Here is a 115,343-nt window from a genome sequence, read left to right on the forward strand (position 1 = left end):
GTTAAACTCTATTTGTCGTTCCATTGTCAATCCTTAATATTATGTTATCAGATTGACACGAAATTTCTAATGCTCCCTTATAAAACTCTCCTTTTAATTGTATATATCTATCCAATAACCTTTTTTTGAGGAATTTTGGATAAAAGTCTTGTAAGTTTTTTCTCTAATATGTTTAACTGTATTTCTTAATGTAAATAGTGAAAACTTCTTTCCTTTCCAAACTTCCTTTGAAATATCTTCATAGTTTATTACATTATTTGCATTTTTAATAAGTAAGATTATTAATTCTCTTTCTATATTTGTAAGGCTAATGATTTTTTTCTTTTCAAATAATATCTTTTTATACATATCAAAATAAAATTTCTTTTCAAATAATATTTTTTGATTTTTTTGTAAAAAATTAAAACAAATTTCAATATTAGCAATTAAACTATTTTCATCAATATTTTCCTGAAGAATAGCATAAATATTCATATCTTTATAGATTGCTAAGTCATTTAAGATTTTATTCTGTAATATGATTACTGGTATATTAAAATCATAATTTTTAAATTGTTCGAAGATTTCTTTAATTTTTATTAATGAGTAATTACTATTATCAAATATAATTAAATTAAAAGTATTAATAGCTTTATTTAGTGAATAAAACTTGTCATAATTTAAAAAATGAAAAGCATAATTTTTATTTAAATGTTCTTCTAATTTTTCAATATAGTTTAAATTTTCAGTTAAAAATAAAATAGAATTATTCATGATAAAATCCCTTTAAAAAATTATTATATATATAATTCTACAATTAAATAATATTATAATAGTATCATTTTAATTATTTTTTATAATTTATTTAAATAAATTATAAATTAAACATACCTTTCTTACTTTTAGCTTTACTTTCTTCTAACTCAGTAATAATATATTCTAAAGCTTCAATTTTATTATTAAATTGCATTTCATTTTTTCTGAACATATCTATTAGATTATCTTTATGTTCAATTGTGTCTTTAAATTCATTCATTTTTTCAAGTAATAATTCTTTTTCAATTTTCAATTTTTGTAGGCTTTTTCTGAGTACTTCGCACTCTTCATTCTTTTTTCTTAATAAGTCTATTTTTCCACTAGATTGGTTTAAGCTACTTATCTCATATGCTTCTAATTGTTTCAATAAACCTGATTTTGATTTATTTACTTCTATAAGTTGTTTATCTAAATTGAATATATGATTTTTTAGTGATTCAACTTCCCCTTCTAATTTTTTATTCTCAATTAAACTATTGTAAGATTCTTTTTTTAGATGAGCAATATTTTGAAACATCTTTTTATTTAAATCTTTCTTTTCATTCTCCTGATCTGTTATGGTGTAAGCAATAAAAATATACTCTTGCACATTTTTATTTAAGTCATCATAGATTTTTATAATTTTAGTTTTTAAATATATAGATTCATTTTCATTTTTTTTTATTTTAATAGTATCTTCCCAGTTTTTACCATTTGATAAATTCTCTTTTAAATTATTAAAGGCAGAAGAAGCAGATATTTTTGATTTTAATGTGTCAAATTTTTGACCAATAATATCAGATCTTTCACAATCTATACTATTGCAAAAAAGGTCATTTATATAAGTAATATTAAAATCTAAATCCATTTTTATAATGAAGGCTATTTGCTCAATTGTCTTAAGATAGAGTTCAAGTTCGGTATTTTTTCTAAGTAATGTATTTTTTAAAAATAATTTCTCTGATGCTTTATTTATTACTTTTGTAATATCATCAAAATTTATTGGTTTAATAATAAAATCAGAAATTTGTAATTCAATTGCTTTTAATAAAACATCAGCTTCATGTCTTGCTGTAATAAAAACTACAGGCACTTGTGAATCTATTTCTCTAATCTTCTCTAGCATTTCCATTCCATCTACTTTAGGCATGTTAATATCACTTATTATTAGATCATATTTTTCATTATTAAGATATTTTTCTCTGAAAGCTAAATAACCTTCTAAGCCATTTTCTTTTGCATCAACTGTATTAAAAAACCTTTTTAATACTTTTGTAAAGATTTCTCTAGCACTTACTTCATCTTCAACATAAAGTATATTTAAAGTTTTTATAAAATTTTTCAACTCATTCATTTATCTTCCTGATTTTTTACTTTTATTGTATATCCTAAGCCATAAATATTTTCTATGTTTATTTCAGTTATTTTGTTTCGAAGACGAGAAATTATATTTTTTAAATTTGAAATATAATCCTTCTGCTCATAATCTTCATCCCATATCTGATATATCATTTCTGATAAAGAATATACTTTTTCTTCAGAACTTAATAATAAATCTAGTAATAGTAATTCTTTTTTTGTTAATTTGACTGGAATGCCATTTTTTAAAAGCATTTTTGTTTTTTTATTCCAAATAATATTTTCATCTATTTTTATTAGATATTTTTTTTCTATTCTAATGTATCTCTTATACTCTTTCTCAACAGTTTTATTTATTATAAAAAGAAATTTTTTTAAATCAATAGGTTTTAAAATATAATTATTAATATCAAATTGTATAGCATCAATAATAGTGTTTATTTCTTGTCTTGCAGTTACGAAAATAAAAGGAATATCATTATTTATTTCTCTTATTTTTTTTAAAAAAGTTAATCCATCCATTTTTGGCATATTTATATCACTAATTATTAAATCAATTTTATTAATCTTAAAGAATTCTAATGCTTCTTGACCATTTGTAGCTATAAGAACTGATTTAAAACTTTTTTCAAGAATATATTTTATCTTAGGTGTAAATAGTATGTCATCTTCAACATATAAAATATTTAATTGTTTTTTATAAGATTCTAATGTTATCATGCGTAATTATATTATTAAATAGTATTATAAATGTATCATTATTATTTAATATAGTTATTCTAAATATAAATGTATAGAAATTCTAAATTCAGCACCCTTATATATTTGATTTTTATACTTATATTCACTATTTTTAACTCTAATTTCACCATTCATTCCATTTATTATTTGTTTACACATATAAAGACCAATCCCTGTTCCTTCATGGTCCTCTTTAGTTGTAAAATAAGGATCAAATATCTTTTCAATAACATCAAGAGATATTCCCCCTGCATTATCTTTTATTTTAATTATATAATTTGTATCTTCTTTATATGAATCTATAAAAATAAATCTTTTTTGATTATTATCTAATTGAATAAATTCGTCTTTTGCATTTTTAAAGATATTTATTAAAACTTGTAAAAGTTCATTTCTATAACCATTAATTTCAGTATTATCTATATTTTTAATAAATTCAATATTATTAGTTGTAAATTGAGGTAATATTAGCTTAATAGTATCTTCAAATATATCTAGAAATTTAAAGTTAATTTTTGTTTTGTCAGATTTAAAGAAGTTTCTAAAATCATCAATTGTATGAGATAAATATTGTACTGAATTATTAATATTATCCATTCCTTTAACTATATCATTATCATTTAAACAGTTAAGGTCTTTTTGAATTTTTATTCCTGTAGATACTGTTGAGATTAGAGATAAAGGTTGTTTCCACTGGTGCGCTATATTTGCTATCATTTCTCCCATTGTTGCCATTTTTGATTGTTGAATTAAAAGTCTTTCTTTTTTAATAGTATTATTTATTTCTTTTTTTATCTCTTTTTTATAATTATTAAACTTTTTCTTGATTATTCCTGAAATGTAAAAAGAAATTATAAGTAAAATTAAGGTTAGTAAAACACTTAAAAATAAAATATTATTAATAATAATTTCATGCTCACGTTTTAATTCTATTTCTTTTTTATTAATTTTATTATTCAACTCATCTAAATAAAAACCAGTACCAATAATCCAATCCCATTCCTCAAGATACCTTACATATGAAATTTTTTCTACATTTTTTAGTATACTATCAGGTTTTGATGATGCTAAGTATTGTACATAACCTTCTTTGTTTTTTTCTATGAATTCAAACATATCTTTGACAAAATATTTTCCATTGGCATCTTTTACATTAAATCCATTGGTACCTATTTTATTCTTATTAAAATGAGATAAATAATTTCCTTCTTGATTAAAAACAAAGATATAAGCATTATCCTCAAGTCTTATTCCTTTGATTTTTTCTAGTAAATTATTTTGTATCTTTTTTTCAAAATCAACATAATATTCACCTGTTCCAATGGCAAAATCAAGGGGTTCAAAATATTTATAAAAACTGATTTTCTTATATGTTGTTTTATCGTTTTTTGATTTATACCAATAATATTCATCATAAGTTTCACTTTTGTTTTTGATTGTTTCCACTACCTTTTTCATATATTGATAACCATTTATATCTTTATATTCTAAAAGATTATGTCCTTCTAAATCTTTATTTAATGGCTGCAAAACTTTTAAACCATTTATATCATCAATAAATATATATCCCTTCCCTTCGTTATATAACATTCCTTCAAGGGCATATTTAATTGTTTTATATGTATGATCTTTTCTATCAATATTTTTATTGATTAAAAATGTTGACTCTACATTATAAATATTAGTTGCAATTTTATGTGCTTCGTACACTTTCTCTTTTAAAAAAGTTTTTAAGTCTTCATCTGATTTCTTAATTTCATATTTTATAGAATCAACAACTCTATCAATTTCATTTTTTATGTGTAATTTTTCTTTATTTATAAATTCACTTTTAAATGTTTCTATTTCTTTATTTAAAGTTTCATCTTTTTGTTTTATTATTGTATAGGTAATTAGAAATGAAAATATTAGTGTAGGTATAACTGCACCAAATTTAATGATTGCAAGTATTATTTTTTCGCTATTAAAAGTTTTCATATTTTCTCCACAATAAATTGGGGGATTATATTATAAAAGGGTATCAGAAAAGTATTATTATTTAAATAAATAATTTAATAATAATTGAAGCTCCATTTTTTTTGTTTTTAACGCTAATCTCTCCATTTAAATATTTCTCAACTATCATTTTACAAATATATAAACCCAAACCTGTACCATTTTTTTTCTCTTTAGTTGAAAAATATGGATTAAATATCTTATCAATAATATCCAAGTCTATTCCTCCTGCATTGTCTTCTATTTCAATAATTTGAAAAGATTCCATTTCAAAAAAGTTTATGGTGACTTGTGGATTTAAAATATTATTTAAAACTAATGCATCTTTTGCATTATTTAAAATATTTAAAATAACTTGTATAAGGTCATTTTTGTGTAAGTATATATTTTTTAGGTTTTTTGAAGTGTTTATATTTACTTTTATTCCTAGAATATCAAAACTATTTTTGATTAAAGTGTAACAATTGTTTACAACTTCATCAATTTTTACTAAATCTTTTTTTGAATCTTTTATTAAAAAATCTCTAAAATGATCAATTGTATTTGACATATACTGAACATAATCATTTATTTGAGTTAATTTTTCATCATAAGTATCTAAATCAATCTTTTTTAAATTGTATTTAAGTTTTAATCTAGTTATTATTGTACCAACTGCGCATAATGGTTGTCTCCATTGATGTGCTATTATTGAGACCATTTCACCCATAGCTGCTAGTTTTGATTGCTCTAAAACTATTTTTTCATTTTTTTTAATTTCTGTTAAATCTAGTACTGAAACCATTTTATAAGAAACATTATTTATATTTATATCTTTGATTTTTATAATTGCAGGTATGATATCTGCATTTTTATTTAATAGTGATATTTCTTGAAAAATTTTGCTGTTATATTCTATGAATTTTTCTTTTGATGTGGGTATTAGTATTCCAACTGCTAAATTACCAATAAGCTCTTTTTCGTTTTCATAACATAAAATATCTACTAATGACCTATTTACATGTTTAATAAAACCATCTTCTATAATCAAAATACCTTCAATTGTATTATCGGTTATTTCATGAATATCTGCAAAAAATTTTTTATTATCACTCATATTAAAATATTTCCAATTAAATTTATGTTTTATACATTATAATAGATTATATTAATTTTTTGGTTTAAAAAAAGGCTGTCAAATGTTGAATTATGCACTTTTAGAAAAATACTCAAAAGATATTTCTATTCTTTTTGTTGAAGACGATCTTAGTATAAGAACTGAAATAAAAGAGTTACTTGAAGAAATTTTTTCTATTGTTTATGTGTGCGTTGATGGGAAAGATGGACTTAAAAAATATCTAGATTTTTATAAAAAAAACGGTATCTATTTTGATTTAGTTTTAAGTGATATAAAAATGCCAAATATGGATGGTATTGAACTAATAAAAGCTATTTATAAAGAAAATTCTAATCAAATAGTTTTAGTTTTATCGGCACATAATGAGAGTACATATTTAATGCAGTTAATTAATCTTGGCATTAGACAATTTATTTTAAAGCCTTTGGATTATAATAATTTTTTAGATGTAATTTTTAAAATAAATAAAGATATCTATTTTGAGAAAAAAAAAGAGAAAGCAAGTGATTTAATAAAATTATCAGATAGTTTATTTTGGAACAAAAAAACTCAAGAGTTAACAGATAATAATAAAGTTATAAAATTAACAAAAAAAGAATTAATACTGCTTTCTTTACTACTAAAATATCCAGAAAAAACCAATAATAATGAAGAAATAATATCAACAGTATGGGCTGATGATTTTGATAAAAATCCTGATATTACAAATCTTAAAAATATAATCTCACGACTTAGAAAAAAGGTACCATCTTTAAATATGGAAAATATCTATAGTTTTGGATATAAAATACATATTGCTTTGGATTAATATTGATTAAAAATGATACTTTTGTAGTACTGTCTCTTGCTATAGTTTCTTAACATAAGAAAAAGGAGTATGTTATGAAAACTATAATTTTATCATCGCTTTTTATTTTACTTTTTACAGGATGTATTCAAGACTCAAAACAATTGAGTAAAGAAGAGTGTGAAAAGGGTGGATATCAACATGCAACAGAAAAAAAATTAAACTATAGAACAGGAAAATACGAATTAAGATTTATTTGTTTAAATAAAATACAATAGTTCTTTATCCAACTCTTCCTAATATTTTATATATATCAATATTTACAAGTTAAATATACAAAAATTTAGGATGTAATGATTTATTTTAAAAGTTAAAAATGTAAGTATTTAAAATAAAGAATAAATTTTTTATTTACTAATATTTAATTTATATTCATTGATTCTAATACGTCTTTCAATTTCTCTTTTAACTGCATTAAAAGCATAATTCTTATTTCCACCATGAATAGAGGTGATTAATCGTGATTTACATGATTCACAAATAAAATCTGTTTTTTTAACATCGGTGTGTTTGCTATGAGAAGAAGTATCATCATAAACTAATATTGAATTGCAATTGGGACAGTAGCATTGTAAATTTGTTATTTTATTTTTATGCCATTTCCATTTCCAATTTGCTCCATAAATAGAATCTTCTGTATATGTTGTATAGTCTAATTTAGAATTCTTTTTGATTAATATAAATAATGTAAATAAACTTATAATAGCAAAAATAGATGATAAAAGTAATATCCATGCAGGATAATTATAAGGAGTTATTTGAGTGTTTTCTAACCAAAAAATAGCCTGTGAAAACCATGAAGATGATATGATAAAATATTCTTGGGTTTTTTCAATAAATTGCAAAAGCTGACCTTAGTTTGTTTGAGTTTTCTATTTGAGAATCTTTTTTAATATTTTTCGGAATTATATCTTATTCATACTAAGATTTAAATTTTTATGTCAAAAAAAATGATAAATCTGAAGTATTGAAAAATTTAATCTTGAAATAAAGCTAATTAATCTTAAAATTGCGTAAAATAAATAAAAGGATTTTTACATATGCTATTTTCTAAACTAATTTTTTTGGATGAAATAAACAAATCACTAAGGGAAAATGCTTATGTATTACCAACAAAGATTCAAGAAAAAGTAATTCCTTTAATCTTAGAGAAAAAAGATATTATGGCAAAAGCTCAAACAGGTAGTGGAAAAACTGCTAGTTTTGTTTTACCTATTTTACAACTTTGGGATGAAAAAAAATATGAAGGAAAATCAAAAATTAGAGTTTTGATTTTAACACCAACTCGAGAACTAGCTTTACAAGTATCTCAATCTTTTGAATTATTTTCTCAAAATCTAGAAAAAAAACCAAAATTAGTAACTATTATTGGTGGAAAAAGTATAGGTGATCAGCTTTTAGATATACAAAAAGGTTGTGATATTGTTGTTGCTACTACTGGAAGATTGCTTGATATTTTAGAAAAAAAACAGATGAATTTGTCATCACTTGAATTTTTTGTTTTAGATGAGGCTGATAAAATGCTTGATTTTGGTTTTGAAGAAGAGTTAGATTTACTTTTAAATCAAATTCCAAAAGAAAGACAAAATCTACTTTTTTCAGCAACTTATCCTGTAAAAGTTCAAAATATAATTGCAAAAATCACAAGTAAAGCTGTAGAAGTTTTCTTAGAAGATGAAACAGCTACTGTACAAAGTATAAATCAAAGGGCAATAGAAGTAAATAAAGAGAATAGAAGCCCACTTTTGAGAAATTTAATACAAAAGGAAGCTTGGGAGCAAATACTTGTTTTTATGGCAAATAAACGCTCTTGTGATAATATAGCTGCAAAGTTTAGAAAATATGGCTTAAGTGCAGAGTCTTTTCATGGCGATTTACTTCAAGATGAAAGAAACGAAACTCTACAAGATTTCAAAGATAAGAGAATAAAAATTTTATTTGCTACAGATATTGCTGCTCGTGGACTTCATATTGATGATATTTCTTGTGTTGTAAATTTTGATTTACCAAGAGCTGCTGCTGATTATATTCATAGAATTGGTAGAACAGGAAGAGCAGGGAAGAGTGGAACGGCAATCTCTTTTATAGGATTAGAAGATTTTGAACACTTTGCATTGATTGAAAAAAAATGTGATTTAAAACTGCAAATAGAACAAATAGAAGGTTTTGAATTAATAGGAACAGTAGTTTTAAAAGAAAAAGGTAATGAGCCTGTAAAAGGTAAAAGAAAAAGTAAAAAAGATAAGTTACGAGAGCAAAAACTTTAAAAGACTAGATAGTCTTATAAAGCATTGCAGCTAATATAATTAAATTTAATATTAAAATATATTGTTTATAAGATGTTGCTTTTACCAAATGTTTTGCTTTTATTCCAAAATATACCCCAATAAGTGATCCAATACCAACTGTAGCACCTTCAAAATATAGCATTTGTCCATGAAGAGAAATAGATGCAAATCCTGCAACTGATGAGAATATTACGAAAAATAATCCAAGTGCAGTAGCTGATTTTAAATCATACTTCATAAATCCAACTAAAATAGGCGTTAATAAAATTGAACCACCAACTCCAATACTCATTGCAACAATTCCTATAAAAGCACCAATAATAAATAAAGTAAGTTTACTATGTGATTTTCTTTCACAATCATGAACAGCAGGAGAATAAAAAATTCGGATAATTGAAAAAATTAAGATAATGATAAATAAATATTGTAAAGATTCATTTGATACATTTGTTACAATATAACCACTTTGCAAACCACCAACAAACCCACCTAATCCAATAATTAGGCCATCTTTTACAACATTTTGAGCATGCTTAGCATTTAAAATAGATCCATAAATTGATGAGAAAACCATTTGCATAATAGATATTGCAACGGCTTCTTTCATTACGTATCCAAGAAGTAGAAGTAAAGGAACAAGAATCATTCCTCCCCCAACTCCAAAAAATCCAGATATAAAACCTGTGATTATTCCAAAGAAAGCAAGTTCTAATGTCAAGATTCACTCTTTTTAATTGAATTCATAGCTTCAATAAAATTATTATAATCCTCTTCAAGCTTTTTGTCTTTTATACTTACATCAATTCCATCTTCTTCTTTTAATGCAACTTCAACAACGTGAATTCGTTCAAGAAGATATTTAAACATTTCTTTATTGATATCAGGTAAATCACCATGTGCCATTTTACAGTTTTTATTATCACGTCTAATAATTTTTGCAGGAACTCCAACAGCAGTTGAATTATCTGGTACATCACAAACAACAACTGAATTAGCACCAATTTTAGAATTTTTACCAATAGTTATATTTCCTAAAACTTTTGCTCCACTTCCAATAACTGTATTTGATTTTACTGTGGGATGTCTTTTCCCTTTATTTAAACTAACTCCACCAAGAGTTACTCCTTGATAGATTAAAACATCATCTTCAACAATTGCAGTTGCACCAATAACAACTCCAATTGCATGGTCAATAAAAACTCTTCTTCCTATTGTACAAGCAGGGTGAATATCTGTTTTTGTAAGAAAAGAAGAAATACCATTTATAACTCTAGATAATTTTTTCCAACCTTTGTAATAAAGTTTATTAGCAATTCTATGATTTATAATTGCCCAAACACCTGGGTAATTAAAAAATAATTCTAAGTTATTGTCTAAAGCAGGGTCATTATTTCTTGGAACACAAAAGTCTTCTTTTATTTGTGCCCAAAATGAAATCTTTTCCTGCTCTTTGTCTTGTTCTTGCTCTTCTATTGTTTCATTATTCATGATAACTCCAGATAGTTTTTAAGTAACTATTTTCATTTAAATATTTTTCAATATCATTATAATTGTGGTCACTTAAATTTTTTCTTAATATTGCTCTTATTTCATTTGTATCGTAATCAATATCCTCTAAAATATCAATAATTTTTTGAGATTCTAAGATTTTTTCTAATACTACTTTTCCATCTTTAAATACAATATTTACTTCTGTTGGGTGAGAAAATAAATTATGTTTCATCCCTAAAGTATCTTGGTAAGCACCAACATTAAAGAAACCAATAAAGTAGTCTTCTTTATTTAAATTTACATCATGTAAATATAAAGGTTTTTTTATATCAAATGGTAACTCTCCATCACTATCACAAGTAATGTCCCATAATGAAGCACTTCTTGTAGGTTTTTCATCAAGATGAGTAATAGGCATTATTGGGAATTCTTGATCAATTCCCCAATAATCAGGAAGAGATTGGAATAATGAAAAGTTTAATAAATATTTTTCTTGAATATTTTCATCTAGTTTTTTTAATTCTTCATAATTATCAATTTGAAGTAAAGATATAGCTTTTTTTATTACTTGGTGAGTTAAAATTTCAGCATTTGATCTATCTTGTAAATCAATATAACCTAAATCAAATAATGTTAATAAAGATTCCATGTGGTCTATACTATCATGCATATATTCATAGGCAGTTCTTTCAGACATATCTCTTAATAAATCATGTAATTCTTGAATTAATGGAGGATTTTTTTCTTTTAATTTCAAATGATCAAGATCATATTCCGATGAAAATAATTCAAGTACAGGTGTTATTAAAACTGTAGATGCAGCAGATATAAATCTTCCTGATTCAGTGAAAATATTTGGTTGATCAACACCTTTTTGACGTGCAATATCTTTTAAAGTAAATATTACATCATTTGCAAACTCAGAAAGAGAGTAAAATCTTGTTCTTTCATAAGCATTATATTCAACTGCTAATCCACCACCAATATTAATTGCATTAAGATTTGCTGCACCTAAATTTTTAAGTTCTGCATAAATATGACCAGCTTCTCTTAATGCTTTTTTTAATGGTTTAATTGAATTCATAGCAGAACCTATATGAAAATGAATCATTGTTAGATATTGAACAATATTATTCTCTTCCATTAATTCATAAGCTTCTAAAATTTCTGTAGATGTTAATCCAAACTTAGAGTTAATTCCTCCACTTTTAGCCCATAATCCACTTCCTCCACTGTGAAGTCTAACTCGTAGACCAATACTTGGAGCTTTCATTTTTGTTTCTTTTAATACTTCAATAATCATTTCAAGCTCATTTAAACCTTCAATAATTAAAGTAATATCATGTCCCATACTTTTTGCAATAAAGCCTAAATGAATCATTTCTTTATCTTTAAATCCATTTACAGTAATTGGAGCGTTGATATTATTATAAGTCATAGCAATTACAAGTTCAGCTTTACTTCCAGCTTCTAATCCATAATTAAATTTTTTACCTTCATTAATCAAAGGATGAATAAAGTTAGGTAATTGATTTACTTTTAAAGGGAAAACTGCATTAAACGTTCCTTGATAATCATACTCCCTAATACTTGAATTGAATGTATTGTATAAAGTATTTATTTGCTTTTCTGTAATGTGAGGAAACCTTAAAAGTAAAGGACCTTTGAAATCTTGTTTTCTTATATCTTTAACAATAGAAATTAGTGAAGGCTTACAATCATAATTAACCTTTGCTAATCCATTTTCTATTATAAAATTATCATCACTCCATATGTCTATACCGTAGTTATTCACTTTTAAAAATCCTCTAATTTTAAATTTGTTTCTTCTTTTGTTTTTATATTTTTAATATAAATTGTTCCATTTTTTAATTCATTTTCTCCAATTAAGGCTACAATATTAGCACCTAATTTTTCTGCAATTCCAAAATGTTTCCCAAAACTTCTAGGTGCGTATTCTACTAAAGTTTTTGTTGTTTTTCTCTTTTGATTTGCAACTTTGATCATTATATTTAATGAGCTTTCATCTAAAGCACCTATATATATCACATCTTGATTACATTGTGGCATCTTTACAAGCTCTAACAATCTTTCAATTCCAATTGCAAAACCAATTCCACTAGTTGATTTTCCACCTAAAAATTCAACTAGTCTATCGTATCTTCCACCACCTGCAATTGCACTTTGTGCACCAATTTCATTACTAACGAATTCAAATGCAGTTTTATTATAATAATCTAAACCTCTAACAAGATTTGAATCTATTTCATAATTTATATTGTTAAAAGTTAAAATTTCTTTTAATTTTTCAAAATCAGTATCACAAGAATTACACAAGCTTGTTGTAATTTTTGGAGCATCTGTTAATAATAATTGACATTTATCATTTTTACAATCTAATACTCTAATAGGATTTACTAGAATCCTTCTATTACAATCTTCGCAAAGGTTTTCTTTGAAATTTGTTAAATGTTTAACCAGATTTTCTTTATACGGAGGCATACATTCATTACATCCTAAAGAATTTAATTTTAATGTAAATCCAATTCCAAAGAAATCAAGAATTTCTTTAAGCATTATAATTATATTTGCATCTTCAAAAACAGAATTTATTCCAAATACTTCACAACCAAATTGGTGAAATTCTCTTAGTCTTCCTTTTTGTGGTCTTTCATATCTAAACATAGGTCCATAGTAATACCACTTATAGTTTCCACCAGCACGATCAAGCTTTTTTTCGACAAAATATCTAACAACTCCTGCTGTTCCTTCAGGTCTTAAGCATACGTCGTTTTCACCTTTATCAATAAACTGATACATCTCTTTATTGACAATATCACTACTTTCTCCAACAGATCTTTTAAATAGTGCTGTTTCTTCTAAAAGAGGTGTTTCAATATATGAAAAACCGTAGTTTTTTGCAATTCTAGAAGCATTTTCTACAAAATAAGTAAATAAAGTACTCTCTTCATTTACAATATCTTTCATTCCTCTTAGACTTTGTATTGTTTTATTTGACATTTATAAATTCCTCTATCTTCTTTTCTATTTCTTCTATTTTTAAACTTGCATCTATAAAAATATAGTTTATATTTAATTTTTTTATAGTCTCTTTCATTCTATTTTGAATATTTAATAGGTAATCAATTCCTCTTAATTCTATAGAATCATTCTCTTTTTGAGACAATCTATATTTTAGCTCTTCTGGGCTTAGTTCAAGTAAAATTACATGAGTAGGAAGTGTATTATCTGTAGCGATTAAATTCAATTCTATTAATTTATCTATCTTTAATTGTGTTGAATAAGCAATACCCGATATTATCGATCTATCAGATATTATTGTATTATTTTTATTGGGCTTTATTACTTCTTCAATATGTTCAGCTCTATCAGCCATAAAAAGAAACATTTCAGCAACTTTTGATTTTGCTTCACCATTTAAAGCCATTACTCTTAGCTTACTTCCAAGCGTAGTTCCACCGGGTTCTTTTGTAAAAATAGCTTTTGGAAATTTATTTTTTAATAAATCTAATTGAGTAGATTTTCCAGCTGTATCAATACCTTCTATAACTGCATACATTTAACAACTTTCTCTGGAACTAAATGTTCAAATTTACCATTAAATCTAATAATTTCTCTTACAATTGTAGAAGAAACAAATGCATTTTGTAATGTTGGCATTAGATATAAAGTTTCAATTTTTTTATTTATTGAGGAGTTAGCATATCCCATTTGAAGTTCAAACTCAAAATCAGAAACTGCTCTTAATCCCCTGATAATAGTATTTACTTTAAGTTCAGTAGCTAAATCTACAAGTAAAGTATCAAATCCCAATACACTAACTCCCTCAATTTCTTCAACTGCTGCTTGTGCAAAAGCAACTCTTTGATCATGATTAAACATAGGTTTTTTAAGTTCACTTTTTGCAACAGCTATAATTACTTCGTCAAATATATTAGCAGCACGTTTAATAATATCCAAATGTCCATTTGTAATTGGATCAAAAGTACCACTATAAATGGCTTTCCTATATGAATTTATATCACAATTTTTTGACATATTTATTCCCATCTTTTATATAAGTTATTATCTATTTTTAGTAAATCAAACCATTTACCAATTAGAAATTTTTCCATATCTTCTAAACTTTGTTGAGCGCTATAATAGCCTAAAATTGGAGGTGCTATTATTACTCCTAAGTTTGATAATTTAAGCATGTTTTCTAATATAATACTATTTAAAGGCATTTCTCTAGGAGCTATTACTATATCTCTCTTTTCTTTTAACATAACTGTAAAAGCTCTTGTAATAAGTGAATCAGATATTCCAACAGCACATTTTGCTAAAGTGTTCATTGAACATGGCAATATTATCATTTTATCAACTTTAAAAGAACCGGATGCAATACTGGCTCCTATCTGAGAATCTTTAAAAACAGTGATATTTTCATAATCTTCAAATAATTTGTTTACAGACATACCTTTTTCAAGTTTTAAAGCAGTTTTAGCACTTTTTGAAAAGACAACAAAGACTTCAATCTCTTTTGGTATTTGCTTTACAAAATTTACTCCAAGATTAGAGCCACTAGCCCCTGAAATTGCAACAGTTATTTTCAAAAAAAACCTTTTAATTTAATATATTAAAAATGATAATAGCAAAAAAAAACTTTTAATTCAATCCACCTTATCATATATAAGAAACACCCCTAAATATAAGCTTGATTTAATGCAATATTTGATAACATATTGTATAAATAATATATATTATATTTAAACAATATGTATAATAAAATATTATTTAATATACCTTATGTAAAAGGATTTGATATGTCGAGATTTTTTACTTATATTAGAAAAAATGAGAATAATTCAAAATATACTCAAGAGCAAAAAGATTCTGTTGAAAAATATATAAATAAGAAAAATATTGATGTGTATAAAAATATAGAAATTAGTATTAATACTCCTCGTGAAGAAAAAAATATATTAGAACTATTAAAAAATTGTGAAATGAATTCAACTATTATTGTTTCAAATTTAAATGTTTTTGGAAGAACCATTGAAACTATTTTAGAAATAGTTAAATTCTTACTATCAAATAAAATCAGAATAATAATTGTTGAACAAAATTTAGATTTAATAGATGATAAAGATATGCTAACTCAGATGATCTTAAGTGTAATTTCAATGACAATTGGATTAGAAAAAGAGTTGATGAGTCTAAGAACTAAAGAAGCATTAACTGCAAAAAAATTAAATGGAATAGCTTTGGGAAAACCAAAAGGTACAATTCAAAAATCAAAATTTGATTTACAAAGGGATAAAATAGAAGAACTTCTAGCTGTTGGTCTATCTGTTAGAAAAATTTCAAAACTTCTAGGATATAACAATCATATAGGGTTGAATAATTATGTTAAAAAGAGAAAAATTAAGACAAATTTAAAAAATGAACAAAAAACATTATAATATTTATATTTATGATGGTTTAAATAAAATATAGTAAAATAAAATAATTAAAATTAATGGAGTTATTGTGAAAGTATTATTAACAAAAGATGTAAAAAGTTTAGGAAAAGCTGGTGAGATTAAAGAGGTGGCAGATGGTTATGGTAAAAACTTCTTAATTGGTAAAGGCTTAGCATTACACGCAACAACTGAAGTATTAAACAGATGGAAATCTGAACAAAAAAGAGCAGCTGAAAATGAAGCTAAAGAAATTGCAGCTGCAAAAGAATTATCAGAGAAATTAAATGCAACAAAATTAACAATTAAACATAAAATAGGGGCAAATGGTCATTTAATAGGTTCAGTAACAAATAAAGAAATTGCAGAATCACTAGAAGATCAATTTTCTATTATATTAGATAAAAAAAATATTTCATTAGATAAAAAAATCAAATCTGTTGGAATTTATGAAGTTGATTGTAAATTAGGTCATGCAATTCATGCAAGTTTAAAAGTTGATATTATTGGAGAATAAATAGATGTTTGATGCTACAACTATACTTGCCTATAAGGGTGTTAATAAAGCAGTTATTGGAGGTGATGGACAAGTTACTTTTGGAAATACTGTTTTAAAAGGGAATGCAACAAAAATCAGAACTCTTTATAAGGATCAAATTTTAGCTGGATTTGCTGGAAGTACAGCAGATGCATTTAATCTTTTTGATATGTTTGAAGGTCACTTAGAAGCTTGTAAAGGTGATTTATTAAAATCTGTTATCGCTTTTTCAAAAGAGTGGAGAAAAGATAAAGTTTTAAGAAGATTAGAAGCTATGATGATAGTTTTAAATAAAGAAAAAATTTTTATTTTAAGTGGAAATGGTGATGTTGTTGAACCTGAAGATGGGAGTATAGCTTCTATTGGAAGTGGTGGTAATTTTGCTATTTCAGCTGCACGTGCTCTTGCAAAACATTCTACTTTAGATGAAGAAGCAGTTGTTAGAGAATCTTTAATGATAGCAGGTGAACTTTGTATATACACAAATCAAAATATTAAAATATTAAAAATAGAGGATTAAAAAGTATGGATATGACACCAAAGCAAATCGTTGCATACTTAGATGATTATATTATTGGTCAAGCTGGTGCAAAAAAAACTATTGCATTAGCGCTTAGAAATAGATACAGAAGAATGAAAGTTGAACCAAAACTTCAAGAAGAGATAATGCCTAAAAATATTTTAATGATAGGTAGTACAGGAGTTGGTAAAACTGAAATTGCAAGAAGATTAGCAAAAATGATGGGATTACCATTTGTAAAAGTTGAAGCTAGTAAATATACAGAAGTTGGATTTGTAGGTCGAGATGTTGAGTCTATGGTTAGAGATTTAGTATATGAAAGTATTAATTTAGTAACAAAAGAATTTGAAGATAAAATAAAAGATAAAATTGAAGATGAAGTAAATAAAAAAATTATTGAAATTTTAGTTCCACCACTTCCTGCAACTGCTAGTGAAAGTGCAAAAGAATCTTTTATTAAAACTTATAATGTAATGGAAAAAAAACTTTTAGATGGAAGTTTAGATGACAAAAAAATTGAAATTGAAGTTCCTAAAAAAGCACATGTGGAAATCTTAGATTCTTCAATGCCATTTGATATGAGTTCTATGCAAGAAAGCTTAAATAAAATGTTAGGCGGAATGAATAAAGAAAAAATCAAAAAAGATGTAACTATAAAAGATGCAAAAATTCTTTTAAAAGGAGTTGCAAGTGATTCTCTTCTTGATCAAGAAGCTATAAAAATTGAAGCTATAAAAAGAGCTGAGAATGGTGGAATTATATTTTTAGATGAAATTGATAAAATTGCATCTGGTAAAAAGAATAATGGACAAGACCCATCAAAAGAGGGTGTTCAAAGAGATTTACTTCCAATAGTTGAAGGAAGTAATGTTCAAACAAAATTTGGACAAATTAAAACTGATCATATTTTATTTATAGCAGCGGGTGCATTTCATGTATCAAAACCAAGTGATTTAATTCCTGAACTTCAAGGAAGATTTCCTTTAAGAGTAGAATTAGAATCATTAGATGAAGAAGCATTATACAAAATTTTAACTAGCACTAAAAACTCTTTATTAAGACAATACAAAGCTCTGTTAGAGGTTGAAGATGTAGATTTAGAATTTGATGATGAAGCTATTAGAGCATTTGCAAAGTATTCAGTTACTGCAAATGAAATAACAGAAGATATAGGCGCAAGAAGACTTCATACTGTTATTGAAAAAGTTATTGAAGATATCTCTTTTAATGCAGATGAGAAAAAAGGTCAAAAAGTTATTGTAACGAAAGAATTAGTATCTGAAAAACTTGATGAAATTGTTGATAATGTTGATACAGCTAGATATATCTTGTAAGTTGTAGATTAATAATTTTTAGATAGAATAATTTAATAAAAAAATTAGGAGATAATATTATGAATATTATAACATTTTGCGAAGTAGATGAATCTTTATTTAATCCAGAATTTAATGTTGAACATTTTCATTCAGGAACAAGCTTAGAAGCAGATATTGTTATTATTAATATTGATTCAATATTTGAATTTGAAGAAAATAAGAGTAGTATAACTAAAGATAAATTTGTTTCAATAGCAATTATTGAAGATGAAAGTGATTATGACGCTTTTAAAAATTTTGGTATTGATGCATGGATTAGAATGTCGGAAATTTCGCAAATTAATAATATTATCAATTTAGTAAATAAAAGGCTTTTATCATAATTATAGATACTCACTGTCATTTAGACAATAAAAAATACTATGAAGATATAGATACAGTTATTAAAAATGCAGTAAATCATGGGGTTAAAGGTTTTTTAATCCCAGGAGCTGATTTTAATGACTTACCTCAAGCAATAAAACTTGCTGAAAAATACAAAGAAGTATATTTTGCTGTTGGAATTCATCCTTATGATATTGATATGTTTGATATTGAAATAATGGAAAAATATGTAAACCATCCTAAGTGCATAGCAATTGGAGAATGTGGTTTAGATTATTTTAGACTTCCTGAAAATGAAGATGAAAAAGTTGCAAATATAAAAAAACAAAAAGAAGTCTTTATTTCTCAAATTGAGTTTGCGAAAAAAGTTAAAAAACCTTTAATTATTCATATTAGAGATGCTTCTAATGACTCAAGACAAATACTTGTAGATTATAATGCAAAAGAAGTTGGTGGAGTCTTACATTGTTATAATGCAAGTGAACATTTACTTCCATTATCTGAGCATAATTTTTATTTTGGAATAGGTGGAGTTTTAACTTTCAAAAATGCAAAAAAATTAGTTAATGTTTTACCAAAAATACCAAAAGATAAATTAATAATAGAAACAGATGCTCCTTATCTTACTCCTCATCCTCATAGAGGTGAACGAAATGAACCTTATTATACAGTTTTTGTAGCTGCTAAAATGGCTGAACTACTTGACTTATCACAAGATGATGTTGAGAATTTAACAACAAATAATGCAAAAAAATTATTTAAAGAGTTTTCTAGCCTTTCTTAGATATAATCTTACTTATATCAATTAAGTGAGGATTTTTTGAATAAAATCATAGTGTTAATATTTTTTTTAATAAATACTCTTTGGGCAAATCTTGGAACAAACGAAGATTTAAGAGTTTTAAAAAACCTAGGACTTGAATCTTCATTTATTTCAGATAGTGAGCTAGTTGATATATTTAATGAGTATTCTTCTTCAAAAAAGATAAGTTATTATCGAAGTATTTTGAGAAAATCTTCATTAAATGCACAAGTTGTAAGAACAGAAATTGATAATGAGAATCTTCCAGAAGCTATATTTTTTATTCCTATGATTGAAACTAGTTTTGTAAATCATGTAAGAGGGAAAAATTCTCCTGCTGGACTTTGGCAGATTATGCCAGCAACTGCAAAACATTTAAAACTAAGAAATGATGAGTTTATTGATGAAAGATTGGATTTAATAAAATCAACTGATGCAGCTAGTTCTTATTTAAAAAGATATTATAAAAAATTTGATAAATGGTATTTATCAATTTTAGCTTATAACTGTGGCGAAGGAAGAGTTATTGAAGGATTAACTAGAGCTTCACTAGATATGTATATTGAAAATAATCCAAATAAAAGTACACAAATTTTAAAAAGTTATCAAAGAGTTCTTGATGATTATAAAAGAACAAAAAATGGAGTATCAAAAGTCTATGGTGTTTATGGAGAATTACAAAGTTTAGAAGTTCCTTTTAGTCTTGAGTATTTAATAGAAAATAATAAGCAAAGGGAATATTTACCTGAATCAAGCTTATCTTATTTAAAAAAAGTTGCTGTGTTTTCAATGCTTTCAAGTAGAGATTTGTTCGAAGATATAAAAAAAGCTCCATATAGATTAGAAAAAGTAAAAGCACAAAAAAATATACAATTAAAATCAATTGCGAGTGCTATAAATATGAATTCAAGTGAATTTGCAAATATAAATAAACATATAAGAAAACAAGTTTTACCAAAAGATTCTAAAAATTTTAATATTTATATTCCAAAGAATAAATTAGAACTTTATAATAAAAATATTGCTAACATAAAACCAGTTATTGATAAAAAAGTTGAAGAAGTTAAAAAAAATAAAGTGCTTGATAGCAAAAAAAATAAAGATGAAAAAAAGATTGTAAAAGATGATAAAAAGAAAGCCTTAATTTATACAGTAAAAAAAGGAGATTCATTTGAATCAATTGCAAAAGCATATAAAATAAGTGTAAAAAAACTTAAATCTGATAATAAAAAGAAATCAAATTTAATAGATATAGGAGATAAAATTGAGATTTATAAATAGAAATTTAAAAAATAGTATATTATTAAGTTTATTATTAAGTCTGTTATTTTTTACAGGATGTTCTCAAAAAAATGGTGATATAGATTATAGTTTTTATAAAGATACTAAAAACTCAAAAATTAATAATTCAAAAGAGATGCATAAATATACAATGAGACCTTATAGTGTATTTGGTATTACATATTATCCTTTTGTTGCAAAAATTGGTGATGATTTTGATGGTATTGCTTCTTGGTATGGTCCAGATTTCCATTCTAAGAAAACTTCAAATGGAGAAATTTATGATATGTATGATATGACTGCAGCTCATAAAACACTACCAATGAATACAGTTGTAAAAGTAGATAATTTAGAAAATGGTAAATCAATTATAGTGAGAATCAATGATAGAGGACCTTTTGTTAAAGGAAGAATTATAGATTTATCAAATAAAGCAGCTAATCAAATAGATATGGTTGGACGGGGTACTGCAAAAGTAAAAGTTACAGTTTTAGGATATAATGGAGAAATTGATAATAGAAATGCACCTGCTTTAGAAGTTCCAATTACGCAAGTAGCAAGTAATAATATTGAAAAAGAGATAGAATCAGGTATCGATGCTTTAGAGCCTTTGGAAATAAAAGAAGATAGCATTAAAACAAGTACTGTACCTCTTAGTAATTCAAGAAGTACTTCAAGTACAACTTCTAGTGCTAAAATTACAAGACCAAGTACAACATCATCTTCTAGCATATCTTCTTCAGTTGGAAACTATAATCTTCAAGTTGGAGCATTTAGTGTTGAATCAGGAGCTATAAAAGTTAAAAATGATTATCAAAAGAAATTTAGAAGCAATAAAGTAGAAGTACAAAAAGTAATGGTAAATGGAAAAACTTTGAATAAAGTATTTGTAAGAGGTTTTAATTCTTATGAAAATGCACAAGATTTCAAAAATGCAAATGGTTTAGATAATGCAGTTATAAGTAATGATTAGGATAAAAATATGATTGAAGTTAATAGAAAAACAAAAGAAACAGATATAAAATGTAAAATTGATATAAACGGTTGTGGAAAATCAAATATTCACACAGGTGTGGGTTTTTTTGATCATATGCTTGAAGCTTTATCAAAACACAGTGGAATTGATATTGAATTGTCATGTGATGGTGATTTACACATTGATGCACATCATACAGTTGAAGATTGTGGGATTGTTTTAGGACAAGCTTTAAAAAAAGCAATATTCCCAATTCAAGCTGTTGAAAGATATGGAAATGCTACAGTAGTAATGGATGAAGCAGCAACTACTTGTGCTTTAGATTTATCAAATAGACCTTATTTAGTTTATGAAGTAAATATAAGTGGAAAAGTAGGGGATTTTGATGTTGAATTAGCTGAAGAATTTTTTCATGCACTATCAGGAAATGCTGGATTAACTGTGCATATTATCCAAGATAGAGGAAGAAATAAACATCATATTTTAGAAGCATCTTTTAAAGCATTTGCTGTTGCATTAAGACGTGCTTTAATAAAAAACGAAAAACTAGGAATCCCTAGTACAAAAGGTATTTTATGATTGAATTAATTGTTTTAGATGTTGATGGTACATTAACTGATGGTAAAATTACTTATTCAAATAGTGGTGAAGAAACAAAATCTTTTGATGTTGCAGACGGTTTAGCAATTGCAGTTTGGACTAAAAACTTTGGTAAAAAAGCGGCAATTATCACAGGAAGAAATTCTTCAATTGTAGAAAAACGTGCAAAAGAGTTAAATATTACACATCTTCATCAAGGAGTAAAGAATAAACAAGAAGTTTTAGAAGAAATTCTAAAAAAAGAGGGTTTATCATGGAGTCAAGTTGCTGCTATTGGCGATGATTTAAATGACTATAATATGCTAAAAAAAGTTGGTCTTTCGTTTACTCCTGCAAATGGAACTCATTATTTAAAAGATTTTGTAAATGTTATTTGTCAAAATAAAGGTGGGGAAGGTGCAGTTAGAGAAATGCTTGAATACATTTTTAAAGAAGAAAATTTAGAAGAGGATTTTTTAAACGCATGGATATGAGAATTTTTACTTCAGTTCTTTTATTATTAGCATTAGGAGCTTATTTTTTTCCTGTTGAGAATTTAAAAAAGAATGTATTAGAAAAAGATTTACCATTAGTTATATTTGAAAAACCAATAATGTACACATTAAATGAAGAAAATGTAAATAGAATGGTTGTTTCTTCACATGCTGTAAAATATCAAGACAGAGATGAAATGTTCAATGCAGATATTATTTTAAAAAATAATGATAAAAGTAAAGATTTTAATCTTGAAAAACTTAAAGCAGATACAATAGTAAAAAAGGGTGATATTTATACTTTAACCAATAATGTAAATTATAAAAGAGATAATTTTATACAATTAGATACAGATGAATTGATTTATGATGATATTAAAAAAACAGCGCAAAATTCAAAACCTTTTAAAGGTGTTTATAATAAACATACTTTAAATGGTAATTCAGTATTTTTAGATATTAACAGTGATTTTATAACAGCTAAAAACACACATTTTGAAATAGATGTGACTAAAACCCAAAAAGGAAAAAAATGAAATATTTAATTGGAACATTACTTTGTTCTACATTGTTGTTTGCACAAACTGAAACTTTGGTAATTGATGCACAAGATTTTCAAGCAGATGATAAAAAAGGAATCTCTATTTTTACAGGTAATGTAAAAATTAAAATGGGTCAAGATAAGTTAAATGCTGATCGAGTTGATGTATTTTTTACCACAGACAAAAATAATGCTAAAATTCCTTTAAAATATGAAGCTACTGGAAAAGCAGATTTTGAAATAGTTACAAAAGATAAGCATTACATTGGTAATGGAGATAAAATTATATATTCTCCACAAAAAGAAGAATACACAATCATTGGAAATGGTTTTTTACAAGAAAAAAATGATGATAGAAAAGTTTATGGTGATACAATTTTTGTGAATCAATTAAATGGTGAAGCTAAGGTTAAAGGTAGTGAAAATAAACCTGTTAGATTTATACTAAATGTTGAGCGTGGAGAAGATAAAGGAACTAAAAAATGAAAATAACTGAAGCTAATTTTTTACAATCAGCGCAAGGAATTTCAGATTCACCAAGCCCTGATAGAGCTGAAGTTGCTTTTTTAGGAAGATCAAATGTTGGAAAGTCTTCACTTTTAAATACCTTGACAAATAGAAAAGGTTTAGCTAAGTCATCTTCAACTCCTGGAAAAACTCAACTTATAAATTATTTTGAAATTAAATTTAAAACGGATAACGAAGAATTACCATATTTATTTGCAAGATTTGTAGATTTACCTGGTTTTGGATATGCAAAAGTAGCAAAAAGTTTAAAAGCAGAATGGAATAGAAATTTAACAGCCTATTTAGAGCAAAGACCAAATTTACAAATATTTGTACATTTAATTGATTCAAGACATCCTTTACTTGATATTGATAAAAATGTTAATGAGTTTCTAAAAACTATTAAAAGAGGCGATCAAATTATTGTTCAAGCTTTTACTAAAATTGATAAATTAAAAATGAATGATTTAGCAAAATTAAAAAGAGAATACCCAGAAGGAATTTTTATATCAAATTTGAAAAAAAAGGGTATGATAGATTTACAAAATAAAATTACAGGATACTTATTTGGACATTAGATTTTATAAACCAACTGTAGCTGATATTACAAAAATGCAAGATATTGTAAGAGAAGAAGTTGATAAAGGGAAAATTCTTTTAAGAACTGCTGATGAAATGGCTACAACAATTCGATCTTATACTGTTGTTGAAGTTGATGGTAAAATGGCAGGATTTACAGCAACTCACATCCATTCTCCAAGACTTGCTGAAGTGAGAAGTTTAGTTGTAGGCAAAGATTTCAGAGGGTTAAAACTTGGAAAAAAACTAGTTGAATCTTGTATTAAAGAAGCAAAAGAGTACGGAATAGAGCAACTATTATCTTTAACTTATGAACAGGGTTTTTTTGAATCTTGTGGATTTAGAGTTATTTCAAAAGAAGAAATTCCAGAACACAAAATTTGGGCTGATTGTATAAGATGTAAACATTTTCCTATTTGTGATGAAATTGCAATGGTAATAGATTTGTAATTCATCATTTTTTATATAGTCTTGAAATTCAAAACTATCTTTTTTAGTGTACAATGTACTTAAATATTATCTAAAAGGATTGATTTATGTGGTTATCCACTAGTTGTACTTTCAAATTTTATATTTCTGAAACGACTCCTTTTTTATTTATGTTAAGACCTCGTGGAGATTTAAATCAACATATTACTTTTGAAGAGTTTATAATAAAACCAAATTTAGAAATAACACAATTTCAAGATATTTATGGTAACTTTTATCAAAGATTTGTTGCTCCTCCTGGAAAATTAAAAATTCAAAGTAAAGCTAAAATTAAAATAAATAAAAATCATAATAATGCTTTTGGAAAAGAGTTTATAGAAGTTCATTCTTTACCTGAAAATGTACTTTTATATTTACTTCCAAGTAGATATTGTGAATCAGATTATTTTAATTTAATGGCATCTGAAATTACTCAAGGCTTAGCTTTGGGATATGAACAAGTTAATGCAATAACCAATTGGATACGAAATAATATTAATTATGAACATAGTAGTAGTGATATTCAAGTAAGTGCTATTGAAGTAAATAATAGAAAATATGGAGTATGTAGAGATTTTGCTCATCTTGCAATTGCTTTATGTAGAAGTATAAGTATTCCTTCTCGTATAGTAGTTGGATATTTATATAAATTAGAACCGATGGATTTACATGCTTGGTTTGAAGTTTATTTAGGAGATGCTTGGTATAGATTTGATGCAACACAAGAAGCAAATAAAGAAGGATATGTTGTAATCGCATATGGAAGAGATGCAGCTGATGTTGCTGTTTATAACCAATATGGAGCGACACTTTTCCCTAGTTCTCAAAAGGTTAAAGTAAAAAAGATAAAAGAGTAAATAAACTAAAATTTAGGATAAATTATGCAACGCTTTAAAATTATTCATAGAACTTATTACAACTATTCAAATAGCGTTAATTTAGGTCCTCATTCTTTGCTTTTAAGACCAAGAGAAAATCATGAACTAAGAATTGAAAATTTTGTTTTAAATATTACTCCTAAGGCTAAAATTTTATGGCACAGAGATGTTGAAGATAATTCTGTTGCAATTGCAAATTTTACACAATCAACGCAACAATTATTAATTGATAGTGAATTGATAATCCAACAATATAACGAATCACCTTTAGACTTTTTAGTTTCATCTTATGCTATCAATTATCCATTTAAATATGAAGATGATGATAATTTAATTTTAGGGGCATATAGAATACTTCCAGATGAGCAAACAAGAAAACTATTAAATAATTGGATTTTTAATATATATAAAATCAATGAAGAGATACAAACTTATACTTTACTTCAAAGATTAACCACTCATATTTATAAAAGCTTTACCTATAAAATAAGAGAAGAATCAGGTGTTCAAAGTGCTAATGAAACATTATCTTTAGGAACAGGTTCTTGTCGTGATTTTGCCTATTTATTTATGGAAGTTGTAAAATGCTTAGGTCTTGCTACAAGATTTGTAAGTGGTTATTTATATGCTCCTTTAATGAGTGAACAAGTGGGCTCAACACATGCATGGGCTGAAGTTTACGTTCCAGGTGCTGGATGGATTGGTTTTGACCCTACAATTGGTAATATTGTAGGTAAAGATCATATTGCAGTTGCGGTATCAAGATTACCTAATAATATCTCTCCCATTTCAGGTTCTTTTTCAGGAGTTGCTATTTCAACTTTAGATGTCGGAGTTTGGGTAACTTTATGTTAGTTTTAAGAAGTACTATTTAGTTAAAAAAGATTATAAAATCTTTTTTAACTGATTTTTGATAATAACGGGTACAAAAAACATAGAAACAACATAAGAGATTAAAGTTCCTCCTATAAGTGCAACTCCTAGACCTCCAAACACTGCATCATTTGCTATTAAAGCACTTGCAAACACCATTGTTAGAACCGTAAGAATTATTGGCTTAGAACGTGTTGCTGTAGCTTTTGCTATGGCTTCGTTTATGCTGAGATTTTTTTCATCTATTAATTGTTTTGAAAAATCTATAATTAAAGTTGAATTTCTTGAATTTATTCCAATGAGTCCAATAAATCCTATAAGTGAAGTTGCTGTTAAATAAAAAATATCAACTGTTAATAAATCCATAATTATATGTGCAAATATAACTCCAATTATTGATATAAAACTTGATAATACGATTCCACCTGAAATTGCAAAACTTTTATAATACATAACCATTAGAAAAAAGATTAATACAAGGGCAATAATAAAAGCACCGCCTAAATCTATAAATGTATCGATGGTTACTTTTAATTCCCCATCAAAAACTAAATCAAATTTTTCATTTGTTTTTTTATCTATAAATGATAGGTTTAACAAATTTGTTTTTATAACTTCATAATCAGAACTTAAACTATTTAGCATTTCATTTCTTGCATCTAATAAAGGATAAATTTGACTATCTTTAGAAGTTTCAGCTATTACATTTATCATCAAATTTAGATTTTTTGAAGTTATTGTTGGCTCTTTTATTACTTCTTTTATTTTTACAAATTCTGAAACACTAACTGTATTTCCTTGTGCATTTATGATTTTTAGAGTTTGAAGTTTAGCTTTTAAATCATTTACACTAGAGTTATTTAATAATCTTGAATCATCAAGTCTTAAAAAAATTGGTATTTGATTTTGCACATTTGATTTATTTATTACAGATACTTTCATTCCTTCAAAAGCTAAATAAAGTATATTTTTTATTTGTTCTAAATCAACATTACTAATAATTGCTTTTGAATTATCAAGCTCAAGTTCATACATTACAAAATCTTTATCTGCTAAAATATCAACATCAACTAATGTTGCTTGATTTTTTAGAATTTGAGCAATTTTTATAGCAAAATCTCTTCTACTTTGAAAACTATCTCCACCATATATTTCTGTAACAATAGAAGCCAAAACAGGAGGACCAGCAGGTAGTTCTATAAATTTGATATTAGCTTCGTATAAAGAGCAGTTTTTTTGTACTTCATCTCTTATTTGGCTTACAAGATTATAACTAGTGATATCTCTATTTTCTAATTTTTTTATATTTACCATTATTTCAGCTTGTGATTCTTTGTCTTTTAGTGCACTTTGTTTTACAAGTGCTGCAAAATCTAGAGGTTGCCCTTCTCCTAAAAAAGCTGAAATATTTGTGATATTTTCATTATCTTGAAGTTTTCTTGTAATACATTGTACAACTTCTTTTGTTTGATTTATACTTGAACCATCTTTTAAATCCACATAAATAGAAAAAGTATCAGCATCCTTACTCGGAAGCATTTTTGCTTTTGTTATTTGTGTTGGAAATGTTGCAATACTTAAAATAAATAAAATCAAAGTAATGAAATAAACCATAAAAGATTTAAAAGGACTTTGCAAAATATTGTAAATAAATTTTTCTAATCTCATATTAAATCCTATAAAACTTTTTTAACTAAATATGGTGTAAAAGCATATGCCACAAAAAGTGACATAGCTAGAGAAATAGGTACAAATACAGGAAGAGGGTGCATAAATTGTCCCATCATTCCACCTACAAAAAACATAGGAATAAAAGTCATAATAATTGCAATTGTTGCTATATTTGTAGCATTTCCTATTTCATTTGTGGCATTTATTGAAATATTTGTTATATCAATATTTGGTGATTCTTTTTTATGTCTGTGAATATTTTCAATTACAATAATAGCTGCATCAACTAACATCCCTAAAGATACAATTAGTGCAAACAAAGTAATTCTATTTATTGTTTCTCCAAATATAAAACCTATAAAAAGAGTAAGTGATAAAATCATAGGAACCATTACAGATACAATCATCGCTTCTTTAAATCCAAGTGTAAAAATAAGTAAAATAGCAATAATAACTATAGAAATCAAAAGATTAGCAACAAGGTCATTTACTGCATTATTTGCTGTGTATCCATCATCTCTTGTAATTATATATTTGATGTTTTTTGCTAATAATTCATCTTTTATAGAATCCATATATGCAAAAATATTTTCATTTATAGTTACAGAGTTAGCCCCTTTTAGTTTTGAGGCTGTTAGGGTGATTTGACTTGATTCTTCAAAATCTCCTTTTTCATTTTTTATATAAATTAAAGCCTCTTTTTTATTTTGAATATCAAAAGATTTTTCAACTTTTGCTACATCTTTTAGATAAATTGGAGTTTGAAAATTATAAGAGATTATTAGGTTTTCTAGATCATTTACATTTTCAATTGCTTGCTTTATTCCAAAAACTACCATTGAAGAGTTTTGGGTATTTGTTGTTATATTTGGTGTTTTATATGAAAGAGCTTCTATTTGCTTCATAACTTGAGCTAATGAAAGCTTATAAGATGAAAGTTTATTTGCATCAACTTGCACATTAAACTGCTCTTTTTTTTCACCTTTTAAATCAACTAAAGCAACATCTTTTATTTTGTTTATATCTTTTGATATTTTGCTTACTTCATTATATAAATCAGTTTGTAAAATAGCATCTTTACCATCTATTTTATTTGCATAAAAAGCAATAGTAGCTATTGGAATATCAGTATCTATATCCATGGTTTTAATTATTGGTTGCATTGCACCTTGTGGCATTAAATCCATATTTCTCATAACTTGATCATAAAGTTTTAGATTTGATTCTTCTTTGTTTTCACCAATGAAATATTGAACTTGTACTATTCCTACTGAATCTTTTGCAAATGAATAGATATTTTCAACACCTTTTATTTCTCTTATTTTTTTCTCTAAAGGCTCAATTATGACTTTTTGTATCTCACTTGGATTTGCTCCAGGAAGTGCTACGATTACAACACCACCACTTACTTTTATTTGAGGATTTTCTTCTCTTGGCATTACAATTAGTGAAATGTAACCCAAGGCTAAAATAAAAAATCCAAAAATAAATGTTAAAGGATGATTTATAAAAGCTAAGGATAGTTTTCCTGCTATATTTAAATCTTTATCTATTTTACTATTCATTTAAAATTCCTAATTAGCATTTGCTAAATCAACTAAAATCTTTGAATACATTCCAGGATAAATATTAAAATTCTCTTTATTAAAAGATATTTTTAATACAAATGAATGGGTCATTGTATTTATATTTGGAATAATAGCTTCAATTACTCCTTTTGTTTTGAATTCTTGGGAAACTATTTGTATATCTACTTTTTGACCTATTTTAATATTTTTTAAATCAGTTTCTGAAATATCTGTTTTTATTAAAAGATTTGATAAATCAGTTAATATAAATGCAGGCATAGAAGGCATAGCCATTTCACCTGCTTTTATAGATTTTTTGATAATTAATCCATCATTTGGTGCTTTTATTTTTAGATAATCATACTGTGTGTCAATTTCTTTTAGTTTTGCGTTTGTTATTGAAATCATATTTTTAGTATTCATTAAATTTAATTCAAGTTGTTCCACATCATATTTTGATACTAAATCTTGCTCTTGCAATCTTTTGTATCTGTTGTAATTTATTTCAATATTTCTTGCTTGATTTTTCAAAATCTCAAGATTTAAAAGAACTTCTTTTTTATTTGAATCTATATTTGAAGAATCGATTTCATATAAAATATCACCTTTTTTTACCGTTGAGCCTTCTTGAACATAAACATCTTTGATATATCCCATATTTCTGCTTGTAATAATCTTTTCATTATCAGATATTACCGTTCCTGAAAGTTCTAGTTGATTTGCAAATAGATTTACGCAAAAAATAGTTGTTAGTAATATTTTTATCATTAGTTTTTTTCCTCATTAATATTTTTTCCCAAAACAAGATTTAGTGAAGCTAAAGCAAGAGATTTTTCATATCTAGCTTCTATTAATAAAGCTTCATTTTTTCTATAGTTTGCTTCTTGTTGAAGTAAGGTTGTCATGGAAATTAATTGATTTTTATATTGAAGTTTTGCTTGTTCTAAAATATCAAAGGCTAAGTTTTTAGCTTCTATTTTCTCTTCTAATATTTTTTCTTTTGTTCCTAAATTAAGCATGGCTTTTTTTAGTTCTAATTTAATAGCGTCTTTTAATTTTTCTTCATTTAAATTAGCTTTTTTATACTCTATTTGGCTTTTTTGTTTTTCTATACTTCTAGTATTATCAAATAAAGTGAGTGTTATACCAATCATTGCCATATAATAGTCTTTATCTTGGGATAGAGTTAAAGTATCATCATTATATCCGTACTCTAGTCTTGAAAAAACACTAGGATAATAAGTTGCTTTTGCAATATCTATATTTTTTTTACTAGCATTTACTTGAATATTTTGCATTTTTAACTCATCTCTATTTTCTAAAGCTTGCTTATAAAGCTCTTTTTCATTTGGAAATTTAAAATAGATGTTTTCAAGATTTTCAACATCAGTGATTGAATCATCAGAACTTAAAAAACCTAGATATGCAAGAGCTAATTGGAAGTTGTTTTTAGCTTCAAGTAGTTGTGAGTTTATATTTGATTCATAAACTTTTGCTTCATTTACATCTATTTTTGTTACAAGTCCCTCTTTATGAAAAGCAATTGCACCATTTTTCATAAATAAAACAGACTCTTTTGCTTTTTCTAAGGCTTTGACAAAATCCTTTGCAACAACAGCACTATTGTAAGCTTTTAAAACCTCAAACTCTAACTCTTTTACATCTAAGTTATATTTGATTGTGTTTGCTTTTTCTTGAAGTTTTAAAATATCTTTTTGGTTTGATAATTTAAAGCCTGTAAAAAGTGGAATATCATAAGTTAGTTTTGTATTAAAGTTATTTCTATCTTCTGGATAGTTTAAATCTGTTGGCTGTACATAAAGTCCCTCACTTTGTTGTGAAAATCCAAAGTCTTTAAAAGTAGCCTCTCTAGAAGAAAGTTTATAATTAAAAACATATCCAGCATGATTTGTTCTGCTTATTTCTTCACTAAGAGATAGTTTTCCATAAGAAACAGAATCAATATTTTCGATATCTAGTTTTGAAGAATCTATATTTAATTTTTGCGCTTGTAAATCTTTACTATTTTTTATTGTTGTTTCTAATATTTTATCAAAACTAACACTTTGTGCATATGCAAAAGAGACTAGCAATAATGATAAATAAATTTTATGCATTTTTTATCCTATGTTCACTATATAGGCATTATTATACATTAAAAAATAGGAAATGTATATAAAAAAGTGTTTAGACAATTATAAATATAAGTTATATATTAAACTATTATATATATTATAATAAGAGCTTATTTAAAGCTTTGGGATAGATTTCCAATTATAAGTTGCCACCCATCAATTACTATAAAAAAGATGATTTTTATGGGTAGGGATATCATAACAGGTGGAAGCATCATCATCCCTAGACTCATTAAAATAGAAGCCACAATAATATCTATAACTAAGAACGGCAAGAAGATAAGAAAACCTATCTCAAAGGCTGTTCTTAATTCACTTACAATGAATGCTGGCATTAAAAGAGTTAATGGAACTGCATCAATATTTTTAGGATTTGGCTCTTTTTTTATTCTATAAAAAAGTGCTAGATCATCTTCTCTCGTATTTTTTATCATAAATTCTTTAAAAGGTATAATTCCTCTTTCAAAGGCAACTTCATAGCTTATTTTTTCATCCATATATGGTTTAATTCCATCTTCCCATGATTTTTTCCCATAAGGTTCCATAATAAATATTGTTAAGATTAATGATAAAGAAATAATAATTTGAGTTGGAGGAGTTTGTTGTAAACCCATAGCTTGTCTTAAAAGGGAAAATACGATTATAATTCTTGTAAATGAAGTTACCATTAGTATTAGCGTTGGTGCTAATGCCATTAATGTTAAAATTATAGCTATGTTGATTGTTTTTACAAATTGTGCAGGTTCGTTAATTCCAGCAACAGATAAGTTTACTATTGGTGCTGTATCCTCTGCAAATGCAAAAATAGAGAAAAGTAATAAGGTAACTATAATTTTCAAAAAAAATCCTATCTAAAAAATGAGTTCAATGGTATCTAAAAAATGTTTAAAATGATATATCAAGAAAAGGCTACTCCTTACTTGTAATGTAGCCTAATTCATATAATTTATCATAAATTTTACTAGCAATATCTCCTGCTGCTTCTCCTCCATGCCCCCCATGTTCTTCAATAACAGTTACTACATATTGAGGATTTTTAAATGGTGCATAAGTTGTAATCCAAGCATGAGATCTTTCATAATATTGTAATTCACTCTCTTTCATTCTAACTTTTTCAGATTGAGGAATTGATACAACTTGAGCTGTTCCAGTTTTTGAAGCAATTGTAACTTGCGAATTTATATGCTTAGTAGCTGTACCTTTTTCTGCATAAGAAACATCATACATTCCTTTTCTTAAAACATCCAAATATTCTTTTGGAATATCTAATTCTTTAGGCTCTTCGTATGTTGCTTTATAAAAATGTGGTTTAGGAAGTTTTCCTGTTGCAATATAACTTGTATATCTAGCAATTTGTAAAGGAGTAACTAATACATTTCCTTGCCCAATTGATGAAATTACAGTTTCACCTACATACCAAGGTTGATTGTATTTTTTTTCTTTCCATTCTTTATTTGGATTTACACCAAAGAATTCATTAATTTGGTCAACACCTGTTTGTTGCCCAAAACCTAATTTATCGAGGGTAGTAGATATTTTATTAATACCAATTTTCAAACTACCTTTATAAAAGAAATCATCACAACTTTCACTTATTGCTTTTCTAAATCCTACATTACCATGTCCACTTGATTTCCAACATCTAAAGTTTCTATTTCCAATTGTTATAGAACCAGAACAATTTACATTGAAATTGTCTTTTATATTGTTTTCTAAAAAAGATAATGCGACACCCATTTTAATTACAGATCCAGGAGGATAAAGACCATTTATAATTTTATTTGTAAAAGGATGATTAAAATCATTTCTCATTTCGTTCCATTCTTTTACTGAAATTCCCCTTGCGAAAATATTATTATCAAACTCCGGAAATGATGCAGCTGATAATAGCTCACCGTTTCTTGCATCCATTACAATTACAGCTCCACTTTTACCTGTAAAAATTTCTTGAATATATTTTTGAAGATTTATGTCTAAAGTAATTTTAATATTGTTATCAATTGATGGCTCTTTTTCATCTAATATTTCAATTTCTTTGTTCAATGCATTTACTTTTACATCCTTATAACCCATTTCACCTTGTAGTTTAGTGTTATAATATTTTTCTAACCCATTTTTACCAATTATTCCATTATATGAAGATAATTCATTATTTAAAATATCGATTTTGGAAGCTTTCCCCACATATCCAATAATATGTGAAGCTACCTCTTTTTGAGGATAATATCTTTTTGTTGAAGATTCTATTTTTATATCTTCTTTGGATGCTAATATTGTATATTTTGAGAAAAATTCATCATAAGGTATATAATCAATTATTTCTATAAAATCATGATTATAAGAAGAATCGGCTTTTTTATACTCTTTTAATAATTTTTCTTTTTCATATTTTGGAAAATGTTTTACAATCAAATCAATAATTTTTTCCAATTGATCTTTATATTTGTATGAACTTAAATGAGGTTTTATCAAAATAGTAAAACCCATTTCATTAATGGCTAATTTTTCACCATTTCTATCTTCTATAATTCCACGAATTGGTATTTTATTAACTCTATTTATATAATTATTTTTTGACAATTCTTCATAATATGTATTTGATTTAATACTTAAAAAATATACTCTTGAAAGTAACGTAATAACAATTGCGAAAATTAATAGAAAAATTATGATTAATCTTATTTTCAAAGAAAGGCTCCTAGAAATAGCAGATCTATAATTGTATTTATAACTAAAGATATAAATATATCTTGTGTTAATCCAAATGATATAGCCCACATAATAATTAGTCCTATATAAAAGAATATTATATAAATATAACTATTCCCTGTGCTATAAGACATTGAATTTTCTTCCCTTGGAAGAATAAAAATATAGATAAATAAAGATAAAAGACTCAAGGAAAAGGGCTTTAATCCTGTATTTATTTCGATGAATAAAAATGATATGATTACAAATGCTAGTGAATATAAATATCTTTTTCTAAGACATCTATAAAATGCAGTGAATAAAATTCCAGCAAGCATTACTAGTAGAAAATGTATTGATGCAATAGTGTTTATTGTAATTGCAATTAATAGTACTATAAATAAAAAAAATGGATTATCTAGGTTGTTTCTTGTCATATGTATCTAATATTTTATTTTGAATAAGTTTGGATTATAGTATAAAAAATCTTATATGAATATCAAAACTTATTAATAAGAGAATTTGTAGTTTTTTCTTTGAGTTTATTATCTATATCTTTTTTATTATTTGATAAGTCATAAATAAAAGAGAATATTTCAGCAACAGCTTTATACATAGAGCCAGGAATCTCTTTATCTATATCAATTTGAGATAGAAGCTCAATTAAATCTGCATCTTCTTTTATAGGAATATCATGCTCTTTTGCAATTTTAATAATATTTGAAGCTGTTTCACCTTTTCCTTTTGCAGTAATTTTAGGTGCATTATCTTTTTCAATATCATATTTTAAGGCAATTGCTTTTTGTGTAATATTTTTTTCCATTTTATGCCCTTATATCAATACTTGAAGTTATTGATTGATTGTAAGAATTTTCTATATAAACTTGTGTTGGTTCTTTTTTTTCTTCTTGTTCCTCTTTTAAATCTAAAAGTTTGATATTTACAGGAATTAAATCTACACTATTTAAAGCAACTTTTAGTGATTGCATATTATCTCTTATTGCTGTTTTAAAATGTTCTCTTTGTGCGTAAATAGTTAAATCTAATTTATTTTTATCATACATTGCAAGCATTAAATCAACTTTACCAAAATCTTTTAATGTTAGATTTATTTGACAATAGAACTTATCTTCATCAGTTTTTTTCATAGTAATATTCCCATCATCAAGCATTTCCCAAAAAAATGGTAAATACACATTATTTGAATTAGAAGTTATTGATGCTAATTGATGATAATCTATTTGAGTTAATAATTTATCTACTTGCTTTGCTATTTCTTGAGATTTTGGATCTATTTTTGAACTAACTTCATCTTGAATTTGTAATAAAATAGACTTCATATCATCAGAAATATTACTTGAGTGAGCTTTTGGATTTACTAAATCTTTTACTAAATTTTCTACTTGTTCAACTAATTTTAAAACATGATTTTGTATTGCATTATTATTTGGGTTTAATATTTCAAGATTCTCTTTTAAGTTTGTTAATAAAGGGCTTAGATTTGATGAAAAGTTATTTGCAAAAGTACTAATATTATTCTGATTTAATAAATTTTGTATATTTTCACCTTTTACAAATAAATTATCCATTTTTAATAAATTATCAATTAATGGCATGGTTGTATTATTGTTTGCAATACTTGGATTTTGAATTAACTCGTTTTTTATTTGAACTAATAACTCTTTAGTTTGAGTATTTATTGCTTCTTTTATTTGTGTTTGTGAATTATTTAAAGAATTACTTAGATTCTCCAAAGATGTAGTAAGTGTTTTTAAATTACTAGCAGTATCAGCACTATTTGGGTTTTGAATGATTTTATTAAGTACTTCATTTATTTGTTTTGCTTCTGGAATATCCATACTTTTTACTAAATTTTGAATTTGATTTAAAGTATCTTTACTTATTGAACTTGGACTTTGAAGTAAATCATTTTTTATTTGAACTAATAAATCTTTAGTTTGAGTATTTATTGCTTCTTTAATTTGTGGGTTTAACTTTGACGTAGTATTATTTTCTATCTTTGATTCGATTAAAGCTCCTGAACCTAAAAACTCTTTTAATTGGTTTGTAAGAGTTGATAAATTTTGGGTTTGAGGAGTACTTAAAGAACTATTTAAATTCTGTAAAGATGAAGTAAGGGGTTTTAAATTACTTGTTAATTCATTAGTGCTTGAACTTTGGAATGTTTTTGTAAGCAAATCATTTACTTGTTTTGCTTGTGGTGTATCAATATTTTTTACTAGACTTTGTATTTGATTTAAAACATTTTCTATTTTTGCATTTGGCGTTTGAGTCATTTTTGATTCTAAAAACACACCTGATTTACTTATTTGTTCTTTTAGAGTACTTGCATCCATATCTTTAATATTTTTTAGAAAGCTTTCTATTTGAGGTTTAAATTTTTGCAAATTTTCATCTTGTGAAATATCATCCATCAAAGTACTAAGATTACTTGATACATTTCCTAATTCTTTAAAAACAGTAGAGTTTTTTAGAACATTTTCTATTGCTGTATTTGATTTTGTTCCAGATTTTAAGCCATCAAATAATTCTTTTATAACATCTTTTACAGATGTAGAATTGTTTTTTAGCATCTGATCTAAACTTTTTGAATCGGCTTCTTTTAAAACCTCTTTTAAAGCTTTGTTGTCATTTGGCAATAGTATATTTAATGATGTATTATTTGAAACTAACATACAAAAGTATAGCATATCTAAATGCTTTATAAACACTTTTTTAGTTATAATTTTTTTATGAAAAGAAGAAACTTTATAAAATTTACAACTATTACTGCTTTTTTATTCTCTTCAAACATAATAATTGCAAGAGATTTTTCAAAAGATTCATTGTTAATTTTAGATGAAGTATTAAATATTATATTTCCAAAAACAAATACAATGCCAAGTTCTAAAGAGTTTGAAGCTTTAAATTATTTAGTTAAAAATATTTCCCATAAAAGTTTTGATAATGATGATAAGATATTGATAATAGATGGAACAAAAGACTTTTATAATAGTTTCCCTGAGTTTTTAACACTAAAAGAAGAAGAAAAAAAAGAACTAATCTTTTCAATAATAAAAAAAAGTCAATATGCTAAATCTTGGATTACAAGATTATCTTATTATGGAATAGAAGCTATGTTTAGTGATCCTTTATATGGTGGAAACTTCAATAAAATAGGCTGGACGAGTATAAATCATAATATTGGATATCCACAGCCTTTGAAAACTTATGGACAAAAAATATGATTTATGATGTTTGTGTTATTGGAAGTGGTGCAGGAGCTGGTCCTATTATTTATGAACTCAGTCAAAAAGGCTTAAAAGTTTGTGTTTTAGAAAAAGGGGATATTTACAACGAAAAAGATTTTTCAAAAGATGAAATAGCTCTTGTTAGACGTCCAATTTACACACCAAATTTAAAAGATGAATATCACACTATTGAAGAGTTTGTAGAGGGCTTTTGGCAAAAATTTCCAACATATGAAACAGGTTGGAGCTTTTGGAATGGAAATCTTCTTGGAGGATCTTCAAATTTTATGAGTGGATATTTTCATAGACTTAAACCAAATGATTTTAAATTAGCCTCTATTTATGGAATTTCTAAAAACTCAAATATAGTTGATTGGCCTATCTCTTATGAGGATATGGAAAAGTATTATGAAAAAGTAGAAAGAGTTGTTGGAATTTCAGGGGAAGTTCAAGAGTATGAGTTTATGGAGCCACGAAGTACAAAAGATTTTCCATATCCCCCATTAGAAGAAAACAAAATTGTAAACTTAATAGATAAAGCCTGCGAAGATTTAAATTATAAAAGCATAAAAACACCAAGGGCAATACTAACAAAACAAAAAGGACATAGAAATCCTTGTTATTATTCAAATTATTGCGGTTCTTATGCTTGTTCTAGTGCTGCAAAAGGAAGTTCACGAGCTTCTTTAATAAAAGATGCACTAGTAACAAATAACGTAAAAATAATTCCAAATGCTTTTGTAATAAAACTAAATACTTCAAAAGATAAAAAAATAAAATCAGCTACATATTTAACAAAAGAGGGTAGTAAAAAAGAGATAAATGCCAAACTTTTTGTTCTAGCTGCGCAAGCAGTTGAAAGTTCAAGACTTTTACTAAATTCAAAAGATGAAAACTTTCCTAATGGCTTAGCAAATAATAGTGGAAATGTAGGCAAAAATTTTTTATCAAGTAGTGGTGGAATAGTAAGTGCTACCTTTGATGAATCAAATTTGCCTTTAGAAGATTTACTAGCTTCAGGTCTTTTTGTCAATAGATCAATTATGGATTGGTATTATACAAAAGAGTTTAAGGGTGGAACTATTGATATGCTTTTTGAACATGCAAATCCTATACGAAGAGCATCATTTTTAAGATATGATGAAAATAATAACTTAGTCATTGGTGAAAAGTTGCAAAATAGTATATTTGAAAGATTTACTAAAACTAGAACTTTAAATATGGAATTATTTTTAGATTGGACTCCAAATGATAATTCTTTTATAAGTGTAGATGAAAAGTATAAAGATAAATACGGAATTCCTGTAGCAAATATAAGAATAGGAAGTCATGAACAAGATTTAAAAGCTGCAAATTTTATAAAAGAAAAAGCTGTGAAAGTTTTTGAAAAAATGGGTGGGAAAAATATAATTTCAGATATTTCATCACTTCCTTCTTCTAACCTACAAGCAGGTGGTTGTAGATTTGGGGAGAATCCTAAAACTTCTGTTTTAAATAAATATTGTCAAGCCCATGAAGTTTCAAATCTTTTTGTAACAGATGGAAGTTTTATGCCAACAGGAGGAAGTGTACCTTTTACATGGACTATATATGCAAACTCTTTTAGAGTAGCTGATTATATAAAAGAAAATTTTGAAAATATAACTATTTAAATAATTTTTTATTAAAGCTTGGGTACTATCTTTTTATTAATATATTTGGAGATTATTTATGAAAAAAACAGTTGTTCTTCCTTTTTTAGCCTTAAGCTTATTTGCAAGTGATGAATATATCCCTGTAAGTGAGTTATCTCATAGTAAAAAGCAAGAGTATAATTTCATAAGTAAAACTAATATAAATGAAGAAATTGAAACAAAAACTTATACGGCAGTATCACAAGAGAGTGATGATGTAATAGAACCTCTTGAAAAAGATGAAATAAAAGAAACAAAAGTAAATATTTCTGAAAATATAAAAGAAAAAAAAGAAGTAATACCAAATACAAAAGTAGAAAATAAAACATTTGTAAAAGAGTATAAAAAAGAGAATATTTTAAAAGATGAAGTGAAATATAGTGATAATAGTTTTTCTAAAGATTTTTCTGTGACGCCAAAACTTACATATGCATATTTAATTACGGATATTACTGCTACAGAAAGAATTAATGCTGAAGATAAAGAATCAGTTTTAATTCCTGAAATAACAGTTTCATATAAAAATCATAATTTAAAAGCAGAAGGTTTTGAAACAAAATCTTATTTTGACAAAGTATTAATTACAGGTTCAGATTTAGAAACAACAGTAAATTGGTATAAGTTTTATTATATGTACAGTATTAATAAAATAAATTTTGGGATTGCTTACAATAAATTTAACTTGGATTGGAAAAATGTTGATTTTAACTCTACTTCTAAAGATAAAGAAGAATTTATTTCATTAGAACTAAATATGAAAAATAGTAATGATATTTTACAAGTAGAATATGGAGTTTCTTATGGAAAAAATAACAATATTTCATATTCATATGAATATTATTTGAATCTTGGATATAAACTACTTAAAAATGATAGTTTAATTTTAAGTGCTGGATATAGAAATAGAACTATTGAAAATGATTTTATTGAAGATGATAAAGAATATAAAGCAGAGTTTGAAGGTCCAACAATAAGTTTAACTGGAACTTTCTAAGATAAAATATTACAAAATGTGATATTTATCTTCTGTAAAAAAAGTTTTGGATATAATGTACACTAATATAATATTAGGTATAAAATATGCAAAACATTCAAATCTGGCACAATCCAAAATGCTCAAAATCAAGAAATGCAATGACTCTTTTAGAAGAAAAAGGTATCAATGCTGATGTTATAAAATATCTTGAAACAAATCCTTCAAAAGATCAATTAAAAGAAGTATTAAAAAAACTAAATATGAAAGCATCTGAACTTTTAAGAACAGGTGAAGATATTTATAAAGAATTAAATCTAAAAGACATTATTGATGAAGAAAAACTAATAGATATTATGATAGAACATCCAATATTAATTGAACGACCAATTATAATAAAAGGTGATACTGCTGTGATTGCTAGACCTATTGAAAATTTAGAAGAGCTAATTAAATGATATATGAAATAAACGAAAAACAACAAAGAATAAAATATATAAGAGTATTAGAAAAATTTTTTACAAGAACTGTTTCTTTATTAAAATTAGATAACTTTGATAAAGATTTATTTATACAAAGAACCATAAAAAACTATGATGAGTTCACTAAAACAAAAGAAATAGATTTATACTCAGATTATTATACAGATTTAAAAGACTATATAAATCGAACAATGTTTTATGTAAATGAACATAGTAAAACTTTTGAAGAAGAAAGAGCAAACTTATTAAAAGATGCAAATCTTCTACAAAAAGAGAAAAATAGAAGCTCATATAAAAAAGATAAGCACAAAAATCAAAGCTTCAACGATGGATATTAATGGCTCAAGAAGAGTATAAAAGTTTCAAATTATCGGGAGTTATAAAAAAAATTTTATATAAAAATGAAGAAACAAAATACATAATAGCAGTTTTGGAAAACAATCAAAAAATTTGTGGAGCATATTTTGATACAGATATCGAAAAAATTGTTGGTGAAGAAGTTATTTTAAAAGGAAACTGGACAACCCATAAAAAATATGGTGTTCAATTTGAATTTGATACTTTGGAACTAAAAGAAGCAGAAATTTTCTTTTTTCTTACAAAAATTGTAAAAGGTGTTGGTAAAAAATTTGCCCATGAACTCCTTGAAAAATATACAGAAGAAGAACTTGTTGAAATATTAAATGATAAACCTCAGGAGCTTTTAGATTTCAAAGGTATAAAAGAAAAAAAACTTCAAACTATAGTTTCTTCTTGGCAAAAATTTAAACACTTAAGAGAGTTAGGTTCCTTTCTAGCAAAGTTTGGTGTTACATCTAATCTAATTACTAAAATATATGCCTCTTTAGGTGAAATTGATAATTTAATTGAAAAAATAAAAACTAATCCTTATATTTTGATAAACATAAAAGGAATTGGATTTAAAAGAGCTGATGAAATAGCTAAATCACTGGGAATTGACCCTCGAAGTGAATTTAGAATAATGGCATGTTTAAATTATACGCTAAGAGAATTTTGTGATAATAATGGAAACTCTTCTATTGATAAGTTTCATTTATACAAACTTTTAGATGATTCCTTAAGATTTCATAATGAAGAGCTTTTATATGAACAAGCTATTTCTAAAATGTTAGTTGATGAAGATATTTTTGTAACAAGTGAAAATAGATATGCCTTGTCAATGCTTTATTATGCAGAAAAAAGAATACTTGATTTTTTTCAAAGAAGAAAAGATGAAAAAAATAGAAAAATCATTGCTACTTTTGATGAGTATCTAGTAAAAAAACAAGAAACTTTAGGGTTTGAGTTAAGTCCTGAACAAAAAAAAGCAGTTGAACTTATAAATAATGGAGATAAAACACTATTTTTAATAGGTTACGCAGGAACTGGAAAATCAACTTCAAGTAGGGCGATTTTAGAACTTCTTGAAGAAACAATGTCTTATGATGATATTATGACTATAGCACTTTCAGGAATTGCTTCTCAAAGAATTGCAGATACTACAGGTTATAACTCTTCAACTATTCAATCACTTTTGATGAAGCACAAAGAAAAAGATTTTTTTCCATATAAAGCTATTTTATTAGATGAAGCATCAATGGTAAATTCTGTTACTTTTTATCAAATTGTATCAAAAATTGATGATGATACTATATTTATAATCGTAGGTGATGATGGACAATTACCTGCTATTGGTGCTGGAAATGTACTTGCTGATGCTATAAAATTTGAACTTGCTCCCATTTGTAAATTAACAAAAATTTATAGACAAAGTGAAAATCAAGCTATAGCAGTTATTGCAAATGATATTAGAAAAGGTGAAGTTCCAGCTTATAAAGAAGAATACGAAGATTTTAAATTTATAGATGTTTCAATATTAAATTATTATTCACAAAAAAATTCTATTTCTTCAAATGATTTTGCAGATTTAAGAGGTGAAAATTCTGAATATATTTTAAATAATATTTTAAATATTTCATCATCATATATTGAAAAGTATTATGAATATATAAAGAAAAAGAAAATATCAAAAGCTTTAACACTTTTCCAAGTAATTACACCTATGAAAGCTGGAACTTTAGGTGTTGATAATTTAAATATTCAACTTCAAAAGCTTTTTAATCATACAAAGGGAAAAGCTTTTGTTTCAAAAGTTTATGAATATAAATTAACAGATAAAGTAATACATATAAAAAATGAAAATATGAAAGCTCAAACAATGAGTATGTATAAAAGTGCATCAACAGATTTCCTAGAAAGAAGAGTTTACAATGGTCAATTGGGACTTATAATTAAATTAGATTTTGATGAAGAAAAATGTATTGTTTTATATCCAAATGATGATATGGTAGTATTTTATGATTTTGATAATGTTCATTCATTATTATCTTTAGCATACTGTTTAACAATACATAAAACTCAAGGAATGGAGTATGAGAATGCTTTGATTCCTATGAGTTTCTCCCACTATATTATGCATAATACAAAACTTTTATACACAGCAATCACAAGAGCAAAAAAAATGTGTTTTATTGTAGGTGAAGAAGAAGCTTTTAAAAGTGCATGTAAAAAACTAGAAATAACAATTAGAGAATCTGTTATAAATGACCTGCTATCGAAGAAAGAACAAAAAAATATTTCAGAAAACATAGAAAAAATTATTGTTTAACAAACATAAAAGCAACTCTTTTGTATTATATCTAAAATTTTTAAGAGGATAATATTTTATGATAACGTGGATGCAAAGACATAAAAGATGGCTAGTTATTACTATTTGGATTAGCACAATTGCGTTTGTCGGAGCTGGCTTTGTTGGTTGGGGTTCTTATGAATATGGAAAACAAGGTGGAGTTGTAGCAGTTGTAGGTGATAGAGAAATATCAGTTGAAGAATATCAAGAAGAGTATTCAAACATTTATGAACAATATTCAAAAATGTTTGGTTCTATGTTCAATAAAGAGTTAGCTGAGCAATTAAAATTAAAAGATGTAGCTTATAAACAAGTTTTACAAAAAAATTTAATTTTATCATATGCTGATTCTTTAGGGCTTGATATTACAAATGAAGACATCGCAAAAGAGTTAGTAAAGTATGATGCTTTTATTAAAGATGGAAAATTTGACAAAGATACTTATATTAAGGTCTTAGCTCAAAATAGAATGACTCCAAAAGATTTTGAAGAGTCTTTAAAAAGAGGTTTATTATTACAAAAAGTTCAAACATTATTTGATTTAAATCCAAATGGTGCAGAACTAGAAAATTTAAGTAAGTTAATCTTTTTAGAAGATGATATTTCAATTAAAATTTTAAGTCTAAATGATATTTCTGTAGAATTAAAAGATGATGAATTAAAAAAATATTGGGAAGAGAATAAAAACTCATATATGTCTGAAGTTTCTTATGACTTACAATATAAAGAGATCCCCTTAATCTCATCTAATTCAACGCAAGATGATATTAATGCTCATTATGAGAAGTTTAAAATTGATTATAAACATGCAGATGGTAAAATCAAATCTTTAGAAGAAGCTAAAGAACAAATAATAAAAGATTTAGATGAAAAGTTTACAAAAACAGAAGCATTAAAAATTTACTTAAAAGTTAAAAAAGATGAAGAAAAGCTTGAATCTACTATTTCTTTTAAAGAATCACAATTACCATATTCACCTGATGATAATGCAAAAATATTAGAATCTAAAGAGGGTGAAATTATTAAACCTTTTGTACAAGATAATAAATATGTAATTGTTAAATTAAACAAAAAAAATCTTGCAGCTCCATTATCTTATGAAGATGCACTTTCAAGTGTAAAAGCTGATTATGAAAAAATATTAAAAAATAAAAAATTAGATGAATTATCTACGGCTCAATTAAAAGATTTTAAAGGTGATGATATCTTAGGCGTTACTAGAGAATCTATTACAAAAATTACAGGTTTAGATCAACAAGAAGCTGCAAAATTCTTAAATCAATTATTCTCTTCAACTACTAAAGAAGGAATAGCTAAATTAGATAATAAAGTAGTTTTATATAGAATTAATAATTCAAAAATTTCAGACTATGATAAAACAAAAGACGATGTTGTAAGAAGTACACTAAAACAACTTCAAGAGGAAGAACTAATGACAAATTTATTAAAAAGATTAGAAAATACTTTTCCAATTCAATCTTCAATTCAAGAAAAGGAGTAATAGTTGAATAATACTTTCTTAGCAATTGATATAGGTTCATCTACCATAACAGCAGTTATTGCAAAGCATGACCTCGAAAATAATATAAATATTTTGGGTACAGGTATTCAAAAAAGTAATGGAATTAACAAAGGTTTAATAATTAATATTGAAGAAGCATCTAAATCTATAAAAGATGCTGTTTCTGTAGCAAAAAGAACTACAACAGAACTTGTTGATACAACTGTTGTCTCTATTTCAGGTTCTTATTCAAAAAGTATTAGAAGTTCTGGCTCTGTTAATGTTCCAAATGGATTAATTACTGAAACTGAAATAAATCAAGTAATGCAAATGGCTTTATATAATGCAACAATAGTTCCAGAATATGAAGTTGTTCATGTTGTTCCAATTTTCTTTAAAGTTGATGATTCAATTGAAGTTGATAATCCTTTAAATATGAATGGATCAAGACTCGAAGTTTCAGTTTATATAGTAACAGCAAAAAGAACTGCTTTAACAAATATTAAATCAGCTCTTAAAATATCAGGTATTGAAGTTGTTAAATTTGTTTTAGATTCATATGCAGCTGCACTTGCAGTTCTTGATGATCAACAAAAGAAATTTGGAGCAATTGTAATAAACTTAGGTTCAACTACAACAGAATTTGTTTATTATAAAGGTAATTCTATTATATTTAATGGATTTATTCCTGTAGGTTCAAATCATATTACAAATGACTTATCAGTTATGCTACACACTCCACCAACAGCAGCTGAAAAAATAAAATTAGAATATGGCTCACTTGTAAGAAATTATTCTCCTAATAATGATTTAGGTGTTACAAAAGTAAAAATTCCAAGAATTGGCGATGAAGATAGTATTTCAGAAGTTGCTCTTGATTATATTCAAACTATTATTCATGCACGTGTTGAAGAAGTATTAGTTTTAGTTAAAAATAAATTAAAAAAGAGCGGTTTAATAGATAATACAGGTTCGGGAATTGTAATTACAGGTGGAATGAGTTATCTTGATGGAATAAAAAAGTTAACTGAAAAGATTTTTGAAGGTATTCCAATTAGCGTAGCTAATCCAAAAAATATCAAAAATGGTTTTATGAGTTTTGATGAAGCAAATATGGCAACTATTGTTGGATTACTTTTTTATTCATTAGGAACAAATAGAAGCTACCAATTGGATTCAAGTAAAAAATTAATTAAACCTGTTAAAAATGAAAGAGTTGTAGAGCAACAAAAAATTTCTCTTTCTAATAATAATCATACATCTGAAAAACCTCAGGTTGAACAGATGAAAGAACATATACAAATAAAAGACAACGCAACTGTTTTAACACCTTTAACGAGAGATAAGAAAAAAGGTGTTTCAAAATTCTGGGGTAAAGTATCGGAGTGGTTTTAATGGAGAATTTATTTAAAGTGGATGATATAAAAGTTGATATGCCAAGTAAAGTTTTATCTGATAATGTAGCTAAAATAGCTGTTATTGGAGTTGGTGGTGGTGGTTGTAATATGATCAACCATATGATAAATGAAGGTTCTCATAAAATTGATTTAATTGCTGCAAATACAGATTTACAAGTATTGCATATTTCTAAAGCTCCAAAGAAAATTCAATTAGGACTTAAACTAACAAAAGGTTTAGGGGCTGGTATGAAGCCAGAAGTTGGACGAGATTCTGCTGTTGAAAGTTATGAAGAGATAAAATCTACACTAAAAGGTGCTGATATTATTTTTATTGCTGCTGGACTTGGTGGTGGAACTGGAACTGGAGCTGCTGCTATTATTGCAAAAGCTGCAAAAGAAATTGGAGCATTAACTGTTTCTGTGGTTACAAAACCATTTACTTGGGAAGGTAAAAAAAGAGCAGGATTAGCAAATCTTGGACTTGAAGAGCTAAAAAAAGTTTCTGATTCAATCATTATAGTTCCAAATGATAGATTATTAGAAATAATTGATGAAAATGTTGGAATGAAAGATGCCTTTAAAATAATTGATAATATTTTATACCAAGCAGTAAATGGTATGAGTGAAGTTATTTTAAATCCAGGTAATTCTGATATTAATACAGACTTTGCTGATGTTAAAACTATTATGCAACATAAAGGTATGGCATTAATGGGTATTGGAAGAGCTAAAGGAGAAAATGCAGCTCAAAGAGCATTAGAAGATGCAATTGATTCTCCTTTACTTGATAAAGTTTCTTTAAATGGTGCTAAAGGTATTTTGATTCACTTTAATATCCATCCTCAAGTATCATTATTTGCAATTAATGATGTTATGGGATCTATAAATGATAGAATGGATTCAAATGCTGAGATTATATTTGGTACAACATCTGATTCTACTTTAGAAAAAGATGAAGTTAAAATTACTATTGTTGCAACTGGATTTGAATCTAGAAATGATGAACCTGAGGAAGCAGCAGAGGGAGCAGAAGAGAATACTCAAAATGCACTTCCTTTAGATATCGAAACTTATTTAGATACTCCTCCTTTGATGAGAGATTATATAGTTCAATATCAATTAAACTAATAATTTATTAAACTTATTAATAATTTAAACTTGAAATCTCAAGTTTAGATTATATTTTTTCTTTATATATAATTGTTTTGTTTCTTCCTTCATTTTTTGCACAATAAAGAGCATCATCAGCTTTTTTAAATAGTGAGTTAATATTATCATTTTTCTCATAACTTGAAATACCTAAAGATATTGTTTTTGTACCAATTTTGTAGAAATCATGATTTTCAATAATTTTTCTTAACTTTTCAGCTAATACAAAAGCACTATTTTTATCTGTATGAGTACATATTATTAAAAATTCTTCTCCACCATATCTTCCAAATATATCAGAACTTCTTAAGTTTTCGGTGATTATAGAGCTCATTGTTTTTAGTGTTTCATCACCTATTAAATGGCCAAAATTATCATTTACATATTTAAAATAATCTATATCTAAAATAATCAAAGATAATTCACTTTGGTGTCTTTTTACAACATCTAATTCTATTTGTAAAATTTCATCTAACATTCTTCTATTATAAATACCGGTTAGTTTATCAATCGATGCTATTTTTTCAAGCTCTTTTTTTGTAGTTATATCAATACCGATTGAAACGTAATTTTCTATTTCATTTGTTTCAATATTCATTTTAGGAATGATGTGCTGTTCTAGCCAATATTCTTCACCATTTTTATTTCTATTTTTAATTTCTCCCATCCAAGTTTTTCCATTTGATATTGTTTTCCATAATTCTTGAATAATTTTTTTATCTCGTTCTTTATCTTTTATTATTCCTATTGGTTTGCCTATTAACTCTTCTTTTGAATAACCACTTGATTTTTCAAAAGCGCTACTTACTCGAACTATTGTGCTATCAGGTTTAGTTGTTGCAGTGATTACATATTTATCAATAATTGATGTAAATTCATTTAGTTTTTCATGGGCACGTAAAAGTTTTTCTTGTAGGGTTGAAGGTGTTTTAGATGCTAAAAAAGCCATGATTAAACTTAGAATAACTGTTAATGCAAAAACAAAAATTGCAGTATTTATTTTTTCTTGAATTAATTCTTTTTTATAATCTTTTTTTGTCTTTAAAATCATAAGTGCATCATCATCATTCTTTAAAATATTTTTTAAAGGAAAAATATAAACACCTATTGTATTTAATCCATCTGGAAAGTCTTCTTTGATATCTATTTTAATATTTTTGTATTTGTTAAAAGAATATTGATTATTTTTATGTAGAATATAGTTTTGATCTTTATCAATAATATAGTGATCAAATGATGGTGATTTACCAATTGCATCAAATAAATTATTCATAAGAATATTAACAATAACCGTACCTGTAAATTGATTATCTTGAATTAATGGCATTGCTACTCTAAGAGTTGGTTTATATGGAATTTCAATTTTTCCATATTCCATATTTAAATCTAACTTTGAATAATAAATATCTTCTTTTTTACTATTTGATAGTAGTTTAAAATAATCACTATCTCTTTTGTTTTGAAAATCTTTTTCATGAATTAATAAAATATTTTTTGTTTTATTATCTCTTTCAACATAAATTAATTCTTGACCATCTCTATCAATTAATTTTGCTTTCATTATTGCGTTATTACTATTAGCAATTGCAAAAAAGATTTCTTCTAATTCTTGTTTTTTATCTGAATTCTTTGTTCTTATATATTCTTTAATAATTTCATTATTAGCTAAAGATTTAACAATATTATTCATATTTTCAATAGTTGGTTTTAATATTGTTTCAATTTTTATTTCTGAGATTTCTTTTGCTTTTCTATCTAATTCTTTTTGAATATCTTTAACTTGAAAATTATAACTGATAATTGCACCAAATAAAGAAATAACAATTCCAAAAATGATGAAGTAAAGAGTAAAGAATTTGTGAAAATTTTTTTGCGTCAAAATAAGCCCTTAGCGTTGATTAAGCTTATTTTAACATAAAGACACTTTATTTTTCTTGTTTATATTTGGAAGTCTATTGGCTTATTTGTTTTATCATCATTCCATTCAAATATAAAGCACATAGGTAGTTTGTCTTTTTTACCTAATATTACAGCTGTTATATATCCTGAGATAAAAATAGATGAAATTGCAAGTAAAGAAGCAAAGGCTAGAGTTGAAAATCCTGTTAAGCCTTGCCCAACAGTACAACCTATTGCTAAAACTCCTCCTACACCCATTAAAGATCCACCAATCATGTTATATTTTACCTTATTCATATTTTGATTAGCAGTACATCCAAAGCTATATTTTCTATTTATAAATGACATAGCAAAAGTTCCTATTAAAACACCACAAACAAGAGTTATTGCAAAAGCTATTTCATTTACTTGATAGTAGGTAAATAACTCTAAAGTTTTAGCTATTGGATAAACAAATGTAATACTTGATAATTCAATTGTTCTCTCCAAACTTTCTTCACCCATAACTCCTGTTACATACCAAGCAATACTTACTAATAAACCAATTAACATACCATCTACTAGAGTTAATATTCTTTTCACTTTTTTTACCAAAAGAAGTAAAATAACAGTTAAAATTCCAATAACTATATAAATATTCATTTGAGTATTTTCAATGGCACTTGACCATTGTATTAGTGTTTCATTATTAGTAAATGGATTTAAAAAACCAGCTAATAAACCTTTTACAGTTGCATATGCAAAAATTCCTATAAAAATAAGCGTTACAAGAGCATTTGAATCACCTTGTGCAAATTTTACTAAACTTCTACTACTACAACCATCTGCTATCATCATTCCAGAACCAAATAATAAACCACCAAAAATAATAGAAAAGTAGTTTATGTTTGATTTAAAATAGTTTGTTTGTGTTAAATCTATTTCAAAATGATTTGCCATAATTGTAGTTGCAACAATTGCAACAATCATGGCCATCACAACAGATGCAGCTCTTTTTGTAGATTTTGTTAATATATAGTCTTTTATAGATCCACTAAAACAAAATTGATTTTTTTGTGCAATTACTCCAAAAGCAATTCCTATAAATAATCCTAAGATATTTATTATTTCATATATTTCTAAATCAAACATTTATATATCATCCTCATCATCGCTCATATCTTCTAAATCTTGAAGAATTTTAACAGCATCTTCTTGGCTCAAAATATTTTTCTCAATATGTACTAATACTTCTTCATAATATTTTTTCACATCTAACATATATTCTAAATGTGTTTTTAAATCTTCACTATCTTTTTGTTTTGAAATAAACTTTTCTATTGTTTTTATTTCTTCATTTACTTGAATTAATACTTCAGTTTTTAATAATTTCTCTAATTCTTTTATCGAATTCATAGTTTTTCCTTTTATTTTGTATGATTATTTACTGTATTTGGTATTGTATATCCACTTGCTTGATATTTCAAAGCTTGAGGATATTTTTTATAATGTTCCCTCACTATTGAAGCTAATTTTTCTTTTGTTGATATATTTATTATTCCATTATCTTCAATAGAATCAACAAGGGCACTTACAAGTTCATCCTGTGGTTTTTCTACTTTTTGTATCCAAGATTTTAATAAACTTTTATTTATAAAAGAAGGAAGGGAACCCATTATTCCTATATCATTTTGATTATGAACTAAAAGCCCAGATGTTGTTCCTCTATCTAGTGTTAACACTTGAAATAAGTATAAAGTATGGTAATTAAGTTGTTTTTCAGTGTCTTGAACACTAAAAGTTATTCTAGTTTTAAAAGCATTTTCAATTATATTTATATACGTATCAATAATTCCTTTACCAAAATTTTGAGCAAAAGTAAAATCTTCTTTTTCGTTTTCAGTTTTATAATTTTCTAAATAAAAATGACAAATACCTCTATGTTTATTAAGTGCTGGAATAAAAAAATATTTATTTCCTTGATTAATTCCCTCATCATAGCTTTCATTTGATAGCTCTTTTAAACTATTATTGAATACTTCTTTATCTTCTTCATTTTCAATACTTGGGTTTAAATCAGCCATAACTCTCCAATAAGAGTTACCATCTCTAAGACATGTTAAGCTTATATGAATATGAATTGATGGAACATTTGGATTTTTGGGATGAATAATTGTTGAAATTGCTGTTGCACTTTGAAGAGATTTTGTTTCATCTTCATCATAATGAACTTGAGAAACATTTACACTTGCAGTGTTAAAAAGTATATTGTCTTTCCCCTCAAATCTATTTCCACCACCGTGAATTCCACTATCTCTTAACCATTTTACTTCTTCAAATTGTTTATTTTCACCCAAAATTGAACTTAATAAATCTAGCTTATCAACAAATCTCTTTTGTAAAAGACTTATTAATTTATAAGCTTTTGTTGCATTTATAGATTTAGCCATAATTATACTCATTTTACAAGCTCCTTTAAGCAATCTTCAAATTCACCAAAGATTATATCCTCGACACTACAAGCAATCATTAGATTAATTGGATAATCAAAATCTTCAATAAATCTGTTATCTAAATCAACTAAAATATTATCTAAAATCTTTGTTTCATCACTTGAAAATGTATCAATATAATTTTGCTTTTTCTTCATATATCCATAAACTTTTTTACCTAAAGCACTTGCATATCCACATTCCCAAATAGTTCCACTATCAGCTTCTTTACCTCTAAAAGCATTTATATTTGCAATTACAATATCACATTGATTTATTAAATTTACATTTGCTTTATAGATATCTTGGGCAATTTTATTTTTTTCTTGATTGAAGTCTATCACATTATCTAAGGGATAAAGTCCAATAAAACCATACTTTTCACAAAGTTTAACAAACTTTTTCCCAATTTCAATTGAGTCGGGTTCAAATACATCGAATCCTGCTATATATATCTTTTTCATGGTGGAATTATATATAAATTAACTTAATCAACTACTATTATCTAGCTTTCTATATTTTTTAACACTTGTATCTTGTATAATCGGTACATTATTTAGGATAATTAGAAAAAGAAACACTTTTTACTGTTTGTCTAAATCTAAATAAAGATGATATTATTAAACTAATAAAAAATTCTTTTAACTCATCTTTTATAGATAATGATTTGAAATTTTTTTATATAGCTAAAGTAATTGAACTAACAAAATAAAGGCAAAAAATGAGCGAAATTTTAAATTATGTGAAAATAAATGAACTAATATCAACTTCAGGACAACCAAGTGTTGAGCAGTTTAAAGAAATTGCAGATTATGAATATGAAGTTATTATAAATCTAGCTTTACACAATGCTTCAAATGCAATTGAAAATGAAGATAAAGTAGTAACAAATTTGAAAATGGCTTATTTTCATATTCCTGTGGATTTTGATAAGCCAAAATTATCAGATTTAAAACTTTTTTTAAATCTTTTACAATCACTTGGAGCAAATAAAGTATGGATTCATTGTGCATTAAATTATAGAGTTAGTGCTTTTATGTATGTTTATCATAAATACATATTAAAAACACCATTTGAAAATATTGATTTATCTATTTTTGAAGAATGGAGTCCTGAACCAATATGGCAAGAATTAATGAAAGTTAATTATGAAGATTTATATAAAGCTTAATTAATTATTTTATTATATGGATAAATCATAGTCTTATGATTCTTTTGCTAATATATAACCATTAATTTAACAAAAAAAGATGGGAATTAATTTGAAAATAGAGACAAAGATAGAGAAGTTTAATGAGCATTTATATTTAGAAAGTGGAAGACTTTTAGAGTCATTTCAGATTATTTACGAAACTTATGGAGAATTAAACGAAGATAAATCAAACGTAATCATTATTTGTCATGCACTTTCAGGAAGTCACCACGCAGCAGGTCGATATGCAGATGAAGCAAAGCCTGGTTGGTGGGATAGATTTATTGGTGATGGAAAAGTAATTGATACAAGAAAGTATTTTGTAATTTGTTCAAATAACATTGGAAGCTCATATGGCTCTACAAACCCTATGAGTATAGATCCCTCAACTAAAAAAGAATATAGATTAAAATTCCCTGTTCTTGCTATTTCAGATATTGTAAAAGCACAAATGAAACTATATAAAAGATTAGGAATTTCAAATGCTGTTGCAGTTATTGGTGGAAGTATGGGTGGAATGCAAGCACTTTGTTATGCAATAGAACATCCAACTTTCGCAAAAGAAATTATAGCTCTTGCAACAACTGCATATACAAGACCTTGGGCAATTGCTTTTAATAAAATAGGAATGGAAGCAATAAGACATGATCCATTATTTAAAAATGGAAATTATAAAAAAGATGATCCTCAAGTTTTAGGACTTCCAGGACTTGCTGTTGGACGAATGGCTGGACTAATTTGTTATTTAAGTCCTAAGCTTTTTAATAATAAATTTGGAAGAGATTACTCTTCAACAGATGGATTATATGAATTATTTGGAAGATTTGAAGTTGAAAAATATTTAGAATACAATGCTTATAGTTTTCCAAAAATATTTGATCCCCTTTCGTATCTTTATGTATGTAAAACAATGAATATTTTTGATGCAGGAAGAAATAAAGATAAATTAGCAGACTCTTTTGATAAAGTTCAAGCAAATTTACACCTAATCGCATTTAGTGATGATATGCTATTTTTCCCTGAAGAAATGGAAGAAATAAGAGATGTTATGATAAAAGTAGGAAAAGAAAATCAAGTAAGTTACTTATTAGTAGATAGTCAATCAGGACATGATTCATTTTTAGTAGAAGTAGAAAAATTTGAAAATCATGTAAGAAATATTTTAAAGGATAAATAAATGGCAGAAATAAAAGATATAGAACAATCAAACTTTGAAGATAAAATTATAAAAGCTAAAGAGCTTTTAGAAAAACTCTCAAATCCACAAATTACACTTAGTGATTCAATAAACGTATATAAAACAGGTGTAAAAGAGCTAGAAGATGCTCAAAAACTTCTAGACGAAGCAAAATTAATATTTTCTACACAAACTAAGTTTTAATTATAATTTTTTAAATTATTTTATAGTAAAAATTTGATAAACTAAATACTACTAATAGTAGGAGAAGTTTATGAAATCTATCACACAGTTAGAAAATATCGACAAACCAAGAGAAAAGCTTATCAAAAAAGGTGTTCGAGCACTAAAGAATTACGAACTTTTAGCAGTTCTTCTTGGAAGTGGAGTCAAAGGAAAAGATGTAATAAGTTTATCAACTGAAATAATAAAGCTTTTTGAAGAAGATTTTGAAAACACAAATCTAGAAAAACTTGTAAATATTCATGGTTTAGGAATATCTAAAGCCTCACAAATTCTAAGCTCGATAGAACTATCCAAAAGATACCTAATCAAACAAAATAAAAAAATAACATCATCGAAAGATGTTTATAATGAATTAAAAGAGTATCACAATAAACAACAAGAATATTTTCTCTGTCTTTATTTAGATGGAGCAAATCATTTGATGCAAACAAAAGTTATAACAATAGGAATACTAAATCAAAGTTTAGTTCATCCAAGAGAAGTATTTTCCTACGCAATAGAAAAAAGATGTGCTAGTGTAATAGTAGCTCATAATCACCCAAGTGGAATACTAGAGGCAAGTATTGAAGATATAAACGTTACCGAAAGATTAAAAAAAAGTAGTCAAATTTTAGGTATTGAACTTTTAGACCATCTTATATTTACACAAAGTGGATTTATAAGTTTAAAAGAAGATGGTGTTATGTGATTAAAGTTTGCTATATATAAGTAAATGTGTAGTAAAATTAATTATTAAAATAATTTATAAATTTATATAAATGTTAATTTAAAAAGGTATGAAAATCTTATGGATATTAAAAAAACAAAGGTTAAATTTATAAAGTACACTGAGTTATGATGTCATTTGAATATTTAACAAAAGATTTTATTTTTGATTATACAACTTCATTAAAAGTAGTAGAAGAAGTACCTTCGTATTATATTTTTCCAACTGTTTATATAATTTATTCTAAAAAAACTAAAAAAGCTTATGTTGGTGAAAGCACAAATATACCACAACGAATAAAAAATCATTTGCAACATCCAGAAAAAAATCAACTTGAAAATATAAAAATAATTTTCAGTCCTTATTTCAATAAATCATCAGTTTTAGATATTGAAGCAAATCTTATTCAAAATATGATTGCAGATAAACAATTTACTTTAATAAATAGTAATTATGGAATAGCTCATCATAACTATTATCAAAAGAATGAGTATGAAAATACATTCAAAGATATTTGGAAAAATCTTCAATTTGAGAAGCTTGTTAAAAATGATTTACTTGATATTAAAAATTCTGATTTATTTAAGTATTCACCCTATAAAACACTTTCAGAAGATCAATATGATGCAATAAAAGAATATTTATATTTGTTAAATCATAATGAAATTAAAAATACTACTTTTATACAAGGAAGCGCAGGAACTGGTAAAACAATACTTGCAGTTTATTTAATAAAATTGCTTTTAAGTGAAATATCGCAGGATGAGTTAGAGGATAACTTTGAGGTTAGTTCATTAATAGAATTAGCTCAAGAGGTTAAAAGTAAGCTCAAAAAAAATAAAGAACAGTTGAAAATTGCTTTTGTAATACCTATGACTTCTCTTAGAAAAACTTTAAAAAAAGTATTTAAAAGTATATATGGCTTATCTCAAAGTATGGTTATTGGACCAAATGAACTTTCTAAAGATAGTTATGATTTAATAATTGTAGATGAAGCTCATAGATTAAAAAGAAGAAAAAATATTACGGGATATCAAGAGTTTGATAAAACAAATAAACATTTTGATTTAAATAAAGAGAAAGGGACGGAATTAGATTGGGTGATGCTTTCAAGTGATACCCAATTATTTTTTTATGATGAAAAACAATCTATTCGACCTACAGATGTAGAAAAAGAAAAATTTGATTTACTTAAATTAAATGCAACAGTAATAAAACTAAAATCTCAAATGAGAGTAGAAGGTGGAGAAGATTATATACAATTTGTAGATAAATTATTAAGTTCAGAAGATGATTTGATTTTATGGGAACAAACAAATAAATACGAGTTAAAAATATTTACTTCAATGAAAGATATGATTAATATATTAACAAAGAAGGAAAAAGAATATGGTTTATGTAGGCTTATTTCAGGATATTCTTGGAAATGGATATCAAGTAAATCTTCTTCACCTGATGTAATCTTAGATGAAATACCATTATATTGGAATAGAACAAGCCAAGACTGGATTAATTCAACAACGCAAATGAATGAAATGGGCTGTATACACACAACTCAAGGATATGATTTAAATTATTCTGGAGTAATATTCGGTAGTGATATAACATATAATGAGGAAACAAAACAAATAGAAATAATCAAAGAAAACTATTATGATAGAAATGGAAAAGCTGGAATTACTACTGATCAATTACATGACTATATAATTAATATATATAAAACAATTATGTATAGGGGAATAAAAGGTACTTATGTTTATTGTTATGATAAAAAACTAGAAGCTTTTTTTAAAAGATATATTCCAATTTATGAGTTAAAAGAAAGTAATAATGAAATAAATAATAATTCCGGGAATGATTTGCTTGTAGCTGAACCTAAAATAGTATATGGAGATAAATAGTCTATATTACAAGTAGCTCCAAAAAGAGACTACTTATAATTAATATCTGATTATTTTAATTTATAATCAGATAATTTAGCGAATTTATAGCCATCTTTTTTCAGTTTTTCAATAGCTCTTATCATACCTTCTCTAGTTTGTGATTCTGGATGATTAAAATGTGCGATAACAATATCACCATTTTTAGCTGTTAAAAATGCATTTTCAACTTTTTTAGCTGTATAAGTTGCTCCTGCATCTCCTAAAATAGAAAAACCAATAACTTGATGCTTTAATTTATTTGCTATTTTTACAGCAACTTCATCATAATAAGCTGTTCCCGATCTAAAATAAACTGGTCTTTTATTTGTTATTGACTGGATTTTTCTAGCACTTTGTTCTATTTCATCAACAAATTCTTCTATACTTGCTGTACCTTTTAATCCATAAGCCGATTCACCACTTACTGATGCTGGTTTATGTTCCATTCCATGATTTCCAATTTCAAAAAGTGGATTAGCAGCTAATTTTTTGAAAGTTTCAAGATTATTATCAATCCATCTTGCATTTATAAATAATGTTGCTGGAATTTGATTTTTTTCTAAATAAGAAATAAGTTTACCATCATATGCCATTCCATGAGGACTTCCGCATGCATCTAAAGTAATAGCAATTGTTTTATCTTTTGTTATTAACTGTGTTTTTACACCTTTAACATTCTCACCCCATTCTTTTGGAGTTTGCTTTTCAAATTGTTTAACTATAGATTTTTTTAATGTATCATAGTCATCTTTTGGAGCTGCAGCATATGCATTTAAAGACAATAGACAAACTAACGCGTAAATAAACGATTTTTTCATAATTTTCCTTGATGAAATTTGTAAAGCTAATAATACTATATAGATGATTAAGAATTGATAGCAGTCATAGTATTTTAATTTTAATTTGCTATTATTACAAAATGATATAAAAATAATAATCTAAAGTAATATACTAAGGAATAACTTATGAATGAAGAATTTAACGAATATTTTAACAGACAAATAAAACTTTGGGGACAAGAAACACAAAATTCACTTCAAAGTAAAAAAATTGCAATTATAGGAAGTGGTGGATTAGGTTGCACCTTAGCTATTGCTCTTGGAGCTTCTGGAATAGGGGAGTTTGCTTTTGTGGATTTTGATACAGTAGGTGTTCATAATATTCATAGACAAATAGGTTTTAAAGTTGGAGATGATGGAAAATATAAAGCAGAAGTTCTAAAAGAATTAGTAGAATCAAGATGCCCTTTTACAAAAGTTACAGCTTATACAGAAGGTTTTGATGACTTTGCTAAAAGAAGTTTAGATTTTGATTTAATCATAGATGCAACAGATAACCTTCCCACACGAGCAGCTATAAATGAATACTGCATGAAAAATAATCAAGCTTGGATTTACGGTTCAGTTGAAGAGTTTCATGGGCAAGTTTGTTTTTTTGAAAAAGCATCATATGAAGCTGTATTTCAAATAAATGATAGAAAACCAAATGGAATAGCTTGTCCTATTGTAATGCATATAGGTTCACTTCAAGCAAATCTAGCACTTAGATATCTTGCAGGTCTTAGTGTAAAAAAAGATGTTTTATATTACCTTTCTTTTGATAGTGAAGGTGTTTTAAATACAAAAAGATTCAATTTACCAACGGTATAATAAATATAGATAAAATAATAGGATTTAAATGTTACCAATAGAAACTTTACTTGCTTTTTTTTCAGCGGCTCTAATACTTGCACTAGTTCCTGGGCCTGATAATATTTTTGTTTTAACACAATCAATTTTTCAAGGGAAAAAATCAGGAATAATGGTAATGTTTGGCTTATGTACAGGACTTATTTTTCATACATTAGCTGTAACTTTAGGTGTGGCTGTTATTTTTCAAACATCAATAATAGCTTTTACAGTTTTAAAAATCATAGGAGCAGGGTATTTATTATATCTTGCTTGGCAAATTTTTAAAGCTCCAAGTGAAAAAATTGATACAAAAAACAATAAAATAATAGATTATAAAAAACTTTATTATCGTGGAATTATTATGAATATAACAAATCCAAAAGTTTCAATTTTCTTTTTAGCATTTTTACCTCAATTTACAAATCCTAGTCTAGGAAGTGTTCCTTTTCAGATGATAATATTAGGTGGACTATTTATACTTGCAACTATAATAATTTTTGGAATGATAGCTCTATTATCAGGAATATTATCTCAAGTTTTTAATAAATCTGAGAAATCTCAAATGATATTAAACAAACTGGCTTCTTTTGTATTTATATCACTTGCAATAAAATTAATAACCAGTAAACAATAATCATATAACCCAATTTTAAGCCCCTTTTAGATACACTATCCAAATTTTATAAAAATATATGTGGGGAATTTTTATGCCAAAAAGAGAAGATATAAAGTCTATTTTACTTATTGGTTCTGGACCAATTGTTATTGGTCAAGCGTGTGAGTTTGATTACTCAGGTACACAAGCTACTAAAACGCTAAAAGAACTAGGATACCGAGTTGTTTTAATAAATTCAAATCCAGCAACAATCATGACTGATCCTGAGTTTGCTGATAAAACATACATTGAGCCAATCACAGAAGCTGTTGTTGCTAAAATTATTGAAAAAGAAAAAATTGATGCTATTTTACCTACAATGGGTGGGCAAACGGCGCTAAATGTTGCTACTTCAATGTATGATAAAGGTATGCTAGAAGGTGTTCATTTCCTTGGAGCTCATCCTGATGCTATTAAAAAAGGTGAAGATAGACATCTTTTCAACGAAGCAATGATAAAAATTGGTATGGATTTACCAAGAAGTGCAAATGCATATAGTGTTGAGGAGGCTATGAAAGTAGCAAAAGAAATTGGCTTCCCTGTAATTTCTAGAGCTTCATTTACCCTAGCAGGTGGTGGTTCTGGTGTTGCTTATAATATGGAAGAGTTTAAAAAACTTGCAGAAGCAGGAATTGATGCATCTCCAATTAATGAAATTGAAATCATGGAATCTATGCTTGGTTGGAAAGAATATGAGATGGAAGTTATCAGAGATAATAAAGATAACTGTATTATCGTATGTTCAATTGAAAATTTAGATCCAATGGGTGTTCATACAGGAGATTCAGTTACTATTGCACCTGCCTTAACTCTTACAGACAAAGAGTATCAAGATATGAGAAATGCATCTTTTGCAATTCTTAGAGAAATTGGTGTTGATACAGGTGGTTCAAATGTACAATTCTCAATCTGTCCAAATACAGGAAGAATGATTGTTATTGAAATGAACCCAAGGGTTTCAAGATCATCTGCTCTTGCTTCAAAAGCAACAGGATACCCAATTGCAAAAGTAGCTACTTTACTAGCTGTTGGATTTACTCTTGATGAAATTCAAAATGATATTACAGGAACAACTGCATCATTTGAGCCAGTTATTGATTATATTGTTACAAAAATTCCAAGATTTACTTTTGAGAAATTCCCTAAAGCTGAATCTACATTAACAACTTCAATGAAATCAGTTGGTGAAGTAATGGCAATAGGAAGAACTTTTAATGAATCAATTCAAAAAGCTCTTTGTTCACTTGAAACTGGTCTTATAGGTTTTGATAGAATTGCAGGTGATTTAGATTTAATCAAAAAAGAAATTAGAAGACCAAATGATAAAAGGCTTTTATATCTAATGGAAGGTATGAGACAAGGTCTTACAAATCAAGATATTTTTGACCTATCAAAAATTGATCCTTGGTTCTTAACTAAATTCAGAGAAATCCATGATTTAGAAGCTTCAATAAATGAATCAATTTTAAGCGATGCTGCATTTATGAGAAAAATCAAAACAAATGGTTTCAGTGATAAAATGATTGGAATGCTAATTGGTAAATCTGAAGAAGATGTATATTCAGCCCGAAAAGCATTAGATGTTGACTTTGAATATAACGAAGTTGATACTTGTTCTGCTGAGTTTAAAGCTTTAACTCCATACTTATATTCAACTACAAATATTACAAAATTACCAAAAGTAGCTAAACCTGAATCAAACGAGAAAAAAGTTATGATTATAGGTGGTGGGCCAAATAGAATTGGTCAAGGAATTGAATTTGATTATTGTTGTGTACATGCTTCGTTTGCTTTAAATGAAATGGGTGTAAAAACAATTATGTATAACTGTAATCCTGAAACTGTATCAACAGATTATGATACTTCAGATGTATTATATTTTGAACCAATTGATTTTGAACACGTAAGAAGCGTAGTTGAAAAAGAGAACCCAGATGGTGTAATTGTACATTTTGGTGGACAAACTCCATTAAAACTTGCAAATGCTTTAACAAAAGCTGGTGCAAAAATCATAGGAACAACTGCTGAAGTTATTGATTTAGCTGAAGATAGAAAAAAATTCTCTGCATTTGTTGAAAATATCGGATTATTACAACCTGAAAATGGAACAGCAGTTGAAGTAATAGAAGCTATACAAATTGCTGAAAAAATAGGATATCCAGTACTTGTTAGACCTTCTTTTGTACTTGGTGGAAGAGGAATGAAAATTGTTTATTCTACTGATGAATTAAAACAATATATGGATGAAGCTGTATCTGTATCAAATGATGCTCCTGTTTTAATAGATAAATTCCTAGATAGAGCGATTGAACTTGATGTTGATTGTATTTGTGATGGAAAAGAAGTTTATATTGGTGGAATTATGCAACATATTGAAGAAGCAGGTATTCACTCAGGTGATTCAGCTTGTTCACTACCTCCAATTTCAATTAGTGAAGAATTAATTAAACAATTGGAAACAAAAACTAAAGAAATGGCTTTAGGTCTTGGTGTTGTTGGGCTTATGAATACTCAATATGCAATTCACAAAGGTCAAATCTATTTAATTGAGGTAAATCCAAGAGCTTCAAGAACAGTTCCATTTGTAAGTAAAGCAACAGGTATGCCACTTGCAAAAGTAGCAACTAGAGTTATGTGGGGTGAAACTTTAAGAGATGCATTAAGCGTTTATGATAAAAATATTGTTCAAGAAGGTAATGGTGTATTAAAACCAAGATTAAAAGGACATGTATCTGTTAAAGAAGCTGTATTCCCATTTAATAAATTAACTGGTGCAGATTTATTATTAAGTCCTGAAATGAAATCTACAGGTGAAGTAATGGGTATTTCTGATAGTTTTGGTATGGCATTTGCTAAATCACAAAGTGCAGCTAAAAATAACCTTCCAAAAGATGGAAAAGTATTCCTTTCTTTATGTGATTTAGATAAAGAATTTGCTCCTTCTCTTGCAAAAGGTTTAACTGAAAATGGATTTACCGTAATTGCAACAGGTGGAACACATAAAGCTATTGCTGATGCAGGAATTGAATGTGAAAAAGTATTAAAAGTAAGCGAGGGAAGACCAAATATTATTGATTTCCTTACAAATGGTGATATTGCAATGGCTATTAATACAAGTGAAGCAAAAGAATCATCAAAAGATGATGGGAAAGAAATTAGAAGATCAGTTCTTAAAATGAATGTTCCATATTTTACTACTGTAGCAGCAGCTATAGCATCAGTTGAAGCAATTAAAGTATTAAAAACAAATGATGTTTCAACACCAAAATCTATTCAAGAATTTCTTAACGATTAATAGTTTTAAATGAATTCATCGTTAATCTATCTAGTTCAAACAGATACAACAGTGGGTTTCTCATCATCAAGTGATGAGAAACTCTCAAGTGTAAAAGAAAGACCAATCACAAAAAAAATACTAAACACGGTAGACTCATTTGATATACTGAATAAAAATACAAGAGTTCCAAAAAACTTTAGAAAAAAAGTAAGAAATAGTAAAAAAACAACATTTATTTATCCAAATGGAATGTCATTTAGAGTAGTAAATAAAGATTCAGATTTTTATGACTTTATTTATAAATTTGGAATTTTATACTCAACATCAGCAAATAAAACAGCTCAAAAGTTTGATAAAGATTTTGCAACAATAGGAGCAGATATTTTAGTAGAAGATAAAAAAGGTTTTTACGAAACCACAGCATCTAGAATAATCAAGTTATCAAAAAGAACTTTTAAGAAAATAAGATAGAAAAATTCCCAAAATACTATTTTTAAGCAAAAACAAACACAAAGTAAAATATAATCCTTATCTAAAAAATTGACCCTGTCGTCTAGCGGCCAAGGACGTCTGGATTTCCTCCAGAAGACGAATGTTCGAATCATTCTGGGGTCGCCATTGATTTAAAGGGCTTTGTTAAGCTTTTTAAGTTTTCTTATTTTTACCATTTCCCACTTATTTCCCACCTAAATATAAATTCTGATTCTATTTTTAATTAAAAGTATTGTAAATTGAAATACTTGGAATTTTATTTTTTTAAATATAGATAGGACTATTACCACTTTATAGGTGCTTAAAAATACTAATGATTAATTATTGTTTTATATTTAGTATATAAACTAAATAAAAGTATTAAAATAGTAAATCAAACTTAAATGAATATTTAAAAGTTCATAAAATATTTTCTTTATTTATCCCCAGAAACTATATTTTTTTTCACAAAATATTTATTGATATTCCTTTTCATTTTGCGCTAATTTAATCTTTACTCATAAATTAGATAGTCAAATAATAAATAAACTTTCAAAATATAAACTTGGATGGAAAATAGTTCTAATTATGTCATAGAATTTGATACTGCTTTTTAGAAAGAAAAAATACTTTTAAGCTCAACAGTGTTTTCAAATGAAATTGCTAGTAAAATCTCAATATTATAAGCTCATGTTCTTTTATATATAAAAATTATTATTCTTTACAATATTTTATAAATACTGTATACTTTATTTATTAAGAATTATTATTTCTATATTAATAGATAAAAAGGAAGCTATTATGAATTCAAATGAACTTAAACTTTCAGTTGATTCTTTCTTATTATCAGAAACTGATGAAAAAGGAATTATTCGTTATGCAAACGAAGAATTCTGTCAGTTTGCAGAGTATAAATTAGAAGAATTAATAGGAAAACCACATAATATTGTAAGACACACAGATATGCCAAAAGCTGCTTTCAAAGATTTATGGGAAACAGTACAAAAAGGTAAACCATGGAAAGGTTTTGTTAAAAATTCTACTAAATCAGGTAAATTTTATTGGGTTTTTGCAACTGTTTTTCCATTTATTGCTTGTGATGGTTCCAAAGGTTATATTTCTTGCCGAAGAATGGCTTCTCAAGATGAGATTGATAAATATACTGCAATATATAAAACTATGAAATAGGAATTTGCCATGTTAATTACTTTAAAAAGATTATCTTTAGAAAATAAAATGAAAATAATTGCAGGATTTCCTTTAATATTTATTATTATTTTATCATTAAGTGTGTTAATTGATTCATATAAGGAAAAAAGCAAATTAGAATCAATTAAACAAATAGTGCTATTAAATACAAAAATATCATTATTACTACATGAAACACAAAAAGAAAGAGGAGCTAGTGCTGGTTATTTAGGAAGTAAAGGAAGTGAATTCAAAGAAAATTTATTAAAACAAAGAACTATCACTGATTCTAAAATTAATGAGTTAAATACTTTTTTAAATACTTTTTCATTTGAAAATTATTCGTCAAATAATAAAATTTTTATAGACAAAGCAACAAATGACTTATTAAATATTAAAGATATTAGATCTAAAGTTGATAGCTTAGAAATTGAATCAAAAAAAGCAATTGAATATTATACAAATATGAATGCAGATTTTTTAAGTTTTATAGCTAATACATCATTAATTGCACAAAATTCAGAACTAATAAGTAATATTAATGCTTATTATAACTTTTTAATGGCAAAAGAAAGAGCAGGGATAGAACGTGCAGTTGGTGCAGCTACTTTTGCAAATGAAACCTTTGCTCCTGGTATGTATCCTAAATTTTTAAGTTTAGTAAATGAACAAGATTTATTTCTTAAAATATTTAATATTTATGGAAGTCAATATGGAGAGTTTGCAAAGGAAAAAATGAGTAATCCTATTTTTGCAGAAGTTCAAAGAATGAGAGATATTTTACTTTCATATTCTGAAAATACAGATATTAAATTTGATATTGAATCGAAATATTGGTTTGATACTATTACTAAAAAAATAAATATTTTAAAAGAAATAGATGATTATGTAATTCAAAATATTAATACTAAAATTGATACATTTATAAGTGAAGAAACTAAAAGAATGTATATTATTGCATTAGGATTAATTTTTATAATCTTATTTACAGTAGTTTTTGTTCAATTTTTTATTGGTAGTATTAACAGAGTTCTTAAAAAAATTAATGATGGTATAGAACAATTTATGAAATATCTAAATAAAGAGATAAATGAAATTGAATATATTAAAGTAGGTACTAAAGGCTCTTTAGGTTATTTAGCAAATATGGTAAATAAAAATATTGATACTATTAATGGTAGTTTAGAAAAAGATTTACTTTGTGTTGGTGAAGCTACAATTACACTCGATAAGGTTCAAAAAGGTTATTATGGATGTCGAGTTAATTCAGTTGCTGCCAATCCTCAAGTTAGAATATTAGCAAAAAATATTAATAGTATGTTAGATAATCAACAAAGAGTTATAAATGAAATTTTAAAAGTACTAAACGAATATACAAATTATAATTATTTAAGTGTGATAGATACTACAGGAATAGAAGGCGAATCAAAACAAATGGTTGAGGGGATTAATGCTTTAGGTCAAGCTATCACAAATATGTTAATTGAAAATAAAACAAATGGTCAAACTTTAGATGAAGGTTCTACTCAATTATTAAATAACGTAGATCAATTAAATAAAGCTTCAAATGATGCTGCAGCAAGGCTTGAAGAAACAGCAGCAGCAGTTGAAGAGATTACAAGTAATATTGCTTCAAGTACTCAAAATATCGCACAAATGGCAAAAAATGCAAATGAATTAACAGTTTCTGCAAATGAAGGTGAAAAACTAGCAACTCAAACAGTTTCTTCAATGGATGATATAAATACTCAAGTTACTGCAATAAATGAGGCTATTACTGTTATAGATCAAATTGCTTTCCAAACAAATATTCTTTCATTGAATGCAGCTGTTGAGGCAGCAACTGCTGGTGAAGCAGGGCGTGGATTTGCTGTTGTTGCTGCTGAAGTACGAAATCTAGCTGCAAGAAGTGCTGAAGCTGCAAATGAAATTAAAACATTAGTAGAAAATGCTACATTAAAATCAAAACAAGGAAAAGATGTAGCAGCTTTAATGATAAATGGTTATCATAATTTAAATGATAATATAACTAATACATTATCACTAATATCAAAAGTTGAAAATGCATCAAAAGAACAAAAATTTGGAATTGAACAAATTAGTGATGCAATTAATAGTTTAGATAAACAAACACAAATAAATGCAAATATTGCAAATCATACTAATACTATCGCTGTTGAAACATCGCAATTAGCTAAAAATGTAGTTGAAGCAACAAATACTAAAGAGTTTAGAGGAAAATATAAATAAGAGATTTAATCTCTTATTTTATAAAGTAGTAATTTTTTAAAATAAATTAGAGTAATATTAGAAATAATAATGGTTTCTATATGAGGTTTAATATGATTGAGTTTTTCAAAAAAGTTTATGCTTATAAAACTGATGATTTTCCTCAAGAAGAGATTTCTAGAATTAAAATAGGAAGATTTTTATCTATAATAGGATTTATTATTGGTATGGTTTATACTTTAATTTATTTAAATTTTGTTTCTTTTTCAACAGCTCTTTTGAACCTTTTTTTTGCCTGTTCTTTTCTTTTATATTTTTATTTTTTATATAAAAATCAAATAATTAAAGCTTGTTTTTTTATTCTTGTAGTGTTTATTACATATATATTTTTTATTTGTATGTTTTTTTTATCAAATAAAATAGGTACACATTATTATTTCTTAGTAGTGCCAACATTAGCTTATTTACTTTTTAGAAAAGAGTATAATATAAGTTTTTTTCTTTCATTTCTCTCTTTTTTATTTTTAATTTATTTTAGTTTTAATGAAGGACAAAATCTTGTTCCACTCTCTTCAGAACTAAGTAGTTTTTTTTATATATTACATTTATCTATAATTTTTATTATTTTAATAATATCTATTAATGTTTTTTTATTTGAAATGAAAAATAAAGAAGAAATATTAGATAAGTTAGCAAATATTGATTATTTAACAGGGATTTTAAATAGAAGAGCTTTCTATAATAAAGCAGAAGCTCTTATGAAACTATCGCAACGTTATGGTGATGAGTTGGGATTAGTTCTTTTTGATATAGATTTTTTTAAAAAGATTAATGATACTTATGGACACAATATGGGTGATATTGTTTTAAAAGAAATATCAAAAAAGATTTTGCTTTCAATTCGAGATAGTGATTGTTTTGCAAGATATGGTGGAGAAGAATTTATTGTTCTTTTACCAAATATTACTAAAGATAAATTACAGGTTTTTGCAGAAAAAATAAGAGGCTTAGTTGAAAATATGTATATAGAAAATTCAGATGGAAAAGAAATAAAAGTAACTATAAGCTTGGGAATAAGTTTTTCTATAAAAAATGACACTATAGAAGATTTTATAAAAAGAGCTGATCTTGCTCTCTATGATGCTAAAAAGTCAGGTAGAAATAGAATTTGTATATCATATTCCCATAAATAAGATAAAAATATAAATTTTTAATAAATTTTTATCTTATTTTATTAAATAAAATATATTAATTTGATATGATAAGAAAAATATTAGAAGGAAATAAATGTTAAAAATTTATTATATAAGTTTATTTTTTACTCTTTTGTTCACATCTTGTGTACAAAATGAAAAACTAGAAACTCGATTAAACCCTATAATGAAAAATGATACTCTAAGTAATATACCATTACACGATGCTGTTAGAGCTAAAGATATAAATAAAGTAAAAGAAATTGTTTCAGATGGTTTTTTACTAAATACTCAAGATAAAGCTGGCTTTACAGCTTTACATCTAGCTGTCAGATTTGATCAATATGATATTGCTGAATATTTGATCAAAAAAAAAGTATCTGTAAATACATATGATATATATGGAGATACTCCATTGTTGGAATCTATGAGAAATAAAACAGATAATCTTTCTAAACTTTTACTTTGTAATGGTGCAAATAAAGATGTTAAAGATAGAAATCTTTTATCTCCATTAGATTATTCAAAGCTAGATGAAAATTTAGCTATGACTAAAATATTAGAAGCATCAGATATGAAACCTTTTTGTGAAGAAAAAGAAATTGTTATAGTACAAAGGGTAGAAGAACAACCTTTAAAAGGAATTGATACCCTAAATGAAAATACAAATGTTATAACTCTAACAGTTTATGATGCTTTAAAAAATGAGTTTAATTCAGATTTAGCTAGATGGAATGCTGAAATAAAAGAAGGTAGCTTAATTTTTAGATTTAAAAATACTGATATGTTATTTGCTCATGGAAGTAGTGAATTATCAACAAATTATAAAATAATACTTGATGATTTTTTCCCAAGATATTTAAATGTTTTATATAACTATAGAGATGAAATAGATTTAGTTCGAATAGAAGGTCATACTTCATCAGTTTATTCATCAGCAAAAAATGAAAATGAAAAATATACTAAAAATAAAGAACTTTCAACAAAAAGAGCAAATAATGTTCTTGAGTATGTATCATCAATTAAAGATAACCTTACAATAGAGCATAAAACATGGTTAAATAATTATGTAAAACCTTATGGAATGGCTTCTGATAAACTAATTTATAATAAAGGTATTGAAGATGAATCTTTATCTAGAAGAGTTGATTTCATAATTATTAAAAAGAAATAAAATAAACTTTTCCCTTTTTTTTAATAGGGAAAAGTTTACTTACTTACTTACTTACTTACTTGCTTGTTTTTTTTCTACAATAACTATATCAAAAGATGTTTTTTGTACAACTAAAGCTTTTGTATCAGGAACAACTGAAAGGTTATTGATATTTTTTATCTTTGTTTTATATAAAAGAATATCACCTTCTAAAACTTCGATTTTTTTATTTAATTGTAGAATAATATCAACTCCGGCTAAATTAACTCCTAGTTCTCTTGTAAGTGTTAATACATACTTTATATGGTCAATATCTTTTTGCGAGTAAAGTCTTATTTTACCATTTGTTCTAGAAGGCTTTATTAAGCCTTCTCTTTCATACTGTCTTAATGTTTGAGGATGAATATTTAGAATTTCAGCAACTGCTGAAATTAAATATACAGGTTCAATATAGCTATTTGTTTCCATAATCTTAATTTTCCGGTAATTTATCTTGTAATACTTTTACCAATTCTTTGTCTAAATCTTCTATTTTTGGTAAAACAATATTTGCTTTTAGATATAAATCACCTTTTACTCCAGTTTTTCTATTTAGAACACCTAGTTCTTTAACTCTAAATTTCTGATTTTGTTTTGTATTTTGAGGAACTTTTAAAGTAATACTTTTATGAATAGTTTGAATTTCTACTTTTCCACCAAAAAGAGCTGTTTTTAAAGGAAGATCAAAATATTTATTTAAAGTATCACCATCTCTTGTATATTCAGAACTAGTTGCAACATTTATTTTTAAAATCAAGTCACCTTTTTGTCCTTGATAAGATTTACCTTTACCTTTAGCTCTAATCTTTTGTCCATCTTCAATTCCTTCTGGAATTTTTACATCAAATGAATCATTATTTAGAGTAATATGTTGTTTCCCTCCTAGAATTGCTACATCAAATGCAATTGTAACTTGTGCATTCGTATCTAAGTCTGGTTCACTAAACCCTCCAAATCCTCCAAATCCTCCTTGAGAAAAGCCAGATCTGTTAAATCCTCCTCCACCTCCAAACATTTGTCTTAAGATTTCATCTAGGTCTACATTTTGACCTTGACCTCTTGCAAAGTCATGGAAATTTTGTCCACCAAACATTGCATCACCATGTTGATCGTATTGTTGTTTTTTTTCTGGATTACTTAGCACTTCGTAAGCTGCATTAATTTCTTTGAATTTTTCTTCTGCACTTGGATCTTTATTTACATCTGGATGATATTTTCTTGCTAATTTTCTATAAGCTTTTTTTATTTCATCTGCAGGAGCATTTTCACTAATTTCTAAGGTTTCATATAAACTTTTTGCCATTTTTTATCCTAAATTTATTTATTAAATATTTATATTTTATTTTGTAATTATATCACAAGGTTGAGTCAATGTCAATCAAGTTTGAAAAATAAAAAATGCTAATACTATTAATAAAAAAAAGAGTATAATATAATCCAAATAATTATAAAGAATTATTTAAATCTTAAGTGGAGGGTTTATGCCTATTACGATTACCAATGTTCCTGAATCAAATATAATTGTTATTGCTGTGTTAATAGCAGTTTTATTTTTAACTTTTAGGAAATCACAACACACAGAAATTTTTCCTGTTTCTGTAACTCAGGAGTTAAAAGGATTAGGAATTTTAACTGTTGTGTTTGCTCACTTTGCTTATATGCTTGTGACAAATCCTGAATTTTTGTTTCCCTTGTCAATAATTGCTGGAGTTGGGGTTGATTTATTCCTTTTTATGTCAGGTTATGGATTAAGTGTTGGAATGTTAAAAAAACCAATGCCTGTATTAGATTTTTACAAGCGTAGGTTAATAAAAATATTTATTCCTTTTTGGATTGCATTAATATTCATTTTTGCAGCAGATGCAATATTTTTACAGATTAATTATCCAGTACCTTATATGCTTCAATCATTTCTAGGATGGTTTCCAACTGCAATTGGATTTGGAGATGTTAATTCACCATTTTGGTATATTACTTGGATGATTATGTTTTATGCTTTATATCCTATTGTATTTAGTACAAAAAGACCATGGTTAAGTGCTTTAATACTTGCAGTTATTGCAACACTATTAGGTGTATATAATCCATTAGATATGGGAGATAATTGGCTTCATAGATTACATACTTTAGCTTTCCCATTAGGAATAGTTGCTGCGTGGCTATTAATGGAAACAAAAGATAAAGAGAATAAGTTAGTTAAGTATTTAAAAGACTTTAGAAGTAATCCATCAAATTCAATGATACAGTATGTTATTATTATTGTGATGCTTGCTCTTGTTGTTTATATGTCTTTACATACAACTGCTAATCATTGGCCTACATTAACAGCTATTTTAGGAAAAGGTTATTTTGTAGATCAATTTACTTCTTTAGTAATTATGTTTGCATTTATAGTAATTTTCTCACTTAAAAAGTTTGATAATAAGTTTCTTGCTATTTATGGAATTTATTCATTTGAAGTGTATTTAATTCACTGGCCATTAATTGGAAGATATGATATTTTCTTTAGTTATATGCCAGCTTGGGCTGCTGTATTAGCATGGCTAGTAGCATTTATTTTAATAAGTATTGTATTACAAAAAATGGTTACACCTGTTAGTGCTTGGATTGATAGACTAGTTCAGAAATAAGAAATTAAGCTCCTACTTTAGGAGCTTAATTTGAATGAACAAAAATTAGTTTATATTTAGAGTGATTCTAAAAAGAGCACCTTTATATGTTTTATTTTCATAAATAAAAGTTTTATTTGTTACTTTAATTGTGCCTTTCATACTAATCTTTAGGATTTTCTGAGTCATATATAAACCCAATCCAGTTCCTTGATATTTATGTTTTGTTGTGAAATAAGGTTCAAATACTTTGTTTATAATATCTTTTTCTATTCCACCTGCATTATCAACTATTTCAATTATAGCTTTGTTCTTTTCTTGTCTAGCAGTGATTTTTATTATTCTTAATTCATTACTAGATAATCTAGCTTTAATTGCATCACATGCATTATGTAAAATATTTACAATTATTTGACTAAATTCATTTGAAAAATTAAAAAGATAAATATCTTTATCTAAATCTAAATGCAGCTTTATATTATTTCCAAGAATTATAGTTTCAATTAAAGCTAAATTATTATGTATATTTTGACTTAAATTAAATAGAGATTTTTCTTTATCTTCTTTATAAAAGTCTTTAAATACATCAATAGTTTCAGATAAATGCTCTGTTGTATCTAGTATTTGTTTTAATGAATCTTCCAATGATTCATCACTTAAAATTCCTAATTCTTTTTTTACTCTTGCAGCTGATGCAGTTACTGAAATTACATTTAAAGGTTGTCTCCATTGATGGGCAATATTTCCTATCATTTCACCCATAGCAGCTAATTTTGTTTGTTCCGCTAAAAGATTTTCTTTTCTTCTTATTTCACTAACATCAACAATTGTTAATATTTTAAAAATTTGTGAACGGATAGTTGTATCTTTAATATTTAATAAAGCTTTAAATGAACTTTTATCTTCCCTTAGTATATTTACTTCGATAGGCTCATTATCTGCTGCATCTAATACTTTCTTATTTAAAATTAATTCTTTTAGATTTTTAGTTATTATTTCATATTTAGAAGAGTAATTAAATAATTTAACAGCAATTTCATTACAATCAATAATAACATCATCTTTTAATAAGATAATTGCTTCCATGGTAGCATCTAATAGTAGTTTTAATTTTTCATTTTTTTCTTCAACTTCAACTTTTACTTCATTTAATTGATAATTCATTTCACAAAGCATTGTAATATCGTAAATATAGATTATTACTAGTTCTTCTTCTATATCAAAAGGAGTTATTGTAATACTTTGTTGCATACTATCAAAAACTCTATCAGTGATTTTTCCTAGTTCAATATTTAATAAAAACTTACTAATTTGAGGAGTATAAAATGTTGAAGAGTTTAGTTTTAAGGCAGTACCTATTTTTCTAACAAGTTTTTTTTCATCAATATCTGGATAAAAATCTGTTAATTTTTTTTCCATAATATTATTTGTGCTAATTCCAGTTCTTATTTCTAACCATTTATTCCAGAATTTTACTTCCAAATTTTTATTAATTAAAATAATACCATTATCAAGTGTATTACAAATTATATCGAATTTGCTAGCTGTTAAAGTCACAGTTCATCCAACATTTTGTTTATTTTTTCTTTTATAAATAAAATAGAATTATCAGTAGTTAGGATAAATAATTCAGCTCTTATATTCAATGCTTCAAAATTTAGTTCAGTAGAAATAATAATTACTTTTTCATATTTAGAAATAAAGAAATTATTTAATTGATCTATAGATGTTAGTTTTTTAATTGTTGGTGCTGAAAAAGAAACATTTGTATCAATATCTTCTGCTAATTTACCAATAGTTGATGAAGATAAAATATTTGTTATTTCTAGCACAATGTCAGAAATTTCATTATCATCGATTTCATCATCTTCTAAGCCAAATTTATAAGCAATATTTATAGCTGATTGTTTATCAATTACAAACATATTCTCACCACTTATTGTTCCATTAAGTTGTTGTAATGAAACTAAATGTTCCATTTCTAAATTTAGCTTATTTGATAGATATGGTTTTAATTCACTTGAATCTATTATTTGAATTTTTGGAATTGATAGGTTTGCAAATGCATCAAGTATCTCTGTAATTGCTGCTGTTGCACTACCGTATGCTACGTTCATTAATTCTTGTAGGCAATCTTTTTCATCTTCTGTTAAATCTATATTTGAATTCATTTATGATTTACCATTTAATTTTTCAAAGATTTGTTTCATTTTACTTGAATCAATAGGTTTTTTAACAAAATTAAATGCACCTAATTGAAGAACTCTGTCCATAGAAAGTTTTTGAATGTCTGCTGAAATTATTACAACTTTTGCATTTTCATCAAATTCTTTTATTTTTTCTAAAGCTGTAAACCCATCCATAATTGGCATTGTTAAATCAAGAAAAACAATTTTTGGAGATATTTCTTTATATAAATCAAGAGCTTCTTGACCATTTTGTGCTTCAAATATTTCTAAATCACCTTCAATGTTCTCAGTAAGGGTTTTAATAACCATTTTTCTAGCCATCTTCGAATCATCTGTAACCAAAATTTTCATTAATTTTTCCTATCATTTTAAATTGAGTTGACATTTTATCTAAAGTTTAATAATAATTACTTTTTTTTAATAGGGAATATACTAATATAAGCCTTTAATAAAAGGAAATACTTATTTATGTTTTCAAAAGATGAATGGACTCAAAAAGAATTTTTACAAAATAAAAGAGAATTGGAAAAAAAAGGTATTAAAGTAATTTTAATAGATACTATTTTAAAACCAATTGATCATATTGAAACTATGATTTATAATCCTTATGAAATGGAATTATTCCCACCTGATACGGTATTTGTATTTTATTGTGATACTGGAAAAACAACAAGTGAGAGACTTTCATATTATAAAAAGAAATTTCCAAAGCACAAATGTATTAGTTTAAGAGGTGGAAGAGGTTATTTTAGACCTAATTTACAATTATTGGATGAAGATAAATGAATAAAGAATATGATTATGTAATTGTAGGAGCTGGAATTGCAGGATGCTCAACAGCTTATTTTTTATCTAAGTATTCAAAATCTATACTTTTAATTGATAGAAATAGTGATGTTGCTTTTGGTGCGAGTGGAGCTGCTGGTGCTTTTTTGTCACCACTATTAGGAAAACCTAATAAATTCAAAGATTTGATTTCAAAATCACTTATTTTTTCAACACAATTTTACAAAAATTTAGGAAATGAGTTTATTAGTAATTGTGGGGTTAATAGAATTCCAAAAAATCAAGAAGATAGAGAAAAATTTGAATCATATAAACCTTATATAGATTTTGATTATGAAGTTATGGATGATGGATATTTTTTTAAAATTGGTTCTCAAGTAATACCTTCTTTAATTTGTGAATTTTTAACAAAAAATGTAGAAAAAAAGCTCTCTTTTGAAGTATTAAATATAGAGCAAAATAGTGATAATAGCTGGCAAATAAACAAGCAAGTAAAAGCAAAAAATCTAATACTTACAACAGGTGCTGATGTAAAGCATATAAAAGAGGAATATTTTGATATAAGAGCTGTTTGGGGACAAAAGATAGATATTAGCACATCAACACAAACTCAGATAAACTATCATAAAGAATGCTCTGTATCAAAAGCTTTTAAAATAGAAAATAGTGATTTATATAAAGTATCAATAGGAGCTACTCATCATAAGTTTGATTGTGATAAAAATATTTGTAATTATTGTATTGAAAATGCAAATATAAATGAATGTAGTAAATGCTATAATAGCACTATAATAAATAAAGATTCACAAAAACTAATTGAATTAGCAAGTGATATTGTAAAGCTTGATAATATAAAAGTTGTTGATGTAAAAATTGGAGCTAGAGCCTCTAGTAATGATTATTTTCCAATGTTAGGAAAACTTGTTGATTCTAAAAAAAGTATTGAGAAATTTCCTCATTTATTAAATGGAACACATATAAAAGACTCTATGCTTGAAACAATAGAAAATCTTTTTGTAATAAATGGAGTAGGTGGAAGAGGTTTTGTTTTATCTCCATATTTAGCAAATCAACTTGTAGAAAATATTATAAATAAAAAAGAAATAGAAGAAGAAATAAAAACCCATCGATTATTTAAGAGATGGGCAAAAAAACAAAAGAATAAAAAAAAATAGGAAAAAAATGAAAAATGTATTAAAAATTGTATTTTTAGGAGTTATAGGGTTTTCACTTCTTGTATATTTAACTGCCCCAAAAAATATAGAACAAACTACTCAGTTTGAGGATTCACACAGTGTAGTAACAATAGATTCAATTCCTAGATATTTTGAATTAATAGGCAAAAGTCCATATACAAAATTTGAAACTTTATTTCAAGAAGGTGCAGAAAAATATATAATAGTTTTAAATCATGATGCTTTGGCTGTATTTAAAGAGCTTTATAAAAAAACAGATAAAAATATCGTGTTAATTGCAAATATATCAAATACTCCTTGGCTAATCAAACAAATAGCAGTAAATGGTGAATTAGAAAAAATGTATAAAGACTCAAAAATACCATTAATAAATGATGATAGTGGTTCTTTTGTAAAAGCATTAAAAATAAATAATAATAAACAAAATCAATATTTTGCATTTAAGTTAAATAGTGATGGTACAATTATAAAAGTAACAGAAGGTTCAGTAAAACTTGGAGCTTTAGAAAAAGGATTAACTAGTGATGAATTAGAAAAAGATTTAACTGAAATATTAAAAATATTTTAATAAATTTTTCGCTTAGTATTTTCTTTAAATATAATATGAATTTTGAAATTTATATCAATTGTTACTTTTTGATATATATACTTTAAATATAAATTTAATTTACTCTCTAAATATTGACAGGATATCATTTCCTATGGCAGTATTCACAACCTCAAATCTATTGTTAATCAAGAAAAAAAATATCGAATAAATTAAGAGCAAATAAAGGAAAAAAACAATGAATTTTATAGAAAGAATCAAACCTTTAGTAGAAGAAATTGCATTTAAAAAAGTTGAAATTGATGAAGCATTATATACTTCAAACTTAATCGATAGTATGGGAACAGTTGATCTTGCTATGATGTTAGAAGAAGAGTTTAATATTAAAATTGATACAAGAGATATTATAGAAAGTAATTTTGATAGTGTAAATAAATTAGCTAATTATATTAAAAGTAGGGTAAGTGAATAAACTTTTAGTAAATATTTTATCTTTTACTTTAGCAATTTTACTAGTTCTTGGATTATTATATTTTGGTAAAAATCAAATACTGAATTATTATGCAAAACCTTTGCAAGATTCATTAGAAAGAACTATTAGTTTACAAAGTGATTTAGAAAGTGGGAAGATTATAGTATTTGGTTCTTCTGAGCTAGTACTATACCCTAATCAAAAATTTTTACCACAAAATTATTTTAATAATGAGTTAAAATTACCATTAAGAGCACAAGGAAATGAAGGACAACAAACTTTTGTAATAATGTCTCAATTGGCAGCATGTGATAATGAAGCTGCAAGAGAACATGCAAGAATTGTAGTACTTTTATCTCCTAGTTGGTTTACAGGTGCTTATGAAAATGGATTAACAATGCCGAAATTCCTTGAATATATGTATTCAGGAATGATGAATAAACTTTATTTCCAAAGTGAAGCTGATGATAAATATAAATTGTTTATAAGTGATTATATTAAAAAAAATATAGAACAAATAAAAGATCCAAATTTTATATATAAAGATTCCTTTAGTGATTTAAAAAGTGATTATATAGATAATGTATTCAAAAAAATTATAATTGAAACTTTTGATAGCAAAGATATGAATCCTAAAGTTGTACAATATGAAAATCTAAATCTTGATTATAATAGCTTAAAAATTGAAGCAAAAAATATTACTATTTCATCAAAAACTAATATTTATGGAATTAATGATGAATATTATGAGCGATACATTGTTAAACAAATCGATAAAAACAATTTTCCTTTTGGTATTATTGTTCCTTCTGATATAAATCAAAATCAAGAATATAATGATTTATTAATCCTACTTGATTATTTAGAAACATATAAAATTAAGCCACTTTTTGTAATGCAAGATTTGAATCCTTATGCTTTTGCAAATAATAGAGAAGATGCTAATAAAATGATGAATACAATAAAAACAAAAGTTCTTGAGCATAATTTTGAGTACTTGGATATGTGGTCTAATAGGAAAGAAGATTATGAAATTGGAACATTGACTGATATTGTACATATGGGTGAATTAGGTTGGGTAAGAATCAATCAAAAAATTATTGATTTCTTTATTGAAAATAAGGAAAATAAATGAAATATTTCTTTAGAAACTTTTTAATATATCTTTTATTGATTGTTGGATTTTTATTTATTCTTATTGATAAAAATATTGAAGACTTAAGTGGTCAAGATGTTGAATCAACAGTAAAATTTGTTTATGAGGCTTTTTAATGGAAAAAATCTTGCCTTTTTCTGGAATTAGTTTTTTTCTTTTATTTTTTTCTTTTGTATTATTTTTATATGTATTTAAAAATATTTTAAAGAAATTTATTCCTTTTAGCACAGTTTTATTTTTAGCTGTAATATTGTACATATATTTTTGTATACCTCATGCAGATAAAATATTGTTTTTCCTTTTATATGTTTATGCAATATATTGGATATTTGTTACAAATAAGTATCATGAAACAATTTTCCCTATGATGCTTATAGCTATACCTATGATAATGCATAAAATGGATATTGCTCCAATATTCAAAATTTTAGGAATATCATATATAACATTTAGAACAATCCAAGCAATGGTAGATAGTCATAACTATGGAAAATTATCTTTTCTTGAATTTACTTCATTTTTATTATTTCCAACAACTCTATTAGCTGGTCCAATAGATAGATCATATAGATTTCAAGAAGATTTACAAAAAGGATATGAAAACTTAACTTTTGCGAATATTGGAAAAGCTTGGGATATCTTGATTATTGGAGTATTGTTTAAATTTGTTTTTGCAGAGTTGGTAAACAAATTTTGGCTTATACCTATTGATGAAAACAGTGTTGTTCTTCTCGATATGATAAATAGTGCATACTCTTATGCCGTTTATTTATTCTTTGATTTTGCAGGATACAGTGCTATGGCTGTTGGTTTAAGTATTATGATAGGGATTAATATTCCTATGAACTTCAATCATCCATATTTAGCTCCAAATCCACAAGATTTTTGGAGAAGATTTCATATTACTTTAGGTTCATGGTTAACGGATTATTTCTTTAAGCCTTTATATAAATATTTACATAATTTTAATATTTTAAAAGGCAGAAGATTATTGATACAAAATCTTGCAATAATAGCTACTTTTTTACTAATGGGAATGTGGAATGGTTTTACTTGGTATTTTATTTTTAGTGGTTTTTTATTTGGTATTTACTCAGCTATTCACAATATATATGTTGTATATGTAAAAAAAGGTGGATATGATTATTTTACTTTTTTTCCTGATATTATAGCTTTAAATTTAAAACGATTTTTAATGATAAATGCTGCAGTTTTTGCACTGTATTTTTTTAGTGGGAGAGTTCCTTTATGAGATTTGATTTAGAATTATTAGATTTTGTTGATTGCGATAAAGATTTAAATAGATTAGCTTTAAGTGCAAGTGATAGAGATTTAACTTGGAATGAATTTAAAAATGAAGTTGAAAAACTAAAAATTGAAATTTCAGAATATAACTTACCAAAAGGTCATCCAGTTGTTATTTATGGTCATAAAGAAGCTAAGTTTCTAGTTAGTATTACAGCTTGTATGAGCTTAGGTTTGCCATATATTCCTGTTGATACAATCTATCCAAAAGAAAGACTTCACAAGATTATAAATATTGTAAATTCAGCTCTTTTAATTAATACAATTGATGATACTTTAGAATTCAATAAAGAAAATATAAATACAACATATTATTTAGATGACCCAATTATCTATATTATATTTACGTCAGGAAGTACAGGTGAGCCAAAAGGTGTTCAAATAACACAAAACTCAATAGTAGATTTTAATACTTGGTTGAATTCAGATTTTAAATTCTCAAAAGATAGTATTTTTATGAATCAAGCACCTTTTAGTTTTGATTTATCAGTATATGAACTTATTGGATTTTTATCATTTGGTGGAACTATTATTTTAAATAGTAGAGAAGAACTTGAAAATCATATTGAATACTTTGAACGACTAAAAAAATATAGTTGTAATACTTGGGTATCAACTCCATCATTTATTAGTAAATATTTGCTTTCATCTGAATTTACAAGTAATGATATAAAAAGCTTACAAACTTTTTTATTTTGTGGAGAAGTATTACCTGCTATGACAGCAAAAAGAATTTTAAATAGTTTTCCAAACTCAAAAGTTCTTAACACTTATGGGCCAACAGAAGCTACGGTTGCAACTACTTTAGTGGATATTACACCTGCTGTTATTGAAAAGTATTCAAAAAGTTTACCAGTTGGATATGTAAAAGCAAATACAGTAATAAATTTATTAGATAAAGATAGTGAAAATGTTGGAGAAATAGAAATTGTTGGAGACAATGTTTCAATTGGATATTTTAAAAATGAAGAATTAAATGCACAAAAATTCCAAGAAAAATATGAAAAAAGAAGTTTTAGAACTGGAGATTTTGGATATTTTGAAGATAATATGCTTTTCTTTGCAAATAGAAAAGATGAGTTAATTAAATTACATGGATTTAGAATAGAAATAGGTGAAATTGATAAAGAATTTACAAATAATAAAAAAATAAATGAATCAATCACAATTCCTTTAAAAAGAGGAACAGAAGTAGTAAAACTAATCACTTTTATAATCACAAATACACAAATTGATTTAGAAGAATTAAAAAAAGAAATATCAGAAATTCTTCCATATTATATGATTCCATCTGATATTGTAGTTCTTGATAAATTTCCATATAATACAAATCATAAGATTGATAAAAATGCATTAATTGAGCTTTATAGAGGTTTGTAAAAAGAAAAACCTTCAGTATTATTTATACTTAGTAGTAATTAATTTACTAACTATTTCATAAGAGATATTAGCCATAATATCAATTCTAGTTTTTTCTTTTGAAAATATTGATATTTTATGTGTTTTTTTTAAATCTATATTTATTTTCTCATAGATTCTGAATAAGCTATCAAAATCATATTTATCAAGGAATGTAAATTTACTAAATGAATATGTATTTTCCTTCATATCTTGAATCAAGTAAATGCATATTAAATCAGGAATCCACATCTTGTTATTTTTATCTACAGAGTTTGATGTAATCAAAAATTCTAAATAATTTATGCATATATTATAAAAATAGTATGTACTATCAGTTAATCTAGCTTTATTTAAAGTATTCATATTTTCATTTTGAAGAGTCATTATATTTTGAATTTTATCAATAGTTAAAATATTTTCTTGAATATCTTTTCTTAAATCTTTCATTGTAGTATAAATAATAATTCTTTCATCAGATGTAAATTCTGATTCTAGATCTTGACTAGGCATATTATCTTCAACATATAAATAGTTCTCTATTAGCATATCACATAACATTAAAATTATTTCACATTTTAAGTCTTTTAATGTCAAATTTCTTTGCTGTAAATATGTTTTAAGATATTTTTGTTTTTGTATAGTATTTGATTTTATTTTAGCTGTTGTTTTTTTCAAGATTCGACTTTCTACTTGAATATTGTTTTACATCTGATTAGATTAAATAGATTATATATGAATTAATTAGAAAAATTATTGACGATAGACAATAAAATAGAATTTTGATTAAATTTTATTTAAAAGAGTTAAGGGTTGTTTAAATTTCGTTTAAATACTTTAGATAAGATTTTATAAATAAAACATTACAGGTATGAAGGGTATAAAAATGTATAAAAAACTAGATCAAAACTTAGCATCTATTTTAAATGAAGATATAGGTAAATTAATATTAAGAGTATCTATTTCTGTATTAATGTTATTTCATGGATATTCAAAATTATCTCATGGTGTAGATAAAATTGCAGAAGGATTAGTTAGTTCAGGATTTCCTGAATTTCTTGCTTATGGTGTATATTTGGGTGAAATTGTTTTGCCTATTTTAATTATATTAGGATTATTTACTAGACCTGCTGCTTTAGGTATGTGTATTACTATGGTATTTGCAATTTTTTTAGTTTATTCAGAAAAACTATTTATGTTAAGTCAAACAGGTGCTCCTGTGATTGAATTACCTTTGATTTATTTATTATTATCAATTGTGATATTTTTTATTGGAGCTGGTAAATATAGTTTTGATGGAAAAAGTGAAAAAAAATGAATAAAATAAAAAAATATATTTCTTTAAGTGCTGTTATTACAACAGTTTTATTTACAGGATGTAGTACGGTTGAGAAAATAGTAACAGTAGAAAAAGTTACTTTACCTGATTCAGGACAATCTGTTCAATATGATATAAAAGGAAATGTATTAAAAGAATCAAAATCTAGCCTTTATACTGGGCAAGATGCATCAATTATAGGTGCAAAATTGAATTATCATGATAATGGTGATGGAACAATAACTGATTTAAATACAGGCCTAATATGGCAAAAGGCTCATGATTTTACAAGGCGTAATCTTGAACAATCACAAAAACATGTAAAAGAGATGACTTTAGGTGGCTATACAGATTGGAGAATTCCTACTATTAAAGAATTATATTCAATTGCAAACTTTGATGGACAGCTAATAAAACCTGAAGATGAGGGTGAAAGTAAACCATATATTGATACTAAATATTTTGATTATGAATATGACAAAAGATTAATGTTTGCTGGACAGTTTTATTCAAGTACTTTATATGTAAAAAATGATATTCAAAACTTTACTAAAAATGGTGGTTTACAAGGTGTTTTTGGTTTCAATTTTTCTGATGGACATATAAAATCTTATGAAACAGGAAAATTCTTTGATGGTACAAATATTGAAAAAAGTGATGGAATGTTCGTTCCAGGTTGTTTTGTAAGGGCAGTTCGTGGAACAACATCTCTTTATGATATGAATTATGTAGACAATGGTAATGGGACTGTAACTGACAAATCTACTTCTTTGATATGGGCTAAAGATGATAGTGGAGTAAAAATGAATTGGGTTGATGCACTAGAATATGCTAAAAACTCTAAACTATCTGGTTATAGTGATTGGCGTCTTCCAAATTCAAAAGAGTTACAAAGTTTAGTTGACTATGAAAAAAAAGATTTTCCAGCTATTAATACTAAATATTTCAATACAACGTTAAAATCATTTAAATCAATAGACGATGCTTATTATTTCTGGACTAGTACAACTCAAGGTGATTTTAAATATACAGCAGACTATGTATCTTTTGCACAAGCATGGAGTAAAAAGAATTCTGCTGCAACAGAATACTTTGATTGGCATGGAGCAGGTGCCCAAAGAAGTGATCCTAAAATAGGTAATCCAAGTGATTATGAATTAGCTTCAGATATGGCAAGTGATTATATATCAATTAAAAATTGGGTTCGTTTAGTTCGTGATGCAAAGCCAATGGAATAAATAATCTTCTAATATATTTTCTTGACAGTAAAAATAAATAATACTATCATATATTATTTACTAAAAAGTTATTATCTTTGCAATTTTAGTAAGTAAATATATAAGATTTGAAAGGAAAAGTATTATGGAAACAAGAGTATATAAAATGTATATAAATGGTGAGTTTGTAGAGTCTAGCGAAACAATTTCAGTTATAAATCCTTCTGATAAAAAAGTAATATCTTATATCCCAAAAGGGACACAAAAAGATGTAGATGCAGCAGTTGAAGCAGCTGATGCAGCTCAAGATTCTTGGGGTAAATTACCAGCTATTGAAAGAGCCGGATATTTACGTAAAATTGCACAGAAAATTCGTGATAATGCTGATATGCTAGCTCATACAATTACTCAAGAGCAAGGAAAAGTATTAGGCTTAGCACAAGTTGAAGTAAACTTTACTGCTGATTATATGGATTATATGGCAGAGTGGGCTAGACGTTATGAAGGTGAGATTATTCAAAGTGATAGACCTAATGAAAATATATTTTTATTTAAACTCCCAATAGGAGTAGCAGCTGGAATCTTACCTTGGAATTTTCCATTCTTTTTAATTGCTAGAAAATTAGCACCTGCTTTTGTAACGGGAAATACAATTGTTATAAAACCAAGTTCAGATACTCCAAACAATGCATTTGAATTTGCAAAACTTGTAGATGAAGTAGGTCTTCCAAAAGGTGTATTCAATCTTATTTCAGGGCAGGGTTCTGTTGTTGGTAATTCTTTGGCTTCAAATAAAAAAGTTGGAATCATAAGTTTTACAGGTAGTGTTCCAGCAGGTGTAAAAATCATGGAAGCAGCTGCAAAAAATGTTACAAAAGTATCTTTAGAACTTGGTGGAAAAGCACCTGCTATTGTAATGGGAGATGCAGACATAGATTTAGCAGTTGAGGCAATAAAAAATTCTAGAGTTATCAACAACGGTCAAGTATGTAATTGTGCTGAGCGAGTTTATGTTCACTCAAGTGTTGCAAAAGAATTTATAGACAAAATGACAAAAGCTATGGCTGCAACTACTTATGGAAATCCATTAGAAGAAGAGGTTGATATGGGACCACTAATCAATGAAGCTGCTATTATTAATGTACAAAGATTAGTAGATAGTGCTGTAAAAAAAGGTGCAACAATAACTACAGGTGGAAAAAGAGCTAGTAGAGAAGATGGTTTTTATTATGAACCAAGTGTATTAATAAATGTGAAACAAGATATGGAAATTATTCAAGAAGAGATATTTGGACCTGTTCTTCCTATCATGACTTTTGAAACTCTTGATGAAGCTATTGCACTTGCAAATGATAGTGAATTTGGACTTACATCATCAATTTATACACAAAATATTGATGTAGCAATGAGAGCTTGCAAAGAGATAAAATTTGGTGAAACATATATAAACAGAGAAAACTTTGAAGCAATGCAAGGCTTCCATGCAGGTTGGAGAAAATCAGGTATTGGTGGAGCTGATGGGAAACATGGCTTAGAAGAATTTTTACAAACTAAGGTTGTTTATTTACAATACAATATTAATAAACAATAAGCTTTTTATATTACATGTGAAGAAAATTTCTTTACATGTAATTAAATTTTACAGCCTTTTATTTTAAATTTAATTCTGGCATTAAATCTAGTTTATCATGTATTACATGGTGAATAAATGATAGTTTAGTTCTTACGGGTTGGGTTAATACAAATGGATACGCATCAGCCATTCCCATACTACGATTTAATGAATTAAGAATAATTGCAAAATCCATCCAAGTATCTAAAATAGTGTTTATTGAAGTTTGAGAAGAAAATAAACAAGAATTTTGAGGTAAATTTAACTCTCCAACATCTCCATTATCACTTGTATTCCCATTTAGAGAACCTGTAATATTAAAATTTTTTGCTGTTTCTAAAGTATCTATAATATGCATATAATGAGCCCATGTCTCAGCCCAGTCTTCATATGGATGCATGGTAGCATATTCACTAATAAAATCATCATTCCAGTTTTTTGGTGCACCAGATTCATAATGTTTTTTAAGTGCTTCTGAATAATCTAAATCATCATCACCAAAGTATTTTTTACATAGTTTATGTTTTTCTGGTGATATTAAAATTAGTTTTTCAAAATAATAATGTGCAAGTTCATGTCTAAAGTGACCAAGTAATGTACGATATTTCTCACCCATTGCTAGTTTTGCACTAGATCTAGCAACATCATTTGCTTCTGCTATATTTATAGTTATATGACCATTATCATGACCTGTATAAACAGGTTCTTGATCCTCTAATTTAGTTAAAAAATGATCATCTACATTAGAATCAGCTATAAAATCAAAACTCAAAGCACTTTTAGGATTTTGACGAGGATTTTCTAATGGTAAATCTAATGCTTTTAGAGTATATATGGCACGACGTTTTGCTGTTTCCATTTTTCTCCACAAAGGAATATGCTCAACAATAGATAAATTTGGAATGATTTCATTAAAACGACAAGCAAAGCATAAAACTTCATCACTCTTAGGTACTGCTACAAAAGTATCCATATTTACCATACCATTACATGCTTGATAATCAGCATGATTATCACATTTTTGATAAGGAATTTTTTTTTCATCATTTGCTTTAAAATAGAAACCAGTCTTTTCATCTAAGTCATAGGCTTCTACTTTATCAAAGTTATCATCAACACCAACTACCCGCTCGCAAGCAAGACAAGTCTTACTTTCAAAAAATAATATTTGATGATCTTTACAAGAACACTTAAATGTTTTCATTTTACTATCCTACTCTATGGAATTTAAGATTTATACAAAGTATATAATCTATTTCTAAATAAAGAAATTAAATAAAAAATAATTTAAATTTGAGTGAAAAAATATCTTAAGAGAAAAACTTTTGTTCTAATAAATTTTTTTATGATAAAATAAAATAAAAAATAGATATTGATTATAATAAGAAAAATCAATACGATACAAATATTATCACAAGTTTTAAGGAAAAAATATGAAAGTAATAAAAGAAAATTTAACAACTATAGAAACACTTTCTGATCTAGCAAAATTAGTAGACTATTCATTGATGAATACTCTAAATAGTGACCCTGAATCTAGAGCAAATGGTGTTGATCATCAACCTAGACAAGTTTTCTCAGGGCATTATGTTCCTGTTAATCCAACTCCAATTAAAAATCCTGAATATATTGCACATAGTAAAACACTATTTAGAGAATTAGGCTTTGCTGATAGTTTAGCTTTGTCTCCTGATTTCATTAGTATGTTTTCAGGTGATATTTCAAACGTACCAGAACCCATGAGCAAAGTAGGTTGGGCATGTGGCTATGCTCTTTCTATATATGGAACTGAATATTATCAACAATGCCCGTTTCAAACAGGAAATGGATATGGCGATGGAAGGGCAATATCAGTTCTTGAAGCAGTGATTAATGGTAAGCGTTGGGAAATGCAATTAAAAGGTGGAGGAAGAACACCGTATTGTAGAGGTGCAGATGGAAGAGCAGTTTTACGATCAAGCATTCGTGAGTTTCTTGCGCAAGAGCATATGTACTCTCTTGGAATTCCAACATCAAGATCATTGAGTTTATATACTTCTAAAGTAGAAAAAGTAAAAAGACCTTGGTATTCAGAAGGTTCATATTCAAAAGATCCTGATTTGATGATATCTGAAGATGTTGCTATTTCTACACGAGTTGCATCATCATTTCTTAGAGTTGGTCAAATCGAACTTTTTGCACGAAGAGCTAGAAAAAAAGAACATCCAAAAGCATATGAAGAACTTGAAAAAATTGTATTGCATTTAATTGATAGAGAATATAGTGATATTAGAGATAAAAATTTACCCTTAGCAGACAAAATATTATTACTTGCAGAAGAATTTTCTAATCGTCTTACATTACTTGTAGCAAACTGGATTCGAGTTGGATATTGTCAAGGTAATTTTAATAGTGATAACTGTGCAGCAGGAGGATTTACTCTTGATTATGGTCCCTTTGGATTCTTAGATGTATTTGATCCCTCTTATCAATCATGGACAGGAGGAGGACGTCATTTTTCATTTTTAAATCAGACAGCAGCAGCTGAACGTAACTTTAATTCATTTTATACAGCTTTAAAGGTGTTATTATCATCAGATGAGAATTATTTACTTCAACTTGAGGAAATCAGAAATAGCTTTTCAGAAATAATGCAAATACAAATACAAAAGATGTGGGCCTCAAAACTTGGACTTGATACTTTTGATGCAGAATTATGGAATGAGCTTGAAACTCTTATGATAGAAACTTCTGTTGACTATACAATCTTTTTTAGAGAACTTTCAAATATACCTGCGAGTATTGATTCACTTAAAAAAAGTTTTTATAAAGATATAAGCAGTGATGAGAACTTAGAAAAACATTGGTCGAAATGGTTAAAAAAATGGAAATCTCTTATCAATACAACTAGTCAATCCTCTGAAAAACTTTCTCAACAAATGAAACTTGTTAACCCAAAATATACTTTAAGAGAGTGGTTTTTAGTACCTGCTTATCAGTTAGCAAAAAATGGAGATTATTCTTTACTTGAAGAGTTACAAGAAATTATGACAAATCCATATTGTGAACAGTCAAAAGAAGTGGAAGATAAATATTATAGATTAAAACCTTTGCAGTTTTTTTCAATTGGTGGTATATCACATGTTAGTTGCTCTTCATAATTTTTAAAAGTTAGAATCAAGTTATATATTACATAAAGTAATAAGCATAATATTGCCTTAAATATTGAAAGTTTTTTTGAGTGAAGATTTTCTTATAATAATTTGATTAATGCTAAGTAAAAATTGAATTAATTTTACTTAGCACTTTAATTAAACAATTAATTTTGTACTTTTTATATATAAGAGAATATTTATTTTCTTAATAATTATACTTATTTTAATAATTCTTGAGCATATTCCTTTAAGTTTGGTAAAGTTGTGATAAGTTTATTTTGTTTCATAAAAGTAGCCATCTTATTATAAACTTCTTTATCAAAAGTAGCAGGATTTTGTGCTAAATATGGTAAAGTATCAACCCATGCAAGACGATTTAATTCATTATCTAACTCTTTTGGCTTATAACTGATAAAAGCTTCCCAAGATTCTTTAGGATTTTCTTTTAAATAATTTGTTGCTTCTTGTAAAGATTTTACAAAATTTTTATATTTTTCAGCAGACACATTTTCTTTGTTTGCTACAACTATTAGTTCATCATATTTAGGAACTCCATAGTTTTCAGGGAAAAATGCTTTTCCTTCCGCTTTTTCTAATTTCAATTGATTTAATTCAAAATTTCTAAAAGCACCTATAACTGCATCAACTTGTTTACTCATCAAAGAAGCTGACAATGATGAATTTACATTTATAAGTTCTACATCTTTAGAAGATAAATTTACAGATTTTAACATAGAATCTAACAATGATGTTTCAAATCCACTTACAGAATATCCTACTTTTTTACCTTTTAAATCTTCTATTTTATTTATACCACCGTTTTGTAATACTACTAAGCTATTAAGTGGAGAGCTTACAAGAGTTGCAATTCTCACTAATGGTAAACCTTCTGCAACTTGCATTTGAAGTTGTGGTTGATAATCAACTGCTAAATCAGCTTTTTTTGCAGCTACAAGTTTTGGTGGCATTGAAGGATCAGCGGGTTCAATAATTTCTACTTCAAGATTATTCTTTTCAAAGAAACCTTTTTGTTGTGCTATTAAAATAACTGCATGATCTGGATTTACAAACCAGTCTAAAAGTAAACTTACTTTTTCTTTTTCAGCATGTGCAACTGAGCTTAAAAGCAATAAGCTAAGTGATATTTTTGATATTATTTTTTTCATAATTTTTCCTTTTTTATATTTTTATGATAGGTCTAAACCCATTTGCCAAAAAGATATTTCCATACGCGTTGCTGTTGTGAAGATATCTTGTATTTTTTCCATTTGTTTTTTTGATAAATCTTTGCATAACTCTTCAAAAAATTGTGTTGCTGCTTTTGCTGCTTCTTGATATTCTTTTGAAGAATACATATCTATCCAAGATTGATAAGGATTATTTGCTACACTTAAGTTGTTGAAAGTGATATAATCAGCTACTTTTGCATAACCAAGAAAGCAAGGAATTACAGCTGCATAAAGTTGAGCTAAATCACCATTTAAACCACAATCAAGTACATATCTAGTGTAAGCTATACATGCTGATGATTCTTGTTGTTTATAGATTGTTTTCTCATCTATTCCAAATTCTTTGCAATAGTTTATGTGTAGTTGTATTTCATCTAATGTAGCATTTAAAGCTTGTTGAGAAAATCTCATTTGCTCAAAATTTCCACTTTTGTACATAGCAAGTGCAAATGCCCTACAATAATGAAATAAATAAATGTAGTCTTGCATTAGATAATGTTGAAAATTTCTAAGTTCTAAGGTTCCATCAGCTAATTTTTGAATAAATTCATGCTTAATATACTTATCCCAATGTGGTTGAGAATTTTTGATAAGATCTTGTGTAGTAGTCATCTCTTTCCTTTGTATTTTTAAACATAAGGAGAAAGGGCTTATCGAAAAATAAAGTTAGATGAAATTTGAAGTATAAAAATACATTTGTAAAAACAAATCCCTACGCTAGCATTACCTAGATCAGGTTCAAAGGTCGAAGTTCAAAACTCCCTCTCAGCCTATTTATAAGCTCCCTATGTATTAAAGGATTGATATTATCAGAAAAAAATATTTAAGTCAATTTAATGTAAATGCGAAGACCAAGGTATAAATTTTTTTGTTAAATAATCAGTCAAAAAATAAAGACTTAAAGTTAATACAACTAGTATAAATAGTGCAGAAAACATTAAATCAATTTGCATTCTTGCATTTGCATGTAACATAAGATAACCAAGTCCCTTTGATGAACCAACCCATTCTCCAATAACTGCTCCAATAGGTGCAATGCAAACTGCTATTTTAAGTCCTGAGGCAAAAGAGGGTAAACTTGCTTTAAATCTTACTTTAAACAGAGTTTGAAGAGGAGTTAGCTTGTATGTGTGTGCCAGTTGAAGCCATTGTTTTGGTGTGTTTTTAAGCCCATCATAACATGCAGTAGTTATTGGAAAATATATTATAAGTACTGTCATAATTATCTTTGAAGCCAAGCCATAACCAAACCATAAAACCAAAAGTGGAGCAATAGCAAATACAGGAATTGCCTGAGATATTACAAGTATTGGAAGTAAATATTTCTCAATTTTTTTATAATAAAGTAAAACAAAAGCGGAACAAAGACCAAAAATACAACCAAGAATTATTCCTATAATTATCTCTAAAAGAGTAGTTTGTGTGTGTTCCCAAAGTAAAGAATATTGATTTATTATTTGCAAAAATACATCTTTTGGTTTTGGAAGTATATAGTGTGGTAAATCAAAAACGACAACAATACCTTGCCACAAAATAAATAAAAATATAACAGGAAGTGATGCTCTTAGAAATTTTCTCATATTTCACTTCCTTTTAGTTTAGCTATAAGCTCTTCTTGTAAATTCCATAATGTTTCATTTGAAAGCTTATGTGGCAAAACTCCTTGCAAAGCTGCCACTTCTTCTATAGTCACTGGCTGATTTTTTAAAATATAAATATGATTTGCTAATTTTATAGCTTCTTGTGGGTCATGGGTTACTAGTACTACAGTTTTATTTTTTAGTAGCTGACAAGTTAAATCTTGTAATTGTATTTTTGTAATTGCATCTAATGCAGAAAAAGGTTCATCCATTAAAATAAGATTTGCTTCTTGCATAAGTGTTCTTGCCAATGCTATTCTTTGTTTTTGTCCACCTGAGAGTTCATAAGTTTTTTTATTCTGATGTTCAGACATATTTACTTGACTCAAAAGTTGCTTTGCTTTTTCTAAAGTTTGCTTTGTTTTAGTGCCTTTTAAATGATGATAAAGTTGAACATTATCTAAAATACTAAGCCAAGGATAAAGTGAGTTTTCTTGACTAAGCCAAGCGATATTTGTGTTTTCTTTTAATACTATTTTCCCACTTGTGATATTTTCAATTTCTAAATCAGCTATACATCTAAGTAGTGTTGACTTCCCAACTCCTGAAGTTCCAAGTAAAGCAGTACTTGTATTTTCTAATATATCAAAGTTGAGATTATTAAATAGTTTTTTACCTTTGAAATCAAGGTTCAAGTTTTGTATTTGAGCTATAAAATTATTGTTCATAAATGCAATAGTATAATATAAGACCTAAAAACAAAGGATTTAAAATAAAGAATTCACTTAATGATACATGAAAAGTAGTGGTGAAATAACTTTATAAATTGGAAATATTATTGGATTATATTAAAAAGTGGTACCAGTGACCGGACTCGAACCGGTATGCCTTTCGGCAGTCGATTTTGAGTCGACCAAGTCTACCATTCCATCACACTGGCACTTTTTAGAAGTTTGGAAGTATATATAAAATAATATAAAAGAATGTTTAATAATAGAGATAGAGAATCTATTTTTTCATATTTTATGATATTATCAGATGTAGTACAAAAAAAATGGATAGAAACAAAAGTTTCTATCCATTTTAAAATAAAAATAGTTTTGAGTTAAAACTAGTATTATTTAGCTGCAACAGCTTCTTTAAGAGCTTTTCCAACTTTGAATTTTGCAACAGTAGTAGCTGGTACGTTAACAGTTTTGTCAGTACCTGGAACTTTTGCAGTTCTTGCTGCTCTATCAGCTGTAGCAAATGTACCAAATCCGATAAAACTTACAGCTTCTTTTTTTACTAAAGTTTCAGTAATTGTATCTAATACTGCATCAACAGCACCTTTTGCGTCTTTTTTCGATAAACCTGCTTTTGCAGCTACTGCGTCAATAAATTCTGCTTTGTTCATGGATGAACTCCTTATTTAAAATTAAATTGAGAAAACTTTATAGTATTTAAGCTTTATAATAGCTAAAACTAGGGGCTTTAATCGAGAAAATACAATAAAAATAATAAAAAATGACTTTTTTTTAATCAAAAGAAGTTTTTATGCTCAGAAGTCTGCATGAATTTTCTAAAATGGCTATCTTTTTTACTAGTTCATGAATGTCTCTGTCATAAACATAAGTACCAATTCCTTTTATTACCATGATGTTTTTTTCTGATTCTTTTAGATATTTTGTAATTTCAAGTGCATTTCTTTTATACCAAGTTGAAAAATCACCTGGATTATATACTGAAATCTCACCAAAGGTTGTTTTACCAAAAAAATCTTCAAGAACAATTTTGTCATGATTTAAAGTGTAAGCAGTGGTATAAATTGGCATTCCAAAGGCAATATATTTTGCTTCATGAATATTTGCATAAATTGTAGCGTGTATATGGGATTCCATACTTGCTATATTCCATCTATAATCTTGTCTATTGATATTTAATGAGCAAAATGATTTTTCATCCATTCTATCAAATATTGCGTCACTTGTATTGATCATAAAATTATATTGATCTTGTTTTGTTGAAATTGACCCATGATAAATACCAAAAAAGTTTTTACTAAACATAGTTAGAGATAGGTCTGCTAATATTTTTACTGTATCTTGATCAACCATTTTAAAAGCCTTAAATGAATTTTTAGATATTATATACTAATTTAAATAAGGACCGTTTTAATGAATATTCCCCACATACCTGTTTTATATAAAGAAACATTAGAAGCTTTTTCAAGTATAAATGATGGTTATATAATAGATTGTACAACAGGATTTGCCGGTCATAGTAGTGGATTACTAAATTCAAATGAAAATGTAAAGTTAATTTGCAATGATCAAGATGATGAAGCATTAGCTTTTTCTAAGAAAAGATTAGAAGAATTTTCTTCAAGAGTTACTTTTAATAAAGGTAATTTTGAACACGTTATTGATACTTTTAAAGATTATGAAATTAGAGGTGTTTTAGCTGATATTGGAGTTTCATCTTTACAACTTGATAAACTAGAGCGTGGTTTTGGATTTGAAAGTGAAACTTTAGATATGAGAATGAATCAAAATCAAATTTTAGATGCAGCAACAGTAGTAAACACATATTCACAAGACGAACTTGAAAGAGTTTTTAAAGAGTGTGGAGAAGTACGAGAGTATAAAAAAGTAGCATCATTAATTATAAATAATAGACCCTTTACAAGTGCAAAACAAATATCAGAACTTTTATCAAAAAAGATGTCAAAGGGTAAAATTCATCCAGCAACTCTTCCTTTTCAAGGAATTAGAATTGAAGTAAATGATGAGTTGGGTGTTTTAGAACGTTTATTTGAATCGTTAGAAAATGCTAAATTAAAAAATTGTATAGTAGCAATTATTTCTTTTCATTCTCTAGAAGATAGAATTGTCAAGAATTATTTTAAAAAATGGACGAAATCATGTATTTGCCCAAGTGAAGTTTTCAGATGTGAATGTGGAAATAATCACGCTTTAGGAAAAATTATTACAAAAAAACCTATAATTCCAACAAACGAAGAGATTAAACAAAATCCTAGAAGTAGAAGTTCAAAATTAAGGATATTTAAATTTGATTAATTTAACTGCAAAAAACTCACTTATAATAGTATTTGTCTTATTATTTTTCGCATTATTTTTATATTTTCCAAAAATATATTTAAGAAGTAATATCTATTATACTAGTAAGGATATAAATAAATTATATGCTCACTATATTTCTTTACAAGAAGAAAATACTTTTCTAGCTCAACAACTAGAAGATATGAAGTTTAAGAATCAAATTATTGATTCTTTATTATTTAATCCATTGGACACTAAAAAATGATAAAAAGTTTAATTGAGTTTTCTTTACGAAAACCTCTTTTAAATCATTTTATACTTTTATTTGTATTCTTATTAGCTACTTTTTCTTATTTAAAAATACCAAAAGAAATCTTTCCACCTTCAGCCATGGATGCTATTACAATTAGTGGATATTATACTGGTGCTAGTTCTGAACTTCTTGATAAAATTGCTGTTTCTGAAATAGAAGATGAACTTCTAGGTCTTAGTAGTGCTGATACTATTTCTTCAACTATAAAAAATGGAAGTTTTTCTATTAAAATTGATTTAAAAGAAGGCTATAAAGCAAATGAAGAAATTGATGATGTAAAAGATATTGTAACAAAAATAAAAACAAATCTTCCATCTGATATGGATGAACCAATTGTAAAAGCTGTTGAGTTTTCTTTTCCTTTGATAACTGTTGCTGTTTACACAAAAAATAAAGATTCAAAAGAGTATTTAATAGAAGTTGCGAAAGATGTAAAATCAAGAGTAATGCAATTAAAAGATTTATCACAAGTTTCAGTTTTAGGGGAGAGTGATAAAGAGCTATTAATGACTTTAAATGATGAAAAAATAAGTGCTTATGGTTTAGAAAAAACTGCTGTTATAAATGCTCTATCTTCTTTGAGTTCTATTTTCCCAATCGGAATGATTAAAGATGTTTCAACTCATTATTATCTTTCTACTTTTAATGGTGAAAAAGATATTGAAAAACTGAAAAATACTTTAATGAAAATTAATGGAAAATCAATATATTTAAAAGATATTGCAGATATAAAATTTACCTTAGGAGATATTGCTGATATTTCACATTTCAATGGAAATACAAATATTGCAGTTGGCATAAATAAAGGTACACAAGGTGATGCAATTGAGCTTGTGAAACAAATAAAACAAATCACAAAAGAGTTTGAAAGTAAATATGAAAATTTAGAGTTTGATACTTATATAGATACTTCAATTTGGATTAAAAATAGGCTTAATACTGTTGTTTCAAATATAGTTTTTGGTTTAGTTCTGCTTTTTATTGCTCTATTTATATTTATAAATTTAAGAATCGCAATTGTTATTGCTATTGGAATTCCAACTTCATTTATGATAGGTTTAATAAGTGCTGAGTATTTTGGATATAGTTTAAATATGCTTTCCCTTTTAGGAGCTTTAATTGCTCTTGGAATGCTTGTGGATGAAGCTATTGTTGTTGGTGAAAATATTTATAGACACCTCGAAATGGGAAAAGATAAATTTACAGCAGCACGTGATGGTGCTTTGGAAATGTATCCAGCTGTTTTAACAGCAACTGCTACAACTATTTTTGCTTTTTTACCAATACTACTAATGACAGGAGAAGTAGGGAAATTTATGCAAATACTTCCTATTATGATTAGTATTTTACTTTTATCTTCCCTTCTTGAAGCTTTTTTCTTTTTACCTTTACATGCAAAAGATATTTTAAAAGTAACACCAAGTGAGAAAAAATCACATAAAATTTGGGAATTTAATTATAAACTTTATGGAAATGTTTTAGAGTTTTTATTAAGAGGAAAATATATTGCCATTATAGTGATGGTATCACTTATTTTTCTAGGTTCTTATCTTATATTTAAAACTCAGAAATTTAGATTTATGCCTTCTTTTGACTCAACACAAGTTTATATAACAGGTTCAGTTGGAGTTGGAAAGAAAATAGAACAAACAGAAGAATTAGTGTTTGAACTTGAAAAAAAGATGTTAAATTCACTTGATTTTAAAAATAGTATAAATTCTGTTAGTTCAGTTATTGGAATGAAACTAGATGGTAAAAATATGCCCCATTATGAAGAGTTTTATTTTCATGTTTTTGTAAATTTACATGAAAGAGCAGCTGAAAATTTCTTTGAAAAATATATAAATCCATATTTGTCTCCTAAATATGATGATTCAAATATGATAAGAGAAGTTAGCGCTCAAGATGTGGAAGAGCAGTTAAAACAAATTTTAGATTTAGATATAAAATCAAATAAATTTGATGAGTTAAAAATTTTTGTTCCACAAACTGGAATTGTAAAAAACGATGTAGAAATTGCAATCTCTGGTAAAAAAGAAAATACTGCAATTGCAGTTAAAAAATTAAAAGAGAGCTTAGCAAAAGTTGAAGGTGTTTCAAATATTGCAGATGATTTAATTATAGGAAATTATGAATTGAAATTTAAAGTAAATTCTTATGGATATGATTTGGGAATTACAGAAGAGACTATTTTAAATCAATTAAGACCTTTTTATTTTAAAGGAACTTATTCGAAGATGTTTGATAATAAAGGAATTATTGATATTGTTTTTGAGAGTAAACATAAGGATATTTTAGAAAGTTTAAATACTTTTACTATAAATACTAACACTAATCAAAAAGTATTACTAAAAGATGTGGTAGATTTTATAAAAGTTCCTTCATACTCTCAAATTTTTAAAGAAAATAGTGAACAAATAATTAGTGTAACAGCCTCATTAAGTAAAATCACATCAACTGAACTTTTTGAAAAAATAGATAATGATATACAAGAGCTAAGACGTGATGTAAAGTTAGTTATAAAAGGTGAACAAGAGGAGAATGAGAAAGTTCAAAGAGAAATGACACAAGCAGCTTTAATGGCTATTGTTTTGATTTTTATGGCTCTTATTTGGATGTTTGATTCTATTGTTAAACCTTTAATTATATTAAGTACTATTCCATTGTCAATTTTAGGAGTACTAATAGGGCATGTAATTATGGATATAAATATCTCAATGCCAAGTTTAATAGGAATGGTAGGACTCTCAGGGGTTATTGTAAATGATGGAATTATTATGATGGATTTTATTAAAAAAGCTAAAAGTGTATGTGAGTTAGTACATTATTCAAAAATGAGATTAAGACCTATATTATTAACTTCAATTACAACAGTCTTAGGTCTTGGAACATTAATATTCTTTTCATCAGGACAAGCTTTGATTTTACAACCTATGGCTGTTTCTTTAGGCTTTGGTATAATTTGGGCTACAGTATTAAATCTTTATTTTGTTCCTATGGTTTTTAGAATTATTTATTTGAGAAAGAGTGTTGATTAGAAGTTAATTGAAAGTAAATTTAAAAAGAAAAAAAGCTTTAGAATTTTTAAATTCTAAAGCTTATAAAATAACTATTCCTGTAACCCGACCTAAAATATTATTATCTTCATCGAAATCTTTCATACCTTTTCCAGGCTCTAGTGTTGTAACTGTAGCTTTTCCAATAATATGTCTATATTTGTTCCCATCGCTGTCTTTTAGTCTTACACTCCAAACATTATGAGCAACTAGGGGTTCATCGTTTTTAACACCAATATAAAGCATTATATGGCCTTTTAAATATACTAATGTAGAAAAAGGAACTCCATTTTCTTTAATAAATTTTTTCTTTTCATCAATACTTAATTTTGATACATCAAGAAGTTTACCATTTGTAGTTTGTGCTTTTGAATTTCTATGTAAAAATTTTCCAAAAGGTGCAAAATAATCTTGTGTGAAACTTGAACAATCTCTATTGTTTAATAATCCACCCCAACCATAAGCTTCATCTAGAAGTTGAGTCATAATTTTTATTCTATTTTCACTATTAAAAGCTAATGGCATAGCTTCCACTTCATCTTCTTGTAAATCTATATATGAAATAAGAGCATTTTGATTTCCATCATTTTTTGCTATTATGAATTTATTTCCATTTTTTGGAAAAATAGTTGCCACTTTTACATACTCTCTAAAAATAGGGTCATAAATTGGAAATTTTTCTTTTATTGAAATATAATAATTAGATGTTTTAAATTGACTTATAAAATTTTCGCTAACAAATGCCAAATTTCCTATTTCAATCCAACCTCCTACTGTGCTTGATTCAATATAAGCCCAAGCTCTATCTTTTGAAAGATGAGAAACCATAATAGGAGTGTTTAGTTTAATCAAAGAGTTTTGATTATAATCAAAAGGAAATCCTTCTCCTGGTTTTGTTGGGTCATAAAACATTACAGAGTTTGTAGGAAGTACTCTAACATTTGTATTTTTAAGCGTTATTGCTTTTTTTACAAGTGTATTATATTGATCAAAATTAGAATTATCTATTTGTTTATCAAACCATTCAGAAGTAGCTAATTGATGATTTTCTAAATAAACTTTTCTATTTTTGTATGATTGTCCCCACATAGCTTCAGCTTTTGGAAAAGAAACTTTTTTTGCATTCCAAGGTATAAAATATTTTTCAAAAAAATCTTTTGAAGCTTCATTTTGATTTATGAAATTATCATCTGCAGTTTGTGAAAGCTCTACAATATCACTTGTTTTTGGTTGCTGTATTGCTAAAGGTTCTTTTATAGAACAAGCAGTAAATAAAATAGTTGATAAACAAATAAGAGATAGTTGTTTAAATATTTTTTTCATTTTTTTCCTTTTATTAAATTAATAAAATTTTTTGTGATTGTACCATCTTTTTATTTTGTCTAGATTTATAATATTCTTAATTTAGTAATTTATGGATATAGTAAATAAAAAATTTAGGAAGAAACGTGTATAAACTTTCTATCAACAAAGAATTATTTGATAATATTTTATTAAAAAAAATCAATATTTTAGAAAAACATAATAATAATTATTGGAAAAAAGAGTTACTTGAACCTGCTATTATTGATGATAAAGTAACCTATACTATAAAACAATTTGAAAAATTACAAATAACAAATGGTTTAGGAAAAGATAAACCCCAGTTGATTATTGAATGTAAAAAAGTTGATTATGATATAGAAAATGGATGTTTTGAATTTTATTTAGGAAAAATCTTAGAGCAAAAAAATATAAATATTATTGAAGATGAAAAAGATATTATAATAAAACAGTTATTGGAAGAAAGAGAGAAGTTACTTGAAATGTTAAACCTAAAAAAATAGTTAGAGTTTAAACTCTAACTATTATAATTAAGAATTATCAGAAATTATTTTCCGATTTGGTCAGCAATAGCTTGAATAGATGCATCATCTAAACCTTTAACTTGACCAGCCATTAAACCTTTCATAGCTCCACCGTAAGTTCCATCTTGGTACCCTTTTAATGAAGCAACGATTTCAGCTTTAGTCATATCTTTGATGATTTTTGATTTTCCTAAAGCAGCTTTTTCACCATTTGCGCCATGACATGCAGCACATTTAGCGTAAGGGTTAGCAAAAGCAACACATGCAGTTAATAATGATGCAGCGATAATAATTTTTTTCATGATAGATCCTTTTTTTTATATTAGAATAATTGTATTAGATTTTTCTTTAAAAGTTATTGACTTTAGTCAATAAAATTTATTTTTTTTATAGAAAATAACCTTATGGCTATTTTCTATTTAGTTTTAAGCTCTTTTTTCAATTCTTCTTTATTGATTTTATTTTTATCAGAAGGAATCAAAGGTAAAGATTTTTTATAAATAATTTTTGAAGGAAGCATATATGATGCTAAATGATTTTTTAACTCAAATAAAATTTCACTTGAATTCAATTCACTATTTCCGCTATAAACTAATACAATCTCTTCTTCAATCTCTTCATTTTCTATTGAAAAAACAGCACATTGTTCAATAGATGGGAAGTTGTTTTTTATTACTGATTCTATTTCATAAGGATTTACTCTAAATCCTCTTGTTTTAATCATATCATCTTGTCTTGATACAAAGTAAAAATATCCCTCTTCATCTTTATAAACAAAATCACCTGTTTTTACAACAACTTCATCTCTTAATTGCCCTTCAAGATTAATTGCATTTTTTAATATATCAATAGATTTAAATCTTTGTTCTGTTTCTTTTGGTGCATTCCAGAAACCTTTATAGATATATCCACCTCTGTGAATTAATTCTCCAACAACTCTAGGGGCACATTGTTTTCCATTTTCATCTATTACATATAATTCAACATCAGGAATTGCTTTTCCAATAGAATTAGGTCTTATTTTCAATTGAGCAGGATCTAAATAAGTTGATCTAAATGCTTCTGTTAATCCATGCATTGAATAAAACTTTGCGTTTGTAAAGTATTTTTCAATATCTTTTATCATTTTAGCTGTAACATTTCCACCTGAAGAGGTGATAATTCTTACACTTTTTAGAAGTTCTGCACTTGGAAGTCTATGTTCATCTTCATCAAACATATCAGTAATATTTATAGGCATAAGAGGAAGAACCGTAATCTTGTCATTTATAATATGATTGAAAAAGTCATTTGGTAATACAAATCTATGTAAAGCTAATGTTGCTCTTTTATAAAGTGAACAAAAAATTTGATTTAAACCATAATCAAGATTAAAAATTAAAAGTCCTGATATAACATCATCTTGTTCTAAATGTAAATATTGAGATACTACACGTGCTGAATCAATTAGGTTTCTGTGAGAAATTACTATTCCATTTGGTTTTCCACTTAAACCAAAAGAGTATGTAATAACAGCATTATTATGACCACTTACATCACAAGTGTATGGTTTGTTATAATACTTATAAATTTCTTCAAAAGATGGTAAATCTTTATGGCTAGTTTCATAAGAGATAATATGCCCATCAAATTTAATCTCTTCAATTGATTCAAGTTTAATTTTATCAGTAATAATGCATTTAATATCGCAATCACCAATAATATACTCAACTTGTTCAGGTTTTAGTAGTTTTGTTAATGGAACTAATACATAGTTTGTTGATAAAATCGCAAGTATTGCAATCACTTGGTCTATTCCTTTATTTGAATAAATACCAATTCTACTTCCTTTTGGTAAATCAAGTTCTGCTAAATAATAAGCTATTTGATTTACTTTTGTAAAAAGTTCACTATATGTTAATTTTTCATTTCCAAAAATTAAGGCAATTTTATCTGGGTTTGATACATTTGCATCTTCTATTAATGTTCTAATACAGTTTATTGACATTTTTATCCCTTTTTATTGTTGTGTGATACCAAGTGTCCAAATATCATAATTTGAATCCATGATGATTGCAGGATGAATATCTGAAGTTAAAATCTTTTTATAGAAAAATGAAATAATATCCTCAGCCTCTTCAAAACTTAATACTTTTGTTATACCACCTGTTAATACAATTGATTTTAGTAGATTTAACTTTAATTTTATATATAAAGGATGAGCCTCGCTAACTTTATATAAAACTAAGAAAATTGCTAATTGCATTAAAATTCTCAATGATTTAGGTGAGTCTTCATTGAAAATATTTTCTGTAACTTTTAAGTGTGCTAATAATTCATAAACAAACTCATTGTTTTTAGCAGCAAAGATTAAAGACTCTTTTGATTTAAAAACTCCAAGTTTTTTAAAAACCAATCTATCATATTCATTCTCAGTTACCATATTATCATAAGACAAATCTTTAGAGTAGTGAATATCAGTTGTTGCTCCTCCAATATCTATTAAAATAAATGGATTAACAGCTGCAAATTTACTATCTATAAAAGGGAGTGTTTTATTTACAATATATGGAGTTGAAAATATTTGATTTGAAGTTAAATCATATAGATGTTTAATATCTTCTTTTCCTTCAATATCAGCTTGATAAAGATTTGTTAAATAGTTTTTTAAAGGCTCTTCAACAACATGTAGTTTATTATTAATAATATTTTCAACTATTACAAGATTTTTAATATTACTAGTTAAATAATCTCTATCTTTTACTGTTCCTGCAAAAACTACATTTGAATAGTTAAGGTTTGATAAGTAGTTAAAAAGTCTTTCATCAAATACATTATCAACACTATCAATTCCACCAACAATAATAACAACATCAATTAGATCACTAGGAATTGAAGATGTATCAATATCTTGATATAAAACAGTATTGATAATATTAATACCTGAATTATAAGCGATATTTGTTGCAAATTTTAGTGAAAAAGAGTTTGTAACACCAATAATAAGTGTAGTTAATCCACCATTTGCAGATGAACAAATAAATACTTCTTCTTTTTTAAATTTTGAGATAGTATCAGAACATTTTGATAATAAATCATCATAAATATCTTTATTAAAATCTCTAAAATGTTGTTCAACTTGGTTGTTTGCACAAACTTTAAAATAAGTACTTCCAACGTCTATTAATAATTTATTTTGGCTCATTGCATAATTCCTATATCATGAATAATATCATTTACTATTGATGAAGCATCTTTATTTAAGTCACATTGAGATTTTTCATACTCAAAACATCTATCACTTATTGGAAGATTTCCTTTTTTGATGATTCTGATATTTTTATTTTTATCTCGCACAGTTACTACTTCATTGTGATTAATAATATGTGGAGAGTATGGAACATCTATAATTCCAGCTTTAATACAGTTAAATACTTTTCTCCATAATGTGTCTGCTTTATCATTAAATACAGCTTCCATAATACTCATAACTTCACTTGTAACTATCTCTTCTTCTTGTTCATCAGTAATTACAGGAATACCTTGAAGCATTCTTAGTGTGTATTGAGTGTTTGCAACTGTTTTTGCATTTGACTCACGTGTAGGAATACCAAAAGCTTCATCCCTTGTTTTTGTGATGATTTTATCAGCTCGCACCATCGCAGCAATTACAGTTGAAGTATTGATTAATGATTCTGAATAATCTTTATTTGAAGGAAATGCACCCATCCATTGATGATAAACAAGATTTACCATAGCATCACCGCATCCGATTTGCTCTGCGTAATGTTTTGCCATTTTTCTTAATACATTTGCAGTTACTATATCTTGCATCATAGAACCAGTTTGAGAGAATGATACAGAGAAAGATTTTACTCCCTCTTCAAGTGATAAAAGCATTTCACAAAGTTGAATTACAATAGTAATGCAAGGTGGAACTAAAGTGGCTGTTAGTGGTCCAAATGATTCTCTATTAATTGGTTCATTTAGTTTTGAATAGTTTGCACAAATTCTTTCAACATATTTCCAATACATAAATGCTTTATCAAGTGGAAAGTTTTTTGAATATGGTAAAAGGTAAGTAATAGGCCCACCCTCTATTTCAAAAATACCAGAAGCTAATGCAGTTTCGATTAATAATCTAGCATCAGGAGTTCCATGTCTTAAAGAAATAGGTTTATCAAAATGAGTCATCATTTTTCTTGAAGTTCTATAACCATGATTTACAAGAGGATAACCATTTAACATATCAACTTCATTTTCTTCTGAAAGTTTTAACATTTTTGCAGATGTTGCATAGTCATTTAATCTTGTATTTGAATCAATTGTACATGGTAGTACATCAACATTTGCTTCATTGAAAAATTCATATAATGAAAACATTTTTTTATAAGTTGGAAATCCACCTCTTGGTTGAACTAACATTTTCTTTTTGTTTTTAAAGTGATGAGAAATAAATAGATTTTTTGAAGCGCCTTTTATAAACTCTTCAATCTCAGCAAAATCAAAATTATCTGCATACTTATTTTGAACGATTATATTTCGTTCTTCTTGAAGTAAACTCAATTTCTCTCCTTTAAATATTTTTCTAATTCATCAAGTCCTGTATTTAAATCTGTTTGGTGAAATACTAAGTCAAATCCATAGTTTTTAAACTTTGGTACAAGAACACTCGCATCTCCTTCACCAACAGCTAAATTCCCACCAATCATAAATACAACATCTTTTAAGTTTTTGTATTTAGATTTTAAAATACCTAATTCTCTGCACCAACCCTCAGCTTCACCATTTAATGATGAGATTAATAATACATCTGCATTTGTTTCAATAACAGCATCTATAAACTCTTCAAGATATGTATTAACACCAAGATTAAATACTTCAAATCCTCTTGCTTGTAATGATATATCAATAAGTCTATTTGCAACTACGTGAATATCATTACCAACTACGCCTGTAACTACTTTCATATTTTCTACCTAAATTACTAGATTTTATTTGTTTTTATAAAGTTGGTGATTTTATCTAAAATAGAGTTATAAATTGTTTATAAGGTGTGCAAATGGAGGGTTTTTATCTTCTTATTTATGAAAAAGTTATAAAAGAGATAAGATTCTCTTTTATTTATTAGTTGCTACGTCAAATTTTCCAATAGCACATGATACGAAACTTTTTGCAGTAGTAGCTGCTTTTTCAAAGCCACTTAATTCATCTGTTGTTAAAGGATAACCCAAAGATCTAAGTTTTAGTTTTAAAGTTTCTAGTTTATCATTTTCTATATCAAGGGTGATTTTACGTGGATGTACTTCTAAATCAACTATAATCTCACCAAATTCATCTTTTAATGATTTTGTTAAAGTACTGGCACATCCACCACATTTTACATTTAAAACTTCAAATGTTTGCTTCATTTTTTATTCCTTTTAGTTTGAAACTATTTAAAAATATTATAACGGTTTATTACTTGTATTAAAAGAAAGAATAGTTTAGAAAATAAGTTTTTTAGATTTTAAAGAGAAAAAGAGAAGAAAAATCTTCTCTTTTTTTAATTGGAAATTACCCAATAATAGCATTTAAAGTAGCACTTGGTCTCATAGCAGCTGATGTTTTAGCATCATCTGGTAAGTAGTATCCACCCATATCAACACTGTTTCCATGAACAGCAACTAGTTCAGCAACAATTTTATCTTCATTTTCAGTCATTGCTTTTGCAATTGGAGCAAATTCAGCAGCTAAATCAGCATCAGCAGTTTGAGCAGCTAATTCTTGTGCCCAATACATAGCTAAATAGAAGTGAGAACCTCTATTATCAATTCCACCTAATTTTCTTGATGGAGATTTGTCATTGATTAAGAATGTTCCAGTTGCTTTATCTAAAGTGTCAGCTAAAACTTTTGCTTTTGGATTATTTTGAGTATTTCCTAAGTGATCAAATGAAGCAGCTAATGCCATAAATTCACCTAATGAATCCCATCTTAAGTAATCTTCTTCTGCAAATTGTTGAACGTGTTTAGGAGCAGATCCACCAGCACCTGTTTCAAATAATCCTCCACCTTGCATTAATGGAACGATTGATAACATTTTTGCAGATGTTCCAAGTTCTAAAATTGGGAATAAGTCAGTGTTATAATCTCTTAATACATTTCCAGTAACAGAAATAGTATCAAGTCCTGCTCTCATTCTTTCTAATGATTTTAAAGTTGCATCAACAGGAGTCATAATAGAAATATCTAAACCTGTTAAATCGTGAGTTGGTAAATATTTATTAACTTTTTTAATCATTTCAGCATCATGTGCTCTTGCTGGGTCTAACCAGAAGATTGCAGGAGTATTAGATAATCTAGCTCTTGTAACTGCTAATTTAATCCAGTCTTGAATTGGAGCATCTTTAGCTTGACACATTCTGAAAATATCACCAGTTTCAACATCGAAACTAAATACTGTATTTCCAGCTTTATCTGTAACAATAATTTTTCCATTTTCAGCAGCTTGAAAAGTTTTATCATGTGAACCATACTCTTCAGCTTTTTGAGCCATTAAACCAACATTTGGAACAGTTCCAATTGTTTTAACATCTAATGTTCCATTTGCTTTACAATCATCAATAACAGCTTTGAAAGATTGTGCATAACATCTATCAGGAATCATAGCAATTGTATCTTCTTCTTTATCATCAGCATTCCACATTTTTCCACCACCTTTAATCATAGCAGGCATAGAAGCATCAACAATAACGTCAGATGGTACATGTAAGTTTGTAATTCCTTTAGCAGAGTTTACCATTGCAAGTCTTGGTTGTTTAGCATAAACAGCTGCAATATCAGCTTCTATTTCAGCTTTTTTAGCTACATCAACTTTGTCTAATTTAGAGTATAAATCACCTAAACCATTGTTAAAGTTAACACCTAATTCTTTGAATAAATCAGCATGTTTTGCAATTAAATCTTTGAAATATACTTCAACAGCAAATCCGAACATAATAGGATCAGATACTTTCATCATTGTAGCTTTTAAGTGTAATGATAATAATACATCTTCTTTTTTAGCTCTTTCAATTGCACTTGCATAGAATTCTTTTAAAGCTTTTGCGCTCATAGTTGTTGCATCAATAATTTCACCCGCAATAACTTTTGTAGAAGCTTTTAATACAGATTCTGTTCCATTTGAAGAAATGAAAGAGATTTTTAAATCATCAGCATCATCAAAAGTTTTTGATACTTCAGAACCATAGAAGTCACCTGAGTTCATAAATGCAACGTCAGTTTTAGACTCTTTTGTCCATTTACCCATTCTATGAGGATTAGCTTTTGCGTAGTTTTTAACAGCACCTGGAGCTCTTCTATCTGAATTTCCTTCTCTTAATACTGGATTAACAGCTGAACCTGAAATTTTAGAATATCTTGCAGTGATTTCAGGGCTTTCATCATAATTTGGTACATCATAACCTTTTGATTGTAATTCAGCGATTGCAGCTTTTAATTGAGGAACAGAAGCTGAAACATTTGGTAATTTAATAATATTAACTGAAGGATCTTGTGTTAATGCACCAAGTTCTGCTAAATCATCACCAATTTTTTGGTCTTCTTTTAAGTTTTCAGGGAAGTTAGCTAAGATTCTTCCAGCTAGTGAAATATCTTTTGTAACCATTTCAATACCAGAACTTTTTGTGAAAGCTTTGATAATTGGTAAAAAAGAGTATGTTGCTAAAGCAGGAGCTTCATCAACTTTTGTGTAAATGATTTTTGACATATTGTTTCCTAAATTTGAATTTTAATGTTGATTACATAATACCTACATTATTATTTTAGGAAATTGAAAGTGCTTATAATTGAAGCTGTGAAAAATTGATTGTTTCAATTTTTCACAATTAATTTATACTATTAAATAAATCCTTGATAGATGCAGGTTTTTGATTCTCAACATCAGTTTTCATAATATCTTTTGCTTCTTTGTCTATTTGTGTTTCATTCTCTTTAACTTTTGTATAATTTTTTTCTACGCCTACATTTGCATTTATATTATTAACATGTGCCATATAATTTTTTGAAAATTTATGCAAACCATTACTATTGTCTCTAACAAAGTATAAATAATCACTTTTTACAGGGAAAATCGCAGCCTTAATTGCATCTAAACTAACTGCACAAACAGGGTCTTTGGGTAATCCATTTACTTTATAAGTGTTGTAAGAGCTATCATCATCTTTTATTCTTTGTGCTGTTACAACAGTATTTGAATATTCTCCATAGTTTAATGTACCATCCATTTGAAGTTTCATTCCACTTTTTAATCTATTGTGAATTACACTTGAAACAATCGGCATTTCATTTATACTAGCAGCTTCTTTTTGTATTACAGAAGCTAAGCTTAAATAATAATACCATTTTCTTTTATCATAAATACCAAAAATTTTTTTTGAAAACTCTTCATATTTCTTATTTGTTTGGGAGAACAGATAAAAAATCATATGATCTTCTTTCATACCCATTGGTAAAGAATAAGTTTCTGCCAAGATATTTCCATCTGCTTTATATGAATATTGTTTATATAATTCAGTTAATTTTTCTTCTGATAAATTAAATTCTGTAGCTAGTTTCTTCAAAAAAACATAATATGTTTCACCTGGTATCAAAGTGATTGATTTTAAAGCTGCTTTTGAGTTTGTTAATTTATAAATAAAATCCATTTTTGTTAGCTTATGTTCACTTATATCAATCCAACCACTCTGAATATACCCAGTAGATTTTATAATAATTGTATCAAGAGTATTCATCTCAAAGCCACTTTTATTTAAGTATGATATAATACTAACTGTACTGCCCTTAGGTATAAACAAAACTTTTGTAGAAGTTATAGGCATCGTCACATAAAACAAAACAACAATTAAACTAACAAGGATAAAATCTATAATGCTGAAGATGATTAAACTTCTATTTGTTTTTCTTTTTTTAATAATAATATTACTCTTTTCATTTCTGTATTCCGGCATAAAAATAGACTCTTTCTCTTTTTCAAATATTTCAATTTCGCAATTCTATATTAAAATGGATAAAAAACTTATTTTAAATATTGAAAATATCGAATTAAAATCAAAAAAAACTGAAACTAAAAGCTCTTTTGATGAATTAAAAAAAGACTTAGAGACATTACCTATGATATTGAAATTATTCCAGAAAATCGATATTGAAAGATTAAAAGTAGGAGATAATGAATTTAAAATAATTTTAGATGAAGACACTTTATACTTAGATAATAAATTTGTAAATATTTCTTCAAAAATAGATATTTCATCAAAACAAGTAATCTTTGATTTAGATTCTTTATACCTAAAAGATGTAGAATTGTTATTAGATGGAAAAATAAAAGTTGATTATTTTAATGAAAAAATGGATTATTTTGGAAATTTTTATTATCAAGATATTAAAAGTCATATCAATGTTGAAATGACAAAAAAATTAGCAAAGTTTTATTTAGCTAGTGAATCTTTTAAAAGTCTGAAATTCTTAAAAAAATTTGTAAACCTTGATGCAGAAGCAGAAGCTTGGATGTATGATAATGTAGAAGGAAATATAAAATTACAAAATTTTTATGGAGAATTTGATTTAGAAAAAAATGAACTTTTATTTGATTCTTTAAGGGGAAATGCTCAAATTGAAGCTGCAAAAATTAGATTTCATAAAGATGTTGACGTCGTAAATACAAAAAATTTAGATATTACTTTTGAGAATGATAGTTTAGGATTTAATTTAATTGAACCAACTTTTAAAGGTAAAAGCTTAGAAGGAAGCTCTGTAATTATTCATAATTTAACAAGTGAACAATTAGGTGAAGTTGAAGTAAATATAAAAGCTAACACTAAACTTGATAAAGATATTCTAGATATCTTAAAAGCCTATAATATTAATCTTCCTTTAGTTCAAAATAGCGGTAACACTCAAGCTTCTCTACAGATGATTTTTCCTTACGTAGCAAGTAAACCAATGATTACAAAAGGCGTTTTTTTACTTAATGATGCTGATATTCTTATAAATAAATTTGCCTTTTCTTCAAAAAGTGCAGAAGTTCTTTTAAATGATTCAATGATAGAAATTAAAAATGCAGATTTTAAATATAAAAATATGATTGATGCAATTGTAAATATAAATTTAGATACAAAGACTTTAAAATCTGAAGGTTATGTTGATATTAAATCTTTTTTAATTGCAAAAGAAAATAAAGAAGAAATAGTAAATATTAAAAATCAAAAATCAGCTATTGCAATGGATTTTAGTAAAGATGTTAATATAGATTTAAAAGATTTAGAAACAACAGTAAAGGTATCTGATTTAATTTATGTTGATATTAAAAATCTATCAAAAATTTATCCTCATTCTAAACTTTTAAAAGATATTTCGATAAAAGATGGAAATATCTCTTTGAGTGTAAAAGATGATAAAAATATTAATTTTATCGCAAATATAAAAGGCCTTGATTTTCCTATTGAAAAAGATGGTAAGTTAGTAGATATTCTTAATATAAAGGGTTCAATTGAAGATAAAAATATTTTAATTTCTTCAGATGATGAAAAATTAAAAGTAGAAGTTAAAGATCAAATAAATATTTACTTAAAAGACTTAGATGTGCTAATAGATACAAAAAAAGCAAATATTTCTTCAAAAACAAATATGAATATTTTTTTAGATAATAGTAAGTTAAAAATAGATGATTCAGTTTACCAGCTAAAAAATGCAAAAGTAAATATAAAAAAAGATGAAATTGCTTTTAATGCACTAGTTACAGATTTGGATATTCCTTTAAAGAAAAATGATAAAAAAGTTCAAGAATTATCACTTGAGGGAATATCTACAAAGAACTTAACAACCTTATACACAAAAAATAAAGATTTGATTTTAGAATTAAAAAAAGATTTAATTACTTTGAAAGTTGATGGGTATGATGTTTTATATTCTACTGAAACTAATGAAGAGGAAAATGCGGATAAAAAAGAAGATAGTAGAAATATAGATATTTCAGGAAAAAATTCTAATATTTTTATAAATGAGAAATATAAATTTTTAGCAGATAATTATGAGATAAGTATAAGAGCTGATAAAAGTAAATATATAAGTATACAGTATAAAAAAACAAATATTACATTTAAGCAATCTAAAGATGAAAAAATTGATATATTTTCAAATGAAATTAATGATGAGTTTGTAAATGCAATTTTTGATAAAAAAATATTTGAAGGCGGAAATATATTATTACTAGCAAATGGTGATATAAATAATCTAAATGGAAAATTGATGATAAAAGATACTAATGTTGATGATTTAGCAATATTAAGTAATCTTTTGATCTTTATACAAACTTCTCCTGCACTTATAAATCCATTTCTTGCAATTCCTTCTGTAGTAGGAATGGCTACAAATTCAGGATTTAATTTAACTGCATATAAAATAATAAACGGTTCTATAGAGTTTAATTATAGTAAGGAAAAAGAACTTTTAGATATTAAAAAGCTTGTAACTGTTGGAAATGGTATTGATTTTGATGGAAAAGGAAAAGTAAATCTAAATGATATGACACTAACTTCAGATATTAAACTTGTATTTCTAAAAGATTACTCAAAAATAGTAGGAGCAATTCCTGTGGTAAATTTCGTTTTATTAGGTGATAATAATAGAGTTGAAACACAAGTGAATGTATTTGGAGACTTAGCTAATCCAAAGATTTCTACAAACTTAACAAAAGATGCTTTTAGTGTGCCTATGAATATAGTAAAAAGAATATTAACATCACCAGGAGCATTATTAGATTTTGTAACTGGAAAAGAGACCCAAGAAGATAAACAAGACAAAGAGAATATGATAAATAAGCCTTTAGAATAAAAGGCTTATTTACTTTGTAAATTGGGGTTTTAATTACTACTCGTTTCTTAAAACATCAATAACATCAATATTAGTAGCTTTTGAAGCTGGATAATAAGATGAAATAAGTACGATAATCACAGCACCTACAATAATAGAAATAAAATCACTCATAGCTAAATCAAGTGGAAGTTTAGCACTACCATAAACATCAGCAGGTAAAGTAACAATATCAAAGTTATCTAAAAGCCAATAACCAATAAATCCTAAAGCTATTCCTGTTAAAATACCTGCAAAACCTATAATAGTTCCTACTCTTAAGAAAATAGTTTTAATTTCTTTAGAAGATGCACCCATTGATAAAAGTAGGGCAATCTCTTTTCTTCTACTCATTACTGTCATTAAAAGAGATGAAATGATATTTAAAGAAGCAACTAAAATAATTAGCATTAAAACTATAAATAAAGCTGTTTTTTCCATTTTCATAGCGGCAAAGAAATTACCATTTTGTTGCCACCAACCTACAACTCCACTATTTGTTCCTCTAAGAGACTCTTTTAATTTTTCCATATCTGCAAAAGCATCATCAGAGTGAATATGAATACCATCATAATAACCAGGTTCTTTTTTCAGTAGTATTTGTAAAGCTTCTAAAGAAGTATACATATATGATTTATCATAAGCATTAAGACCTGAATTAAAAGAGTTTACATAAGTAAATCTTTTCATTTTTGGCATCATTGAAAAACCTGTTGGATTTAACTCTGTAAAGTATAAAGTAGCCTTTGATCCACCATTTAACAATAGTTTATCAGAGATTCCTGAACCTGTAATTATGTCATATTTATCCATTTGAAGAGTTCCTAAAGCATCTTTATAAATAGGATTTATTAAAGCTTCTTTTTCAGGTACAACTCCAAAAATCATACCTCCACTCATTGCTTCACCACTTTGTATAATTGCTTGTGATGATATAAAAGGTGAGAATTTTAAATTTGGATACTCTTTTTGTAGTTTATTTAATAAGTCTTCATTTAAAGAGTTATCCATTTTTGGATAAATAGTTAAAGGATAGTTCATTGTGAAAAGTTTTCTTTCAAACTCTTTGGCTGTCCCATTCATAATTGCCATAGATAAAATCAAAACCATAACACCAATAGAAACACCTACAAATGCCAAAATGGCACTTATAGATATAAAAGGATTTTTTTTGTCAAATCGTAAATATTTTTTTACAATAAAATTAACCAATTTTTTATTCAAGTTATTTACCTGCAGCTAAACCAATTTTTGGACCACTTTTACCGCAACAATGTTTATATTTCAAACCACTTCCACAAGGACAGTCTTCATTTCTAGCAATTTTTTTATCACTATTTTTTACAGCTTCTTGTGCAACATTAGTTGTGATATGTTCTGTTGAACTCTCCATTTGCTCTTTCATTTTAGCAATTGCTGCTTGTTCTTTTTCTCTATCTTCATTCGATTGAAGTTGAATTGTAAATAAAATTTTTATAATTTCATGTTTGATATTCGAAATCAGTTCAATAAACATATTATAAGACTCTTTTTTATACTCAACTAATGGATCTTTTTGGTTATATCCTCTAAGACCAATCCCCGCTTTTAAAGTATCCATAGAGTATAAGTGCTCTCTCCATGCTTTATCTAGAATTTGTAAATATAAAATTCTTTCAATTTCACTTTTTTGTTCAGGTGCAGCCATTGACATTTTTGAATTATAAATTTCTCTTAACATTATTTTTAATTTTTCTTCTAAATCTTCATAAGAATCAGTTTTCAAATCATCAATTGTTACAATAAATCTTAACTCTTCTTCTAATTTTGTTTTAACATAATCTAAATCAAAATCTTCAGATGGCATACCATTTATAATGTGAGCATTTGATAATAAGGTATGAATATATTCAATTCTATTTTCTTCTAGCTTTGAATCAATATCATAATCAGGTTTTAATAAATCATTTCTAAAACTATAAATAACTTTTCTTTGTTGATTAGCAACGTCATCATATTCAAGTAAGTGTTTTCTACTTTCAAAATGCATTGATTCTACTTTTTTCTGAGCATTTTCAACAGCACGAGTTACCATTCTAGATTCGATATGTTCACCTTCTTCAATACCTAATCTTTCCATGATTCCTTTAATTTTATCACTTCCAAAGATTCTTAAAAGATTGTCTTCTAAAGATAGATAAAATTGAGACTCACCCACATCACCTTGACGTCCTGCTCTTCCTCTTAACTGATTATCAATTCTTCTAGATTCATGTCTTTCAGTTCCTATAATTGCTAATCCACCAAGATCTAAAATCTCTTTTGTAAGTTTAATATCAACTCCACGTCCAGCCATATTTGTAGCAATTGTAACTGCACCTTTTTGACCAGCATCAGCGATGATTTTCCCCTCTTTTTCATGTTGTTTAGCATTTAAAACTGTATGAGGAATTTTTTTCTTAACTAGTATTTCATGTAGTTTTTCTGATTTTTCAATTGAAGCAGTACCAACAAGAACAGGTTGTCCTTTTTCATGTAGTTGTTTAATTTTATTGCAAACAGCTTCAAATTTTTCCCTTTCACTTTTATAAATAAGGTCATTTTTATCAATTCTTTTAATATCAACATTTGTAGGAATTGAAACAACATCTAAATTATAAATTTCTGCAAATTCTGTAGCTTCTGTTTGAGCTGTTCCTGTCATACCTGCTAATTTGTTATACATTCTAAAATAATTTTGGAAAGTAATATCTGCTAATGTTTGAGATTCATCTTGAATAGAAACACCTTCTTTAGCTTCTAAAGCTTGGTGTAAACCTTCAGAAAATCTTCTTCCTTCACTTAGCCTTCCTGTAAACTCATCAACAATAATAACTGTATTATCTTTTACAACATAATCAACATCTTTTTCAAAAATATAATTTGCTTTTAATGCTTGATCAAGTGAATGTGAAAGCATTGCATTTTCTATTGAATATAAATTATCAACTGCAAAAAGTTTTTCAGCATTTTCATGACCTTGCTCCGTTAACATAACTGATTTATTTTTTTCATCGACAATAAAATCACCAGTTGTTGTTGGTTTTTCAGCAGAGTTTTTAGGTTCAATCAATTGACCTTTCTCTAACTGTAGTGCAATTTGATTTGCTCTTAAATAATCAGAACTTTTGTGATTTGTAGGTCCTGAAATAATTAAAGGAGTTCTTGCTTCATCGATTAAAATCGAGTCAACTTCATCAACAATTACGAAGTTATGTTCCCTTTGAACTTTTTCGCTAATATCGTAATTCATATTATCTCTTAGATAATCAAATCCAAATTCATTGTTTGTTCCATATGTTATGTCACAAGCATAATGAGCTCTTCTTTCATTATCGTCTCTAATTCCACCAACTACAGCACCAACACTAAATCCTAAAAAGTTATATAAAGCAGTTAGTTCAGAGGCATCTCTTGAAGCAAGGTAATCATTTACAGTTACAACATGTACACCTTTTCCTGTAAGTGCATTTAAAGTTACTGCTAATGATCCAACTAAAGTTTTACCTTCACCTGTTTTCATTTCAGCAATTCTTCCTTCATGTAAAACCATAGCACCAATTAGTTGCACATCATAAGGTCTCATATTTAAAGTTCTCTTAGAAGCTTCTCTAGTAATTGCAAAAGATTCATTTAAAACATCATTCAATGATTTTTTTTCTTTTTGTACAAGCTCTTTTAGTTTATTAAATTCGCTTTGTAGCTCTTCGTCGCTTAAATTTTCATATTTACTTTCAAGAGCGGTTATCTCTTGCGCTCGTTTTCTATATTGTTTTACTTCCCTATCGTTTCTTGTACCAAAAATCTTTGAAAAAACATTTAACATAAAATTAGTTCCTTTTCGTTATAATCCCAATGATTATATAAAAAAAAAGGTTAAAATATGTTTTATAAATTAATAATCTCTTCTATGCTTTTCTTAAGTGTTAGTTTTGCAGCTAATGATATAAAAAATTTAGATACATTTAAAGCTAG

General features: G+C 26.5%; 112 protein-coding genes, 2 tRNA genes and 1 riboswitch (1 of these 115 running past the window's edge). Of the genes, 61 read left to right on the plus strand and 53 right to left on the minus strand.

All coding sequences use genetic code 11. The features are described from left to right. Positions 1-93: 93 nt before the first annotated feature. The 5 genes from ABVS04_RS09090 to ABVS04_RS09110 all read right to left on the minus strand — a co-directional run bounded on the left by ABVS04_RS09090 (position 94) and on the right by ABVS04_RS09110 (position 5,965). A complete protein-coding gene (locus ABVS04_RS09090) occupies positions 94-753 on the minus strand; it encodes a transcriptional regulator (protein ID WP_368030386.1) in 660 nt (219 codons plus the stop codon). 100 nt (positions 754-853) lie between these two features. Continuing rightward, on the minus strand, positions 854-2,128 hold the full coding sequence (locus ABVS04_RS09095; protein ID WP_368030387.1) for a response regulator: 1,275 nt from the start codon (positions 2,126-2,128) through the stop codon (positions 854-856). After that, on the minus strand, positions 2,125-2,853 hold the full coding sequence (locus ABVS04_RS09100) for a response regulator transcription factor (protein WP_368030388.1): 729 nt from the start codon (positions 2,851-2,853) through the stop codon (positions 2,125-2,127). Before ABVS04_RS09100 ends, ABVS04_RS09095 begins: the two co-directional genes overlap by 4 nt. 54 nt (positions 2,854-2,907) lie before the next feature. Then, complete coding sequence (locus ABVS04_RS09105; RefSeq protein ID WP_368030389.1) at positions 2,908-4,851, minus strand: cache domain-containing protein; 1,944 nt, start codon at positions 4,849-4,851, stop codon at positions 2,908-2,910. A 61-nt stretch (positions 4,852-4,912) separates the two neighbouring features. Beyond that, complete coding sequence (locus tag ABVS04_RS09110) at positions 4,913-5,965, minus strand: sensor histidine kinase (RefSeq protein WP_368030390.1); 1,053 nt, start codon at positions 5,963-5,965, stop codon at positions 4,913-4,915. Between the two features lie 82 nt (positions 5,966-6,047). Here ABVS04_RS09110 and ABVS04_RS09115 point away from each other — a divergent pair, with 82 nt between their 5' ends. Both ABVS04_RS09115 and ABVS04_RS09120 read left to right on the plus strand, forming a co-directional pair. Beyond that, positions 6,048-6,794, plus strand: a complete 747-nt coding sequence (locus tag ABVS04_RS09115) for a response regulator transcription factor (protein ID WP_368030391.1) — start codon at positions 6,048-6,050, stop codon at positions 6,792-6,794. Positions 6,795-6,868: 74 nt separating this feature from the next. Beyond that, the gene (locus ABVS04_RS09120) at positions 6,869-7,051 is read left to right on the plus strand and encodes a hypothetical protein (protein ID WP_368030392.1); all 183 of its coding nucleotides are present in this window, start codon (positions 6,869-6,871) and stop codon (positions 7,049-7,051) included. Positions 7,052-7,180: 129 nt separating this feature from the next. Here the strand turns inward: ABVS04_RS09120 and ABVS04_RS09125 are convergent, their stop codons facing one another. Beyond that, positions 7,181-7,678 carry a hypothetical protein gene (locus ABVS04_RS09125; protein ID WP_368030393.1) on the minus strand — a complete coding sequence of 166 codons (498 nt, stop codon included), beginning with the start codon at positions 7,676-7,678 and terminating at the stop codon, positions 7,181-7,183. A 195-nt stretch (positions 7,679-7,873) separates the two neighbouring features. Here ABVS04_RS09125 and ABVS04_RS09130 point away from each other — a divergent pair, with 195 nt between their 5' ends. Beyond that, a complete protein-coding gene (locus ABVS04_RS09130) occupies positions 7,874-9,100 on the plus strand; it encodes a DEAD/DEAH box helicase (protein ID WP_368030394.1) in 1,227 nt (408 codons plus the stop codon). 4 nt (positions 9,101-9,104) lie between these two features. Here the strand turns inward: ABVS04_RS09130 and ABVS04_RS09135 are convergent, their stop codons facing one another. The 7 genes from ABVS04_RS09135 to ABVS04_RS09165 are packed head-to-tail and all read right to left on the minus strand — an operon-like array spanning position 9,105 to position 15,228. Further along, the gene (locus ABVS04_RS09135; RefSeq protein ID WP_368030395.1) at positions 9,105-9,839 is read right to left on the minus strand and encodes a sulfite exporter TauE/SafE family protein; all 735 of its coding nucleotides are present in this window, start codon (positions 9,837-9,839) and stop codon (positions 9,105-9,107) included. Beyond that, entirely contained in the window at positions 9,836-10,609 is a 774-nt protein-coding gene (gene cysE, locus ABVS04_RS09140) for a serine O-acetyltransferase (protein ID WP_368030396.1), read from the minus strand. The genes ABVS04_RS09135 and cysE overlap by 4 nt, the downstream gene beginning before the upstream one ends. After that, on the minus strand, positions 10,602-12,407 hold the full coding sequence (speA, locus tag ABVS04_RS09145) for a biosynthetic arginine decarboxylase (protein WP_368030397.1): 1,806 nt from the start codon (positions 12,405-12,407) through the stop codon (positions 10,602-10,604). The genes cysE and speA overlap by 8 nt, the downstream gene beginning before the upstream one ends. A 2-nt stretch (positions 12,408-12,409) precedes the next feature. Then, positions 12,410-13,633 (minus strand): histidine--tRNA ligase, encoded by a 1,224-nt coding sequence (gene hisS, locus ABVS04_RS09150; protein WP_368030398.1) that lies wholly within the window; start codon positions 13,631-13,633, stop codon positions 12,410-12,412. Beyond that, positions 13,623-14,192, minus strand: a complete 570-nt coding sequence (tmk, locus tag ABVS04_RS09155) for a dTMP kinase (RefSeq protein WP_368030399.1) — start codon at positions 14,190-14,192, stop codon at positions 13,623-13,625. The genes hisS and tmk overlap by 11 nt, the downstream gene beginning before the upstream one ends. Then, positions 14,177-14,671, minus strand: coding sequence for a pantetheine-phosphate adenylyltransferase (gene coaD, locus ABVS04_RS09160; protein WP_368030400.1), 495 nt, complete (start codon positions 14,669-14,671; stop codon positions 14,177-14,179). The genes tmk and coaD overlap by 16 nt, the downstream gene beginning before the upstream one ends. Positions 14,672-14,673: 2 nt before the next feature. Beyond that, complete coding sequence (locus ABVS04_RS09165) at positions 14,674-15,228, minus strand: UbiX family flavin prenyltransferase (RefSeq protein ID WP_368030401.1); 555 nt, start codon at positions 15,226-15,228, stop codon at positions 14,674-14,676. Between the two features lie 210 nt (positions 15,229-15,438). On the opposite strand from ABVS04_RS09165, the gene ABVS04_RS09170 reads away from it, so the two are divergent. The 16 genes from ABVS04_RS09170 to ABVS04_RS09245 all read left to right on the plus strand — a co-directional run bounded on the left by ABVS04_RS09170 (position 15,439) and on the right by ABVS04_RS09245 (position 26,792). Beyond that, positions 15,439-16,077, plus strand: a complete 639-nt coding sequence (locus ABVS04_RS09170; RefSeq protein WP_368030402.1) for a recombinase family protein — start codon at positions 15,439-15,441, stop codon at positions 16,075-16,077. Positions 16,078-16,144: 67 nt separating this feature from the next. Further along, positions 16,145-16,591: a 50S ribosomal protein L9 gene (gene rplI / locus ABVS04_RS09175; protein WP_368030403.1), complete on the plus strand. Its 447-nt coding sequence runs from the start codon at positions 16,145-16,147 to the stop codon at positions 16,589-16,591. Between the two features lie 4 nt (positions 16,592-16,595). Beyond that, complete coding sequence (gene hslV / locus ABVS04_RS09180; RefSeq protein WP_368030404.1) at positions 16,596-17,132, plus strand: ATP-dependent protease subunit HslV; 537 nt, start codon at positions 16,596-16,598, stop codon at positions 17,130-17,132. 5 nt (positions 17,133-17,137) lie between these two features. Next, positions 17,138-18,466 carry an ATP-dependent protease ATPase subunit HslU gene (gene hslU, locus ABVS04_RS09185; protein WP_368030405.1) on the plus strand — a complete coding sequence of 443 codons (1,329 nt, stop codon included), beginning with the start codon at positions 17,138-17,140 and terminating at the stop codon, positions 18,464-18,466. A 59-nt stretch (positions 18,467-18,525) separates the two neighbouring features. Further along, on the plus strand, positions 18,526-18,831 hold the full coding sequence (locus ABVS04_RS09190; RefSeq protein WP_368030406.1) for a hypothetical protein: 306 nt from the start codon (positions 18,526-18,528) through the stop codon (positions 18,829-18,831). After that, a complete protein-coding gene (locus tag ABVS04_RS09195; protein ID WP_368030496.1) occupies positions 18,828-19,616 on the plus strand; it encodes a TatD family hydrolase in 789 nt (262 codons plus the stop codon). Before ABVS04_RS09190 ends, ABVS04_RS09195 begins: the two co-directional genes overlap by 4 nt. Before the next feature lie 36 nt (positions 19,617-19,652). Continuing rightward, the gene (locus ABVS04_RS09200) at positions 19,653-20,915 is read left to right on the plus strand and encodes a transglycosylase SLT domain-containing protein (RefSeq protein ID WP_368030407.1); all 1,263 of its coding nucleotides are present in this window, start codon (positions 19,653-19,655) and stop codon (positions 20,913-20,915) included. After that, positions 20,899-21,888, plus strand: a complete 990-nt coding sequence (locus ABVS04_RS09205) for a septal ring lytic transglycosylase RlpA family protein (RefSeq protein WP_368030408.1) — start codon at positions 20,899-20,901, stop codon at positions 21,886-21,888. Before ABVS04_RS09200 ends, ABVS04_RS09205 begins: the two co-directional genes overlap by 17 nt. A gap of 9 nt (positions 21,889-21,897) precedes the next feature. Continuing rightward, a complete protein-coding gene (gene hisB, locus ABVS04_RS09210) occupies positions 21,898-22,470 on the plus strand; it encodes an imidazoleglycerol-phosphate dehydratase HisB (RefSeq protein ID WP_368030409.1) in 573 nt (190 codons plus the stop codon). Next, complete coding sequence (locus ABVS04_RS09215; protein WP_368030410.1) at positions 22,467-22,964, plus strand: KdsC family phosphatase; 498 nt, start codon at positions 22,467-22,469, stop codon at positions 22,962-22,964. Before hisB ends, ABVS04_RS09215 begins: the two co-directional genes overlap by 4 nt. Further along, complete coding sequence (locus ABVS04_RS09220; protein WP_368030411.1) at positions 22,955-23,500, plus strand: hypothetical protein; 546 nt, start codon at positions 22,955-22,957, stop codon at positions 23,498-23,500. Before ABVS04_RS09215 ends, ABVS04_RS09220 begins: the two co-directional genes overlap by 10 nt. Beyond that, the gene (gene lptA / locus ABVS04_RS09225; protein ID WP_368030412.1) at positions 23,497-23,991 is read left to right on the plus strand and encodes a lipopolysaccharide transport periplasmic protein LptA; all 495 of its coding nucleotides are present in this window, start codon (positions 23,497-23,499) and stop codon (positions 23,989-23,991) included. The genes ABVS04_RS09220 and lptA overlap by 4 nt, the downstream gene beginning before the upstream one ends. Next, on the plus strand, positions 23,988-24,590 hold the full coding sequence (gene yihA / locus ABVS04_RS09230; RefSeq protein ID WP_368030413.1) for a ribosome biogenesis GTP-binding protein YihA/YsxC: 603 nt from the start codon (positions 23,988-23,990) through the stop codon (positions 24,588-24,590). The genes lptA and yihA overlap by 4 nt, the downstream gene beginning before the upstream one ends. Further along, positions 24,580-25,041, plus strand: a complete 462-nt coding sequence (locus ABVS04_RS09235) for an N-acetyltransferase (RefSeq protein WP_368030414.1) — start codon at positions 24,580-24,582, stop codon at positions 25,039-25,041. Before yihA ends, ABVS04_RS09235 begins: the two co-directional genes overlap by 11 nt. Before the next feature lie 86 nt (positions 25,042-25,127). Beyond that, a complete protein-coding gene (locus tag ABVS04_RS09240; protein ID WP_368030415.1) occupies positions 25,128-25,916 on the plus strand; it encodes a transglutaminase family protein in 789 nt (262 codons plus the stop codon). Positions 25,917-25,940: 24 nt separating this feature from the next. Continuing rightward, entirely contained in the window at positions 25,941-26,792 is an 852-nt protein-coding gene (locus tag ABVS04_RS09245) for a transglutaminase domain-containing protein (RefSeq protein WP_368030416.1), read from the plus strand. A gap of 30 nt (positions 26,793-26,822) precedes the next feature. On the opposite strand, the gene ABVS04_RS09250 is transcribed toward ABVS04_RS09245, so the two are convergent. The 9 genes from ABVS04_RS09250 to ABVS04_RS09290 all read right to left on the minus strand — a co-directional run bounded on the left by ABVS04_RS09250 (position 26,823) and on the right by ABVS04_RS09290 (position 37,583). After that, complete coding sequence (locus ABVS04_RS09250; protein WP_368030417.1) at positions 26,823-28,478, minus strand: efflux RND transporter permease subunit; 1,656 nt, start codon at positions 28,476-28,478, stop codon at positions 26,823-26,825. A gap of 8 nt (positions 28,479-28,486) precedes the next feature. After that, entirely contained in the window at positions 28,487-30,046 is a 1,560-nt protein-coding gene (locus tag ABVS04_RS09255) for an efflux RND transporter permease subunit (RefSeq protein WP_368030418.1), read from the minus strand. 9 nt (positions 30,047-30,055) lie between these two features. Beyond that, positions 30,056-30,817, minus strand: a complete 762-nt coding sequence (locus ABVS04_RS09260) for an efflux RND transporter periplasmic adaptor subunit (RefSeq protein WP_368030419.1) — start codon at positions 30,815-30,817, stop codon at positions 30,056-30,058. Further along, positions 30,817-32,166: a TolC family protein gene (locus tag ABVS04_RS09265; protein WP_368030420.1), complete on the minus strand. Its 1,350-nt coding sequence runs from the start codon at positions 32,164-32,166 to the stop codon at positions 30,817-30,819. The genes ABVS04_RS09260 and ABVS04_RS09265 overlap by 1 nt, the downstream gene beginning before the upstream one ends. Positions 32,167-32,294: 128 nt before the next feature. Then, positions 32,295-33,023, minus strand: coding sequence for a flagellar type III secretion system pore protein FliP (fliP, locus tag ABVS04_RS09270; protein WP_368030421.1), 729 nt, complete (start codon positions 33,021-33,023; stop codon positions 32,295-32,297). Positions 33,024-33,093: 70 nt separating this feature from the next. Next, entirely contained in the window at positions 33,094-34,872 is a 1,779-nt protein-coding gene (gene mrdA, locus ABVS04_RS09275; RefSeq protein WP_368030423.1) for a penicillin-binding protein 2, read from the minus strand. Further along, a complete protein-coding gene (locus tag ABVS04_RS09280; RefSeq protein WP_368030424.1) occupies positions 34,869-35,309 on the minus strand; it encodes a hypothetical protein in 441 nt (146 codons plus the stop codon). Before ABVS04_RS09280 ends, mrdA begins: the two co-directional genes overlap by 4 nt. Positions 35,310-35,371: 62 nt before the next feature. Then, on the minus strand, positions 35,372-35,695 hold the full coding sequence (locus tag ABVS04_RS09285) for an EscU/YscU/HrcU family type III secretion system export apparatus switch protein (protein ID WP_368030425.1): 324 nt from the start codon (positions 35,693-35,695) through the stop codon (positions 35,372-35,374). Between the two features lies 1 nt (position 35,696). Then, positions 35,697-37,583, minus strand: coding sequence for a flagellar hook-length control protein FliK (locus ABVS04_RS09290; protein ID WP_368030426.1), 1,887 nt, complete (start codon positions 37,581-37,583; stop codon positions 35,697-35,699). Positions 37,584-37,625: 42 nt separating this feature from the next. Between ABVS04_RS09290 and ABVS04_RS09295 the strand changes: the two genes are divergently transcribed. The 9 genes from ABVS04_RS09295 to ftsZ all read left to right on the plus strand — a co-directional run bounded on the left by ABVS04_RS09295 (position 37,626) and on the right by ftsZ (position 47,969). Then, on the plus strand, positions 37,626-38,120 hold the full coding sequence (locus ABVS04_RS09295) for a gluconate 2-dehydrogenase subunit 3 family protein (protein ID WP_368030427.1): 495 nt from the start codon (positions 37,626-37,628) through the stop codon (positions 38,118-38,120). Further along, positions 38,117-39,775 carry a GMC family oxidoreductase gene (locus ABVS04_RS09300; RefSeq protein WP_368030428.1) on the plus strand — a complete coding sequence of 553 codons (1,659 nt, stop codon included), beginning with the start codon at positions 38,117-38,119 and terminating at the stop codon, positions 39,773-39,775. The genes ABVS04_RS09295 and ABVS04_RS09300 overlap by 4 nt, the downstream gene beginning before the upstream one ends. 58 nt (positions 39,776-39,833) lie before the next feature. Then, a complete protein-coding gene (locus tag ABVS04_RS09305; protein WP_368030429.1) occupies positions 39,834-40,790 on the plus strand; it encodes a hypothetical protein in 957 nt (318 codons plus the stop codon). Positions 40,791-40,876: 86 nt separating this feature from the next. Beyond that, a complete protein-coding gene (arsC, locus tag ABVS04_RS09310) occupies positions 40,877-41,227 on the plus strand; it encodes an arsenate reductase (glutaredoxin) (RefSeq protein ID WP_368030430.1) in 351 nt (116 codons plus the stop codon). Beyond that, complete coding sequence (locus ABVS04_RS09315) at positions 41,224-41,589, plus strand: hypothetical protein (protein ID WP_368030431.1); 366 nt, start codon at positions 41,224-41,226, stop codon at positions 41,587-41,589. The genes arsC and ABVS04_RS09315 overlap by 4 nt, the downstream gene beginning before the upstream one ends. After that, positions 41,589-43,919: an AAA family ATPase gene (locus tag ABVS04_RS09320; protein ID WP_368030432.1), complete on the plus strand. Its 2,331-nt coding sequence runs from the start codon at positions 41,589-41,591 to the stop codon at positions 43,917-43,919. Before ABVS04_RS09315 ends, ABVS04_RS09320 begins: the two co-directional genes overlap by 1 nt. A gap of 58 nt (positions 43,920-43,977) precedes the next feature. After that, entirely contained in the window at positions 43,978-45,441 is a 1,464-nt protein-coding gene (locus tag ABVS04_RS09325) for a peptidylprolyl isomerase (RefSeq protein ID WP_368030433.1), read from the plus strand. 3 nt (positions 45,442-45,444) lie between these two features. After that, complete coding sequence (gene ftsA / locus ABVS04_RS09330; protein ID WP_368030434.1) at positions 45,445-46,836, plus strand: cell division protein FtsA; 1,392 nt, start codon at positions 45,445-45,447, stop codon at positions 46,834-46,836. Further along, positions 46,836-47,969, plus strand: a complete 1,134-nt coding sequence (ftsZ, locus tag ABVS04_RS09335; protein WP_368030435.1) for a cell division protein FtsZ — start codon at positions 46,836-46,838, stop codon at positions 47,967-47,969. Before ftsA ends, ftsZ begins: the two co-directional genes overlap by 1 nt. Positions 47,970-48,018: 49 nt before the next feature. On the opposite strand, the gene ABVS04_RS09340 is transcribed toward ftsZ, so the two are convergent. The 5 genes from ABVS04_RS09340 to ABVS04_RS09360 are packed head-to-tail and all read right to left on the minus strand — an operon-like array spanning position 48,019 to position 52,824. Then, the gene (locus tag ABVS04_RS09340; RefSeq protein WP_368030436.1) at positions 48,019-49,869 is read right to left on the minus strand and encodes a GGDEF domain-containing protein; all 1,851 of its coding nucleotides are present in this window, start codon (positions 49,867-49,869) and stop codon (positions 48,019-48,021) included. A 59-nt stretch (positions 49,870-49,928) separates the two neighbouring features. Next, entirely contained in the window at positions 49,929-51,020 is a 1,092-nt protein-coding gene (locus tag ABVS04_RS09345; protein WP_368030437.1) for a YeeE/YedE family protein, read from the minus strand. After that, the gene (locus tag ABVS04_RS09350) at positions 51,021-51,284 is read right to left on the minus strand and encodes a hypothetical protein (RefSeq protein WP_368030438.1); all 264 of its coding nucleotides are present in this window, start codon (positions 51,282-51,284) and stop codon (positions 51,021-51,023) included. It lies immediately after the preceding gene. 11 nt (positions 51,285-51,295) lie between these two features. Then, positions 51,296-52,330, minus strand: coding sequence for a coproporphyrinogen III oxidase (locus ABVS04_RS09355; RefSeq protein WP_368030439.1), 1,035 nt, complete (start codon positions 52,328-52,330; stop codon positions 51,296-51,298). Beyond that, positions 52,327-52,824 (minus strand): nucleoside 2-deoxyribosyltransferase, encoded by a 498-nt coding sequence (locus ABVS04_RS09360; protein WP_368030440.1) that lies wholly within the window; start codon positions 52,822-52,824, stop codon positions 52,327-52,329. Before ABVS04_RS09360 ends, ABVS04_RS09355 begins: the two co-directional genes overlap by 4 nt. Before the next feature lie 257 nt (positions 52,825-53,081). Here ABVS04_RS09360 and ABVS04_RS09365 point away from each other — a divergent pair, with 257 nt between their 5' ends. The 5 genes from ABVS04_RS09365 (at position 53,082) to ABVS04_RS09385 (ending at position 57,582) form a co-directional block, all read left to right on the plus strand. Continuing rightward, on the plus strand, positions 53,082-53,531 hold the full coding sequence (locus ABVS04_RS09365; protein ID WP_368030441.1) for a protein tyrosine phosphatase family protein: 450 nt from the start codon (positions 53,082-53,084) through the stop codon (positions 53,529-53,531). A 91-nt stretch (positions 53,532-53,622) separates the two neighbouring features. Beyond that, entirely contained in the window at positions 53,623-54,729 is a 1,107-nt protein-coding gene (locus tag ABVS04_RS09370) for a homoserine O-acetyltransferase (RefSeq protein ID WP_368030442.1), read from the plus strand. Next, a complete protein-coding gene (gene xseB / locus ABVS04_RS09375) occupies positions 54,730-54,933 on the plus strand; it encodes an exodeoxyribonuclease VII small subunit (RefSeq protein ID WP_172126112.1) in 204 nt (67 codons plus the stop codon). Between the two features lie 70 nt (positions 54,934-55,003). After that, on the plus strand, positions 55,004-55,663 hold the full coding sequence (gene radC / locus ABVS04_RS09380) for a DNA repair protein RadC (protein WP_368030443.1): 660 nt from the start codon (positions 55,004-55,006) through the stop codon (positions 55,661-55,663). A gap of 146 nt (positions 55,664-55,809) precedes the next feature. Further along, a complete protein-coding gene (locus tag ABVS04_RS09385) occupies positions 55,810-57,582 on the plus strand; it encodes a DNA/RNA helicase domain-containing protein (protein WP_368030444.1) in 1,773 nt (590 codons plus the stop codon). Between the two features lie 50 nt (positions 57,583-57,632). Here ABVS04_RS09385 and ABVS04_RS09390 read toward each other — a convergent pair whose 3' ends face one another. Then, positions 57,633-58,421: a polysaccharide deacetylase family protein gene (locus tag ABVS04_RS09390; protein ID WP_368030445.1), complete on the minus strand. Its 789-nt coding sequence runs from the start codon at positions 58,419-58,421 to the stop codon at positions 57,633-57,635. A 147-nt stretch (positions 58,422-58,568) separates the two neighbouring features. Here ABVS04_RS09390 and ABVS04_RS09395 point away from each other — a divergent pair, with 147 nt between their 5' ends. The 9 genes from ABVS04_RS09395 (at position 58,569) to ABVS04_RS09435 (ending at position 69,460) form a co-directional block, all read left to right on the plus strand. After that, positions 58,569-59,252 carry a ThiF family adenylyltransferase gene (locus tag ABVS04_RS09395; RefSeq protein ID WP_368030446.1) on the plus strand — a complete coding sequence of 228 codons (684 nt, stop codon included), beginning with the start codon at positions 58,569-58,571 and terminating at the stop codon, positions 59,250-59,252. Positions 59,253-59,280: 28 nt separating this feature from the next. Beyond that, entirely contained in the window at positions 59,281-59,907 is a 627-nt protein-coding gene (locus ABVS04_RS09400) for a LysE family translocator (protein WP_368030447.1), read from the plus strand. A gap of 73 nt (positions 59,908-59,980) precedes the next feature. After that, positions 59,981-63,223, plus strand: a complete 3,243-nt coding sequence (carB, locus tag ABVS04_RS09405) for a carbamoyl-phosphate synthase large subunit (protein WP_368030448.1) — start codon at positions 59,981-59,983, stop codon at positions 63,221-63,223. A gap of 9 nt (positions 63,224-63,232) precedes the next feature. Then, positions 63,233-63,676 (plus strand): Sua5 YciO YrdC YwlC family protein, encoded by a 444-nt coding sequence (locus ABVS04_RS09410; RefSeq protein WP_368030449.1) that lies wholly within the window; start codon positions 63,233-63,235, stop codon positions 63,674-63,676. 71 nt (positions 63,677-63,747) lie between these two features. After that, a tRNA-Glu gene (locus tag ABVS04_RS09415) sits at positions 63,748-63,823 on the plus strand. Between the two features lie 654 nt (positions 63,824-64,477). Then, the gene (locus ABVS04_RS09420; protein ID WP_368030450.1) at positions 64,478-64,864 is read left to right on the plus strand and encodes a PAS domain-containing protein; all 387 of its coding nucleotides are present in this window, start codon (positions 64,478-64,480) and stop codon (positions 64,862-64,864) included. Between the two features lie 9 nt (positions 64,865-64,873). Continuing rightward, positions 64,874-67,114: a methyl-accepting chemotaxis protein gene (locus ABVS04_RS09425; RefSeq protein ID WP_368030451.1), complete on the plus strand. Its 2,241-nt coding sequence runs from the start codon at positions 64,874-64,876 to the stop codon at positions 67,112-67,114. Between the two features lie 92 nt (positions 67,115-67,206). Beyond that, positions 67,207-68,286 carry a GGDEF domain-containing protein gene (locus tag ABVS04_RS09430; protein ID WP_368030452.1) on the plus strand — a complete coding sequence of 360 codons (1,080 nt, stop codon included), beginning with the start codon at positions 67,207-67,209 and terminating at the stop codon, positions 68,284-68,286. Between the two features lie 94 nt (positions 68,287-68,380). Continuing rightward, positions 68,381-69,460: an ankyrin repeat domain-containing protein gene (locus ABVS04_RS09435; RefSeq protein ID WP_368030453.1), complete on the plus strand. Its 1,080-nt coding sequence runs from the start codon at positions 68,381-68,383 to the stop codon at positions 69,458-69,460. A gap of 51 nt (positions 69,461-69,511) precedes the next feature. On the opposite strand, the gene ABVS04_RS09440 is transcribed toward ABVS04_RS09435, so the two are convergent. Beyond that, complete coding sequence (locus ABVS04_RS09440; RefSeq protein ID WP_368030454.1) at positions 69,512-69,907, minus strand: helix-turn-helix transcriptional regulator; 396 nt, start codon at positions 69,905-69,907, stop codon at positions 69,512-69,514. Positions 69,908-69,911: 4 nt separating this feature from the next. Next, positions 69,912-70,781, minus strand: coding sequence for a DnaJ C-terminal domain-containing protein (locus ABVS04_RS09445; RefSeq protein WP_368030455.1), 870 nt, complete (start codon positions 70,779-70,781; stop codon positions 69,912-69,914). Positions 70,782-70,959: 178 nt separating this feature from the next. Here ABVS04_RS09445 and ABVS04_RS09450 point away from each other — a divergent pair, with 178 nt between their 5' ends. Beyond that, positions 70,960-72,108, plus strand: coding sequence for an acyltransferase family protein (locus ABVS04_RS09450; protein ID WP_368030456.1), 1,149 nt, complete (start codon positions 70,960-70,962; stop codon positions 72,106-72,108). Between the two features lie 45 nt (positions 72,109-72,153). On the opposite strand, the gene ABVS04_RS09455 is transcribed toward ABVS04_RS09450, so the two are convergent. From ABVS04_RS09455 to ABVS04_RS09465, 3 genes are read right to left on the minus strand one after another with little or no spacing between them, the layout of a single operon-like run. After that, positions 72,154-73,644, minus strand: a complete 1,491-nt coding sequence (locus ABVS04_RS09455; protein ID WP_368030457.1) for an ATP-binding protein — start codon at positions 73,642-73,644, stop codon at positions 72,154-72,156. Next, on the minus strand, positions 73,641-74,258 hold the full coding sequence (locus ABVS04_RS09460) for a chemotaxis protein CheX (protein ID WP_368030458.1): 618 nt from the start codon (positions 74,256-74,258) through the stop codon (positions 73,641-73,643). The genes ABVS04_RS09455 and ABVS04_RS09460 overlap by 4 nt, the downstream gene beginning before the upstream one ends. Beyond that, positions 74,259-74,627, minus strand: a complete 369-nt coding sequence (locus tag ABVS04_RS09465; RefSeq protein ID WP_368030459.1) for a response regulator — start codon at positions 74,625-74,627, stop codon at positions 74,259-74,261. Between the two features lie 117 nt (positions 74,628-74,744). Here ABVS04_RS09465 and ABVS04_RS09470 point away from each other — a divergent pair, with 117 nt between their 5' ends. The 8 genes from ABVS04_RS09470 to ABVS04_RS09505 all read left to right on the plus strand — a co-directional run bounded on the left by ABVS04_RS09470 (position 74,745) and on the right by ABVS04_RS09505 (position 81,118). Next, on the plus strand, positions 74,745-75,062 hold the full coding sequence (locus ABVS04_RS09470; RefSeq protein ID WP_368030460.1) for a hypothetical protein: 318 nt from the start codon (positions 74,745-74,747) through the stop codon (positions 75,060-75,062). After that, a complete protein-coding gene (locus ABVS04_RS09475; protein WP_368030461.1) occupies positions 75,059-76,237 on the plus strand; it encodes an FAD-dependent oxidoreductase in 1,179 nt (392 codons plus the stop codon). The genes ABVS04_RS09470 and ABVS04_RS09475 overlap by 4 nt, the downstream gene beginning before the upstream one ends. A gap of 7 nt (positions 76,238-76,244) precedes the next feature. Next, positions 76,245-76,826 (plus strand): hypothetical protein, encoded by a 582-nt coding sequence (locus ABVS04_RS09480; RefSeq protein WP_368030462.1) that lies wholly within the window; start codon positions 76,245-76,247, stop codon positions 76,824-76,826. A 217-nt stretch (positions 76,827-77,043) separates the two neighbouring features. Then, on the plus strand, positions 77,044-77,277 hold the full coding sequence (locus ABVS04_RS09485; protein ID WP_368030463.1) for an acyl carrier protein: 234 nt from the start codon (positions 77,044-77,046) through the stop codon (positions 77,275-77,277). Next, positions 77,270-78,412: a D-alanyl-lipoteichoic acid biosynthesis protein DltD gene (locus ABVS04_RS09490; RefSeq protein ID WP_368030464.1), complete on the plus strand. Its 1,143-nt coding sequence runs from the start codon at positions 77,270-77,272 to the stop codon at positions 78,410-78,412. The genes ABVS04_RS09485 and ABVS04_RS09490 overlap by 8 nt, the downstream gene beginning before the upstream one ends. Then, entirely contained in the window at positions 78,409-78,549 is a 141-nt protein-coding gene (locus ABVS04_RS09495) for a hypothetical protein (protein WP_368030465.1), read from the plus strand. The genes ABVS04_RS09490 and ABVS04_RS09495 overlap by 4 nt, the downstream gene beginning before the upstream one ends. After that, positions 78,549-79,685, plus strand: coding sequence for an MBOAT family O-acyltransferase (locus tag ABVS04_RS09500; RefSeq protein WP_368030466.1), 1,137 nt, complete (start codon positions 78,549-78,551; stop codon positions 79,683-79,685). The genes ABVS04_RS09495 and ABVS04_RS09500 overlap by 1 nt, the downstream gene beginning before the upstream one ends. Continuing rightward, positions 79,682-81,118: an AMP-binding protein gene (locus ABVS04_RS09505; RefSeq protein ID WP_368030467.1), complete on the plus strand. Its 1,437-nt coding sequence runs from the start codon at positions 79,682-79,684 to the stop codon at positions 81,116-81,118. The genes ABVS04_RS09500 and ABVS04_RS09505 overlap by 4 nt, the downstream gene beginning before the upstream one ends. Positions 81,119-81,136: 18 nt before the next feature. Here the strand turns inward: ABVS04_RS09505 and ABVS04_RS09510 are convergent, their stop codons facing one another. Further along, positions 81,137-81,814 carry a hypothetical protein gene (locus ABVS04_RS09510; protein WP_368030468.1) on the minus strand — a complete coding sequence of 226 codons (678 nt, stop codon included), beginning with the start codon at positions 81,812-81,814 and terminating at the stop codon, positions 81,137-81,139. A gap of 208 nt (positions 81,815-82,022) precedes the next feature. Between ABVS04_RS09510 and ABVS04_RS09515 the strand changes: the two genes are divergently transcribed. The 3 genes from ABVS04_RS09515 (at position 82,023) to aldA (ending at position 85,262) form a co-directional block, all read left to right on the plus strand. Further along, on the plus strand, positions 82,023-82,454 hold the full coding sequence (locus tag ABVS04_RS09515; protein WP_368030469.1) for a DoxX family protein: 432 nt from the start codon (positions 82,023-82,025) through the stop codon (positions 82,452-82,454). Further along, complete coding sequence (locus ABVS04_RS09520; RefSeq protein WP_368030470.1) at positions 82,451-83,692, plus strand: DUF1566 domain-containing protein; 1,242 nt, start codon at positions 82,451-82,453, stop codon at positions 83,690-83,692. The genes ABVS04_RS09515 and ABVS04_RS09520 overlap by 4 nt, the downstream gene beginning before the upstream one ends. 124 nt (positions 83,693-83,816) lie before the next feature. Beyond that, a complete protein-coding gene (gene aldA / locus ABVS04_RS09525; protein ID WP_368030471.1) occupies positions 83,817-85,262 on the plus strand; it encodes an aldehyde dehydrogenase in 1,446 nt (481 codons plus the stop codon). Positions 85,263-85,320: 58 nt separating this feature from the next. Here the strand turns inward: aldA and ABVS04_RS09530 are convergent, their stop codons facing one another. Beyond that, the gene (locus ABVS04_RS09530) at positions 85,321-86,487 is read right to left on the minus strand and encodes a putative zinc-binding metallopeptidase (RefSeq protein WP_368030472.1); all 1,167 of its coding nucleotides are present in this window, start codon (positions 86,485-86,487) and stop codon (positions 85,321-85,323) included. Positions 86,488-86,716: 229 nt separating this feature from the next. On the opposite strand from ABVS04_RS09530, the gene ABVS04_RS09535 reads away from it, so the two are divergent. Continuing rightward, on the plus strand, positions 86,717-88,423 hold the full coding sequence (locus ABVS04_RS09535; protein WP_368030473.1) for a YdiU family protein: 1,707 nt from the start codon (positions 86,717-86,719) through the stop codon (positions 88,421-88,423). A 212-nt stretch (positions 88,424-88,635) separates the two neighbouring features. Here the strand turns inward: ABVS04_RS09535 and ABVS04_RS09540 are convergent, their stop codons facing one another. From ABVS04_RS09540 to ABVS04_RS09570, 7 genes are all read right to left on the minus strand, one after another. Then, a complete protein-coding gene (locus ABVS04_RS09540; RefSeq protein WP_368030474.1) occupies positions 88,636-89,583 on the minus strand; it encodes an ABC transporter substrate-binding protein in 948 nt (315 codons plus the stop codon). Positions 89,584-89,604: 21 nt separating this feature from the next. Next, the gene (gene tenA / locus ABVS04_RS09545; protein ID WP_368030475.1) at positions 89,605-90,258 is read right to left on the minus strand and encodes a thiaminase II; all 654 of its coding nucleotides are present in this window, start codon (positions 90,256-90,258) and stop codon (positions 89,605-89,607) included. Between the two features lie 80 nt (positions 90,259-90,338). Continuing rightward, a riboswitch (TPP riboswitch) is annotated at positions 90,339-90,444 on the minus strand. Positions 90,445-90,479: 35 nt separating this feature from the next. Then, on the minus strand, positions 90,480-91,226 hold the full coding sequence (locus ABVS04_RS09550) for an ABC transporter permease (RefSeq protein WP_368030476.1): 747 nt from the start codon (positions 91,224-91,226) through the stop codon (positions 90,480-90,482). Continuing rightward, a complete protein-coding gene (locus ABVS04_RS09555) occupies positions 91,223-91,954 on the minus strand; it encodes an ABC transporter ATP-binding protein (protein ID WP_368030477.1) in 732 nt (243 codons plus the stop codon). Before ABVS04_RS09555 ends, ABVS04_RS09550 begins: the two co-directional genes overlap by 4 nt. 128 nt (positions 91,955-92,082) lie before the next feature. Continuing rightward, positions 92,083-92,166, minus strand: a tRNA-Leu gene (locus tag ABVS04_RS09560). A 177-nt stretch (positions 92,167-92,343) separates the two neighbouring features. Then, positions 92,344-92,622 carry an HU family DNA-binding protein gene (locus tag ABVS04_RS09565; RefSeq protein ID WP_368030478.1) on the minus strand — a complete coding sequence of 93 codons (279 nt, stop codon included), beginning with the start codon at positions 92,620-92,622 and terminating at the stop codon, positions 92,344-92,346. Positions 92,623-92,743: 121 nt separating this feature from the next. Continuing rightward, on the minus strand, positions 92,744-93,322 hold the full coding sequence (locus tag ABVS04_RS09570; RefSeq protein WP_368030479.1) for a class II aldolase and adducin N-terminal domain-containing protein: 579 nt from the start codon (positions 93,320-93,322) through the stop codon (positions 92,744-92,746). 60 nt (positions 93,323-93,382) lie between these two features. Here ABVS04_RS09570 and rsmH point away from each other — a divergent pair, with 60 nt between their 5' ends. The 3 genes from rsmH to ABVS04_RS09585 are packed head-to-tail and all read left to right on the plus strand — an operon-like array spanning position 93,383 to position 97,618. Beyond that, entirely contained in the window at positions 93,383-94,285 is a 903-nt protein-coding gene (gene rsmH, locus ABVS04_RS09575) for a 16S rRNA (cytosine(1402)-N(4))-methyltransferase RsmH (protein ID WP_368030480.1), read from the plus strand. Continuing rightward, a complete protein-coding gene (locus tag ABVS04_RS09580; RefSeq protein ID WP_368030481.1) occupies positions 94,278-94,532 on the plus strand; it encodes a hypothetical protein in 255 nt (84 codons plus the stop codon). Before rsmH ends, ABVS04_RS09580 begins: the two co-directional genes overlap by 8 nt. Then, positions 94,529-97,618, plus strand: a complete 3,090-nt coding sequence (locus ABVS04_RS09585) for an efflux RND transporter permease subunit (RefSeq protein WP_368030482.1) — start codon at positions 94,529-94,531, stop codon at positions 97,616-97,618. Before ABVS04_RS09580 ends, ABVS04_RS09585 begins: the two co-directional genes overlap by 4 nt. Before the next feature lie 60 nt (positions 97,619-97,678). On the opposite strand, the gene ABVS04_RS09590 is transcribed toward ABVS04_RS09585, so the two are convergent. Then, positions 97,679-98,959, minus strand: coding sequence for an SH3 domain-containing protein (locus ABVS04_RS09590; protein WP_368030483.1), 1,281 nt, complete (start codon positions 98,957-98,959; stop codon positions 97,679-97,681). Positions 98,960-99,084: 125 nt separating this feature from the next. On the opposite strand from ABVS04_RS09590, the gene ABVS04_RS09595 reads away from it, so the two are divergent. Then, entirely contained in the window at positions 99,085-99,462 is a 378-nt protein-coding gene (locus ABVS04_RS09595) for a hypothetical protein (protein ID WP_368030484.1), read from the plus strand. A gap of 44 nt (positions 99,463-99,506) precedes the next feature. On the opposite strand, the gene ABVS04_RS09600 is transcribed toward ABVS04_RS09595, so the two are convergent. The 8 genes from ABVS04_RS09600 to mltG form a co-directional block, all read right to left on the minus strand. Next, complete coding sequence (locus ABVS04_RS09600; RefSeq protein ID WP_368030485.1) at positions 99,507-99,785, minus strand: cytochrome c; 279 nt, start codon at positions 99,783-99,785, stop codon at positions 99,507-99,509. Between the two features lie 113 nt (positions 99,786-99,898). Continuing rightward, positions 99,899-101,470 (minus strand): AMP-binding protein, encoded by a 1,572-nt coding sequence (locus ABVS04_RS09605; protein WP_368030486.1) that lies wholly within the window; start codon positions 101,468-101,470, stop codon positions 99,899-99,901. A gap of 12 nt (positions 101,471-101,482) precedes the next feature. Continuing rightward, positions 101,483-102,667 (minus strand): glutamate mutase L, encoded by a 1,185-nt coding sequence (locus ABVS04_RS09610; RefSeq protein WP_368030487.1) that lies wholly within the window; start codon positions 102,665-102,667, stop codon positions 101,483-101,485. Beyond that, on the minus strand, positions 102,664-104,028 hold the full coding sequence (locus ABVS04_RS09615) for a methylaspartate mutase (protein ID WP_368030488.1): 1,365 nt from the start codon (positions 104,026-104,028) through the stop codon (positions 102,664-102,666). Before ABVS04_RS09615 ends, ABVS04_RS09610 begins: the two co-directional genes overlap by 4 nt. Beyond that, on the minus strand, positions 104,025-104,432 hold the full coding sequence (gene glmS / locus ABVS04_RS09620; protein WP_172126154.1) for a methylaspartate mutase subunit S: 408 nt from the start codon (positions 104,430-104,432) through the stop codon (positions 104,025-104,027). Before glmS ends, ABVS04_RS09615 begins: the two co-directional genes overlap by 4 nt. A gap of 150 nt (positions 104,433-104,582) precedes the next feature. After that, complete coding sequence (locus ABVS04_RS09625; protein WP_368030489.1) at positions 104,583-104,873, minus strand: heavy-metal-associated domain-containing protein; 291 nt, start codon at positions 104,871-104,873, stop codon at positions 104,583-104,585. A gap of 145 nt (positions 104,874-105,018) precedes the next feature. After that, positions 105,019-107,211 carry an NADP-dependent isocitrate dehydrogenase gene (locus ABVS04_RS09630; protein WP_368030490.1) on the minus strand — a complete coding sequence of 731 codons (2,193 nt, stop codon included), beginning with the start codon at positions 107,209-107,211 and terminating at the stop codon, positions 105,019-105,021. Positions 107,212-107,329: 118 nt separating this feature from the next. After that, positions 107,330-108,451 carry an endolytic transglycosylase MltG gene (gene mltG / locus ABVS04_RS09635; protein ID WP_368030491.1) on the minus strand — a complete coding sequence of 374 codons (1,122 nt, stop codon included), beginning with the start codon at positions 108,449-108,451 and terminating at the stop codon, positions 107,330-107,332. 55 nt (positions 108,452-108,506) lie between these two features. Here mltG and ABVS04_RS09640 point away from each other — a divergent pair, with 55 nt between their 5' ends. Beyond that, positions 108,507-111,332, plus strand: coding sequence for an AsmA-like C-terminal domain-containing protein (locus tag ABVS04_RS09640; RefSeq protein WP_368030492.1), 2,826 nt, complete (start codon positions 108,507-108,509; stop codon positions 111,330-111,332). A 36-nt stretch (positions 111,333-111,368) separates the two neighbouring features. Here the strand turns inward: ABVS04_RS09640 and ABVS04_RS09645 are convergent, their stop codons facing one another. After that, a complete protein-coding gene (locus ABVS04_RS09645; RefSeq protein ID WP_368030493.1) occupies positions 111,369-112,574 on the minus strand; it encodes an ABC transporter permease in 1,206 nt (401 codons plus the stop codon). Position 112,575: 1 nt separating this feature from the next. Beyond that, positions 112,576-115,194 (minus strand): preprotein translocase subunit SecA, encoded by a 2,619-nt coding sequence (gene secA, locus ABVS04_RS09650; RefSeq protein WP_368030494.1) that lies wholly within the window; start codon positions 115,192-115,194, stop codon positions 112,576-112,578. A 57-nt stretch (positions 115,195-115,251) separates the two neighbouring features. Here secA and lolA point away from each other — a divergent pair, with 57 nt between their 5' ends. Next, positions 115,252-115,343, plus strand: the beginning of a protein-coding gene (gene lolA / locus ABVS04_RS09655) for a LolA-like outer membrane lipoprotein chaperone (RefSeq protein WP_368030495.1). It continues 442 nt past the right edge of the window; the window shows 92 of its 534 coding nt (coding positions 1-92); it begins with the start codon at positions 115,252-115,254; the stop codon falls past the right edge of the window.

The organism is Arcobacter sp. s6 (assembly GCF_040884245.1).
GTDB lineage: Bacteria > Campylobacterota > Campylobacteria > Campylobacterales > Arcobacteraceae > Aliarcobacter.

What these genes read in the sequence shown, in the direction of transcription:
- radC (WP_368030443.1), top strand. Translation starts at nt 55,004, where the DNA reads ATGAAATCTATCACACAGTTAGAAAATATCGACAAACCAAGAGAAAAG.
- rsmH (WP_368030480.1), top strand. Translation starts at nt 93,383, where the DNA reads ATGAATATTCCCCACATACCTGTTTTATATAAAGAAACATTAGAAGCT.
- ABVS04_RS09440 (WP_368030454.1), bottom strand. Translation starts at nt 69,907, where the DNA reads ATGGAAACAAATAGCTATATTGAACCTGTATATTTAATTTCAGCAGTT.
- ABVS04_RS09120 (WP_368030392.1), top strand. Translation starts at nt 6,869, where the DNA reads ATGAAAACTATAATTTTATCATCGCTTTTTATTTTACTTTTTACAGGA.
- glmS (WP_172126154.1), bottom strand. Translation starts at nt 104,432, where the DNA reads ATGAAAGTAGTTACAGGCGTAGTTGGTAATGATATTCACGTAGTTGCA.
- ABVS04_RS09445 (WP_368030455.1), bottom strand. Translation starts at nt 70,781, where the DNA reads ATGGCAAAAAGTTTATATGAAACCTTAGAAATTAGTGAAAATGCTCCT.
- ABVS04_RS09610 (WP_368030487.1), bottom strand. Translation starts at nt 102,667, where the DNA reads ATGAGCCAAAATAAATTATTAATAGACGTTGGAAGTACTTATTTTAAA.
- ABVS04_RS09505 (WP_368030467.1), top strand. Translation starts at nt 79,682, where the DNA reads ATGAGATTTGATTTAGAATTATTAGATTTTGTTGATTGCGATAAAGAT.
- ABVS04_RS09420 (WP_368030450.1), top strand. Translation starts at nt 64,478, where the DNA reads ATGAATTCAAATGAACTTAAACTTTCAGTTGATTCTTTCTTATTATCA.
- ABVS04_RS09295 (WP_368030427.1), top strand. Translation starts at nt 37,626, where the DNA reads ATGAAAAGAAGAAACTTTATAAAATTTACAACTATTACTGCTTTTTTA.
- ABVS04_RS09365 (WP_368030441.1), top strand. Translation starts at nt 53,082, where the DNA reads ATGAGCGAAATTTTAAATTATGTGAAAATAAATGAACTAATATCAACT.
- ABVS04_RS09315 (WP_368030431.1), top strand. Translation starts at nt 41,224, where the DNA reads ATGATATATGAAATAAACGAAAAACAACAAAGAATAAAATATATAAGA.
- ABVS04_RS09090 (WP_368030386.1), bottom strand. Translation starts at nt 753, where the DNA reads ATGAATAATTCTATTTTATTTTTAACTGAAAATTTAAACTATATTGAA.
- ABVS04_RS09265 (WP_368030420.1), bottom strand. Translation starts at nt 32,166, where the DNA reads ATGCATAAAATTTATTTATCATTATTGCTAGTCTCTTTTGCATATGCA.
- ABVS04_RS09450 (WP_368030456.1), top strand. Translation starts at nt 70,960, where the DNA reads ATGCCTATTACGATTACCAATGTTCCTGAATCAAATATAATTGTTATT.
- carB (WP_368030448.1), top strand. Translation starts at nt 59,981, where the DNA reads ATGCCAAAAAGAGAAGATATAAAGTCTATTTTACTTATTGGTTCTGGA.
- ABVS04_RS09390 (WP_368030445.1), bottom strand. Translation starts at nt 58,421, where the DNA reads ATGAAAAAATCGTTTATTTACGCGTTAGTTTGTCTATTGTCTTTAAAT.
- ABVS04_RS09530 (WP_368030472.1), bottom strand. Translation starts at nt 86,487, where the DNA reads ATGAAAACATTTAAGTGTTCTTGTAAAGATCATCAAATATTATTTTTT.
- ABVS04_RS09325 (WP_368030433.1), top strand. Translation starts at nt 43,978, where the DNA reads ATGATAACGTGGATGCAAAGACATAAAAGATGGCTAGTTATTACTATT.
- ABVS04_RS09255 (WP_368030418.1), bottom strand. Translation starts at nt 30,046, where the DNA reads ATGAATAGTAAAATAGATAAAGATTTAAATATAGCAGGAAAACTATCC.
- ABVS04_RS09345 (WP_368030437.1), bottom strand. Translation starts at nt 51,020, where the DNA reads ATGTTTGATTTAGAAATATATGAAATAATAAATATCTTAGGATTATTT.
- ABVS04_RS09520 (WP_368030470.1), top strand. Translation starts at nt 82,451, where the DNA reads ATGAATAAAATAAAAAAATATATTTCTTTAAGTGCTGTTATTACAACA.
- ABVS04_RS09215 (WP_368030410.1), top strand. Translation starts at nt 22,467, where the DNA reads ATGATTGAATTAATTGTTTTAGATGTTGATGGTACATTAACTGATGGT.
- ABVS04_RS09555 (WP_368030477.1), bottom strand. Translation starts at nt 91,954, where the DNA reads ATGAACAATAATTTTATAGCTCAAATACAAAACTTGAACCTTGATTTC.
- ABVS04_RS09250 (WP_368030417.1), bottom strand. Translation starts at nt 28,478, where the DNA reads ATGAGATTAGAAAAATTTATTTACAATATTTTGCAAAGTCCTTTTAAA.
- ABVS04_RS09535 (WP_368030473.1), top strand. Translation starts at nt 86,717, where the DNA reads ATGAAAGTAATAAAAGAAAATTTAACAACTATAGAAACACTTTCTGAT.
- ABVS04_RS09515 (WP_368030469.1), top strand. Translation starts at nt 82,023, where the DNA reads ATGTATAAAAAACTAGATCAAAACTTAGCATCTATTTTAAATGAAGAT.
- ABVS04_RS09570 (WP_368030479.1), bottom strand. Translation starts at nt 93,322, where the DNA reads ATGGTTGATCAAGATACAGTAAAAATATTAGCAGACCTATCTCTAACT.
- ABVS04_RS09475 (WP_368030461.1), top strand. Translation starts at nt 75,059, where the DNA reads ATGAATAAAGAATATGATTATGTAATTGTAGGAGCTGGAATTGCAGGA.
- ABVS04_RS09640 (WP_368030492.1), top strand. Translation starts at nt 108,507, where the DNA reads ATGGATAAAAAACTTATTTTAAATATTGAAAATATCGAATTAAAATCA.
- ABVS04_RS09280 (WP_368030424.1), bottom strand. Translation starts at nt 35,309, where the DNA reads ATGACAAGAAACAACCTAGATAATCCATTTTTTTTATTTATAGTACTA.
- ABVS04_RS09285 (WP_368030425.1), bottom strand. Translation starts at nt 35,695, where the DNA reads ATGGAAAAAAATATTACACAAAAAGCAATTGCCTTAAAATATGATATT.
- ABVS04_RS09320 (WP_368030432.1), top strand. Translation starts at nt 41,589, where the DNA reads ATGGCTCAAGAAGAGTATAAAAGTTTCAAATTATCGGGAGTTATAAAA.
- mltG (WP_368030491.1), bottom strand. Translation starts at nt 108,451, where the DNA reads ATGCCGGAATACAGAAATGAAAAGAGTAATATTATTATTAAAAAAAGA.
- ABVS04_RS09605 (WP_368030486.1), bottom strand. Translation starts at nt 101,470, where the DNA reads ATGTCAATAAACTGTATTAGAACATTAATAGAAGATGCAAATGTATCA.
- ABVS04_RS09190 (WP_368030406.1), top strand. Translation starts at nt 18,526, where the DNA reads ATGAATATTATAACATTTTGCGAAGTAGATGAATCTTTATTTAATCCA.
- ABVS04_RS09495 (WP_368030465.1), top strand. Translation starts at nt 78,409, where the DNA reads ATGAAATATTTCTTTAGAAACTTTTTAATATATCTTTTATTGATTGTT.
- ABVS04_RS09590 (WP_368030483.1), bottom strand. Translation starts at nt 98,959, where the DNA reads ATGAAAAAAATATTTAAACAACTATCTCTTATTTGTTTATCAACTATT.
- ABVS04_RS09130 (WP_368030394.1), top strand. Translation starts at nt 7,874, where the DNA reads ATGCTATTTTCTAAACTAATTTTTTTGGATGAAATAAACAAATCACTA.
- ABVS04_RS09625 (WP_368030489.1), bottom strand. Translation starts at nt 104,873, where the DNA reads ATGAAGCAAACATTTGAAGTTTTAAATGTAAAATGTGGTGGATGTGCC.
- ABVS04_RS09110 (WP_368030390.1), bottom strand. Translation starts at nt 5,965, where the DNA reads ATGAGTGATAATAAAAAATTTTTTGCAGATATTCATGAAATAACCGAT.
- ABVS04_RS09430 (WP_368030452.1), top strand. Translation starts at nt 67,207, where the DNA reads ATGATTGAGTTTTTCAAAAAAGTTTATGCTTATAAAACTGATGATTTT.
- ABVS04_RS09550 (WP_368030476.1), bottom strand. Translation starts at nt 91,226, where the DNA reads ATGAGAAAATTTCTAAGAGCATCACTTCCTGTTATATTTTTATTTATT.
- ABVS04_RS09260 (WP_368030419.1), bottom strand. Translation starts at nt 30,817, where the DNA reads ATGATAAAAATATTACTAACAACTATTTTTTGCGTAAATCTATTTGCA.
- lptA (WP_368030412.1), top strand. Translation starts at nt 23,497, where the DNA reads ATGAAATATTTAATTGGAACATTACTTTGTTCTACATTGTTGTTTGCA.
- ftsZ (WP_368030435.1), top strand. Translation starts at nt 46,836, where the DNA reads ATGGAGAATTTATTTAAAGTGGATGATATAAAAGTTGATATGCCAAGT.
- hisS (WP_368030398.1), bottom strand. Translation starts at nt 13,633, where the DNA reads ATGTCAAATAAAACAATACAAAGTCTAAGAGGAATGAAAGATATTGTA.
- tmk (WP_368030399.1), bottom strand. Translation starts at nt 14,192, where the DNA reads ATGTATGCAGTTATAGAAGGTATTGATACAGCTGGAAAATCTACTCAA.
- ABVS04_RS09470 (WP_368030460.1), top strand. Translation starts at nt 74,745, where the DNA reads ATGTTTTCAAAAGATGAATGGACTCAAAAAGAATTTTTACAAAATAAA.
- aldA (WP_368030471.1), top strand. Translation starts at nt 83,817, where the DNA reads ATGGAAACAAGAGTATATAAAATGTATATAAATGGTGAGTTTGTAGAG.
- ABVS04_RS09565 (WP_368030478.1), bottom strand. Translation starts at nt 92,622, where the DNA reads ATGAACAAAGCAGAATTTATTGACGCAGTAGCTGCAAAAGCAGGTTTA.
- hslU (WP_368030405.1), top strand. Translation starts at nt 17,138, where the DNA reads ATGGATATGACACCAAAGCAAATCGTTGCATACTTAGATGATTATATT.
- ABVS04_RS09350 (WP_368030438.1), bottom strand. Translation starts at nt 51,284, where the DNA reads ATGAATTCGATAAAAGAATTAGAGAAATTATTAAAAACTGAAGTATTA.
- ABVS04_RS09385 (WP_368030444.1), top strand. Translation starts at nt 55,810, where the DNA reads ATGATGTCATTTGAATATTTAACAAAAGATTTTATTTTTGATTATACA.
- secA (WP_368030494.1), bottom strand. Translation starts at nt 115,194, where the DNA reads ATGTTAAATGTTTTTTCAAAGATTTTTGGTACAAGAAACGATAGGGAA.
- ABVS04_RS09425 (WP_368030451.1), top strand. Translation starts at nt 64,874, where the DNA reads ATGTTAATTACTTTAAAAAGATTATCTTTAGAAAATAAAATGAAAATA.
- coaD (WP_368030400.1), bottom strand. Translation starts at nt 14,671, where the DNA reads ATGTCAAAAAATTGTGATATAAATTCATATAGGAAAGCCATTTATAGT.
- ABVS04_RS09170 (WP_368030402.1), top strand. Translation starts at nt 15,439, where the DNA reads ATGTCGAGATTTTTTACTTATATTAGAAAAAATGAGAATAATTCAAAA.
- ABVS04_RS09485 (WP_368030463.1), top strand. Translation starts at nt 77,044, where the DNA reads ATGAATTTTATAGAAAGAATCAAACCTTTAGTAGAAGAAATTGCATTT.
- ABVS04_RS09105 (WP_368030389.1), bottom strand. Translation starts at nt 4,851, where the DNA reads ATGAAAACTTTTAATAGCGAAAAAATAATACTTGCAATCATTAAATTT.
- ABVS04_RS09245 (WP_368030416.1), top strand. Translation starts at nt 25,941, where the DNA reads ATGCAACGCTTTAAAATTATTCATAGAACTTATTACAACTATTCAAAT.
- ABVS04_RS09290 (WP_368030426.1), bottom strand. Translation starts at nt 37,583, where the DNA reads ATGCTATACTTTTGTATGTTAGTTTCAAATAATACATCATTAAATATA.
- ABVS04_RS09095 (WP_368030387.1), bottom strand. Translation starts at nt 2,128, where the DNA reads ATGAATGAGTTGAAAAATTTTATAAAAACTTTAAATATACTTTATGTT.
- ABVS04_RS09300 (WP_368030428.1), top strand. Translation starts at nt 38,117, where the DNA reads ATGATTTATGATGTTTGTGTTATTGGAAGTGGTGCAGGAGCTGGTCCT.
- hisB (WP_368030409.1), top strand. Translation starts at nt 21,898, where the DNA reads ATGATTGAAGTTAATAGAAAAACAAAAGAAACAGATATAAAATGTAAA.
- ABVS04_RS09540 (WP_368030474.1), bottom strand. Translation starts at nt 89,583, where the DNA reads ATGAAAAAAATAATATCAAAAATATCACTTAGCTTATTGCTTTTAAGC.
- xseB (WP_172126112.1), top strand. Translation starts at nt 54,730, where the DNA reads ATGGCAGAAATAAAAGATATAGAACAATCAAACTTTGAAGATAAAATT.
- ABVS04_RS09395 (WP_368030446.1), top strand. Translation starts at nt 58,569, where the DNA reads ATGAATGAAGAATTTAACGAATATTTTAACAGACAAATAAAACTTTGG.
- ABVS04_RS09410 (WP_368030449.1), top strand. Translation starts at nt 63,233, where the DNA reads ATGAATTCATCGTTAATCTATCTAGTTCAAACAGATACAACAGTGGGT.
- ABVS04_RS09630 (WP_368030490.1), bottom strand. Translation starts at nt 107,211, where the DNA reads ATGTCAAAAATCATTTACACAAAAGTTGATGAAGCTCCTGCTTTAGCA.
- ABVS04_RS09355 (WP_368030439.1), bottom strand. Translation starts at nt 52,330, where the DNA reads ATGAGTATAATTATGGCTAAATCTATAAATGCAACAAAAGCTTATAAA.
- ABVS04_RS09480 (WP_368030462.1), top strand. Translation starts at nt 76,245, where the DNA reads ATGAAAAATGTATTAAAAATTGTATTTTTAGGAGTTATAGGGTTTTCA.
- ABVS04_RS09240 (WP_368030415.1), top strand. Translation starts at nt 25,128, where the DNA reads ATGTGGTTATCCACTAGTTGTACTTTCAAATTTTATATTTCTGAAACG.
- ABVS04_RS09435 (WP_368030453.1), top strand. Translation starts at nt 68,381, where the DNA reads ATGTTAAAAATTTATTATATAAGTTTATTTTTTACTCTTTTGTTCACA.
- ABVS04_RS09460 (WP_368030458.1), bottom strand. Translation starts at nt 74,258, where the DNA reads ATGAATTCAAATATAGATTTAACAGAAGATGAAAAAGATTGCCTACAA.
- ABVS04_RS09115 (WP_368030391.1), top strand. Translation starts at nt 6,048, where the DNA reads ATGTTGAATTATGCACTTTTAGAAAAATACTCAAAAGATATTTCTATT.
- tenA (WP_368030475.1), bottom strand. Translation starts at nt 90,258, where the DNA reads ATGACTACTACACAAGATCTTATCAAAAATTCTCAACCACATTGGGAT.
- ABVS04_RS09360 (WP_368030440.1), bottom strand. Translation starts at nt 52,824, where the DNA reads ATGAAAAAGATATATATAGCAGGATTCGATGTATTTGAACCCGACTCA.
- ABVS04_RS09220 (WP_368030411.1), top strand. Translation starts at nt 22,955, where the DNA reads ATGGATATGAGAATTTTTACTTCAGTTCTTTTATTATTAGCATTAGGA.
- ABVS04_RS09305 (WP_368030429.1), top strand. Translation starts at nt 39,834, where the DNA reads ATGAAAAAAACAGTTGTTCTTCCTTTTTTAGCCTTAAGCTTATTTGCA.
- yihA (WP_368030413.1), top strand. Translation starts at nt 23,988, where the DNA reads ATGAAAATAACTGAAGCTAATTTTTTACAATCAGCGCAAGGAATTTCA.
- hslV (WP_368030404.1), top strand. Translation starts at nt 16,596, where the DNA reads ATGTTTGATGCTACAACTATACTTGCCTATAAGGGTGTTAATAAAGCA.
- ABVS04_RS09600 (WP_368030485.1), bottom strand. Translation starts at nt 99,785, where the DNA reads ATGAAAAAAATTATTATCGCTGCATCATTATTAACTGCATGTGTTGCT.
- ABVS04_RS09585 (WP_368030482.1), top strand. Translation starts at nt 94,529, where the DNA reads ATGATAAAAAGTTTAATTGAGTTTTCTTTACGAAAACCTCTTTTAAAT.
- ABVS04_RS09465 (WP_368030459.1), bottom strand. Translation starts at nt 74,627, where the DNA reads ATGAAAATTTTGGTTACAGATGATTCGAAGATGGCTAGAAAAATGGTT.
- ABVS04_RS09500 (WP_368030466.1), top strand. Translation starts at nt 78,549, where the DNA reads ATGGAAAAAATCTTGCCTTTTTCTGGAATTAGTTTTTTTCTTTTATTT.
- ABVS04_RS09100 (WP_368030388.1), bottom strand. Translation starts at nt 2,853, where the DNA reads ATGATAACATTAGAATCTTATAAAAAACAATTAAATATTTTATATGTT.
- cysE (WP_368030396.1), bottom strand. Translation starts at nt 10,609, where the DNA reads ATGAATAATGAAACAATAGAAGAGCAAGAACAAGACAAAGAGCAGGAA.
- arsC (WP_368030430.1), top strand. Translation starts at nt 40,877, where the DNA reads ATGCAAAACATTCAAATCTGGCACAATCCAAAATGCTCAAAATCAAGA.
- ABVS04_RS09400 (WP_368030447.1), top strand. Translation starts at nt 59,281, where the DNA reads ATGTTACCAATAGAAACTTTACTTGCTTTTTTTTCAGCGGCTCTAATA.